The organism is Bradyrhizobium sp. NBAIM18, assembly GCF_020193825.1.
Classification (GTDB): domain Bacteria; phylum Pseudomonadota; class Alphaproteobacteria; order Rhizobiales; family Xanthobacteraceae; genus Bradyrhizobium; species Bradyrhizobium yuanmingense.
Map to the genome: position 1 here is coordinate 115,344 of NZ_JADYVO010000011.1, position 106,051 is coordinate 221,394.

Annotated in this window: 100 protein-coding genes, 4 tRNA genes and 2 pseudogenes (1 of these 106 running past the window's edge); 35 read left to right on the plus strand and 71 right to left on the minus strand. The window is 64.2% G+C overall.

From position 1 onward, the window contains the following. The 3 genes from I6F17_RS23595 to I6F17_RS23605 form a co-directional block, all read right to left on the minus strand. Positions 1-884, minus strand: partial view of an ATP-binding protein gene (locus I6F17_RS23595; protein ID WP_225128804.1) — the 5' portion only. 1,009 nt of this gene lie to the left of the window's left edge; the window shows 884 of its 1,893 coding nt (coding positions 1-884); it begins with the start codon at positions 882-884; its stop codon lies off the left edge, out of view. A gap of 218 nt (positions 885-1,102) precedes the next feature. Next, positions 1,103-2,338: an HlyD family secretion protein gene (locus I6F17_RS23600; RefSeq protein ID WP_225128802.1), complete on the minus strand. Its 1,236-nt coding sequence runs from the start codon at positions 2,336-2,338 to the stop codon at positions 1,103-1,105. Then, a complete protein-coding gene (locus I6F17_RS23605) occupies positions 2,331-2,756 on the minus strand; it encodes a hypothetical protein (protein ID WP_036039507.1) in 426 nt (141 codons plus the stop codon). Before I6F17_RS23605 ends, I6F17_RS23600 begins: the two co-directional genes overlap by 8 nt. Positions 2,757-2,919: 163 nt before the next feature. On the opposite strand from I6F17_RS23605, the gene I6F17_RS23610 reads away from it, so the two are divergent. Continuing rightward, positions 2,920-3,372: a hypothetical protein gene (locus tag I6F17_RS23610; protein ID WP_036039450.1), complete on the plus strand. Its 453-nt coding sequence runs from the start codon at positions 2,920-2,922 to the stop codon at positions 3,370-3,372. A gap of 17 nt (positions 3,373-3,389) precedes the next feature. Continuing rightward, positions 3,390-4,190 carry a polyphosphate kinase 2 gene (gene ppk2, locus I6F17_RS23615; RefSeq protein WP_035999436.1) on the plus strand — a complete coding sequence of 267 codons (801 nt, stop codon included), beginning with the start codon at positions 3,390-3,392 and terminating at the stop codon, positions 4,188-4,190. Positions 4,191-4,354: 164 nt separating this feature from the next. Here the strand turns inward: ppk2 and I6F17_RS23620 are convergent, their stop codons facing one another. The 4 genes from I6F17_RS23620 to I6F17_RS23635 all read right to left on the minus strand — a co-directional run bounded on the left by I6F17_RS23620 (position 4,355) and on the right by I6F17_RS23635 (position 10,137). Continuing rightward, a complete protein-coding gene (locus tag I6F17_RS23620) occupies positions 4,355-4,795 on the minus strand; it encodes a hypothetical protein (protein WP_035999439.1) in 441 nt (146 codons plus the stop codon). 15 nt (positions 4,796-4,810) lie between these two features. Then, a complete protein-coding gene (locus I6F17_RS23625; RefSeq protein WP_036039447.1) occupies positions 4,811-6,511 on the minus strand; it encodes a transporter in 1,701 nt (566 codons plus the stop codon). Positions 6,512-6,528: 17 nt separating this feature from the next. Continuing rightward, complete coding sequence (locus tag I6F17_RS23630; RefSeq protein ID WP_225128800.1) at positions 6,529-9,282, minus strand: decarboxylase; 2,754 nt, start codon at positions 9,280-9,282, stop codon at positions 6,529-6,531. A gap of 174 nt (positions 9,283-9,456) precedes the next feature. After that, positions 9,457-10,137 carry a YoaK family protein gene (locus tag I6F17_RS23635; protein WP_225128814.1) on the minus strand — a complete coding sequence of 227 codons (681 nt, stop codon included), beginning with the start codon at positions 10,135-10,137 and terminating at the stop codon, positions 9,457-9,459. Positions 10,138-10,269: 132 nt separating this feature from the next. Here I6F17_RS23635 and I6F17_RS23640 point away from each other — a divergent pair, with 132 nt between their 5' ends. From I6F17_RS23640 to I6F17_RS23650, 3 genes are read left to right on the plus strand one after another with little or no spacing between them, the layout of a single operon-like run. Then, the gene (locus I6F17_RS23640; protein WP_225128798.1) at positions 10,270-11,958 is read left to right on the plus strand and encodes a transporter; all 1,689 of its coding nucleotides are present in this window, start codon (positions 10,270-10,272) and stop codon (positions 11,956-11,958) included. Between the two features lie 11 nt (positions 11,959-11,969). Further along, positions 11,970-12,854: a dienelactone hydrolase family protein gene (locus I6F17_RS23645; RefSeq protein ID WP_225128796.1), complete on the plus strand. Its 885-nt coding sequence runs from the start codon at positions 11,970-11,972 to the stop codon at positions 12,852-12,854. 24 nt (positions 12,855-12,878) lie between these two features. Then, positions 12,879-13,463, plus strand: coding sequence for an invasion associated locus B family protein (locus I6F17_RS23650; RefSeq protein ID WP_225128794.1), 585 nt, complete (start codon positions 12,879-12,881; stop codon positions 13,461-13,463). Between the two features lie 14 nt (positions 13,464-13,477). On the opposite strand, the gene I6F17_RS23655 is transcribed toward I6F17_RS23650, so the two are convergent. Together I6F17_RS23655 and I6F17_RS23660 are read right to left on the minus strand one after the other, a co-directional pair. Further along, positions 13,478-13,846, minus strand: coding sequence for a response regulator (locus tag I6F17_RS23655; RefSeq protein ID WP_036039439.1), 369 nt, complete (start codon positions 13,844-13,846; stop codon positions 13,478-13,480). A gap of 170 nt (positions 13,847-14,016) precedes the next feature. Continuing rightward, complete coding sequence (locus I6F17_RS23660) at positions 14,017-14,640, minus strand: response regulator (protein ID WP_036039437.1); 624 nt, start codon at positions 14,638-14,640, stop codon at positions 14,017-14,019. A gap of 304 nt (positions 14,641-14,944) precedes the next feature. Between I6F17_RS23660 and I6F17_RS23665 the strand changes: the two genes are divergently transcribed. Next, a complete protein-coding gene (locus I6F17_RS23665) occupies positions 14,945-15,628 on the plus strand; it encodes a helix-turn-helix domain-containing protein (RefSeq protein ID WP_036039435.1) in 684 nt (227 codons plus the stop codon). 56 nt (positions 15,629-15,684) lie between these two features. On the opposite strand, the gene I6F17_RS23670 is transcribed toward I6F17_RS23665, so the two are convergent. The 12 genes from I6F17_RS23670 to I6F17_RS23725 all read right to left on the minus strand — a co-directional run bounded on the left by I6F17_RS23670 (position 15,685) and on the right by I6F17_RS23725 (position 29,633). Further along, positions 15,685-16,140, minus strand: a complete 456-nt coding sequence (locus I6F17_RS23670; protein ID WP_225128791.1) for a potassium channel family protein — start codon at positions 16,138-16,140, stop codon at positions 15,685-15,687. Between the two features lie 26 nt (positions 16,141-16,166). Further along, on the minus strand, positions 16,167-17,291 hold the full coding sequence (locus I6F17_RS23675; RefSeq protein ID WP_225128811.1) for an AI-2E family transporter: 1,125 nt from the start codon (positions 17,289-17,291) through the stop codon (positions 16,167-16,169). Positions 17,292-17,949: 658 nt separating this feature from the next. Continuing rightward, positions 17,950-18,024, minus strand: a tRNA-Asn gene (locus tag I6F17_RS23680). A gap of 104 nt (positions 18,025-18,128) precedes the next feature. Continuing rightward, a complete protein-coding gene (locus I6F17_RS23685) occupies positions 18,129-19,826 on the minus strand; it encodes a flotillin domain-containing protein (protein WP_225128788.1) in 1,698 nt (565 codons plus the stop codon). A 23-nt stretch (positions 19,827-19,849) separates the two neighbouring features. After that, complete coding sequence (locus I6F17_RS23690) at positions 19,850-20,509, minus strand: OB-fold-containig protein (RefSeq protein WP_225128786.1); 660 nt, start codon at positions 20,507-20,509, stop codon at positions 19,850-19,852. A 10-nt stretch (positions 20,510-20,519) separates the two neighbouring features. Beyond that, positions 20,520-21,683, minus strand: coding sequence for a PspA/IM30 family protein (locus I6F17_RS23695; protein WP_225128784.1), 1,164 nt, complete (start codon positions 21,681-21,683; stop codon positions 20,520-20,522). 395 nt (positions 21,684-22,078) lie between these two features. Further along, positions 22,079-22,462: a RidA family protein gene (locus I6F17_RS23700; RefSeq protein ID WP_225128782.1), complete on the minus strand. Its 384-nt coding sequence runs from the start codon at positions 22,460-22,462 to the stop codon at positions 22,079-22,081. 13 nt (positions 22,463-22,475) lie between these two features. Next, positions 22,476-24,806 carry an acetamidase/formamidase family protein gene (locus I6F17_RS23705; RefSeq protein WP_225128809.1) on the minus strand — a complete coding sequence of 777 codons (2,331 nt, stop codon included), beginning with the start codon at positions 24,804-24,806 and terminating at the stop codon, positions 22,476-22,478. A gap of 134 nt (positions 24,807-24,940) precedes the next feature. After that, positions 24,941-26,182 (minus strand): acetamidase/formamidase family protein, encoded by a 1,242-nt coding sequence (locus I6F17_RS23710; RefSeq protein ID WP_225128779.1) that lies wholly within the window; start codon positions 26,180-26,182, stop codon positions 24,941-24,943. A 43-nt stretch (positions 26,183-26,225) separates the two neighbouring features. Continuing rightward, on the minus strand, positions 26,226-27,848 hold the full coding sequence (locus I6F17_RS23715) for an amino acid ABC transporter permease/ATP-binding protein (protein WP_225128777.1): 1,623 nt from the start codon (positions 27,846-27,848) through the stop codon (positions 26,226-26,228). A 182-nt stretch (positions 27,849-28,030) separates the two neighbouring features. Further along, positions 28,031-28,951 (minus strand): ABC transporter substrate-binding protein, encoded by a 921-nt coding sequence (locus I6F17_RS23720; protein WP_225128774.1) that lies wholly within the window; start codon positions 28,949-28,951, stop codon positions 28,031-28,033. Between the two features lie 421 nt (positions 28,952-29,372). Further along, complete coding sequence (locus I6F17_RS23725) at positions 29,373-29,633, minus strand: hypothetical protein (protein ID WP_025036239.1); 261 nt, start codon at positions 29,631-29,633, stop codon at positions 29,373-29,375. 263 nt (positions 29,634-29,896) lie between these two features. Between I6F17_RS23725 and I6F17_RS23730 the strand changes: the two genes are divergently transcribed. Next, on the plus strand, positions 29,897-30,103 hold the full coding sequence (locus I6F17_RS23730; protein WP_225112836.1) for a hypothetical protein: 207 nt from the start codon (positions 29,897-29,899) through the stop codon (positions 30,101-30,103). 80 nt (positions 30,104-30,183) lie between these two features. Here the strand turns inward: I6F17_RS23730 and I6F17_RS23735 are convergent, their stop codons facing one another. The 7 genes from I6F17_RS23735 to I6F17_RS23765 form a co-directional block, all read right to left on the minus strand. Beyond that, positions 30,184-30,330 carry a hypothetical protein gene (locus I6F17_RS23735; RefSeq protein WP_167361661.1) on the minus strand — a complete coding sequence of 49 codons (147 nt, stop codon included), beginning with the start codon at positions 30,328-30,330 and terminating at the stop codon, positions 30,184-30,186. Between the two features lie 175 nt (positions 30,331-30,505). Beyond that, a tRNA-Cys gene (locus I6F17_RS23740) sits at positions 30,506-30,579 on the minus strand. A gap of 84 nt (positions 30,580-30,663) precedes the next feature. After that, positions 30,664-31,404, minus strand: coding sequence for a tRNA-uridine aminocarboxypropyltransferase (locus tag I6F17_RS23745; RefSeq protein ID WP_225128772.1), 741 nt, complete (start codon positions 31,402-31,404; stop codon positions 30,664-30,666). Positions 31,405-31,441: 37 nt separating this feature from the next. Beyond that, entirely contained in the window at positions 31,442-34,543 is a 3,102-nt protein-coding gene (locus I6F17_RS23750; RefSeq protein WP_225128770.1) for an efflux RND transporter permease subunit, read from the minus strand. Further along, positions 34,543-37,692 carry an efflux RND transporter permease subunit gene (locus tag I6F17_RS23755; protein WP_225128768.1) on the minus strand — a complete coding sequence of 1,050 codons (3,150 nt, stop codon included), beginning with the start codon at positions 37,690-37,692 and terminating at the stop codon, positions 34,543-34,545. Before I6F17_RS23755 ends, I6F17_RS23750 begins: the two co-directional genes overlap by 1 nt. 37 nt (positions 37,693-37,729) lie before the next feature. After that, positions 37,730-39,133: an efflux RND transporter periplasmic adaptor subunit gene (locus tag I6F17_RS23760; protein ID WP_225128766.1), complete on the minus strand. Its 1,404-nt coding sequence runs from the start codon at positions 39,131-39,133 to the stop codon at positions 37,730-37,732. Further along, on the minus strand, positions 39,123-40,607 hold the full coding sequence (locus I6F17_RS23765; RefSeq protein ID WP_225128763.1) for an efflux transporter outer membrane subunit: 1,485 nt from the start codon (positions 40,605-40,607) through the stop codon (positions 39,123-39,125). The genes I6F17_RS23760 and I6F17_RS23765 overlap by 11 nt, the downstream gene beginning before the upstream one ends. Positions 40,608-41,333: 726 nt before the next feature. On the opposite strand from I6F17_RS23765, the gene I6F17_RS23770 reads away from it, so the two are divergent. Further along, positions 41,334-42,368 carry a cysteine synthase A gene (locus tag I6F17_RS23770; protein WP_035999544.1) on the plus strand — a complete coding sequence of 345 codons (1,035 nt, stop codon included), beginning with the start codon at positions 41,334-41,336 and terminating at the stop codon, positions 42,366-42,368. Between the two features lie 61 nt (positions 42,369-42,429). Here the strand turns inward: I6F17_RS23770 and I6F17_RS23775 are convergent, their stop codons facing one another. From I6F17_RS23775 to I6F17_RS23805, 7 genes are all read right to left on the minus strand, one after another. Then, positions 42,430-44,667 (minus strand): tetratricopeptide repeat protein, encoded by a 2,238-nt coding sequence (locus I6F17_RS23775; RefSeq protein WP_225128761.1) that lies wholly within the window; start codon positions 44,665-44,667, stop codon positions 42,430-42,432. Positions 44,668-44,785: 118 nt separating this feature from the next. Then, the gene (locus I6F17_RS23780; RefSeq protein WP_225128759.1) at positions 44,786-47,059 is read right to left on the minus strand and encodes a tetratricopeptide repeat protein; all 2,274 of its coding nucleotides are present in this window, start codon (positions 47,057-47,059) and stop codon (positions 44,786-44,788) included. A gap of 112 nt (positions 47,060-47,171) precedes the next feature. After that, positions 47,172-49,403, minus strand: coding sequence for a tetratricopeptide repeat protein (locus I6F17_RS23785; protein ID WP_225128757.1), 2,232 nt, complete (start codon positions 49,401-49,403; stop codon positions 47,172-47,174). Positions 49,404-49,495: 92 nt separating this feature from the next. Beyond that, positions 49,496-50,233: an amino acid ABC transporter ATP-binding protein gene (locus I6F17_RS23790; RefSeq protein ID WP_225128755.1), complete on the minus strand. Its 738-nt coding sequence runs from the start codon at positions 50,231-50,233 to the stop codon at positions 49,496-49,498. Between the two features lie 11 nt (positions 50,234-50,244). Further along, positions 50,245-51,765, minus strand: coding sequence for an amino acid ABC transporter permease (locus I6F17_RS23795; protein ID WP_225128754.1), 1,521 nt, complete (start codon positions 51,763-51,765; stop codon positions 50,245-50,247). Continuing rightward, positions 51,762-52,967, minus strand: coding sequence for an ABC transporter permease subunit (locus I6F17_RS23800; RefSeq protein WP_036027974.1), 1,206 nt, complete (start codon positions 52,965-52,967; stop codon positions 51,762-51,764). Before I6F17_RS23800 ends, I6F17_RS23795 begins: the two co-directional genes overlap by 4 nt. A 25-nt stretch (positions 52,968-52,992) precedes the next feature. Further along, positions 52,993-54,009, minus strand: a complete 1,017-nt coding sequence (locus tag I6F17_RS23805; protein ID WP_057029155.1) for an amino acid ABC transporter substrate-binding protein — start codon at positions 54,007-54,009, stop codon at positions 52,993-52,995. 397 nt (positions 54,010-54,406) lie between these two features. On the opposite strand from I6F17_RS23805, the gene metC reads away from it, so the two are divergent. Beyond that, positions 54,407-55,591: a cystathionine beta-lyase gene (gene metC / locus I6F17_RS23810; RefSeq protein ID WP_128261755.1), complete on the plus strand. Its 1,185-nt coding sequence runs from the start codon at positions 54,407-54,409 to the stop codon at positions 55,589-55,591. A 65-nt stretch (positions 55,592-55,656) separates the two neighbouring features. On the opposite strand, the gene I6F17_RS23815 is transcribed toward metC, so the two are convergent. The 6 genes from I6F17_RS23815 to I6F17_RS23840 all read right to left on the minus strand — a co-directional run bounded on the left by I6F17_RS23815 (position 55,657) and on the right by I6F17_RS23840 (position 66,833). Beyond that, a complete protein-coding gene (locus I6F17_RS23815; RefSeq protein WP_025036223.1) occupies positions 55,657-55,995 on the minus strand; it encodes a lipid-A-disaccharide synthase N-terminal domain-containing protein in 339 nt (112 codons plus the stop codon). Further along, positions 55,992-56,729, minus strand: a complete 738-nt coding sequence (locus tag I6F17_RS23820) for a glycosyltransferase family 2 protein (RefSeq protein WP_225128751.1) — start codon at positions 56,727-56,729, stop codon at positions 55,992-55,994. The genes I6F17_RS23815 and I6F17_RS23820 overlap by 4 nt, the downstream gene beginning before the upstream one ends. A 64-nt stretch (positions 56,730-56,793) precedes the next feature. Continuing rightward, complete coding sequence (locus I6F17_RS23825) at positions 56,794-57,639, minus strand: phosphatase PAP2 family protein (RefSeq protein WP_225128749.1); 846 nt, start codon at positions 57,637-57,639, stop codon at positions 56,794-56,796. Between the two features lies 1 nt (position 57,640). Continuing rightward, positions 57,641-59,383 (minus strand): glycosyltransferase family 39 protein, encoded by a 1,743-nt coding sequence (locus I6F17_RS23830; RefSeq protein ID WP_225128736.1) that lies wholly within the window; start codon positions 59,381-59,383, stop codon positions 57,641-57,643. Positions 59,384-59,433: 50 nt separating this feature from the next. Beyond that, the gene (pbpC, locus tag I6F17_RS23835) at positions 59,434-61,542 is read right to left on the minus strand and encodes a penicillin-binding protein 1C (protein WP_225128725.1); all 2,109 of its coding nucleotides are present in this window, start codon (positions 61,540-61,542) and stop codon (positions 59,434-59,436) included. 95 nt (positions 61,543-61,637) lie between these two features. Continuing rightward, positions 61,638-66,833, minus strand: a complete 5,196-nt coding sequence (locus tag I6F17_RS23840) for an alpha-2-macroglobulin (protein WP_225128723.1) — start codon at positions 66,831-66,833, stop codon at positions 61,638-61,640. Positions 66,834-67,252: 419 nt separating this feature from the next. Between I6F17_RS23840 and I6F17_RS23845 the strand changes: the two genes are divergently transcribed. Together I6F17_RS23845 and I6F17_RS23850 are read left to right on the plus strand one after the other, a co-directional pair. Beyond that, positions 67,253-67,329: transfer RNA gene (locus I6F17_RS23845), tRNA-Arg, on the plus strand. Between the two features lie 140 nt (positions 67,330-67,469). Continuing rightward, on the plus strand, positions 67,470-67,688 hold the full coding sequence (locus I6F17_RS23850; protein WP_225128720.1) for a hypothetical protein: 219 nt from the start codon (positions 67,470-67,472) through the stop codon (positions 67,686-67,688). 21 nt (positions 67,689-67,709) lie between these two features. Here I6F17_RS23850 and I6F17_RS23855 read toward each other — a convergent pair whose 3' ends face one another. After that, positions 67,710-68,993 carry a hypothetical protein gene (locus tag I6F17_RS23855; RefSeq protein WP_225128718.1) on the minus strand — a complete coding sequence of 428 codons (1,284 nt, stop codon included), beginning with the start codon at positions 68,991-68,993 and terminating at the stop codon, positions 67,710-67,712. A gap of 114 nt (positions 68,994-69,107) precedes the next feature. Between I6F17_RS23855 and I6F17_RS23860 the strand changes: the two genes are divergently transcribed. After that, the gene (locus I6F17_RS23860; RefSeq protein WP_025036201.1) at positions 69,108-69,335 is read left to right on the plus strand and encodes a DUF2171 domain-containing protein; all 228 of its coding nucleotides are present in this window, start codon (positions 69,108-69,110) and stop codon (positions 69,333-69,335) included. Between the two features lie 287 nt (positions 69,336-69,622). Here I6F17_RS23860 and I6F17_RS23865 read toward each other — a convergent pair whose 3' ends face one another. Continuing rightward, positions 69,623-69,808: a hypothetical protein gene (locus I6F17_RS23865; RefSeq protein ID WP_225128715.1), complete on the minus strand. Its 186-nt coding sequence runs from the start codon at positions 69,806-69,808 to the stop codon at positions 69,623-69,625. A gap of 163 nt (positions 69,809-69,971) precedes the next feature. Between I6F17_RS23865 and I6F17_RS23870 the strand changes: the two genes are divergently transcribed. Continuing rightward, entirely contained in the window at positions 69,972-70,133 is a 162-nt protein-coding gene (locus I6F17_RS23870; protein WP_035999590.1) for a hypothetical protein, read from the plus strand. 283 nt (positions 70,134-70,416) lie between these two features. On the opposite strand, the gene I6F17_RS23875 is transcribed toward I6F17_RS23870, so the two are convergent. From I6F17_RS23875 to I6F17_RS23885, 3 genes are all read right to left on the minus strand, one after another. Then, on the minus strand, positions 70,417-71,178 hold the full coding sequence (locus I6F17_RS23875; protein WP_225128713.1) for a hypothetical protein: 762 nt from the start codon (positions 71,176-71,178) through the stop codon (positions 70,417-70,419). Between the two features lie 174 nt (positions 71,179-71,352). Then, the gene (locus I6F17_RS23880; protein ID WP_057029336.1) at positions 71,353-71,589 is read right to left on the minus strand and encodes a hypothetical protein; all 237 of its coding nucleotides are present in this window, start codon (positions 71,587-71,589) and stop codon (positions 71,353-71,355) included. A gap of 76 nt (positions 71,590-71,665) precedes the next feature. Beyond that, positions 71,666-71,902 (minus strand): hypothetical protein, encoded by a 237-nt coding sequence (locus I6F17_RS23885; RefSeq protein ID WP_036045571.1) that lies wholly within the window; start codon positions 71,900-71,902, stop codon positions 71,666-71,668. Positions 71,903-72,166: 264 nt separating this feature from the next. Between I6F17_RS23885 and I6F17_RS23890 the strand changes: the two genes are divergently transcribed. Then, a complete protein-coding gene (locus I6F17_RS23890; RefSeq protein WP_036027966.1) occupies positions 72,167-72,514 on the plus strand; it encodes a DUF6481 family protein in 348 nt (115 codons plus the stop codon). Between the two features lie 115 nt (positions 72,515-72,629). Here I6F17_RS23890 and I6F17_RS23895 read toward each other — a convergent pair whose 3' ends face one another. Continuing rightward, the gene (locus I6F17_RS23895; protein ID WP_036027965.1) at positions 72,630-72,875 is read right to left on the minus strand and encodes a pentapeptide MXKDX repeat protein; all 246 of its coding nucleotides are present in this window, start codon (positions 72,873-72,875) and stop codon (positions 72,630-72,632) included. Between the two features lie 325 nt (positions 72,876-73,200). Between I6F17_RS23895 and dctP the strand changes: the two genes are divergently transcribed. The 3 genes from dctP to I6F17_RS23910 are packed head-to-tail and all read left to right on the plus strand — an operon-like array spanning position 73,201 to position 76,129. After that, on the plus strand, positions 73,201-74,223 hold the full coding sequence (gene dctP, locus I6F17_RS23900; protein ID WP_225128711.1) for a TRAP transporter substrate-binding protein DctP: 1,023 nt from the start codon (positions 73,201-73,203) through the stop codon (positions 74,221-74,223). Next, complete coding sequence (locus I6F17_RS23905; protein ID WP_225128709.1) at positions 74,220-74,774, plus strand: TRAP transporter small permease; 555 nt, start codon at positions 74,220-74,222, stop codon at positions 74,772-74,774. Before dctP ends, I6F17_RS23905 begins: the two co-directional genes overlap by 4 nt. Continuing rightward, positions 74,771-76,129 carry a TRAP transporter large permease gene (locus tag I6F17_RS23910; RefSeq protein ID WP_036045577.1) on the plus strand — a complete coding sequence of 453 codons (1,359 nt, stop codon included), beginning with the start codon at positions 74,771-74,773 and terminating at the stop codon, positions 76,127-76,129. Before I6F17_RS23905 ends, I6F17_RS23910 begins: the two co-directional genes overlap by 4 nt. Before the next feature lie 103 nt (positions 76,130-76,232). On the opposite strand, the gene I6F17_RS23915 is transcribed toward I6F17_RS23910, so the two are convergent. Next, on the minus strand, positions 76,233-76,916 hold the full coding sequence (locus tag I6F17_RS23915) for a GntR family transcriptional regulator (protein ID WP_225113629.1): 684 nt from the start codon (positions 76,914-76,916) through the stop codon (positions 76,233-76,235). Between the two features lie 230 nt (positions 76,917-77,146). Here I6F17_RS23915 and I6F17_RS23920 point away from each other — a divergent pair, with 230 nt between their 5' ends. The 4 genes from I6F17_RS23920 to I6F17_RS23935 all read left to right on the plus strand — a co-directional run bounded on the left by I6F17_RS23920 (position 77,147) and on the right by I6F17_RS23935 (position 81,022). Further along, positions 77,147-77,755 carry a TRAP transporter small permease gene (locus I6F17_RS23920; protein ID WP_225128807.1) on the plus strand — a complete coding sequence of 203 codons (609 nt, stop codon included), beginning with the start codon at positions 77,147-77,149 and terminating at the stop codon, positions 77,753-77,755. Next, positions 77,755-79,020, plus strand: coding sequence for a TRAP transporter large permease (locus tag I6F17_RS23925; protein ID WP_225128707.1), 1,266 nt, complete (start codon positions 77,755-77,757; stop codon positions 79,018-79,020). The genes I6F17_RS23920 and I6F17_RS23925 overlap by 1 nt, the downstream gene beginning before the upstream one ends. An 18-nt stretch (positions 79,021-79,038) precedes the next feature. Continuing rightward, positions 79,039-80,022, plus strand: a complete 984-nt coding sequence (locus I6F17_RS23930; protein ID WP_057029143.1) for a TRAP transporter substrate-binding protein — start codon at positions 79,039-79,041, stop codon at positions 80,020-80,022. Between the two features lie 73 nt (positions 80,023-80,095). After that, entirely contained in the window at positions 80,096-81,022 is a 927-nt protein-coding gene (locus I6F17_RS23935) for a dihydrodipicolinate synthase family protein (RefSeq protein WP_225128705.1), read from the plus strand. Between the two features lie 109 nt (positions 81,023-81,131). Here I6F17_RS23935 and I6F17_RS23940 read toward each other — a convergent pair whose 3' ends face one another. From I6F17_RS23940 to I6F17_RS23955, 4 genes are read right to left on the minus strand one after another with little or no spacing between them, the layout of a single operon-like run. Further along, entirely contained in the window at positions 81,132-82,043 is a 912-nt protein-coding gene (locus I6F17_RS23940) for a hydroxymethylglutaryl-CoA lyase (RefSeq protein WP_225128703.1), read from the minus strand. Between the two features lies 1 nt (position 82,044). Beyond that, positions 82,045-84,048 carry an acetyl/propionyl/methylcrotonyl-CoA carboxylase subunit alpha gene (locus tag I6F17_RS23945; RefSeq protein ID WP_225128701.1) on the minus strand — a complete coding sequence of 668 codons (2,004 nt, stop codon included), beginning with the start codon at positions 84,046-84,048 and terminating at the stop codon, positions 82,045-82,047. A gap of 4 nt (positions 84,049-84,052) precedes the next feature. After that, the gene (locus tag I6F17_RS23950; protein WP_036045591.1) at positions 84,053-85,657 is read right to left on the minus strand and encodes a carboxyl transferase domain-containing protein; all 1,605 of its coding nucleotides are present in this window, start codon (positions 85,655-85,657) and stop codon (positions 84,053-84,055) included. Positions 85,658-85,681: 24 nt separating this feature from the next. Then, positions 85,682-86,854 carry an isovaleryl-CoA dehydrogenase gene (locus tag I6F17_RS23955; protein ID WP_036045593.1) on the minus strand — a complete coding sequence of 391 codons (1,173 nt, stop codon included), beginning with the start codon at positions 86,852-86,854 and terminating at the stop codon, positions 85,682-85,684. 111 nt (positions 86,855-86,965) lie between these two features. On the opposite strand from I6F17_RS23955, the gene I6F17_RS23960 reads away from it, so the two are divergent. Continuing rightward, entirely contained in the window at positions 86,966-87,994 is a 1,029-nt protein-coding gene (locus tag I6F17_RS23960; RefSeq protein ID WP_036045595.1) for an AraC family transcriptional regulator, read from the plus strand. 45 nt (positions 87,995-88,039) lie between these two features. On the opposite strand, the pseudogene I6F17_RS23965 reads toward I6F17_RS23960, so the two are convergent. Then, a pseudogene (locus tag I6F17_RS23965) lies at positions 88,040-88,518 on the minus strand (Lrp/AsnC family transcriptional regulator). A 214-nt stretch (positions 88,519-88,732) separates the two neighbouring features. Continuing rightward, positions 88,733-89,038, minus strand: a complete 306-nt coding sequence (locus I6F17_RS23970; RefSeq protein WP_024337795.1) for an ETC complex I subunit — start codon at positions 89,036-89,038, stop codon at positions 88,733-88,735. A 253-nt stretch (positions 89,039-89,291) separates the two neighbouring features. Here I6F17_RS23970 and I6F17_RS23975 point away from each other — a divergent pair, with 253 nt between their 5' ends. Next, entirely contained in the window at positions 89,292-90,464 is a 1,173-nt protein-coding gene (locus I6F17_RS23975) for an OpgC domain-containing protein (protein WP_036027956.1), read from the plus strand. Positions 90,465-90,618: 154 nt separating this feature from the next. Then, positions 90,619-91,044 (plus strand): translational machinery protein, encoded by a 426-nt coding sequence (locus I6F17_RS23980; RefSeq protein WP_128261790.1) that lies wholly within the window; start codon positions 90,619-90,621, stop codon positions 91,042-91,044. A 61-nt stretch (positions 91,045-91,105) separates the two neighbouring features. Here I6F17_RS23980 and I6F17_RS23985 read toward each other — a convergent pair whose 3' ends face one another. Further along, positions 91,106-91,300 (minus strand): hypothetical protein, encoded by a 195-nt coding sequence (locus I6F17_RS23985; RefSeq protein WP_036027955.1) that lies wholly within the window; start codon positions 91,298-91,300, stop codon positions 91,106-91,108. A gap of 329 nt (positions 91,301-91,629) precedes the next feature. On the opposite strand from I6F17_RS23985, the gene I6F17_RS23990 reads away from it, so the two are divergent. After that, on the plus strand, positions 91,630-91,791 hold the full coding sequence (locus tag I6F17_RS23990; RefSeq protein ID WP_157785268.1) for a hypothetical protein: 162 nt from the start codon (positions 91,630-91,632) through the stop codon (positions 91,789-91,791). Positions 91,792-92,015: 224 nt separating this feature from the next. Here the strand turns inward: I6F17_RS23990 and I6F17_RS23995 are convergent. The 4 genes from I6F17_RS23995 to I6F17_RS24010 form a co-directional block, all read right to left on the minus strand. Further along, positions 92,016-92,092, minus strand: a tRNA-Pro gene (locus tag I6F17_RS23995). A 92-nt stretch (positions 92,093-92,184) separates the two neighbouring features. Then, on the minus strand, positions 92,185-92,670 hold the full coding sequence (locus I6F17_RS24000) for a DUF192 domain-containing protein (protein WP_035999663.1): 486 nt from the start codon (positions 92,668-92,670) through the stop codon (positions 92,185-92,187). Between the two features lie 115 nt (positions 92,671-92,785). After that, the gene (locus I6F17_RS24005; protein ID WP_157284234.1) at positions 92,786-93,448 is read right to left on the minus strand and encodes a cold-shock protein; all 663 of its coding nucleotides are present in this window, start codon (positions 93,446-93,448) and stop codon (positions 92,786-92,788) included. Between the two features lie 198 nt (positions 93,449-93,646). Continuing rightward, entirely contained in the window at positions 93,647-94,408 is a 762-nt protein-coding gene (locus I6F17_RS24010; RefSeq protein WP_225128699.1) for an NAD-dependent protein deacetylase, read from the minus strand. 252 nt (positions 94,409-94,660) lie between these two features. Here I6F17_RS24010 and I6F17_RS24015 point away from each other — a divergent pair, with 252 nt between their 5' ends. Beyond that, complete coding sequence (locus I6F17_RS24015; protein WP_167361660.1) at positions 94,661-94,825, plus strand: hypothetical protein; 165 nt, start codon at positions 94,661-94,663, stop codon at positions 94,823-94,825. Positions 94,826-94,922: 97 nt separating this feature from the next. Here I6F17_RS24015 and I6F17_RS24020 read toward each other — a convergent pair whose 3' ends face one another. Further along, the gene (locus I6F17_RS24020) at positions 94,923-95,207 is read right to left on the minus strand and encodes a hypothetical protein (RefSeq protein WP_036045604.1); all 285 of its coding nucleotides are present in this window, start codon (positions 95,205-95,207) and stop codon (positions 94,923-94,925) included. A gap of 270 nt (positions 95,208-95,477) precedes the next feature. Here I6F17_RS24020 and I6F17_RS24025 point away from each other — a divergent pair, with 270 nt between their 5' ends. Both I6F17_RS24025 and I6F17_RS37785 read left to right on the plus strand, forming a co-directional pair. Further along, positions 95,478-95,720, plus strand: coding sequence for a hypothetical protein (locus I6F17_RS24025; protein WP_225128697.1), 243 nt, complete (start codon positions 95,478-95,480; stop codon positions 95,718-95,720). Positions 95,721-95,797: 77 nt separating this feature from the next. Further along, entirely contained in the window at positions 95,798-95,923 is a 126-nt protein-coding gene (locus tag I6F17_RS37785) for a hypothetical protein (RefSeq protein ID WP_276573259.1), read from the plus strand. Positions 95,924-95,936: 13 nt separating this feature from the next. Here I6F17_RS37785 and I6F17_RS24030 read toward each other — a convergent pair whose 3' ends face one another. From I6F17_RS24030 to I6F17_RS24035, 3 genes are all read right to left on the minus strand, one after another. Continuing rightward, on the minus strand, positions 95,937-96,134 hold the full coding sequence (locus I6F17_RS24030) for a hypothetical protein (protein WP_036045621.1): 198 nt from the start codon (positions 96,132-96,134) through the stop codon (positions 95,937-95,939). A gap of 487 nt (positions 96,135-96,621) precedes the next feature. Then, complete coding sequence (locus I6F17_RS37790; RefSeq protein WP_260347228.1) at positions 96,622-96,756, minus strand: hypothetical protein; 135 nt, start codon at positions 96,754-96,756, stop codon at positions 96,622-96,624. Between the two features lie 496 nt (positions 96,757-97,252). Next, complete coding sequence (locus tag I6F17_RS24035) at positions 97,253-97,549, minus strand: HU family DNA-binding protein (RefSeq protein WP_008558895.1); 297 nt, start codon at positions 97,547-97,549, stop codon at positions 97,253-97,255. A gap of 287 nt (positions 97,550-97,836) precedes the next feature. Here I6F17_RS24035 and I6F17_RS24040 point away from each other — a divergent pair, with 287 nt between their 5' ends. Next, positions 97,837-98,328 carry a hypothetical protein gene (locus I6F17_RS24040; protein ID WP_225128693.1) on the plus strand — a complete coding sequence of 164 codons (492 nt, stop codon included), beginning with the start codon at positions 97,837-97,839 and terminating at the stop codon, positions 98,326-98,328. A 230-nt stretch (positions 98,329-98,558) separates the two neighbouring features. Continuing rightward, positions 98,559-98,861 carry a hypothetical protein gene (locus I6F17_RS24045; RefSeq protein WP_036022979.1) on the plus strand — a complete coding sequence of 101 codons (303 nt, stop codon included), beginning with the start codon at positions 98,559-98,561 and terminating at the stop codon, positions 98,859-98,861. Between the two features lie 70 nt (positions 98,862-98,931). On the opposite strand, the gene I6F17_RS24050 is transcribed toward I6F17_RS24045, so the two are convergent. Then, entirely contained in the window at positions 98,932-99,138 is a 207-nt protein-coding gene (locus tag I6F17_RS24050) for a hypothetical protein (RefSeq protein WP_036022978.1), read from the minus strand. 428 nt (positions 99,139-99,566) lie between these two features. On the opposite strand from I6F17_RS24050, the gene I6F17_RS24055 reads away from it, so the two are divergent. Then, on the plus strand, positions 99,567-99,803 hold the full coding sequence (locus I6F17_RS24055; RefSeq protein WP_225150779.1) for a hypothetical protein: 237 nt from the start codon (positions 99,567-99,569) through the stop codon (positions 99,801-99,803). 42 nt (positions 99,804-99,845) lie between these two features. Here the strand turns inward: I6F17_RS24055 and I6F17_RS24060 are convergent, their stop codons facing one another. Next, positions 99,846-100,073, minus strand: a complete 228-nt coding sequence (locus I6F17_RS24060; RefSeq protein WP_225128692.1) for a hypothetical protein — start codon at positions 100,071-100,073, stop codon at positions 99,846-99,848. Then, positions 100,067-100,300 carry a hypothetical protein gene (locus I6F17_RS24065; protein WP_035999688.1) on the minus strand — a complete coding sequence of 78 codons (234 nt, stop codon included), beginning with the start codon at positions 100,298-100,300 and terminating at the stop codon, positions 100,067-100,069. Before I6F17_RS24065 ends, I6F17_RS24060 begins: the two co-directional genes overlap by 7 nt. A 96-nt stretch (positions 100,301-100,396) precedes the next feature. On the opposite strand from I6F17_RS24065, the gene I6F17_RS24070 reads away from it, so the two are divergent. Together I6F17_RS24070 and I6F17_RS24075 are read left to right on the plus strand one after the other, a co-directional pair. After that, complete coding sequence (locus tag I6F17_RS24070; protein ID WP_225128690.1) at positions 100,397-100,588, plus strand: DUF3072 domain-containing protein; 192 nt, start codon at positions 100,397-100,399, stop codon at positions 100,586-100,588. 58 nt (positions 100,589-100,646) lie between these two features. After that, complete coding sequence (locus I6F17_RS24075; RefSeq protein WP_225128687.1) at positions 100,647-100,799, plus strand: hypothetical protein; 153 nt, start codon at positions 100,647-100,649, stop codon at positions 100,797-100,799. 4 nt (positions 100,800-100,803) lie between these two features. On the opposite strand, the gene I6F17_RS24080 is transcribed toward I6F17_RS24075, so the two are convergent. Both I6F17_RS24080 and I6F17_RS24085 read right to left on the minus strand, forming a co-directional pair. Next, on the minus strand, positions 100,804-101,067 hold the full coding sequence (locus I6F17_RS24080) for a hypothetical protein (RefSeq protein WP_225128685.1): 264 nt from the start codon (positions 101,065-101,067) through the stop codon (positions 100,804-100,806). Continuing rightward, positions 101,067-101,396 (minus strand): hypothetical protein, encoded by a 330-nt coding sequence (locus tag I6F17_RS24085; protein WP_225128683.1) that lies wholly within the window; start codon positions 101,394-101,396, stop codon positions 101,067-101,069. Before I6F17_RS24085 ends, I6F17_RS24080 begins: the two co-directional genes overlap by 1 nt. Before the next feature lie 223 nt (positions 101,397-101,619). On the opposite strand from I6F17_RS24085, the gene I6F17_RS24090 reads away from it, so the two are divergent. Together I6F17_RS24090 and I6F17_RS24095 are read left to right on the plus strand one after the other, a co-directional pair. After that, the gene (locus tag I6F17_RS24090) at positions 101,620-103,215 is read left to right on the plus strand and encodes a tannase/feruloyl esterase family alpha/beta hydrolase (protein WP_225128681.1); all 1,596 of its coding nucleotides are present in this window, start codon (positions 101,620-101,622) and stop codon (positions 103,213-103,215) included. A 196-nt stretch (positions 103,216-103,411) separates the two neighbouring features. After that, the gene (locus I6F17_RS24095) at positions 103,412-104,071 is read left to right on the plus strand and encodes an oxidoreductase (RefSeq protein ID WP_225128679.1); all 660 of its coding nucleotides are present in this window, start codon (positions 103,412-103,414) and stop codon (positions 104,069-104,071) included. Between the two features lie 210 nt (positions 104,072-104,281). On the opposite strand, the gene I6F17_RS24100 is transcribed toward I6F17_RS24095, so the two are convergent. The 3 genes and pseudogenes from I6F17_RS24100 to I6F17_RS24110 form a co-directional block, all read right to left on the minus strand. After that, entirely contained in the window at positions 104,282-104,725 is a 444-nt protein-coding gene (locus I6F17_RS24100; RefSeq protein WP_225128668.1) for an HIRAN domain-containing protein, read from the minus strand. A gap of 3 nt (positions 104,726-104,728) precedes the next feature. Further along, positions 104,729-105,382, minus strand: a complete 654-nt coding sequence (locus I6F17_RS24105; RefSeq protein ID WP_225128666.1) for a hypothetical protein — start codon at positions 105,380-105,382, stop codon at positions 104,729-104,731. A gap of 56 nt (positions 105,383-105,438) precedes the next feature. Beyond that, a pseudogene (locus tag I6F17_RS24110) lies at positions 105,439-105,979 on the minus strand (DDE-type integrase/transposase/recombinase); the annotation flags it as partial. Positions 105,980-106,051: the final 72 nt, after the last annotated feature.

The window sequence follows — 106,051 nt, forward strand, 5'->3', positions numbered from 1 at the left end:
GTCGTTTCCCCAATCAAGTGCATCGGTCCGCCGACCGTGCCCTCGCCGAAAAACGGCTCCTGGTAGGAAAAGATCGGGGCGTTCGCGACGGCACGCAGGCTGCGCAGCGCCCAGTCGCTCTCATAGACGACCCCGGCCGCATCGACGGACATCAGCCCCCAGAACAGCGCGGTGTGAGACGGGAGCTTCGATGAGCGCTTCAGGATCTCCTCGAAGGACAAATCCGAGTACCAGACGAGTTCGATCCGCTCCGCAAAAGGTTTCAGCTCCCGCTTCAGCTCCTCCGTCCAAAACCTCTCGAGCGGCGAGGCTCCGACCACAATTCCAATCGATTTTGTATCAGGCAGGACCTGAAGAATGTTGTCGAAGGCCGCGACAAAATCGTTGCGGACGGCCACTACGACATCGTTGTCGCAGAGGTCGGTGCGATTAATCAGCCGATGCTCGACCGCGGAGAGGATCAACGGCGCATCGGGGAACAGCCTGGCGCGATATTTCTGCGCAAACCGGGCGGCAGGCGCGCCGATGCTCAAGACGATGTCCGGCACCGCACCTTGGTACAACGAGTGTAGATATTCGACGAACGGCGCCTCGGGACCAGGGTTGTTGAAGCGCGCGGTGAGCAGCGCGTGCTCCTGGATATCGAGCGGCCAGGGCGATTGCCGCTCGAGCTCGGACTTGATGTCGCGCGCATATTCGCTCCACGGCCGGAACTCGCGGCCGAAGGAATGCAGCAACAGCACGCGTTTGAGCTCGCCGCGCCGGCTCCGCTCGACCGCACCGGCTTGCCCGGCCGAGAGGCACTCGGCCACGAGCAGGCCGAAACAGAGGAGCGCAGCCGCGAGCCGTGGCTTCAGCCAGTCTATGCACGCGCCCCCGCTCATGCTGCACCCTCACAGCTTACGGCAGCTGCTTTCCAGGCAATAATAGCTGGAATCGCACCATACGGACAGCCCCCGAGGCAGGCCTCAGCAGCGCGTGACGACGCGGCCATAGGCGCCCACGACTTGCGCGCAGGACGGCGCATAATAGGCGCAGGCAGCCGACATGGCAGGCGAGGACGACTTTCGGCGACCACGTCTCGTCCGTCCTCTTTGCTCGTTCAATGCCCGCCGCTCAGCACGAGCGTCTGGATCGGCAGCAACAGCGCCTGGATCCGCAGCAGCAGCGCGTGCACGAGGCCGACGCCGTCGACGACGTGCAGCGCGATCTTCCGGCTGGTCGGGGTGTCCTTGGCCGAAATCACCTCGTGGTTGCTGGTATAGGCGTTGATGATGCAGCTCGAGCCCGGCGTGACACCGTCGAGACCGTCCTTGTAGAGCGGCTCCAGGAAAACCAGGATCGTGCCGGGACGGACCGCATTCTGCGGATCGATGAGCTGCTCGCCGGAACGAAACTGTCCGGCCGCGATGTAGTCCTGCACCGTCGTGATCACCATGGGAATGATGACCCATGGCTTCGAGATGCAAGTCGCTTCCGCGACCATGCCCTGCTTCATCACCTGCGCCTCGATCTGGCCGAAACCGGCCTGGAGCGCCTTGCGGCCCGCACCCTCGGGAACGAGAACGCCGGCGGGGCGCATCAGCTGGTTGACGACGTCGCCGGGGCGAACCAGGAACTGCTCGACCCGGCCATCGACGCCGGCACGCACAGACGTCTTGTCGAGATCGACCTGGGCCTGATCGAGGGCGGCTTCGGCGCTGGCCTTCTGGGCCGGCAGCAGAGCCGAGACCTGCAAGGACAGCGACTGCTTCGCCGCCGTCGCGGCGTCGATGCCGGACTGTCGCTGATCGACCAGCACCTGGAGCTTGTCGATGTCACGCTGTGGAACGATACCGGGATTGCGGCGCTGGAGTTCGGTCTTGACCTCGAGCTCGTCTTTGGCCTGCTGGTAGTTGGCCCTCGCTTCGCCGAGCTGCGCCTCGGCCTTGACCACATCGGCCTGCGCCGTCTGCATGGCGGCATCGACTTCTGCGACCTTCCGCTTGGCGGTCTCGACCGCAGCCCTCTGCTTCGAGCTGTCGAGCGTGAACAGCACATCGCCCTTCTTCACGGGTGCGCTGAAACCCACGTTGACGTCCGCGACCCGCCCAGAGCCCTCGGGCAGGATGGGCACCGTGCGGAAATAGAGCGTCGCCGACGACGTCGCCGGATGGAAGTAGAAGATCATGGTGATCAACGACACCGTCAGCATCAGGCAGGCGGTGATGCCCCAGCGCAGTTCGTACCAGACCGAGAAGAAGGTGATCTCCTTACCAAAGCGCTTGCCCTGGGCGTAGCGGCGGTACAGGTAGTCCGGAAGGATCGTGACGAGGGAGCAGATCAGCAGCTCAAGCATGACTGCGCTCCTTCTCCTTGGCGGGTCCCGGCTTGTCCGCGGGAGGCGGCGTGACGGCGGCCTCGGCCTGGATTTCCTCCGTATCGGAGGCCGGCGTCGCGTCGGCGATCTTCTCGACGGACCCTGCAATGCTGCGCAGCGGCGTGCCGAAATCCGGAAGATCGATCATCGCGAGGAGCAGTCCGGCGATCCAGAAGATGTGCATGTGCGTGAACAGCGAGATCAGGCCGAGCACGGCGACTAACTCGAACTGCAGCTTATGCGTTTTGTGCGCCATCCGCTCGGGCAGGCTGTGCAGTTTCCAGTAGAGCGTGCCGACCCAGAGCACGGCCCCGATCAGGAATACGCCCATCACCACCATCAGCGTGTCGGTCCCGCTCCCCGGTGCGAGATAGAACGGCAGATGATGCGGTGCCATCGGATGAAGCTGCTCGCTCAAACGTCTCTCCCGATCAAAACGTCCATGGGCGGCACTGTGTTCGGGTATGTTCGCGTTTGTTTGATTTGAGTCAAGGGAACGCAGTCGAGCCGACCTAGCGTCTGCCGCATGCTGATCGCGTCATCATCAGGAGCCGCCCGCCATGCCCGGCCTAGACGATCTCATCCCCAACGCCGCCCAGATTCGTAAGGAAGCCGCCCTCAAGGAAGCCGAAAAGGCGGAGGAATATGTGCGCCTTGCCGCCGCGGCCGAGGCCGAGAAGCGCGCCTTGATCGAGCGCTTGAGCAAGCCCTCGGGCAAGACCGAGGAGGAGAAGATCAAGCTCGCCTCGACCATTATCCAGCGCGCGGTGCGCAACGGCCTCACGGAAGTGCTGGTCTATCGTTTCCCCAACTCGCTGTGCACGGACAAGGGCCGCGCCATCAATCAGATGGAAAAGGGCTGGGAGAACACCCTGACGGGGATTCCCAAGGAAATCTTCCAGCTCTGGACCGACTATCTGAAGCCGCGCGGCTATCGCATCGCCTATCAGATCATCGATTTTCCCGGCGGCGTGCCCGGCGACATCGGCGTGACCATTTCCTGGGACGATTAGCAACAGGTGGGATCGGCATGGCGAAGGACGGCCCTGCGGAGCGGATGAAGCGGAAGGATTACGAGAAGGAGCTCGAGAAGCTCCAGGTCGAGCTGTGCCATCTCCAGGACTACGTGCGGGAAAACAAGCTCCGGGTCATCGTCCTGTTCGAGGGTCGGGACGCCGCCGGCAAGGGCGGCACGATCAAGGCGATCACCGAGAAGGTCAGCCCGCGCGTGTTCCGGGTCGTCGCCCTGCCCGCGCCGTCCGACCGCGAGAAGACACAATTGTTCTTCCAGCGCTACATGGAGCGATTTCCGGCCGGCGGCGAGATCGTGATCTTCGACCGGAGCTGGTACAACCGCGCCGGTGTCGAGTACGTCATGGGCTTCTGCACCCCCGCCGAGCACGAGCGTTTCCTCAACCTGTGCCCGCAGATGGAGAAATACGTCATCGACGGCGGCATCATCCTGATCAAGATCTGGCTCGAGGTCGGCATGGACGAGCAGGAGCGCCGTTTCAAGGCCCGCATCGACGACCCGGTCCGACAGTGGAAGCTCAGTCCGATGGACCTGGAATCCTTCCGTCGCTGGTACGACTATTCGCGCGCACGCGACCTGATGCTGAAGAAGACCAGCACGAAGGATGCGCCCTGGAACATCGTCCGCTCTGACGACAAACGAAGGGCGCGGCTCAACTGCATCGCGCACCTTCTCGGCGCCATCCCCTACAAGCGCATCAAGAAGGACAAGATCAAGCTGCCGAAGCGCTCCGACAAGGGACGCTACAACGACCAGGCCAGCCTCAAGAAAATGAGTTTCGTCGCGCAGCGCTATTGAGCAGCGTCAGGCCGCTAAAGCGCGATGCGATTGGAATGAATCGTCATCGCGCTTTCAGGTTGTTGTTTGAGCATGTTCTATTCGGAAAACCGCTACACACTTTTCCGGATCATGCCCTAGGGGCCCGATGCTGCCGTCGATCGCTCAATGGCCATACGACCCCTTCAACTCGATTTCAGGCGGATCGTGACGCCACCGACTGCAGCCGATACTTCCGCGCCGACCCGCGGGCCGCTGAGCTGGAGGATCACGCCATTGCTGTTTTGCAACTGAACGGCGCCGGCACCTGCGGCGATTGCCCCACCCGCTCCTCCCACGGCATAAGAGCCTTCGATCGACGCCGGCCCCTTTAGATTGAGCGCGCGGCCGACGAACTTCGTGGTCGACGCTCCGATGGTGAGGCCCACGCTCATGCCAGACACCGTGAATGGGTATTTCTTGCCCCGGTAGACCAGAACGCCCTCACCGCCACCGGCGCCGACGATGAAGCCACCCTTGGTGAAGACGACCGCGACCTGGCCGGTGTCGGCACGCGCGGACGTGCTGAAGCCGGCAACAGCGGCGAGCGAAGCGACCAGGACGGCGCCGAAGGACAGTTTTCTCATGACGTTTTCTTCCCCTTATTGAGCCAGGATCATCGCGAAGTAGCCGAAGATGGTGAGAAGGATGCCCGAGACGGCATAGCCGACCGGGAATCCGATCCAGGGCACGGAGCTCTGGATCTCGACCGCGGCCTCGCGGCACGGGCCGGAATGCGACCGCGCGCCGGCAACGCCGCCCATCAGCACCGCCGGATTGATCTTGAAGACGTGGAAGCCGATCGCCCAGACGATGAACGGCGGGATCGTGCACGCGATGAAGCCGACGATGAAGATCTTGAGCGCGAGCGCGCCGGTGAGCTGAGCCAACAGGCCGGCGCCGGCATTGACCCCGACGATCGCGACGAACACAACGAGGCCGAGATCCTCGAGCACGTTTCGCGCCGCGTTCGGCGTATTGCCGAAGAAGCGCAGCCGCGACACGACCGAGGACACGATCACGCCGGACAGCAACAACCCGCCGGCATTGCCGAGACCGACCTTGGCACCGAAGGCGGGGAATTCGATCATGCCGATGAGGAAGCCGATGATCATGCCGACCGACAGGGTCAGCAAGTCGGTCGAGGTGTTGGCGCGCGCGATGCGGCCCCACATCTCGCCGAGCTCGTTGACCGCCGACTTCAGGCCGACCACCGAGACGATGTCCATGCGCTCCAGCTTGGTCTTGAGACCGGCCGGGATCTGCACCCCGCCCCGCTCGACCTTGGTCACCTGCAGCTGGCCGGCGATGGCCGTGTCGCGGAAGGACTCGAAGGTCCGCCCGACGACGTCCTTGTTGAAGACGACGATTTCCGCCTGGTCCATGGGTATACCGAGCGTCTTGGCATCGGCGACCTCCGGACCAATCAGGCCCATCTTCTCAGTCAGATGCTCGGTCGATCCGCCCAGCGCGACGATATCGCCCTTCTGCAGCACGAGCTCGGGATCAGCCCCCTGCGGCTCACCATTGCGCCCGACATTGACGATACGGTACTCGGGATTGACCGTGCGGAATTTGGCGATGCTCATCCCGATCGTCGCAGGATTTTCCAGCCGGTAGGCCCGCAGACCGAACTGACGGTAGCCGGTCAGGGCGCCGCCTTCGAGATCTTTGACGCCGAACTCCTGCTCATACTTCTTGGCGGCGGCCTTGGCATCGACGCCCCACCAGCGCGGCAGGTATTTGCAGATCAGGATGATGCCGACGGTGCCCCAAATGTAGGTAATACCGTAGGACAAAGCGATCATGCCGGAGGCATCCTCGGGCTTCATCCCGTCAGGCAGTTTCACGACTCCCGACGTGACGGCCTGCTCGGCCGAGCCGATCGCCGCCGACATGGTCTGCGATCCCGCCAGCATTCCGCCAGCCGCACCGGGCGGCAATGCGAAGAGCTTCGCCCCAAGCACGACGAGGGTCAGGCCGATCACACTCGACACCACCGCGAGGAACAAGAATTTGATCCCGTCGCCCCGCAGGCTGTTGACGAAGGACGGACCTACGCGCAGGCCGACGCCGTACATGAAGAGATAGTAGAACAGGCTCTTGGCGAAGTTGTTCAACTCCAGCTTCACGCCATAGCTGGATGCCCAGACCGAGATGCCCGCGCCGACCACGATGGCACCGGCGACCATGCCGAGGCCATAACCCTTGATGCTGGCTCGGCCGATATAGACGGCGAGACCGACCACGAAGAACAGCAGCAGATACGGGTACTGCTGCAAGAACTGGAAAAATGCCTGCATGTTCGTCCCCTCCCGACCTATGACGCGGCCTTGAGCTTCGGCTGGGCGCTGGGCTTTGGCCTGCCGAGCTTGGCCAAGGCTTCCGTCCGTACGAGTTTCAGCCCTTCCTTGGCGTCGTAGCCGTGGATCTCCTTCACATCGAGCTTGCGCATGAAGTCGATCGTCTCCTGGGTGATGACCTGGCCGGGCACCATGATCGGGAAGCCCGGCGGATACGGGATCACGAAGTTGGCCGAGACGAGCTCGGGCCCGGCCTTCAGCCGCCGGTCGATCTCGGGATCGTTGAGGCGGATGTGCTCGCAGCCGGCGACGTCATAGGCCGCGTAGAAGCCGCTGCGGATGTCGCCCTCGTTGGTCTTGGTGCCAGCATCGCCGCGGAAGCTCGGATGGAAATGCGAGAAGTTCGGCAGATCGGGCACGTCCTTCATGAGGCTCGTCACCCGTGCCTCGAAGGTCTTTCGCGCATTGGCACCGCCCTGGGCCAGGCCGCGGTCGATCTCGCCCGCGATCTCGGCGAGCACGCGAACGAGATGCGCGACGTCGCTGCGAGTGTTGTTGATGTTGGATTGGACCAGCACCGAGTTGCGGGAGGTCTTGTTGACCTGGATGTTGTACTCGTTGGCGAGAATGCCTTTGAACTGCGTGCCGTCATAGCCGGCCATGCCGCATACCAGCGTCATGCGGGTCGGGTCGAGGCAGAACTCGTCCTCGTCCAGGCTCTTCAGCGTATTCGCCCAATTGACGCCGGGGGCGAGGAAGTCGGTGAAACCGCTCTGGCGGTACTGCGCCGGCACCATGGCGTCGGCACCGAGGATGCGGAAATATTTCGAGATCAGCGGATTGTTGTTGACGGCCTGCCGGATCGCGAACGCGATCTCGATCGCATTGGCGACGAGGCCATAGCCCTCCAGCTCCATCTGCCGCCGTGAGACGTCGAGGCTCGCGATCAACTGCTGGTTCGGACTTGTCGAGGCGTGGGTGAACACAGCTTCCTTGAACTGCTGCTCGACGGTGTGGAATTCGACGTCCTTGACCGAGAGCATCGAGCCCTGGCGGATCGCCGACATCGACTTGTGGGTCGAGTTGGTCTGGTAGACGCGCAGCCGGATCTGTCGGGGGTCCGGGATCAGCCGGGTCTTGAGCAGCACCTCGTCGGACGGGTTCTTGCCGAGCTCGGCCTGCTGCTTCTCATAGGCCGCGACCGACCTGGGATCGCGCATCCATGCCTCGATCTCGTTGGCCGCCCCAAGTCCGGTGCGGCGGCGCAGGAATGGCGAGAAGCGCGCGAAGCCGAACCAGGCTTCGTCCCAGAGGAAGATCAGGTCGGGCTTGATGGCTAGGCATTCCTCCATCACCCGCCTTGTGTTGTAGATATGGCCGTCGAAGGTGCAGTTTGTCAGGTCGACCATCTTGACGCGGTCGAGCCGGCCATCGGCCTTGGCGCCCAGCAGCGCCTGCTTGATGGTCTTCAGAGGCACCGCGCCGTACATCGAATATTCCGTCATCGGGAAGGCTTCGACGTAGAGCGGCTGCGCGCCGGCCAGCACCATGCCGTAGTGATGCGACTTGTGGCAATTGCGGTCGACGATCGCGATGTCGCCCGGCGCGAGCAGCGCCTGCACCGCCATCTTGTTCGACGTCGAGGTGCCGTTGGTGACGAAGAAGACGCGGTCGGCGCCGAGCGCCCTCGCCGCCTTCTCCTGCGCCTTCTTGATGTTGCCGGTCGGCTCCAGCATGCTGTCGAGACCGCCGGTGGTGGCGCTGCTCTCGGCCAGGAACAGGTTCGGGCCGTAGAACTCGCCCATGTCCCGGATCCAGTCGGACTTGAAGATCGACTTGCCGCGCGCGATCGGCAGCGCGTGGAAGGTGCCGATCGGACGCTGCGCATATTTCTTCAGATTGTCGAAGAACGGCGTGTCGTAGCGATCCTGGATGCCTTCGAGGATCGACAGATGCAGTTCCAGCAGTTCTTCAACGGAATAGAAGATGCGCCGGACCACATCCGCCTCGGGATTACCCGCCAACTCCTCCACGTCCCGGTTCGAGATCATATAAAGGTCGAGCTCGGGCCTGACGCGCTTGATGATCTGGGCGAGCCGCAACGCCGAAGCGTCCGTCTCGTCGTTGAGACCTGCCGAGGCCATGATCGAGCGCAACACCGGCGCATCGTGGCGCGAACGCAGGCCAAAGCCCTCGTTGATGATGACTGCTCCGATGTTCGGATTGAGCATCGTCGCGCAGAAAGCGTCCTCCAGGCTGCCGACGATCACGGGTTCATAGATGAACGCATCGACCGAGCGCCGCAGCTTGCGCCATTCGGCGGCCAGCGCCGGCCACTGGCTGGATGATACGCCGGTGACGATCAGGGTCTCGAAATACGGCCTGCGCGCGGTGTGCGCGCCAAAAGCCGGCGGCACCAGTTCGGGCGCATCGCCATTGCCGTCATCCTTGGCGCTCCAGTCGCCGGCATGCTGGCGGAAGGATCGCGTCGCCAGTGCCTGGGCAATTCGCGTCGCAAGGGCGAACGACGACGCACCGTCGCCGGCGACTGCTGCTTCCCGCAGCGCCGCCATGAGGTGCGGACCGGGATAGCCGTGAAATTCTTCGATGATCGAAAGATCGGCCAACGCCGCGTCATAGGCTGTGCGATTTCCGACGCGCGCCCAGGTCTTTGCTGCTTCCACAAGGTCGCGCCAGTCGTCTGCCCGCGCGCCCGGGCCGGAAAAGAACTGGTCGATACGCTTCCGTGCGGGCTTGGCGTCCTTGGACATCTCTCTCTCCCGATCCTCTAAAGGTGATGCGGGATCGTGGGTGCGGCGCGGCTCGCTCCATTGATCCAAGTCAACGGTCGCGTGCATTCTGCGGGCCGACACCGTGCCGTTCGCAGCGCAACACGAAAAGATCAGGCCGTTCGTTGTGCGACGCTCACCTGATCATTGGCGCACTCATCTCCCCTCCTGCGAACGTAGCGCTTCGCAGCGCAGCAGCACGACCAGCAGCGCGACGACAGGCAGGCCCAGCGCGAGATCGGGAACGCTTTTGGTTGCAAAGGCTCCGGCGGCGGCACCGAAGCCGAACACGACGCACAACGCGATGAAAATGCCCGAGCGGCGCAGCGTTCCGAGTGGTGCGTCGCCTGCTGCGACTGCGAAGACGTTCTCGATGGCCTGACGCATGTTGCTGGTGATCATCACCGTGCTGCACACAGTGCCTTCGACCTTGACGAACATTGCAGACTGCATCGCCGCCACGCCGGAAATACCGAGCGTTCCGGCCAGATCTGGCAACCGATTATGCAGGATGCCGATCGCTATCAAGAGCAGGATCTCGATCAAAGTGCTGATCGCGCTGGCCCGCTCGCCCGTTGCGCGGCGCAGCCAGGCTGCGAGCACGATGCCGACCGCGAACGCCAGGATTGGCGGCACGAAGTGCAACGCCTTCGCCCAGTTGCCCGTCATCGCATGAACCCACAGGAAGATCAGGTTGGCGGTCTGGGCATTCGCCAACACGCCGTGGATGATCCAGGTATAGGCGTCGATATAGCCGCCGACAAAGGCGAGCAGCAGGACGATCTCGACTGTCTCGTCGCGGCGGATCGCACCGGCTGCGACGTCCAGGGTACTCATGTCGGCAATATGGGCTGTCGCGAGCATTCCATCGCGTCATAGGCGCCGCCATGTCGCCGCGAAGGCTTGATCTGGATCAAGCAATATCCCGACGCCGTCAATCAAATCACGCCAAAGCGCCGGGGGAATGCCATGGAAACCGTCGGGTGGATCATCGCCACCGCACCGGAAATTTTCCTGCTGCTCGCGATCGCGATCGGCACCATCCTCGGCCGCATCAGGATTCGCGGCTTCTCGATCGGAACCACCGCCTGCATCCTGATCGTCGCCGTGCTGATCGGGCAACTCGGGAGCTTCACGTTCCCGCCGATCCTCCGGGCGATCCTGTTCAGCCTGTTCGTCTTTACGATCGGTTACCGTTCTGGACCGGAATTCTTCGCCTCGCTGAGCGTGCGGACCTTGGCACAGGTCGTGCTGGCGTTGGTGATCGGCGCCACGGGGCTCGCGCTCGTGCTCATCTTCGCGCGTGTCTTCACGTTGGATACGGGGACAGCGGCAGGACTGACGGCAGGGGCGCTGACACAATCCTCGGTGATCGGCACCGCATCCGGCGCGCTGGCGCAGCTCGGCCTGCAGAGCGACGTGCTGAAGCAGCAGGAAGCCAACATCGCGGCGGGCTATGCGGTGACCTACGTGCTCGGCTACATCCTGACGCTCCTGTTCGTGCCATTCGTCGCGCCGCGGCTGATGCGGATCGATCTGAAGGCGGAGGCGAAAAAGCTCGAGGCGGAGCTCGCGGGCGGTACGCCGCCAAAGACGGAAAACCTGTCATATCGCAAATTCCAGGCCCGCGCCTATCGCGTCTCGGCCGGCGCTGGTCGTACCATCGGTGCCATCGAGGCGGAGATCGGCGGCCGCACGGTCGTAGAGCGGATCGTGCGCAGCGGGGCCGACATCAAGCCGCAGCAGGATACCGTGCTCGAGGCCGGCGACGACATCGTCATCGCCGGTCCGACTGCCGCGATTGTCGCGGCCAAGCCGATCCTCGGGGCCGAGATCGACGCGGGGGAGCTGCTGCGCAACCTGCCCGGCAATGTGATCGAAGTGCTCGTTGAAAACCGCCAGCTGCACGGCCGCTCACTGCGCGAAATTGTTGACCGGCTCGGCGACAATGCACGCGGTGTATTCCTGCGTGCGCTGACGCGCATGGGGCGGGAAGTGCCGCTCGGTCCCGATACGCGCGTCTATCTCGGCGACGTCATGACGCTGGTCGGCAGCACCGGCAATATCGCGCGGGCAACGGCGCCAGTGGGACACGCTCTGAATACGAGCGACCGCACGGACATCGCCTTTCTCGCTGCGGGCATCGCAGTGGGTCTTCTGGCCGGCCTTGCCAGCTTCAAAATCGGCACTGTCGCATTGACACTCGGTGGCGGCGGCGGCGCGCTGATCGCCGGGCTCGTCTGCGGTTGGTTGCGTTCGCGCAGGCCGGGCATCGGCGCAATGCCGCCCGCGGCGCAGCAGACCCTGAGCGACATCGGCCTCGGCGGCTTCATCGCGGCGATCGGACTCGGCAACGGTCTTGCCGCCTGGTCGGCGATCCAGGCGCACGGTCTGTTGCTGATCGGCATGGGCATCGTCGTCACGCTGGTCCCGATGACGGTGGGAACGCTGGTTGCCTATTATCTGCTGCGCATGAATCCGGTCGTGACCTGCGGTGCGCTCGCCGGCGCCATGACGGTCGATGCCGCCGTCACCGGCGCCTGCGACGTTGCCGAGAGCCAGACGCCGGTGCTCGGCGTCGCCGTCCCCTACGCGGTCGGCAATGTCGTCCTCACGGTGCTCGGCCCGATCGTCGTGGCCGCAACCTATTCAGGTTGAGGGAGGCCCGGATGCGACGCGGACCTGCATTGCTCCATTTTTTCGCGATCACCTTGCTCAGCGTCTTCGTGGCCGCATCGTCCACGCACGCCGCGGACGAGGTCCGCATCCAGGAGGAAATCTGGGCGCTGCCCCTGCCGCTGCCGATGTTCGCCTATCTGGTGCGCCCCGTGGGCGACGGCCCTTTCCCGCTGGCGATCATGAACCATGGTGTTTCGCTCAACCCGATCGATCGCAGCTTCTTTCCGCTGGTGGAATTTCGCGATGCCGCCAAATGGTTCGCAAGGCGCGGCTATCTCGTGGTGGCGCCGGTCGGCAGCGGGTATGGCGCAGCAGCCATCGATATTCCCGAGCGTGCGCTCTATGGGCCGTTCTTCTCGAAGGTCGGCAAATGCACCAATCCGAACTTCCATGATGCCGGCCTTGCGCTGGCGCAGGCCAATCTGTGGATCATCGACTATATGGCCTCCGAGAAGCGCATCATTCCCAGAGACGTGATCGTGGTCGGGCAGTCCGCCGGCGGCTGGGCTTCGATCGCGCTGTCGAGCATGAACCCGCCACAAGTGAAGGCCATCATTGTCTTTGCCGCGGGCCGCGGCGGACGCGTCGGCGGCAAGCCGAACAATAACTGCGCGCCCGACCGCCTGGTCGAGGCCACCGCCGATTTCGGCCGGACATCGCGCGTGCCGATGCTGTGGATCTACATCGGGAACGACACGTTTTTCGGTCCGGACCTGTCAAAGCGAATGCACGCTGCCTTCACCGCCGCCGGCGGCCGGGCCGAATATCACCTGATGCCGCCGTTCGGCAACGAGGGACATTTCTTCATCGGTTCGCCGGACGCAATCCCGCTCTGGTCGCCGTTGGTTGCGAGGTTTCTCGATGCGCAGAACTGAGCTAGGAATTTCGGAGTTACAGCGATGGCTCGTGCTCTTGATTGTCTCTCTGGTCTCCTGATGGTTGCATTGGTCGAGAGCGCCACGACCTCGAGTGTCGCATCGCCCAAGTCGGCGCAATCCGAGAAGCCCCCCGAGGTCGCAACACGCGGCCAGCGCGAAGCAAGCGACATCACCTATGGCAGCTGGCAAAAACTGTGCTTCAAGGCCGGCGGCGCGCCCACCCTCTGCCGAACCTCGATCACCGGCCAATTCCCGACCGGGCAGACGGCCGTGCGCATCGATCTGATCGAGAGGGAGGACACGGCCACAGCACGCCTGCAACTTTTCGTACCGATCGGGATGTACCTGCAACAACCGCCGAAACTGGCAGTCGACCATGGCGCTGCGTTCCGCATTCCTTATACCTGGTGTCTCACCAATTTATGCGTCGCGGCGGACGTCGTGACGCCAAAAATCATCTCGGAGATGGAAAACGGTCAAACGCTTCTGCTCGAACTCGTCGACTCCAATCTTCTTGCCGTGACGACTTCGATTCCGCTCGCGCAATTCGGTTCCGCCCATAAGGGGGCGCCGACCAGGATACTCGAGCAATATGTCGAAGAATGACGGCCGTCGTGGAGCTACAAGACGCGGGCGCGCTGGACGGATTCGATCAAAGACTGCGCCGCAAACGGCTTGATGAGATAGGCGATGCAGCCCGAGGCAATCGCGGCCGAGCGGTTTGCCGGGCTGTCATTGCCGGTGACATAGATCACCGGTGCCGCAATGCCCTTCTCGGCCAGGCTTCGCCGCACCTCGATGCCGGACCTTGCACCCAGATTGATGTCGAGGATGATGCAGATCGCGGTGTGGAACCTGTCATGATCGAGCAAGGCCCCTCCCGTGTCGAACAGGGTTGTGGCGAAGCCGTATCCTCGCAGCAGCCTGTCCATGCTGGTCCGCATGGACGGATCGTCATCGACGACGAAGACGGACTCGCGCAGGGGCAAGGCGATTGCCTTTCCGGAAGTCGACAGTGGGATATCGGATACGACAGCTCCGCGCTTTCGCGTGTGCCTATGTGCATTATTGCACATAGCTCGTCGTGCACTGTCAACACGCCCTTGCATTGTCCTTTGGGACAGGCACGTCGAGGGAACCGCGCGCCTTTTCAGAGCCGTCAGCGTTCGTCCGGATCGAGCATTCCGAGACGCTCTGCGATCGAAACGAGTTCCGCCAGCGAGCGAACCTGCATCTTCTCCATCACTTGATGGCGATGCGCCTTCACGGTGCGTTCGGTGGTCCCCAGCTCATGCGCGACCTGCTTGTTGATCCTGCCGCGCACGATCAGATCGAACACCTGTCGCTCGCGCTGCGTCAGCGTGGCCAGATGACCACGAAACGCATCCAGCCTGCTGGCCTGGGCGCGCGCCGTCCGCTGACTAGCCAGCGCGCGCTCGATCGCTTCGAGCAATTGTTCGGACGATATCGGTTTGGTCAGGAAGTCTTCCGCACCGGCCTTGATCGCGCGCACCGTCGTCGGCGTGTCGGCATGACCGGTCAGGAAGACGATGGGCAGCATCGACCCCGCCGCAGCCAACCGCGCCTGCAGGTCGGGACCGCTCAGGCCCGGAATCCGCACGTCGAGCAGGATACATCCCGCCTGCCCGTCATCCGGCGCCGAGTCCAGGAGCTCCAGCGCCGAGGCGTAGGTCGCGACCTCGTATCCCGCGAGCTTTAGCCGGCGCTCGATCGCGGTCCGAAACGACTCGTCGTCGTCAACAACGTGAACAAGGCCTGGCAACTTCCTACCTCTCGCCCAACTTGATCAGGACGCTCGACGTCCTTGTCGTTCTTCAAAGCGATTTTCTCGTTTGAAGGTCGGAATATCTGCTTCGCAATATGTCGCATCTTCCCTGCGGTGAGGGATTCTCATCCAGCGCAGCAATCACCAGTGCTGTCCTTTGGTACAATGAACCTTGGGACAATGGATAAGAATACTTCCTTGGCCGAAAATCAACTTCGGCGGGAGTGGGATAGCGCGGCGCATTTCCGGCAAAGTATTTCGTCTGACAGACCAATTCGGCGGAAAGCTGAGGAGTTGGCCTATGTTCGTTCGCATCACGACGGATTCCACGCTGCGTCCCAATACCCTCCGCGACCTCGGCATGGCATCTCATTCAAATGCCCTGGTCAATTTAAGCGAATTTTCCTACCGAAAAGGCTCCGAGATCTACGGTGAGAAGGAGCCGGCCGAGTATGTCTACCAGGTCAAATCCGGCGCGGTGCGTAGCTACAAGCTGCTGTCGGACGGGCGCAGGCAGATCGGCGCATTTCACCTCGTCGGCGACATCTTCGGGCTCGAGAACGGCAGCGAGCACCGCTTCACGACGGAAGCCATCGTCGACACCACGGTGCGGCTGATCAAACGCCAAAGCCTGGAAATCGTGGCAGAGAGCGATGCCATGGTAGCCAGAAACCTGCTCAGCATGACCACGAATAACCTCCAGCATGCGGAAGACCACATGCTGCTTCTCGGTCGCAAGACCTCCCTGGAGCGTGTCGCCGCGTTCCTGCTCGAAATGGACAAGCGCCTGACGGCTGCAGGCGTTATGGCGCTTCCGATGTCGCGACGCGATATCGCCGACTATCTCGGCCTGACGCTGGAGACCGTCTCGCGGGCTTTGTCGCGGCTGCATGAGCTCGGCGTGCTCGGCTTCATCGGCAACACGCAACGCCAGATCGTGCTGCTCGACCGGCACCAGCTCGCAAGCCTCGATCTGCAGCCCTGAGCCGGCGAAGGCCTGTTCACGTTCCGCAATGGTCGAGATTGACCAAGGCGACAGCATCAGGTGCGTGGCAGGTCCGCACCGGGTCTTTCCGTGAGTCCGAGATGGTCGAGCGTCTTGAGCAAGACTTCGAACAGAATGGCGGCGGACCAGCCAAACAGCAGAACACCGTTCATAGCGGTCAGCGGGCCGAGCAGCCGCCATTCGCGCACCGGCGTGATGTCGCCGTAGCCAAGCGTGGTGTAGTTGACGAAGGCAAAGTAGAGCATGTCTGCGTCGGCGGTCGCCGCGTGCACGATTTGGTAGGTCGCCGCCCACATCAGAATTTCGATCATGTGGGCGATCTTCAACACGACGGCGATCGTGATCATGACGCTCATGAGGTGCAATCGCGGCCGCTTGGTATGGCGCGGGACGGCACTGCGGGCCACCGTGACGGCGACCACCGTCACGAGCGCGTGGATTCCGATATTGATCACGCTGACGAGCGTGCCGACGAGGAATTGGAGCATCATCGGGGTGAACCAAACCTCATTTCTGCCTAGGCCAACCGTGCCTCGATCGTTTCCTTTGCGACAACGGTTTCCTGATCGACCCGCGCTGACGCAGCGCGGTCGATTCCTGTCCATGCGGTCGCGAGCTCCCAGGCCACCGACAGGATGATCGGCCCAATGAATAGTCCGATGATTCCATGCGCGAGCGTACCACCAATGACCCCGATCAGGATGACCAGCGTGGGCGTCGTCAGGCCCCGCCCCATGAGGAGCGGCTTCAGCACGTTGTCGAGCAGACCGACGACGACCAGATAGACAGTCAAGAGCAGGGCGACGGTCACGTCCTTGTCCATCCATATCCAGACCAGCACGGGGAGCATAACGATGGCGGCGCCGATCTGGACAATCGACAGCAAGAGCACGACGACCGCGAGCAGTCCCGCGCTTGGGATCTCTGCGAGCTTGAAGCCGATGCCCGCCAGCAAGGCCTGAAGGATGGCGACGCCGATAATGCCCTGCGCGACGGCGCGTATGGTTGCGCCGGCGAGCTCGAGAAAGTGCTCGCTCCGGCCGGGTACGACGCGCAACAGGAAGCCGCGCAGCGCGGCGACGAGCTGCGCGCCGTGCGGGAGCAGAAAGCCCGCGACGATCACCGACAGCAGGAATTGGAGCATGCCAATTCCGGTGTCACCGGCAAACGACAGCATCACTCCGGCGAGCGGTTTCAAGTACGGCGCCACCTCGCGTAGCGCCGCACGGATGTTCGTGTAGGCCTCGTTCCAGATCGCGTAGAGCTGAGGACCGATCAACGGCCAGCTCCTGATCTGCTCCGGTGCGGCCTGGAGCGCGAGATCGCCACTGCCGATCTGGGCCGCAAGGTCCCGGATTCCTTCGACCGCACTGAGACCGAGCCAAGCGGCGGGACCGATGACGATGCCCAGCGTGATCAGGGTGAGAACGGCTGAGGCTGTCCGGGGCCGGCCACCGAGGCGGCGGGCGAGCCAGGCAAAGACGGGATGAAATGCCACCGCCAACACGGCGCTCCAGCTCAAGATTGGCACGAACGGCCGGAGCACCAGGAAAGTCCAGAAGATCAGTAACCCGAGCAAGCCCAGCCGGATCACGAGCTGGACAATGTCCTCCGCGGACAGAAGCTGGCGAAGCGTTTTCAAGGTCGTTGCCTCCCGGCCGACGGACCGCTGCTGAGCAGCTAGCGGGGCGGCCCACCGCGGAGGCTTGATCCAGATCAAGCTAGGCGTTCGGCTGCCTGGCGAGATCGGCGACTGGCGCGCAGCCCATTGCGTCCCGGCGCAGATTGCGCGGTTCACCGCCCGCGAGTGAGAATGCCCCGGTGCTGGACCTGAGCAAGCAGTCGTGAAGTTGACGCCGACGAACGGATTGATCTCGACATAGCTCCGACCGACGGCAAAGCCCACGATCTCAATCGCGGTGCCCGTCTGGAGGCTAATGGCGTTGGTACTGCCAGCTATATCGGCCGCTCCGTCCGGCAGCCTGTTCTTTCTGGTCACGACCAAAAGGGCCAAGCTCTGGGGGTATCGGCAGGCTTTAAGTCCTTCGATTCGGACTTGGCGCTCAGGGCGACCCGATTAGAGAGTGCCTTCCGGAACTTTATTCCAACGCCGTCGCTGGAATTTGGGGGATTCTGAGGGGCAATTTGGGCTACAAGGCCCTACCCCCTCCATATCCCCCAGCCGCTCCAGACGACGGCGCAAGCGGCAGAGCAGACGTTGAAACCCCTGATGTTTCAGAGGCTTACGCCCAGGTCTTGCTTGATTTTGGAGTGTTTTGAGAGGCTTGGAAACAGCCTGATGGCTCCCCGGGCTGGATTCGAACCAGCGACCATCCGATTAACAGTCGGATGCTCTACCGCTGAGCTACCGAGGAAAAGGGCGAACTGTTCGTCCGCGCGCGGCTGCGTATAACAAAGCCGCTTGCGCTTGCAAAGGACGAATTCACGGTCCTCCGCAAGCGCAAGCCTGCCACCAGCATTACTCGGCGGCCTCGGTCTTTTCGATGGCCACGGCCGCCGCTGGCACGGCCGCGCCGTTGCTCTTTCCGGTCACGGCACCGACCAGCGCCTTGACCGGATCGTCGCCCGGCGCAAAACCGCTCTGGCGCAGGATCTCGTCGATCATCGGACGCAGCGCGTGAACCTTGAGCAGCTCGCCGGCCAGACCTTCGCCGAAGCCGACATTACCTCCGCTCGCACCGTTGCCGCCGAACGCGCCGCCGGTGTGCAGGATGCGGACATCCTTGAGATTCGCGATCGGCTTCACCATCTCCGCCAGCGCGGATGGCATGGTCTCAATCCGCTTCTTGGCGATCTCGAAATCGATGACGTTGCTGCCGAGCTTGTTCTGCGCCTCGTTCTTCATGGTGATGACGGCGGCTTCCGCCTCGCCGATGTTGCGGACGCCGACCGCCTTGATCTTGTTGGATTCGGCTTCCGCGGTGGCCAGCGTCTTGACGGCTTCGGCGCGATCGAGCGAGGCCTTCTTCTCGGCCTCGGCCGCGACGATCAGCTCCGTCGATTTGCGTTCGGCCTCGGTGCGTGCGGCCAGCACCTGGGTCAGGCGGGCGCGATCGGCGACCTCGATGGCGCGCGCGGTGACGACCTTTTCCTCCGCGGAGACAGCCAGCGCCTCGGCGGTCTTGGCTTCGGCGACGGCTTCCGACGTCTCCTTGCTCTTCGCCGCGATCTGGATCTCGTTCTCCTGCGTCGCGATCTGGATCTCGCGCTGGGCGTCGGTCTTGCGCTTGTTGATCGCCAGCTCCGACTCGATCACCGCGGTTTCCTTGACCTGCTTGGCACCCGCCTCCTTCTCGGCAACCGCACGATCGGTGTCAATGCGAGCGTTCTCTTCGGTCAGGCGTGCGGTCTGCGTCGCGGTTGCTACCTCGGCGCGGGTGCTCGCGGTCTTGTTGGCGATGTCGCGTTCCTGCGACAGCTCGGCTTCTTTCTTGGTCCGCTCGATCCCAAGGGTCTGCTGCCGCGCCTCGAGGTCCTTTTGCGCGATCGCGACCTCGTTATCGCGCACGATGGCGTTGCGATCGCGGCGGCGGGTTTCGGTGACCGTCTTGAGCTGGGTCAGACCCTCGGCGTCGAAAAAGTTCTCCGGGTTGAAGAATTTGACGTCGGTCTGGTCGAGCTTGGTCAGCGACACCGATTCCAGCTCGAGACCGTTCGACTTCACGTCAGACTCGACCGTGGACTGCACGTGCTTGACGAAGTCCGAGCGTTTCTCCTGCAGTTCCAGGATGCTCATGGTCGCAGCGACCGAGCGCAGGCCGTCGACGAATTTCGCCTCGACCTGGTTGCGCAGCGCCTCGGCATCGTTGGTCAGCGCGCCCAGCGTCTGGCTTGCAAGCGCAATGCTCTCCTCGTCGGGACGGACGCGGACGTAGAACTCGGCGACGATGTCGACGCGCAGGCGATCCTTGGTGATGAGGGATTCCCGCTCCTTGCGCTCGACGGTGAGGCGCAGCGTCTTCAGATTGACGCTGGCATAGGAGTGGAAGATCGGCAGGATCATGGCGCCGCCGTCGAGCACGACCTTCTTGCCGCCGAGCCCGGTGCGCACGAAGGCCTCGTCGCGGGTGGCGCGCTTGTAGAGGATGGTGAAGACGATCCCCAGGACGACGATCAGCGCGACGCCGATCACGGCCGGGACTGCGATGTCGAACATGACTTTCTCCGCTGTGGGACTTGCTAATTGCTTAGAGTGGGGTTGGACGGCTTAAGTTCATCGTCGGCCTTCACCGCGACGAAGCGCGTGCCGTCGCGGTCGACCAGGAGGACCATGGTTCCCTGCGGCAAAGGTCCCGATGACGGCGCCGCGACCGCCGAGACGAAATGGCGGTTGCCGTGGATGTCGGCGACGCTGACGCGGCCGGGCGGCCCCTGGTCGAGCGGGCCAACGACGACCTCCCCGATGCGGCCGACCAGATCGCCGAGGCCGACGACGTAGCTTTCGTCCTTGGGAATGACCCGCGCGATGGTCCTGCTGGCGGCGCGCACCAGCGGAACCGACACCACGACGGCCCCAACCGAGGCGACCGTCGCCGGCAAGGGACCCGCAACCATTCGCGCGAGGTCCTGGATCAGGAATCCGGTGATGGAGAAGGCGCCGAGCAGCAACAGCAGGAATATCAACAGCGGCACGCCGCCGACATTGATCCAGGAGATGGCGTTGAGCACGCCGTTGTCGCTGGGGTGAGCAAAATCGATGTTGGTGCCCAGCATCTCGCTCAAGGAGGCCCCGACCAGCATCGAGATCACCTCGACCGAGCCGACGATGACGATCATGGCCGCCGCAATCGCGAACGGCCTGACCTCAGGCGCCATGACGTGTTCGAGCAGAGCGCTCATGACACCGCACTCAGCCGCCCGACTTCAACCGGGCCAGCCTCGCTGCAATTTCCTTGTCGCGATGGAGCGTGCTCAGCTCGTCGATGTCGCTCGAATAAGGAATTCCCGGCGGCACGCCGGTGGCCCGTGCCACCGCCCTGCCCGCCCGCAGCGCCTTCGCGGCAGCGGAGGTGCCGCCGGATTTCCGCGACGAAGTCGATGTCTGTGGGCTGGCCTGTGCCTCGCTCTTTTCGAGATCGGCGCGGCGCTGCTCGGCATCCTGGAGCGCCGACAGCACCGCGCGGAGCGATGTGACGCATTGCTCGATCTTCTCGTTGTTCTCGTCGATGGCGCGAGAGAGCACCTCGAACTGCGCCTCCAGGTCCATTTGCCGCGCGATGCCGGCGCGGGCGAGATCATCGCGCCCGTCTGCTATCGCGGCCTCGATCTTGGCGGTCAGATCGGTCATCGCCCGCTCGATCTCGCTGCGGCGCGCGTTGAGGCGATATTCCTCGGCCCGGGCAGCGGCGAGCGCATCGCGCGCTTCGGTCTCGGCGCGCTCGATCTCGCGGATGGCCTGGCCGACCACCTTCAGCTTGTTCTTGCCTTCCGCCTGCTCGATCGCATCGTACGCGATCCCGGCGATCAGGCGCCCGACACGGGACAGGAAGTTGTCGGGAGCGGCAGCGATGGTATCCATGGCGTTCTCCTCCTCTGGCAGGCTGTTCGGCGTGACGCCGTAGTGAACTTCGAAACCGTCGTCGGTGCGGATGAGGCGCGCCGGCACGCTCTGTCCCCAGCCCTCGGCATAGCCGGCATAGTCGAAGGGCACGCTGAAGCGCCCTTGCACGGTCGCAATCGAAATGGTGGCGGGCCCCTTGATCTTGGCGAGCTTGTCGTCGAGCGGCAGGCGGCGGCCTTGCGCGGCGCGATACTCCGCGCGGTCGCGCAGCCCCAACGTCACCAGCCGCGAAGGCAGTGCCGTCTGTTTGCGGATCGGCTCATAGGCATGGGCATGGAGCAGGACCACATTGGAACCCACATTGTGGATCCGCGCCACCTCGTCGAGGATTTCCATCATGCGGTCATAGGCCTGGAATGTCGCCTCGATGGCGGCCTTGGCGGCCGGGTCAGGGGCAAGCCGGTAACGCAGCGCGGACGGCGCGTGTCGGGGCGATTGGCTCATGGAAAGCACTAAAGCACCATTTTAGTGCTTTCAAAAGAGGAACCTCGATCACGTTCTGCTGATCCATATGCACTCTGTCGGTTAGTCGCGACGGTCCAGGCCTACGTTCAAAGCGGCCGATTACCCCTAGCTCACGGCAGATCAAGACTTCCTGCACGCGACGGTTGCAATTTGAGATGAAATGCGGGGAGCGTTCGGTAGGCCATCACTCTCTCGGCGCGTCGTTGCGAGGAGCTCTTGCGACGAAGCAATCCAGACTGCTTCCGAGGAGGCAGTCTGGATTGCTGCGCTGCGCTTGCAGTGACGGAGTCTGACCCGACACCTCTGTTCATCGACTCTCATTTCATAGCGCAGCGGCGGTTCCGGATATCGCTTCGCTCAATCCAGGCCACGCGCCTAGACCGTCACGGTCGCCGGCACACCAGATCGATTTCGATCAGCGCATCATAGGCCAGGCCGGTGACGCCGACGCAGGTGCGGGCCGGCAGGCGATCCGGCGGAAAGTACGTCCGATAGGTCTCGTTCATCGCCGCATAGTCTTCCCTAAAGCGCGTGAGATAGATCCGCGTCATCACGACGTGCTCTCGGCCGAGGTCGAGGCCCGCGAGAACCACTTTCAAATTCTCCATCACGGCCTTCGTCTGCCTGACGATGCCGTCGGGCAGCACGCCCGGCGTCTGCGGCGTATCGGGCATCTGGCCGGTCACGAAAACGAAGCCGTCGGTCTCCACCGCGTGGCTGAAGGGCGCGACCGGCTTCGGTGCGCCGCTGATCATGTGGAATTTCACTTGGATGTCCTGGTTAAGATGCGTCCTGAAAGAGGCGCTTGCTGAGAATGGCGTGCACGCCCCAATTGCCGTCGACGACCTGTGTTACACCGAAATCGACCGCCGCCGACATCAGCGCGATCGCCTCGTCCTCGCTGAGGCCTTTGACGTTCATCAGAAAGCGCCGCATCTTGCGGAAAGCGTCTTTCATGGCGAGATCGAGCGAGGATTTTGCGTAGACCTCGCTCTGCCCCTGCGCGCCGAATTCCGCGAGATAGTTGGGGTGGCTGAAGCCGGTCAGCACCCAGTCGCTCTCGGTTTCGATCAGGGGATAGGAGAGATCGGCGAAAGGACGGCCGGCGAGATCAGCTTTCTTGTGCAGGATCACCTCGAAGGTGCCGGTCATCGAGCATTCGATCGCGGTGCCGCTGAGCTCGCCGTCGCCCTGTGCGGCATGGGGATCGCCGACTGACAGGAGCGCGCCGGGGACCGAGACGGGGAGATAGACGGTTGCCCCCTTCCCCAGCCGCCAATTGTCGAGATTGCCGCCGAAGTAGGACGGCGGCACGGAATCGACGAAATCGAGCTCGCGAGGCGCCAGCGCGATGACGCCGAAATGCGGGCGCAGAGGAATCTTGATGCCGTCGAGCACGGCGTGCCGGCGCTTGATCGTACCGGGTGCGACGGGAACGCCGGGATAGTCGTAAGTGGCGTGCACCACGCCGAAGGGATCGGTCTGGGGCTCCCAGCGATAGGAATAGAGCGCGCGGGCGTGCGGCAGCTCGGCGTCTTCGAAGATCTCATAGATGGTGACAGCTTCGCGCGGCTTGGGACCGCCGAGAAACTCGTTGTAGTGATAGCCCCACCACGCTGCGACCGACGAGCCGAACACACGTCCCGCATGGCTCGGATTGCGGCTGGCGCGCGGCACGATGTCGAGGATGCGCACCTCCAGCACATCGCCGGGCTGAGCATCCTTCACCCCGACGGGCCCGGTGCAGATGTGCACGCCAAACCCCTCGCCGGCACCGCGGCCGAACACGCTGGCATCCATCGGCCCTGCGCCGCGGCGGTCGACGTTCTTCTTGCCCTGCGTCCAGCCGAACACGCTTTCGGCGGCGGCATCGCCTGTTATCATCAACTCGGGATCGTCGGAGGCGTGCTGCGTCAGCGTCTCGATGGTGATGGTGTCACCCGACGCGATCTCGATCTGCGGCGGCAGCGAGCGGCTGAAATAGCCCCAATGAACGCGGCTGGCCTCGACCGGGAGATGATGATGACGGCGTTCGGTGGTGGTCGGCTCCCCCGCGCCGGCACAGGCGACGCTGCTTCGGGCCTCCACACTCTGATGCGCGCGCAATTGCGCCAGCGCCTCCTGCGGCCAGCCACGCTGGCCGGTGACGCCATGTTGCACGGTCGCCCGCTCGGCCTCCTGCTGTCGGAACTCGCGCGGCGGCAGGCCGAAGCGATGGCGGAAGGCGCGGCTGAAATGCGCGGAGTCGCCAAAGCCATAGGCGTAGGCGATCTCCGAGATCGAGCGATGCGCCTCCGAAGGACTGGACAGATCCGCCCAGGCGCGCTGGAGACGACGCTCGCGAACATAGTGGGTGAAATTGTCGCCGACCGTCTCGAACAGCTTTTGCAAGTAACGCTCGGAGATCCCCTCGATTTGCGCGACGCGCGCCGGCACCAGATCGGGATCGTCGAGGCGGCGCTCGATGGTCTGGCAGATCCGGTGCAGCAGCGCGGCCTGCGTCGCGCTCGCCCCGGGGTCGGACGTCGATGCCGCCAGTTGATGCGCGAGCGTCAGGAGAAGATCGACGAGCGACTGCGCAAGCAGATTCCATTCGGAATCGCTCAAAGTGTCGAGCGTGCGCGCGGTCGCGTCCAGCAGGCGCGAGAACACCTCGGCAAAGCCGCTGGTCGGAACGACGCGCGGCTCGCCGAGCCGCGGCTTACCGGAAAGGCGTCCGTGCAGCGCCTCGGAGGTGACTGACAGCACGATGGCGCGCATGTCCCGCTGGAACACGATGCTCCAGTCGCCGCCACGCGGCAGCATCACGAGATGACCGACGGGAACGATGCGGTGTCCGCCCGCGGTCTTCAGCACCATGCCATCCTCGACCGGCATCAGCGCGATCGGAAGGTCTTCGTTCGCTCGTGCCAGCGGACCGACGCTCTGCGCGCCCGCGGCCATGCGTGTCAGCGCAACACCGGCGGTCTCGCGATGGGAGGCGGTAGCATGCCCGTCAAAGAAGGAATGGCCGCCTGCCGGCTGCAGGCCGACCGCCGCAAGCACGTCCCGCCAGGCTTCGGGCCGGTCATCTTGCGCGTAGGACTCGCTCGTGAACGGGCGAAAGCTCATCGGATCGACCCAGATTGCGGTCGATCGAAGCAACCTCTGTGCCAGACGCACGCGATCCTCCGTCGCTGCGACGGGCCGCAAATGGTCTCCGCTTGTCACCTGCTCATCCCGAAAACACTCCGCGTCTCAATGCATTAGTCGCAGCGGAAAATGTTCTTTCTGATCGTGCCGTGGACGCCCCAATTGGCGTCGACCACCTGCGTGACGCCGAAATCGGCGCCGACCGACATCAGCGAGATCGCCTCATCCTCACTGAGGCGGTGCACCGTCATCAGAAACCGGCGGAGCTTCCTGAACGCATCGCGCATCGCACGGTCGAGACTAGAGTGATTGGCAATCTCAGTTTGCGCGTCGGCGCCTAGCGCGGCGAGATAATTCGGATAGGTGAAGCCGTAGAACGACCAAGCATGATCGGTCTCGAGCATGGGATGGTCGAGGCCTTCGAGGCTGGTGCCGCCGAGGTCGGCCTTCTTGTGCAGGATGAATTCGAAATCGCCCGTCAGCGAGGTCTCGATGGCGGTGCCGCCGAGCTCGCTGTCGCCTTGCGCGGCATGGGGATCGCCGACCGAGAAATAAGCGCCGGGGACCGCGACCGGATAGAACATCCGCGCGCCCTTGCCGATGCGCCAGTCGTCGATATTGCCGCCGGTATAGCTCGGCGGGATCGAGCTGACGAAATCGGCTTCCGATGGCGCAAGGCCCATGGTGCCGAAATGCAGCCGCGCCGGCACCTTCACGCTGGTAAGGATGCTCTCGCGCTTGCTGATGGTGGCGTGGTCCACGCGCACGCCGGGATAATCGATGGTCGGGTGCACGATGCCGTCAGGATCAGTCTGCGGCGTCCAGACGTAATTGTAGACGGCCTTCGCATAGGGTTCGCCGGAGGTGTCGAGTTCGAAGATGGTGACGACCTCGCGCGGCTTCGGCTCCTCGATCAGATCGTGATAGTGGAAACCCCAGTTCGCCGCGACATTGGAGCCGAAGCAGCGGCCGGCATGACAGGCACTGCAGCTCGGCCGCGGCCGGATGTCGAGGATGCGCACCTCCAGAATGTCGCCGGGCTCGGCGCCTTCGATCGCGACGGGGCCGGTGAGCAAGTGCACGCCGATCCCCTCGCCCGCGCCGCGAATGAACGGGCCTTTCGTCGGGCCCGAGCCGCGGCGCGCCACCGCCTTGTGCTCGCGCGTCCACTCGAACACGCTTTCGGCACCGGGGTCGCCCTGGACCATGCGCTCGTAATCGTCGTTGGCGTGGTGGGTCAGCGTCTCGATCGTGGCGCGATCCCCCGAGCGTAGCGTCAGGGCCGGCGTGACTGTCTTGGAGAAATAGCCCCAATGGACGGTCTTCGCCGAAACCGGCAGCGTGACATGCTTCATGACGTGACCTCTTCGAGGATCTTGCACATGGTGGAGAGAGCGCTCATCGCACCGTCTCCGGAGACTTGTCGGCTTCCATCATGCTGAGGAAACGCGCCGTCAGCGGATTGCGCGGATTGGAGAGCACCTCGTGCGCCGGCCCCTCCTCGATGATGGTGCCACCGCTCAGGAAAGCGACACGGTCCGCAACCTCATCGGCAAAGCGGATCTGGTGCGTCGAGATGATCATGGTGAGGCCGTCGTCGATGGCGAGGCGGCGGATCACTTCCAGCACTTCATTAACGAGCTCGGGATCCAGCGCAGAGGTCGGCTCGTCCAGCAACAGCACGCTCGGATTGGGCGCCAGCGCGCGGGCGATGGCAACGCGCTGCTGCTGGCCGCCGGAGAGATGTCGCGGCAACGCATCGGCACGGTGTGAGAGACCAACGCGGTCAAGCAGCTCGGCGGCGCGGCGGTCGGCGTCGATGCGGGTCATGCCGTGGACCCAGCGCAAGGGCCCGGCGATGTTCTCCGTCGCCGAGAGGTGAGCAAACAGGTTGAATTGCTGGAACACCATGCCGACGCCGACACTGGCCCGCTCGTTGGCGATGGCGCGCGGCGACAATGGCTTGCCATTCTCGCCGAAGCCGAGCCGCCGGCCGCCGACGCGCACCGTGCCGGCGTCCCAGTTCTCCAGATGGTTGATGCAACGAAGCAGCGTGCTCTTGCCGGAGCCGCTGGGACCGAGCAACGCCACCACCTCGCCCACACGCACGGTCAAGTCGAGGCCGTTGAGCACCTTTTGCCCGCCGTAGCTCTTGGTGAGGTCCTTGGTCTCGACCGCGATATTGTTGCGCGCGATCGTCGCCGCGCGACGGGCGCGCTCCTCACGGGTCAAGGCCAGCGGCGGCGTATCGCCGGGCGCTGGCTGTGCAGGCTCCGGATCAGCGGCGGTCACGGCGGCAAGCTCGAACTTGGTGCCGAGGTCGACGCGGCGCCACGGCAGATAATCGGCGAGCTTGCGTTCGCGGCGTGTGGTTCGGTCGAGGTCGAGCCACCATTCGACGAGGAGCTGGATGACACTGATGGCCGTGGTCAGAACGAGATAGAGCAGCCCCGAGGCAAAGAAGATCGAAAAGAAGTCGAAGGTCGAAGATGCCAGCTGGGTCGAGCGCAAGGTCAGCTCCTGCACCGCGATAACAGACGCGAGCGAGGAGTTCTTCAACGCGCTCACCGCCTCATTGCCGAAGGCCGGAATCATCGTGCGGATCGCCTGTGGGGCGATGACCCTGCGCATCAGCACCGACGGCGTCATGCCGAGCGCCTGCCCCGCCGTCACCTGGCCGCGGTCGACGCCAAGGACGCCGGCGCGCAGCATCTCCGCAATGAACGGCGCCTCGTTGCAGGCGAGCGCAAGGCCTGCCGCCAGCACGGCCGGCAGCTTGATCCCGATATGCGGCAGCGCGTCGTAGGCGAACACCATCTGGAGGATCAGCGGCGTGCCGCGAAAGATCACGGTGTAGGCCCTGGCGATCGCCGCCAGTAGCCAGAAGCGCGAGAGCTGCATGCCGGCGAGGATCAATCCAAGGATCAACCCGCCGCCGAGCCCGAGGGCGGTCACCTCGAGGGTGAGCTCGATGCCCGCGAGCAGATACGGCATGCTCAGGTAATGAAGGAACAGCGACATCAGTCGACCGTCATGAGAACGGGATCGGGTTTGGTGGAAGGCGGCGCCTCGAGGACGCGCCCCCTCTCGAAGCGAAAGCTTCGGCTGCGTCGCATCGCTCGATACCATCCGGGTGAGGGTTACGGCCCGTCACCCGGCGCTTCGCGCCGACCTCTCCCGTCGGGGAGAGGTAAACCGCGCGCTTAGTCAGCCGTGAGGATTTCCGGCTCCATGAAGTTGTTCACATCAAGCCCGTGCTTCTTCAGCAGCTCCATGTGCGTGCCTGCCTTCTGCACCTCGATCAGGGCAGCGAGCACGGCGTCACGGAATCTCGGCTTGCCCTTGGGAACAGCGATGCCGACCGAGTATGGGATCGTCACAGCGACCGCCTTCTCCAGCTTGTCCGGATAGGCCTTTACGGCGCTGTCGACGGTGTTGACGTCGTTGATGTAGGTGTCGGCGCGGCCGGCCAGAATCGCCTGGATGCAATTGGCGTTGTTGTCGTAAAGCTGGATGGTCGGCTCCGGCTTGCCGGCCTTCTTGCACTCCGGGATCAACGCCTGGATCAGGGGTACCTCGACATAGCCGGTGTTCTCGGCAGCAGCGGCGCCACACAGCGACAGGTTGATGCCGTTGATGCCCTTCGGGTTGCCCTTGGCGACCAGCACGCCATCGAACACCTTCGAGTAGGTGATGAAGTCGGCCGCCTTGGCGCGCTCCTTGGTGGCGTAGATGTCGGAGATCACGATGTCGGCCTGACCGGCGGCGAGCGTGGTCAGGAGCGCCGCGAACGTCACCGCCTTGTAGGTCAGCTTGAAGCCGAGACATTCGCCGATGGCTTCACCGAGATCGATGTCGAAGCCGATATACTTGCTGGGATCCTTGGGATCGATCGTCTCATAGCCCGGCGTGTGCGGGTTGATGGCATTGACGAGCGTCTTGCCCTTCCAGTCCGGATACTTTTCCTGAAGCGCGGCGCAGGCAGCGGGCGCTGCGGCCTCCGCGCTCAGCGGTGAGGCAACGACGAGACCGAAAGCAATGGCGGCGCCGAGCATGAGCTTGTACCGCGGCAATGACGCGCGCGCCATTCCCCGCCGCGCCTGGGGCCAAATCGACTTCTCCATCTCGCCAGTTCCTCCGAAATGTCATGGCGTCTGCCATGCTCCAGTGATCGGGGAGGAAGCGTGCGGGAGTGGGCGGTGAAAAGCTTGTCCGCGGGCGTACAAAAATTTGGACGGAGCGCGCCCGACATTTGGGCAAACGGTTGCCCAAAAACTGTCCGCGGACCGCGACGCAGGTGAGGGATTCCGAATTCGGGGGATTACGAAATGCTCTCGGCCGCAGCAGCGATCTGCCGGCCCGCTGAATCATTCGGTGAGCTCATTTGACGCAGATATGACGATTGGCGACCAAGATGCGATGAAGGTACGAAGCATCCACGTCCAGCATCCGCAGCAAATCCACAGCATATCCACAGGGTGCCTGTGACGGATTCGCGAGCCCCTGCGAGGCACTTGCTGCGCACAAGCCCACAAGCCGGGCCGTTTAGCCACCCGCCTGGTCGAACACGGATCGGCAGGCCTCGCTGAGGCTGGCGCGGTTGCGGCGCAGGCAGGCGGTGATGGCGCGGACGTTGGGGATCTCGCCGGCGCAGAGCCGGTAGACGTCGGGGGTACAGGCCCGCCGCTGCTCCGCAGTTCCCTGTGCATGGGCCGCGGAGGCAAATAGCGTCAGGAATAGCCCGACCGTAGAGGCGCCCCGCGCCCGGCTCTTCACGCCCGCAAACCGCAAGAACCTCGCCTTCATGACCAGTCTCCCGCTCTGCCCTGCCCGCTCCGGCCTGCATTGGCCGGCATGGGACAAAGGGGTTACGAGAAATAAACCGCCGGGAACGTGATCTCCTTCACACCCGCTGCGCGGCGGCGGCACATAGGGTTGCCGCGGGGATTTTCAGGAATCGCTAACCATTCGGGTCCCGATCGCCGCATCGTTAAAATGCGAACGATCGGATCAATCCGGAAACAAACCGGCTTTGCGACATTGCGCCGTCCGCATTCTGCGAGGGTGTGATGAGCGAAGCCGAATTCAATTTGCTGCTGGATGCTGTCCGGGACGCCATGGTCTTTGAGGATTTCGCGCCCGTGCCGGTGGAGGACTACGTGCCCCGCTCGTGGAGCTTCGACGCGACGCCCAAGGCAGCCAACAAGGCTGCCAATGACAACGAGGGCGCCTGGCCCCTCCTGCCCTTTCCCGACGGCTGGTACGCGGCCTGCTGAGGCCGACTTGAAGTGAACCGATGCGTCCGCCTTGCGGGCGGTTCGGCATGACCGAGCGCCGGGGACCGGCGCAGCCCCGATCAAGTCTTGACGCGCTCCTCGCCCTGCTGCGGCGCCCGGTCGGGTGCAGCCGGCGGGAAGATGCTGTCATAGATCGCGCGCGCCTCGGCAATGAGGCGGGCCCGCTCCAGCTCGGATTTCGGGACAAATCGAACGACGTCGCCCACGTGCTCTCCAGCTCCAGGGTTTGGATGCGTCTCTTCGCAGATGCGAAGTCTATGCCAGAGGACCTGAATCGCACCTTTCCGCCAAGCCCCGGGCAAACCCGGTGGCTGGCGGGTACGTGCGGCTCGGCGGAACCGCGCATAGGCCAAAATTTTGCGGAAAATCAGAGGCTTGTGATGGAGGCCACGACCAGAATTGAACTGGTGTACACGGTTTTGCAGACCGTTGCGTAACCACTCCGCCACGTGGCCCCGTAAGGGCGGACCAATATAGGGGATCAATGGCTTAGGCAACCCCACGGCCCGCTTGTAGCACAGCGAAATGTCCAGCCGAAATCAGGCGCGCTTGCCGCGCCTGAAGTCGCGCCGGCGGCCCTTGGGCGCGGGCTTGGGTGCCAGTTCCGGCATCTCGGCCTGGACCTCGCGGTAGCGAGCCAGCATCCGTTCGAAACTGGCATGAAGCGTCTCGGCGAGATCAGGGCGCCGCTCGAGGCCGGCGAGGATCGTCGCGGCGGCTTCGATGGTCGAGAGGCCGTCGCGGCGCGGCTCCTTGCGCAAGCGCCCGTAGCGAGAGGGACGTGCCGGATTGAGGATCACGCGCTGGCATTTCAGCATCCAGGGATTGCGCCACCACAGCGCCTTGGCCTGGCTCCAGGTGCCGTCGAGCAGCACCACACCTTCGAGCTTGCCGAGGATCGCGCGCTGGTTCTCCGCGACCTCGCCCTTGCGGTTGAGCGCGACGATCTCACCTTCGGCATCGAGATCGGCCGCGCGTGCCGAGCCGAGATAGAGCACCGCCCAGTGCGAAGCATTCTCGACCGGCCGTCCCAGCGCCTTGGACAGGCTCGGCCAGGACAGGCCGACCCGCACCGTGGCATCGGCAAAATGCCTGGCCAGCAGCCGCGCCGTGCCGAGTGCCCTGTCCTGCTCCTGCGGATGCTGCAGGATCAGGAGCGAGAGCCGGTTCTCGATCGGCGTGACGCTGTCGCAAATGCACAGCGGCATCGGCTTCTGGCAATGCGGGCATTCGGGGATCGGCTCGGCCAGCGCGGCGGCAGTCTTGGGCGGATTGGACATGGTCGCCGCTATACGCTTCGCGCGGCGCTGCAACAACCTATTCCGCCGGTGCCGCCAGCGGACGCGGCTCGGATCGCCGCCGCAGGCGGTCGATCAGCAGGTAGATCACGGGCGTCGTGTACAGCGTCAGGATCTGCGAGACGAACAGGCCGCCGATGATGGTGATGCCGAGCGGCCGGCGCAGCTCCGTGCCGGGGCCGGTCGCAATCACCAGCGGAATGCCGGCGAACAGCGCCGCCATGGTCGTCATCAGGATCGGGCGGAAGCGCGCCTGGCAGGCCTCGAAGATCGCCTCGGCCGAGGACAGCCCGCGCTGGCGCTCGGCATCGAGCGCGAAGTCGACCATCATGATGCCGTTCTTCTTGACGATGCCGATCAAGAGGATGATGCCGACGAAGGCAATCACCGTCAGCGGCGTGTTGGTGAGCTGCAAGGCGAGCAGCGCACCCAAGCCGGCCGATGGCAGTGTCGAAATGATCGTGAGCGGATGGGCGAGGCTCTCATAGAGCACCCCGAGCACGATATACATCGCAACCAGCGCGCCGAGGATCAGGAGCGGCTGGCGACCGCTGGTCCTGGCGAAATCGCCGGCATTGCCGTCGAAGCTGCCGCGAATGCCTTCGGGCATGTGCAACTCGTCGACCGCGCGCTGGATGTTCTGGGTCGCCGCCTGAAGCGGCACGTCCGGCATCAGGTTGAAGGACACCGTGGTCGATGGGAACGACTGCGAATGATAGACGGCGAGCGCAGCGAGCCCGCGCGTCGCGCGCACCACGGCCGACAGCGGCACCTGCGCATCTCCCGCGCCGGCGACGTAGATGCGATCGAGATTGGAGGGGTCGACCTGGAACTTCGGGTCGATCTCCAGCACGATCATGTATTGGTTGCGCTGGGTGTAGATGATCGAGATCTGCCGCTGTGCGAAAGCGTTGTTGAGCGCGTTGTCGATGTCCTGGACCCTGACGCCGAGCGCGGACGCCTTCTGGCGGTCGATGGCGAGCGTCAGTTGCAGCCCGCCGGGATCGCGATCGCTGGAGATGTCGGTGATGCCCTCCACGCTCTCCAGGCGCTTGGCCACGATCGGCGCCCATTTCTGCAGCAGGCCGAGATCGGTGCTGGTGAGCGTATATTGGTAGTCGGAATCGCTCTGACGCCCGCCGGCCCGCACGTCCTGGGCAGCGAACATGAAGAGGCGGATGCCGGGCACGGGATATAGCGCGCGCCTGAGCCGGTCGATCACGACCTCAGTCGACACGTGGCCACGCTCCTCCGGCGGCTTCAGGCTGATGAACATGGTGCCGCGGTTCGAAGTCGCCGGCCCCGGACCCCCGCTGCCGACCGTCGAGCCGATGCCGGCCACGGCGGGATCCTTCATCACGATCTCGGCGAGCCGCTGCTGCAGGCCGAGCATCGACTGGAACGAGGTGTCCGCCGAGGCGCGCGTCGCGCCGATGATGAAGCCGGAATCGTCCGTGGGGAAGTAGCCTTTGGGGACCTTGATGTAGAGCGTCACCGTGAGCGCGATGGTGGCGAAGAACACCAGCAGCGTCAGCAGCGGGAATTCCAGCACGGTGCGCAGGGTGCGGGCGTAGAACACGATGGTGCGCGACAGCGCGCCTTCGATGATGCGGTCGAACAGCGTTGCCGTGCCGGAGGTGGCCTGCCGGATGTAATGGGCGCAGATCATCGGCGTGACCGTCAGCGACACCAGCGTCGAGACCAGGATGGCGAAGGTCAGCGTCAGCGAAAATTCGCGCAGGAGCCGACCGACGACGCCGTCCATGAAGATCAGCGGCGTGAAGGCCGCGATCAGCGACAGGCTGATCGAGACCACAGTGAAGCCGATCTGCTTGGCGCCCTCCTGCGCCGCCCGGAACGGCCGCATGCCTTGCTCGAGGTTGCGGAACATGTTCTCGATCATGACGATGGCGTCGTCGACGACGAAGCCGACGGAGATGGCGAGCGCCATCAGCGACAGGTTGTCGATGGAGAAGCCCGCGACCCACATGCCGGCGCAAGTCCCGGCGAGTGCCAGCGGCACCGAGATGCCGGCCGCGATGGTCGGCGTCAGCCGCCGCAGGAACACGAACACAACGACCATCACCAGGACGGACGTTGCCAGCAGCGTCCATTGCATGTCCAGCACGCTGGCGCGGATCGTGCCGGTCCGATCGACCAGGGTGGAGATCTCGACACCGGCCGGGATCCACTGCTTCAGCTCGGGGATCAGCGCCTTGACCCGGTCGACGGTGTCGATGACGTTGGCATCGCCCTGCTTGGTGATCTGGATCAGAACCGCCGGTTGCCTGTTGAACCAGGCTATCGAGCGGACGTTGCGGACGGAATCCTCGATGTCGGCGACATCCGACAGCCGCACGAAATTATTGCCCGAGCTCTTGATGACGATGTCGCGGAACTCCTTCGCCGTGCGCATCTGCTTGTTCAGCGACAGCGTCTCGCTCTGGCGCTCGCCTTCGAAGATGCCGACGGGGCCGAGCGCGTTGGCGGCGATGATCGCGGTTCGCACGTCGTCAGTGGCGATTCCAGCATTGGACAGCGCAACCGGGTTGAGCTGCACGCGCACGGCCGGCTGGTCGGCGCCGGAGATCGACACGTTGCCGACGCCCGGCACCTGCGAGATGCGTTGCGCCAACACGCTATCCGCGACGTCGTAGATCGCCGACGGAGAGATCGTCTTGGAGGTCAACGCCAGCACGAAGATGGGTGCACCGGCCGTGTTTGCCTTGCGGAAACGCGGCAGCGTCGGCAAGTCGCTCGGCAGGTCGACCATCGCGGCGTTGATGGCCGCCTGCACGTCGCGCGCGGCCTTGTCGATGTTGCGGCCGATGTCGAACTGAAGCTGGATGCTGGTCGTGCCGAGGCTCGAGGTCGAGGTGATCTGGTTGATGCCGGCGATCTCTCCCAACCGCCGCTCAAGTGGCGACGCCACCGTCGCCGCCATCACGGACGGATCGGCGCCGGGCCGGCTGGCGGAGACGAAGATGGCGGGAAAGTCGACGTTCGGGACCGAGGCGACCGGCAGGAACCGGTAGGCGACGACACCCAGCAGGAACAGCCCGATCGACAGCAGCGTGGTCGCGACCGGGCGGCGGATGAAGGGCTCCGAGATCGATGCCATCACTGCATCCCCTCGGTCGCGCCGGCGACCGGCGGGCCGCCGGATCCAGCCGGCGGCAGCGCCTGCTCGAGGCGACGGTTGATGCGATCGAGCGCCAGATAGATCACGGGCGTCGTGTAAAGTGTCAGGAGCTGGCTGAGCAGCAGGCCGCCGATGATGGAGATGCCGAGCGGAAAGCGCAGCTCGGCGCCGGTGCCGCTTTCGATCGCGAGCGGCAGCGCCCCGAACAGCGCCGCCAGCGTCGTCATCATAATCGGACGGAAGCGCAACAGACAGGCCTGCACGATGGCTTCACTGGGCGACATGCCCCGCCCGCGCTCGGCCTCGAGCGCAAAGTCGATCATCATGATCGCGTTCTTCTTGACGATGCCCATCAAGAGGATGATGCCAATCAGGCCGATCACCGAGAGGTCCTGTCCGCACAGCATCAGTGCCAGGATGGCGCCGACGCCGGCCGAGGGCAGCGTCGACAGGATCGTGATCGGATGGATATAGCTCTCGTAGAGCACCCCTAACACGATGTAGATCGTGATGACGGCGGCGAGCAGCAGCCAGGGCTGGCCGGCGAGTGCCTTGGCGAATTCGGCGGCGTCGCCGGCATAGACGCCGACGATACTGCCCGGCATGCCGATGCGGGTCTCGATCACCTTTACGGCTTCGACGGCATCGCCGAGCGCCGCGCCCGGCGCCAGGTTGAAGCTGAGCGACACCGACGGGAATTGCGCCTGATGCGAGATCGCGAGCGGCGCCGTGGTCCGCTTCAGCGTCGCCACGGCCGACAGCGGCACCTGGGCATTGGGCGCGCCCGCGGTGGCGCTCGCGGCACCCGGCAGATAGAGCTTCGACAGGATCGAGGGATCGCGCTGATACATCGGCAGCGCCTCCAGCACCACCCGATACTGGTTGGCCTGACCGTAGATGGTCGAGATCTGCCGCTGCGCGAAGGCGTCGTTCAGCGTGTCGGTGATTGCTTGCAGGCTCACGCCGAGCTGGCCGGCGCGCGTGCGGTCGACATCGAGCTGCGCCCGCAGGCCGCCCTCCTGCGCCTCGGAGGAGACGTCCCGGAACAAGGGATCGCGCCGCATCTCCGCAACCAGCTTGCGCGCCCATTCCGAGACCAGCGTCGCATCGGTGCCGGTCAGCGTGTACTGGTATTGCGAGCGGCTCGACTGGGTCGAGATCTGCACGTCCTGCACCGGCTGGAAATAGACGGTCATGCCGGGGATGCCGGAGACCCGCTCCTTCAACCGGGTCACGACCACGCTGACATCGTCGCGGCGCTCGCCGCGCGGCCGCAAGCTCATGACGAGGCGGCCGACATTGGTGGTCGGGTTGACGGAGCCCGCACCGATCACCGAGACCACGCCGACCACATCAGGGTCGGCCCTGATGGCCTCGGCCGCCTCGGCCTGCCGCCTCTTCATCTCCGCAAACGACACGTCGGGCCCCGCCTCCGTCACCGCCGTGATCGACGCGGTGTCCTGCAGCGGCAGGAAGCCCTTGGGCGCGACGACATAGAGCACCAGGGTCGCGATCAGCGTAACGAAGGTCACGACCAGCGTGGCGCGCTGGCGCTCCAGCACCCACAACAGCGATCCGTGATAGGCGTCGACCGTGCGGTCGATGAAGCGGCTGATCGCGGCCAGTCCCGGCACGGCCAGCTCCTCGTGCGCGTGCTTGAGCAGCCGCGAGCACATCATCGGCGTCAGCGTCAGCGAGACCACCGCCGAGGTCACGACCGCAATCGTCAAGGTCAGCGCGAATTCGCGGAACATGCGCCCGACCAGGCCCGACATGAACAGGAGCGGGATGAAGACCGCAATCAGCGACACCGTCAGCGAGATCACGGTGAAGCCGATCTCGCTGGCGCCCTTGCGCGAGGCTTCCATCGCGCCGTCGCCATTCTCCATGTGGCGCACGATGTTCTCGATCATCACGATGGCATCGTCGACAACGAATCCGGTGCCAATCGTGAGCGCCATCAGCGACAGATTGTCGAGGCTGAAGCCGGCAAAATACATGATGCCGAAGCTCGTGATCAGCGACAGCGGCAGCGCGACGCCGGCGATCACGGTCGCGCGCAACGAACGCAGGAACAGCAGCACCACCAGCGTCACCAGCACGACGGCAAGGACCAGCGTGAATTGTACGTCGCGCACCGAGGCGCGGATGGTGACGGTGCGATCGGAGACGATGGTGAGATTCACGCCGGCCGGGATCGCGCGCTGCAGTTTCGGGATCTCGGCGCGGATCTGGCTGACGACGTCGATGACGTTGGCGCCGGGCTGGCGCTGGATGTCGAGGATGACCGCCGGCGTGCCCTGGTACCAGCCGCCAGTGCGGTCGTTCTCGAGGCCGTCGACGATCTGGGCGACGTCGGCAATGGTCACCGGCGAGCCGTTGCGATAGGCGATGATGACGGGCTTGTAGGCTTCGGCCGCCGCGATCTGGTCGTTGGCGGCGATGATGTAGGATTGCTGCGCGCCGTCGAGCGAGCCTTTCGGCCCCGAGACATTGGCATTGGCGATCGCGGTGCGCAGATCTTCCATCGCGATGCCGTAGGCTGCAAGGCGCGCCAGATCGGCCTGGATGCGCACGGCCGGCTTCAACCCGCCCAGCACGGACACGCGCCCGACGCCGGAGATCTGGCTCAAACGTTGCGCCAGAATGGTGTCGGCGATGTCGCTCATCACCCGCAGCGAGATCGTGTCCGAGCGCAGCGCCAGCGTCATCACCGGCGCATCCGCCGGGTTCACCTTGGCGTAGGTCGGCGGGTAAGGCAGCGTCCTCGGCAGCACGCCCGCGGCGGCATTGATCGCGGCCTGCACGTCCTGCGTCGCCCCGTCTATGTCGCGGTTGAGCTCGAACTGCAGCGAGATCTGGCTGACGCCGAACGAGCTCGTCGAGTTCATCGCCGAGAGCGACGGGATCTGCCCAAGCTGCCGCTCCAGCGGCGCGGTGATCAGCGAGGCGATCACGTCCGGACTCGCGCCCGGCAGCTGCGTCGTCACCTGCACGGTCGGGAAATCGACCTGCGGCAGCGCCGAGACCGGGAGTGCGAAATAGCCGAGCAGCCCGCCGATCAGAAGCGCGATGCCGAGCAGCGAGGTCGCGATCGGCCGGCGGATGAAGGGTTCGGAGACACCCATGGGTTATGCCTGCCGCTTCAAGCGGCTGTTGTCGGGATCATGGCTGCTTGGCTCCACTTTCCGATGCCCCCGGCCCCGGCGCCGGTCCCGTCTGCCCCTTCTGGTCGCCTTCACTGCTCTTGCGCTTGGCGCGCAACTCGCCGTCCTTGGCTTGGCCGTCCTTCTGCCCGTCCTTCTGGCCTTCGTTAGCACCATCCTTCTTCTGAGCGTCCGGTGCGCGCGAGCGCTTGCGCGGGGCAAGATCGGCCGACGGAGTCTGGTCATCGCGGCCGACGATCACCTTGGAGCCGTCGGACAGATTTGCGAAGCCCGTGGTGACCACCCTCTCGCTCGCCGACAGGCCGCTGGCGATCACGGCGTCATGCTCGTTCTGCTGGGTCACCGTCACGGGCTTGGCCGAGACGATGTTGTCCGCGCCGATGACGTAGCTGAAAGTGCCGATCGGGCCGCGCTGCACCGCCGAGGTCGGCACCACCAACGCCTGCGTCAAGGTCTCGACCTTGAGGCGGACATTGACGAACTGGCCCGGCCAGAGCTGGTAATTGGCATTGGGGAATTCGGCCTTGAGCTTGAGCGTGCCGGTGGTCTGGTCGACCTGATTGTCGATGCCGGTGAGCTTGCCGGTATCGATCACCGTGATGCCGTCATTGCCGAACACGTCGACCGCGAGCGGCCCCTTCGCCGCCGCCGCGTTGACGCGCATGATCTGCTGTTGCGGCAGGCTGAACCACACCGCGATCGGCTGCAATTGCGTGATCACCACGAGGCCCGTGGTGTCGGAGGCATGGATGATGTTGCCCTGGTCGACCAGGCGCAGGCCGACGCGGCCCGAGATCGGCGCCACGATCTTGGTGTAGCTCAGCGTCGCCGCCGCGTTGTCGATCGCAGCCTGGTCGGCCTTGACGAGCGCCTCGGTCTGCGCGACCAGCGCACGCTGGGTGTCGGCCTGCTGCTTGGAGCCGGCGTTGGAGGCAGCGAGCTGCTCGTAGCGCGCGAGGTCGATGCGTTGGTTGGCGAGCTGGGCCTGATCCTGCGCCTTCTTGGCAACCGCCTGGTCGTACTGCGCCTGATAGATCGCTGGATCGATCTCGCCGAGCACGTCGCCCTTCTTGACGTCCTGGCCTTCCGTGAAATTGACCGCGATCAGCTTGCCGTCGACCTGCGAGCGCACGGTCACGGTGTTGAGCGCGCGGATCGCGCCGACGCCGTCGAGATAAACCGGCACGTCCTGGATGCGCGGGCTCGCGGCCAGCACCGGCACCGGCAGATCGGGGCGCTGATTGCGGTTGTTCGTCTGCTGCTGTTGCATGACGATCCAGCCGACATAGCCGAGGCTGCCGAGGATCGCGAGCGTGATCAGGGTCATGACGAAGCCGCGGCCGCGCGATCTCTTCGCCGTCCCCTCTCCCGCGCCCTGCTTGGTGTCCGGCTTAAAGAGCATTGACCGGTTTCTCCATCCGCGGCTCCCAGCCGCCGCCGAGCGCCTGGTACAGGCTGACGATGGCCAGAAGCCGTGCGAGTTGGGCCTGCGACAGCGCGTCTTCCGCCTGGAACAGGGTCAGTTGGGTATTGAGCACGGTCACGATGTCGGCGGTGCCGGCACGCAATTGCTGCTCGGAGAGATCGAAGGCGCGGCGCGAGGCGGCGACGACGTCGCGCTGCAATTGCAGCCTGATCGTGGTCTGCTTGATCGAGAACAGCGCGTTGTCGACGTCGGCAAAGGCCTGGATGATGGTCTTGCGGTAGGTTTGCAGCAGCTCGTCCTGCCGCGCCTTGGCCAACTCGAAATTGCCGAGGATCCTGCCGCCGTCGAAGATCGGCTGTGTCGCGCTGCCGACGAGCTGGAAGAAGGCCGCATGCGGCTGGAACAGCGAGACCAGCGCCGAGCTCTGGTAGCCGCCATTGCCGGTGAGCTGGATGGTCGGAAAGAATTGTGCGCGGGCATTGCCGATGTTGGCGGTGGCCGAGGCGAGCTGCGCCTCCTGTCGGCGGATGTCCGGCCGCTGCGTCAGCAGCTCCGACGGCAGGCCGGGCGTCACGCGCGGGATCGCGATCCGGTCCAGAGAGCCGCCGTGCACGCGCACGCTCTCCGGCGGCCGCGACACCAGCACGGCGAGCGCGTTGACGTTCTGGTCCAGCGTCTGGCGCAACGGCGGCACCAGCGCCTTCTGGTTCGCCAGCACGCTCTCCTGCTGGGCGACGTCGAGATCAGTGCCGGTGCCGGCCCTGCGGCGCTCCCTGACCGCATCGAGGATGCGCTGCGCGCTTGCGATGTTGCGCTGTGAGGTCCTGATGCGGTCCTGCGAGGCCAGCACCTGGAAATAGGCGTTGGCGACGGCTGCGAGCGTGGTCAGCGCGACCGTGTCGCGATCGAAACGGTTGGCGTTCGCCGTCTCCTCTGCCGATTGCAGCGCGTCGCGGTTCTGGCCCCAGAAATCGAGCTGATAGCTCGCGCTCAGCGAGGCCGAATAATTGACGACCTCGCGTCCGCCGATGGACAGTCCCGAAGCGCTTGAGCCCGATGTGCGCGAATAGGTTTCGGATCCGCCTGTCGAGACACTCGGCAGCAGCGCCGCTCCGGCCTGTCGCGCCTGCGCGTCGGCCTGGACGATGCGCGCCACGGCTGCGGCGATGTCGAGATTGACGGTCTGCGCCTCCTCCATCAGCTGCGCGAGCTCCGCAGAGCGGAAGCCGCGCCACCAATCCAGCGACGGCGGCGCGTCGCCCTTGCCGGCATATTTGTAATGCGTGGGAACGTCGAGCGCGGGATCGGGAAGATCCTGGGTCAGCACGCAGGCCCCCGAGCCGGCGGCGAGGCACAGCACCGCAATCCATCGCGCCGCGCGCAGCGTTCCGAATGCAGAACCGAGAGACCGCCGCGAGGCGATCACTGGAACTTGCTGTGTCACATCCACCCCCCGCCGAGCAGATCAAGCCGCCGCAACGCTGCCGGAGTAACCGATTCGCGGCAGGGGGGTCGGGAGGCTTTGGACGACGCGTTCACAGTGATGATGCTTTCTGCGGAACCTGAGGTTCATACTAGCCGGGCGCGGAACGGCGGGACAGTGCCGCAATTGCGAGATGCCCGCGCCGACGGGCCGGGAGCGAACTGACAAGAATGCGAAAAGCGACTGTCTCGCAGGGACTTCCTTCATTGCGAAACATTGGGAAAACGTAAGCAAGCTTACCAAGATTTCATGTGATATCGCGGCCACACCCTTAGCTTCGCTCTTTATTCCGAACGCGTTGCACGCCTTCAGCTCAGTCCCACCCTCTGGGCGACGTGCAACACCCGTCAATCTTGCCGAAAACGAAGCCGTGCAACGTGCCGATATCTCTTGGCCGTCACCGCAGTCCACGCGTCCTGTCGCGACCCGTCTGGCCAGGGGCAAGAATCGGTCGCGACAGCGCTGATCGGGAGCGCAATCGTTTCGTGCCCTGGCCGGGGTTCGGTCGTTTCCTCCTACCGATATCCCGCCTCGCGGCCGCGCGCGTCAGCGCCGGTCTCGTCTCGGGCATATCACTGTTTCCGCGGGCGTTTCGGTCGGGTTCGCCGCAGCGCAAAAGCCTTCCCCTTTGGCCTCCCAAGCACTAGGTTCGGCCAAAGCCGATCAACCCCTTTGGTAGTGATTTTTCCCGACATGACCATTCGCAACGACGTTGTCGAAGCCATCGGCAACACTCCCCTGATCAAGCTCAAGCAGGCTTCGGAATTGACCGGCTGCACCATCCTGGGCAAGGCCGAGTTCATGAATCCCGGTCAGTCGGTGAAGGACCGCGCCGGGAAATGGATGATCCTGGAGGCCGAGAAGCGCGGCGAGCTGAAGCCCGGCGGGCTGGTGGTGGAAGCGACCGCCGGCAATACCGGCATCGGCCTTGCCGTTGTTGCGAGCGCGCGCGGCTACCGCACCCTGATCGTGATCCCGGAGACGCAGAGCCAGGAGAAGAAGGATTTCCTGAAGCTTTGCGGTGCCGAGCTGATCGAGGTGCCGGCCCTTCCCTACGCCAACCCCAATAACTACCAGCATGTCGGCCGGCGGCTCGCCGACGAGCTGCGCAAGACCGAGCCCAATGGCGTGCTGTTCGCCGACCAGTGGAACAACCTGGACAACGCCAAGGCGCATTACGAATCCACGGGGCCAGAGATCTGGGAGCAGACCGGCGGCAAGGTCGACGGCTTCGTCTGCTCGGTCGGCAGCGGCGGCACGCTCGCCGGCGTCAGCCGCTATCTGAAGGAGAAGAACAAGAACATCCGCATCGCGTGCGCCGATCCGCACGGTGCCGGCATGTATGAATATTTCAGGACCGGCGATCCCAAGGCGACGCCGGGCGGCTCGATCACGGAGGGCATCGGCCTCAACCGCGCCACCGCGATCGTCGAGACCGCCAAGGTCGATGATGCCTATCTCATTCCCGACACCGACGCCGTCAGTGCGATCTACGAACTGCTCCAGCACGAAGGTCTGTGCCTCGGCGGCTCGACGGGCATCAATGTCGTCGGGGCGATGCGGCTTGCGAAGCAGCTCGGGCCCGGCAAGACGATCGTTACCGTGCTGTGCGATTCCGGCAGCCGCTATCTGTCGAAGCTGTTCAACGCCGACTTCATGCGCGCCAAGAACCTGCCGGTGCCGGAATGGCTGGAGAAGCGCAGCAACATCAAGCCGCCCTTCGTCTGATCGTCACGCGCATCCTCGGGCCGAAGGCGCAGATCCACAAAATCTGCGCAGTTCGGCCGGCCTAAGCGACCTCCCCGCTTTCCGAGGCCGCGGCACAATAGTCGCGCCAGAACTTGCGGTAGCCCTCCTCGACCCTGCGCGTATAGGTTTCGACGTTGCCCGCGGCCGAAGCCGCGATCCGGGCCGGCAATTCCGCGCGCAGCTTTGCCAGATACGCGGGCTGGGCAGCGAATTTGCACGCGACCGCGGCGTAGCCCTCGTCGTCCTCGGCCACCCAGTCGTCAAGACCGACGGCGGCCACGATGGAGCCGCCGGCGCGCGAGGATGCGCCGTGGCCAAGCTTGGCGACGACCGGAACGCCCGCATAGAGGGATTCCCAGGTGCTGACGCCGCCGTTCTGCGGAAACGGATCGAGCGAAATATCGACCAGCGCGAAGGCTCGCAGATGATCGGCGCGCTCGGACGAGCCGAGACAAGTGATCCTCTCCTCGGCAATCCCGTGGGCGACAAAGCGCGCGAGCAGGCCGTCGCGCACCAGGGGATCGTCGAGCAGCGTATGCTTGATGATGATCTTCGATCCGGCCACCTCCCGCATCACGTTCGACCACACGCGAATGGCCTCGTCGGAGATCTTGTTGACGCGGTTGAATACGCCGAAGGTGACGTAGCCGTTGCGGAGCATGGGAAGCTCCGAAGGCGGCACATCGAGGATGGGATCGATCGTGATCAGGCACGGCAGGTCATAAACCTTTTCGGTCAGCAGATGCCGTGCCGATTGCGGAATGAAGACCGGGTCCGCGAGCACGTAATCCATCGTCCGGAGACCCGTACCGGTCGCGTGTCCGAAGCCCGTGACCTGGATGGGAGCCGGCTTGCGGGCGAAGACCTGAAGCCTGTTGCCCGACGAGTGCCCGGACACGTCGATCAGGATATCGACCTTGTCGGCCTCGATACGATCGGCCAGTTCTTCGTCGAACATCTGCCAGGCATCGACCCAGCCGTCGGCCGCCGACTTGAATTCGGCTGTGATCGCATCTTGAGTCGGCGAGCACGAATAGCAGACGACCTCGAAGCTGGCGTGATCGTGATGGCGCAGCACCGGCAGCAAGCCGAACGCCGCCGAATGATACCAGAATTCGGCGGAAACATAGCCGATCACGATCCGCCTGTCGGGATCGAGCTGCCGGGGGGCGAGCTTCCTCTGCGGCACGCGGGCACCGATCGCTTCGCCCCAGGACTTTCGCGTCGCCTGCTGGATCGCGAAATCGGCGTCGGGAAGAAAGTCCAGATAGTAGATCTTCCGCGCCATCAAGTCTGGATCCGGCGAGATCGCCAGCGCGGCGTCGAGATGTTCGATTGCGGACGCGATTTCTCCCTGATTTGCAAAACAGGAGCTCAGCAACGCCAATGCGATCGTGGAACGTGGATTTTGCTCGAGCAAGGTCGTGCAGGCCAGGATCGCCTGTGCGGTGTTTCCCAGGCTGAGCGAGACCTCCGCCTTTCCCCGCAAGGCCATTTCGAACCGGGGCGAAAGTGCAAGGGCCGCATCGAAGTCCGCCGCCGCCTGTTCCAGCCGCGACAGCGCCGAGTTGAGGCGTCCGCGCTGGGCCAGAATCTTCGCCGAATCGGGCTTGATCGCGAACGCCGCTGCGAGTGCAGCCTCCGCCTCATCGTAGCGCTTGAGCTCGATGCTGACCACGCCCTTGCCGATGAGCGCTTCGACGTGGCGCGGCTGAAACAACAACGCGCGATCAAAGCTCTCCCTGGCGCGGTCAAACCGGAACAGCGCCAGCTGCGCCACGCCACGATTGCAAAGCGCGTCGGCGTAGTCGGGCTTCAGCTTGATGGCGCGATCGTAGACCTCGATGGCCTGTTCGGGCAGGTTCATCTGGAGCAGGGTGTTGCCGAGACCGACCAGGGCCGGCGTAAAATTCGGCTTCAGCGCAATCGCTTTCTCCTGACAGGCGCGGGCCGCTTCCAGTTTCTGAAGCACGAAGTAGAGCGCCGCGAGATTGCTCTGAGCCTCGTGCGAACGCGGATCGATCGCAATCGCGCGCTCGAGCAGCTGTTGCGCTTCGTCGAGGCGCCCGCCCTGCTGCACGCTGAGGCCGAGCACGTGCGTCGCGTCGAAATGATCCGGAACGGCTTGCAAGATCTGGCGGCAGAGCGCCTCGCTCTCCGCATATCTGCCTTGACCATAGGCGCTCGCCGCGGCGGAGATGACGGCGTCGGCCTGCTTCTTCAATTTCTTCTGCAATCGCGCATTCTGGAATGCGCGCGCGCCGACGCTGCTCTGCAAGGTGTCTCTCCGGAAGATGGCCCAAGGCCGAGTCTAACTGATTCGCGCATCGACCCGGCCGGGCTGCCGGACCAGAAATCCGTCCGGGATATCCCGGGGGTCGCCTGCAGGATGCGGCTCAGGAGCCGCCAGGTGCGTCCGCCCCGCTGACCGCAGCGTCGCCGTGCTCGGCGGCAGCGGCACAATAGTCGCGCCAGAACTTTCGGTAGCCCGCCTCGAGCTCACGCGTGTAGATCTCGACATTGCCGGCGGGCGAGGCTGCGATCTGGGCCGGTAAGCCCGCGCGCAACTTCGCCAGATATTCGGGCTGCGAGGCAAACTTGCGGGCGATCTCGACATAGCCGTCGTCGTCCTCCGCGACCCAGTCGCCGAGGCCGACGGCCGCCACGATGGAGGCGCCGGCACGCGAGGAGGCTCCAATGCCGAGCTTGGCCACGACCGGAACGCCCTTGTAGAGGGATTCCCAGGTGCTGATGCCGCCGTTCTGCGGGAACGTGTCGAGGGAAATATCGATCTTGTCGAAGGCCATCAAATGGTCATCACGCGAGGTGGTGCCGAGGCAAGTGATGTCCTCCTCCGCAATACCCTGTGCGATGAAGCGTGCGACCAGGCTATCGCGCAGCAGGCCATCGTCGAGCAAACCATGCTTGAGGATGATCTTCGATCCCGGCACTTCCTGCATGATGCGCGACCACACGCGGATCGCATCATCCGAGATCTTGTAGATGCGGTTGAACACACCAAAGGTGACGTAGCCGTTGCGGAGCATCGGCAGCTCGGAGGGCTTTAGATTGGTGACCGGCTCCATCGTGATCAGGCACGGCAGATCGTGGATCTTCTCGGGAAACAGATGCCGGGCCGATGGCGGAATGAAAATGGGATCGGCGAGCACGTAATCCATGGTCGGCATGCCCGTACCCGTCGCGTGTCCGAAGCCGGTGGCCTGGATCGGAGCCGGCTTCCGGGCGAAGCATTGCAGCCTGTTGCCGGTCGTGTGGCCGGAAACGTCGATCAGAATGTCGACATTGTCGGCCTGAATACGATCGGCGAGCTCGTCGTCCGACATCTGCCAAGCGTCGACCCAGACGTCCGCCATCTGCTTGAACATGGCGGTGTACTCGTCTGCCCCCGGCCAGGCGTAATAGCAGACGATCTTGAACTTGGCGTGATCATGATGGCGCAACACGGGCAGCAAGGTGAGTCCCGCCGAGTGTTGTCGGAATTCGGCCGCGACATATCCGACCACAATCTGCTTGTCCGGATCCAGCGGCCGCTTCGGCAGCGTCCTTTGCGGAATCCTCGAGCCGATTGCATCCCACCAGGACTTTCGCACCGCCTGCTGGACCGCAAAATCCGCCTCCGCAAGGTAGTCCAGCAAGAAGATCTTGCCTCTGATCGCGTCTCCATAGTCCGGTCGCAGCGCCAGCGCGCGATCGAGATATTCAATCGCGGATTCCATGTCTCCCTGGTTCGAATAAGCGAAGCCCAGAAGCGCCAACCCCATCTCCGAGCGAGGATTTCGCTCGATCAAGGTCGTTGCGGCCGCCATCGCCTGCGCGGTCCTTCCCATGACGAGGCAGACCTGCGCCTTGCCCCGAAGGGCCAGCTCGAGCTTGGGCGAAATCGCAAGCGCCGCATCGAAATCCGCCAGCGCCTCCTGCAGGTGCTGCAGCTCGTAACTGAGCCGTCCGCGCTGGGCCAGAATTCGTGGCGCGCCTGGCTTGATTGCGAGGGCCTGAGCGAACTTGGCTGCAGCCTCCTCGTGGTGCCGCAGCTCCATGCTGACCATGCCGCTGCCGACGATGGCCTCGGCGTGACGCGGCTGAAACAGCAGGGCGCGATCGAAGCTCTCCTTGGCACGCATGATCTGCCCAAGCACGATCTCGACCATGCCGCGATTGCAGAGCGCATCGGCATAATCCGGTTTAATCTTGATGGCGCGCTCGTGCATCTCGAGCGCCTGTTCGTACAGCCCCATATGCATCAGCGTATTGCCGAGGTTGGTCAGCGCCACCGCGAAATTCGGCTTGAGCGCGATCGCCCTCTCCTGGCAGCGCCGCGCCTCCTCGTAATTGCCGAGGTCGAAATGCACCGTCGCGAGGTTGTTGTGGGCATCGTGCAGGCGCGGATCGAGCGCAATCACGCGCTCCAGCAGCTCTCTCGCCTCCTCGAGGCGCCGACCGTCATGGGCGCACATGCCGAGCAGGTGAATGGCATCGACATGATCCGGAAGGGCTTTCAGGATCTCGCGGCACAGCGCCTCTGTCTCGGCATATCGGCCCTGGCCATAAGCGTTGGCCGCAGCGGCAATGACGGCGTCGGCCTGCTTCATCAACTTCTTCTGCAATCGCGCATTCTGGAACGCGCGCGCGCCGCCGCCGCTATTCTGCAAGGTGTATCTCCGGAGGATGCCCTCAGCAGAGTCTAACTGATTCGCGAGCCTGGCCCGCCGGTCACCGGAGTCCTATCGCCTCCGGGATTTCCCGGGGCCCAGCGCAATCGTCCTACGCCACCTCCGAGGCGGCAGCGCAATAATCGCGCCAGAACCGGCGATAGGCCGCTTCGACCTCGCGCGTGTAAAATTCGACGTCGCCGGCCGGAGAGGCTGCGATCCGAGCCGGTAGATCCGCCCGCAGCTTTGCCAGGTAGGCCGGCTGCGCCGCGTAGTTGCACGCGATCGCGGCATAGCCCGCGTCATCCTCGGCGACCCAGTCCTCCAGGCCGACGGCGGCAACGATGGAGCCGCCGGCGCGCGACGAAGCGCCGCTGCCGAGCTTGGCGACCACGGGAACGCCGGCATAGAGGGACTCCCAGGTGCTGATGCCGCCGTTCTGCGGGAAGGTGTCGAGGGAAATGTCGACCATCGCAAAGGCCCGCAGATGCTCGGGGCGCGAGGTCGAGCCCATGCAGATGACGTTCTCTTCGGCGATCCCCTGTGCCGCGAACCGCGCGACCAGTCGATCGCGCAGCAATGGATCGTCAAGCAGCCCGTTCTTGACGATGATCTTCGATCCCCTCACCGCATGCATCACGTTCGACCACACCCGGATGGCCTCGTCCGAAATCTTGAAGATGCGGTTGAACACCCCGAAAGTGACGTAGCCGTTGCGGAGCATGGGTGGCTCTGAAGGCGGAATGTCCAGGATCGGATCGATCGTGATCAGGCACGGCAGGTCATGGACCCTCTCGGCCAGGAGATGACGGGCCGATTGCGGGATGAAGATCGGGTCCGCGAGCACGTAGTCCATGGTTTGAAGGCCTGTCCCCGTGGCGTGCCCGAAGCCTGTGACCTGGATCGGCGCCGGCTTGCGGGCGAAGACATGAAGCCTGCTGCCGGTCGTGTGCCCGGAGACATCGATCAGAATATCGATGCCATCGGCCTGGATGCGGTCGGCCAGCTCGTCATCGGACAATTGTGCGGCATCGACGAAGACATCCGCGAGAGGCTTGAAGCTCTCAGTCATCTCGTCCTGCACCGGCCAGCAGGAATAGCAGACGACCTTGAACTGGGCGTGATCATGATGGCGCAGCACCGGCAACAGAGAGTATGCCGCCGAGTGGTTCCTGAATTCGGATGCGACGTATCCGATCACGATCCGCCGGTCAGGATCGAGTGGCCGCGGCGCCAGCGTCCTTTGCTGCAGCTTCGCGCCGATCGCGTCCCACCAGTATTTCCGCGCGGCCTGCTGGGCGGCGAAATCGGCCTCCGGCAGGTAGTCCAGCACGAAGATCTTGTATCCGATCGCCTCCGGAAAATCCGGCGCGATCTCGAGCGCGGCGTCGAGGTGCGCGAGCGCTGTCAGGATGTCTCCCTGGTTCACATGGCACGCCGCCAAAAGCGCCAACCCCATCTCGGATTGCGGATTGACCTCGAGCAGCGTCTTGACGCCTGCCATCGCCCGCGCCGTGTTTCCCGCGAGAATGTCGATCTGCGCCCGCCAGCACAGCGCGAGCTCGAGCCGTGGCGATTGCGCCAGCGCCGCGTCGAGGTCCGCGGCCGCCTGCTCCAGCCGGGCTAAACTCAAATTGAGCCGTCCACGCTGCAGCAGAATCCGCGGCGAACCCGGCTTGATCGCGAGCGCGGCGTCGAAGGCGGCGCCCGCCTCCGCGAAGTGCCGGAGCTCGAGGCTGACCATCCCCCTGCCCGCGATCGCCTCGGCGTGAGATGGCTGAAACGACAGGGCGCGCTCGAAGCTCGCCTTGGCGCGTTCCAACTGGCCCGTCATCAATTCCGCCATGCCGCGGTTGCAAAACGCATCGGCATAATCCGGCTTCAGCCTGATCGCCCGCTCGTGCTGCCCGATCGCCTCGTTGCCGAGGCCGATGTGCAGCAGCGTATTGCCGAGATTGGTCAGGGTGATCGGACAATTCGGCTTGAGCGCGATGGCCTTCTCCTGGCAGGCGCGGGCGCTAGCGAATTTCTCCAGCGCGAAATAGACCGCCCCGAGATTGCCATGCGCATCGGGCGAACGCGGATCGAGCGCAATCGCACGCTCGAGCAGGAATTCCGCCTCATCGAGCCGCCCGCCGTCGAACGCGCGCAGGCCGAGCAGGTGCGTGGCATGAAAATGATCCGGCACCTCCTTCAAGATCTCGCGGCAGAGCATCTCGGCCTCATCGGGCCTGCCCTGCCCGAGTGCCTCGATCGCGAAGGCCATGACGGCGTCCGCCTGCTTCTTCAGCTTCTTTTCCAGTCGCGCATTCTGGTATGCGCGCACGCCGGCACTGCTCTGCAAGGTCTCTCTCCGGAGATGGTCCGAAAAGAAGCAAGCCGATTCGGATGGTGCCAGGCTTGCGGTCAGACCGGCGAGGCCAGGGGTCGCCGGACTCAGCGCAGAATCTGGCTCAGGAACAGCTTGGTGCGGGCGTGCTGCGGGGCGGCGAAGAACTCGTTCGGAGTGTTGGCCTCGATGATCTGCCCGGCGTCCATGAACACGACGCGGTTGGCGACCTCGCGGGCAAAGCCCATCTCGTGAGTGACGACCAGCATGGTCATGCCTTCCTCGGCGAGGTCGACCATGGTGTCGAGCACCTCCTTGACCATTTCGGGGTCGAGCGCCGAGGTCGGCTCGTCGAACAGCATCACCTTCGGGTTCATGGTGAGGGCTCGCGCGATCGCGACACGCTGCTGCTGGCCGCCGGACATCTGACCCGGAAACTTGTTGGCCTGGTGCGGGATCTTGACGCGCTCGAGGAACTTCATCGCCGTCACCTCGGCGTCCTTCTTGGGGATGTTGCGGACCCAGATCGGCGCCAGCGTGCAATTGTCGAGCACGGTCAGATGCGGGAACAGGTTGAAGCTTTGGAACACCATGCCGACTTCACGGCGGACCGCGTCGACGTGCTTGAGGTTCGGCCCGAGCTCGATGCCGTCGACGACGATCTCGCCTTCCTGGAATTCCTCCAGCGCATTGATGCAGCGGATCAGCGTGGACTTGCCCGAGCCCGAGGGGCCGCAGATCACGATGCGTTCGCCCTTCTGCACCGCGAGATCGACGTCACGCAGGACGTGGAATTCGCCGTACCATTTGTTCAGGCTGGAAATCTTGACGATGGGCTCGGACATGGGGGCCTCGATCAGTTGCGGCGGTGGGCGTTGAGGCGGTGCTCGACGAACAAGGAATAGCGCGACATGCCAAAGCAGAACAGGAAGTAGATGATCCCGGCGAAGGCGAAGCCGGTGAACGCCGTCGACGGCGTCGACCATTTCGGATCCGCGAACGAGGCGCGCAGCGAGCCGAGCAGATCGAACAGCGCCACGATCGAGACCAGCGAGGTGTCCTTGAACAGGGAGATGAAGCTGTTGACGAGGTTCGGAATGACGTGCCGCAGCCCCTGCGGCAGCACGATCAGCGAGGTCGTCTTCCACCAGGACAGTCCGAGGGCGGCGGCCGCCTCGCTCTGCCCGCGCGGGATGGCCGCGAGCCCGCCGCGGACGTTCTCGGCCTGATAGGCGCCGGTGAACAGCGCGATGCCGATCAGCGCACGCACCAAGCCGTCGACGCTGAAATTGCCGGGAAGGAACAGCGGCAGCATGTAGGTTGCGAAGAACAGCACGGTGATCAGCGGCACGCCGCGCCAGAACTCGATGAAGGCGATCGAGAAGATCCGGATCAAGGGAATCGTCGAGCGGCGGCCGAGCGCGAGCGCGATGCCGATCGGCAGCGAGGTGACGATGCCGGTGACGGACACCACCAGCGTCACCAGGAGGCCGCCCCACAGATTCGTCGTCACGATCGGCAATCCGCCGTGGTCGAGATCCATCAGCCTGATGACGATCGCGATGGCAATGAAGGTGGCGATGCTCGAGGCCAGAGCCCGCCCGCCGGTACGAACGCCGCCGCCGAGAACGAAGGCGATCAGGCAGACGATCCCGGCCGTGACGCCGAAATCCGCCCAGACCGGCTGGCCCGTGCCCTGGATATAATCGCGCAGCCAGGTGAGCGGAAAGATCAGCCAATGGATCACCGTGCCGAGCAGCACGATGAGGCTCCCGAGCACCCACAGCAGCGGACCGACCGCGGAGGCCCTGCTCGAGGTGAGCAGCGCCTGTCCGGCACCGACGATGCTCTCGTCGAACAATTGCAACAGGCCGGCCGTCCAGCTCAGCCCGAAGCCCTTGATGCCGCCGCCGTGCAGCAGGAAGAACGCCACCACCGGAAAGGCGACGAAGAACAGGCCGGCATTCAGGCTCTTCGCCGGCAGCCGCGGAATGAGCAGCGGCAACAGCAGCAGCACTGCAAGCAACAGCGTCAAGTTCACCCGCCAGCGCTCGGCCTCGGGATAGAAGCCGTAGATCAGTTGCGGGAGCTTCGCCTGGATGTAGGGCCAGCAGGCGCCGACCGCAAAGCCGGCGTTCTCGGCGAGGCACGCGGTGCGGTCCTTACCGCTCCAGACCGCATCGACCAACAGGAACTTGACGGAGGGAACGATGGTGAACCAGAGCAGCAAGGCGCCGAGGATCGTCAGCAGAATGTTGGTCGGCGAGTTGAACAGGCGCGTGCGCATCAGGCCGATGAAGCCCGTCGTCTTCACCGGCGCCGGACGCTCGGCCAGCAGGTCCTGGCGGACGAAGCTGGATGAGATGACATCGCTCATGCGCCGAGACTCCGGCTGACGCGCCAACCGTAGACGCTCATGATCGCGCTGGTGAGGAGCGAGATCAGGAGATAGACGCCCATCGTCATGGCGATGATCTCGATCGCCTGCCCGGTCTGGCTCAGTGACGTGCCGGCAAACACCGACACCAGGTCAGGATAGCCGATCGCGACCGCCAGCGACGAGTTCTTGGTGAGATTGAGGTACTGGTTGGTCAGCGGCGGCACGATGACGCGCATCGCCTGCGGCACGACGATGAGGCGGAGCGTTGCGCCGCGGCTGAGGCCGAGCGAAGATCCCGCCTCCATCTGCCCCTTGTGAACGGACAGGATGCCAGCGCGCACGATCTCGGCGATGAAGGCGGCGGTATAGGTCGCCAGCGCCACCGTCAGCGCCACGAATTCCGGGATGATGCGTGAGCCGCCGGCGAAGTTGAACCCCCTCAGCTGGGGCAGCTCGAAGGTGAAAGGCAGACCGAAGACCAGCATCGTGGCCAGCGGAAGCCCGAACAGCAGGGCCAGCACGGAAGGCCAGATGCGGATCACCTGCCCGCGCTGAAACAGCGCTCGCCTTGCGTAGACGCGCAGCGCCAGTGAGGCGACGATGCCGAGCGCCAGCACCGCGAGGAACGGCGCAAGACCGCTCTGACCGATCGGGCTGGGAATGACGAGGCCCCGATTGCTGATGAAGGCAATGCCGAACAGGGAAATGCTCTGCCGCGGATTGGGCAGGGCCGCGAGCACCGCCAGGTACCAGAACAGGATCTGGAACAGCAGTGGCAGGTTGCGGATGACCTCGACATAGATCTCGCCGACCCGCGACAGCAGCCAATTGGGCGACAGCCGGCACAGCGCGACGATGAAGCCGATCACCGTGGCGAAGACGATGCCCACCACGGAGACCACGAGCGTATTCAACAGCCCGACCACGAACACGCGCAGGAACGTGTCCGAGCCGGTATAGGAGATCAGGGTCTGGTTGACGTCGAAGCCGGCATTGTTCCTGAGGAAGCCGAAGCCGGCGGCGATGTGCTGGTTCTCGAGATTGGCCCGCGCGTTGGAGACGATCTCGTAGCCGATCCAGCCCAGGATCGCCGCGAAGGCAAACTGGACGGCAACGCCGTTCCAGCCTGCCTTGCCGCCCAGAATGCGCCGGATCTTCAGCGCGATCTGGGGCGGCGGTTTTCGAGCCTCGGTGCTCATGCCGCTGCCGGCCGATCAGGGCTGATCAGCGGATCGGCGGCGCGTACTGAAGACCGCCCTTGTTCCAGAGATTGTTGACACCGCGATTGATGCCGAGCGGCGAACCGGCGCCGACGGTGCGATCGAACACCTCACCATAATTGCCGACGGTCTTGACGATCCGCACCACCCAATCCTTGGTCAGGCCGAGCTGTTCGCCGAAATTGCCGTCGCTGCCGAGCACGCGCTTCAGCTCGGGATTTTCCAGCTTCGCCTTCTCGTCGATGTTCTTCGAGGTCACGCCGAGCTCTTCGGCGGTGAGCATCGCGAACAGCGTCCATTTCACGATGTCGAACCACTGGTCGTCGCCGTGCCGCACCATCGGCCCGAGCGGCTCCTTCGAGATGATCTCGGGCAGCACCATGTGGTCGTTGGGGCTGGCGAGCTTGAGGCGGTTGGCGTACAGGCCCGACTGGTCGGTGGTGAAGACGTCGCAGCGGCCGGCCTCATAGGCCTTGACGGTTTCGTCGTTGGTGGCGAACGCGATCACCTCGTACTTCATGTTGTTGGCCTTGAAGTAGTCAGCGAGATTCTGCTCAGTGGTGGTGCCGGTCTGCACGCAGACCGATGCGCTGTTGAGCTCGAGCGCCGAATTCACCTTGAGCGACTTCTTCACCATGAAGCCCTGCCCGTCGTAATAGGTCACGCCGGTGAAATTGGCGCCGAGCGAGGTGTCGCGCGAGATGGTCCAGGTGGTGTTGCGCGAGAGCACGTCGATCTCGCCGGATTGCAGCGCGGTGAAGCGGTCCTTGGCCGACAGCGGCACGAACTTGACCTTGGTCGGATCGTTGAAGATCGCGCCGGCAATTGCGCGGCAGACGTCGACGTCGATGCCGGTCCAGTTGCCCTTGTCGTCGGGCGAGGAGAAGCCCGGCAGGCCCTGGCTGACGCCGCAGGACACCATGCCCCGATCCTTGACGGTCTTGAGCGTTTGCGCATCGGCGGCTTGGGCGGTGAGGCCGGCGGCGAGAGCAAGGGAGAGAGCCAGGGTTACGCGTTTCATGGGCTTTGGGCCTTTCAAGGTCGTCTCAAGGTCAGGAATGTTGTCTTAGGATCGTCTCTGCCAAGCCAGGTCCTTCAAGAATCTGGCCTTGCAAGAGTCATGCTGGAAAACCTTGCCGAACACTCGCCGATCTCGGGAGCCCATACCTTCATCCCCGCCGCCGGCGCCCGCCATCTCTTGGCTGTGACGCGACGTCCGGTCAGGCAATGGATCGAAGGTCGCGGCAGGCCCCTCAACATGCGGCGACTGAATAGCACCTGCGCATCACAGAACGACTGGCGTTCCGGGTCAAGGGGTTGACGGGACTCTTCTGTGTTCTGTTATTAACGACCGCGGCCTTTCGGCCGGCCCAGGGGCGCAATGCGTCCGGTGGAAACGCGGTTTTGAAAGCAGGCCCATGGATTCTTCGTCCCCCCAAGAGCAGCACGCCGAGACCCGGCTGGTCACCTCCGGCCGCGACACCAAGGCGCAGAAGGGGTTCGTCAATCCGCCGGTCTTCCACGGCTCGACCGTGCTCTATCCGACCGCAGAGGACCTGCACGCCCATCGCGGCGAGTTCACCTATGGCCGTCACGGTTCCCCGACCACCAAGGCGTTCCAGGAGACGCTGATGGCGCTGGAGGGTCCGCAATGCGCCGGCGTCGGTATCGTGCCGTCGGGGCTGTCGGCGATCTCCACCACCCTGCTCTCGGTGCTCAAAGCCGGCGACCACATCCTGGTGGTCGACAACATCTATCGACCCTCGCGCAATTTCTGCAACGGCATGCTGACCCGCTACGGCGTCGAGACCACCTATTTCGATCCGATGATCGGCGCCGGCATCGACAAGCTGTTCAAGCCCAACACCCGGGCCGTTCTGGTGGAGGCGCCAGGCTCGCAATCGTTCGAGATGCCCGACATCCGCGCCATCGCCGAAGTCGCACATGGGCGCGGCGCGCTCGTCATCGACGACAACACCTGGGCGACGCCGCTCTATCACCGCTCGCTGGACCAGGGCGTCGACATCAGCATGCAGGCCGCGACGAAATATATCGGCGGCCATTCCGACATCATGTTCGGCACCATCTCGGCCAACGCCAAGGCCTGGCCGATGATTGCCGAAGGCATCCGCTTGCTCGGCGTCTGTGCCGGCCCCGACGACGTCTTCCTGGCGCTACGCGGCCTCCGCACGCTGTCGGTCCGGCTGGCGCAGCATCATCGCTCCGGGCTCGAGATGGCGCGCTGGCTGGCAGCAAGGCCTGAGGTTGCGCGCGTGCTGCATCCCGGGCTGGAGACCGATCCCGGTCATGCGATCTGGAAGCGCGACTTCACCGGCGCCTCCGGCCTGTTCAGCATCGTGCTGAAGCCGGCGCCGCAGAAGGCGGTCGACACCATGCTGAATACGCTGAAGCTGTTCGGCATGGGCTTTTCCTGGGGCGGGTTCGAGAGCCTTGCAATTCCCTTCGATTGCGATGCCTATCGCACCGCGACCAAATGGGCGCCCGGCGGCCCGACGTTGCGTCTCCACATCGGGCTCGAGAGCACCGACGACCTCAAGGCCGATCTCGATCGCGGCTTCGCTGCCCTGAAAGCGGCCATGTGAGCATCAGGATTGGGCATCTCGCCCAGCAACGTGCCAGGCTTCAACAAGCGGAGCCGAACGCTGGATCAGCGGTCCAGCGTTTTCGAGGCGGTGCCGCGGTTTTTCCAGATCAGCATGATGTTTCTGATATAGATGATGGTCGCGAGCGACTGTCCTAGGATAATGACGGGCTCGCGCTTCACGACGCCATAGACCAGCGTCATCAGCCCGCCGCCCATCGAGCAGAACCAGAACGCCATCGGCACCACGCTGTTGCCAGCGCGCTCGCTCGCGATCCACTGCACCAGGAAGCGCGCCGTGAAGAACAGCTGCGCGACCAGGCCGAATGCCAGCCAGAAGTCGAACTTGGCGACGAAGACGTCATAGAGATAATTGCTCAGCGCCTGACCGTATTGAATGATCATGCGTTCACCTCGGTCACTTCAGGCGTCGGCTTCTTGCGGCGGATCAGCCACCAGACGCCGGCAAGATCCATGATGCCGATCCACAGCCGGTCGAAGAAACCATAGTTGGACACGCCCGAATGGCGCGGCCGGTCGATCACGTCGACATAGGCGATGTCGTAGCCTTCGCGGCGGACCAACGCGGGAAGGAAGCGATGCAGCCCGTCAAAATAAGGCAACATCAAGAAGACGTCGCGGCGGAACGCCTTCAGCCCGCAGCCGGTGTCGCGCGTGCCGTCCTTCAGGATGGCGTTGCGAACGCCGTTGGCGATGCGCGACTGGAATTTCTTGAAGCCGGTGTCCTTGCGCCCGATCCGCTGGCCGGCCGCGAGCCCGACGCGCCCTGCTCCCTTCTCGACTGCCGCGATCAGGTCGGGCAGGAAGGCCGGATTGTTCTGGCCATCGCCATCGAGCGTCGCCACGATCTCTCCGCGCGCCGCGCGCACGCCGCTGCGCACGGCTGCCGACTGGCCGGCCGATCTTGCATGGCGAAGCTGACGCAGATTGCTCCGCTGCTTCATGATGGCGCCAAGCCGCTCGCCGGTGGCGTCGGTCGAGCCGTCGTTGACGTAGATGATCTCATAGGGCCAGCGGCCATCGAGTGCCGCGCCGATCTCCGCGATCAGCGGCGCGATGTTGTCGGCTTCGTTGCGCACGGGAACAACGATGGACACCGAAGGCTGGGACGTCGACAAATCGAGGCTCGTGGTTGGAATTGACCTGCCCAGGGGAACCGGCGGTCCCGGCAGGCAGCCGCTTTTATGGGGCGGATGCCCGGTGGGCAACCCTTTTGAAGCGGTCGGAAAATGTCCCTGAAAGCGGCACGATGGTGCCGTCGGCGCGGATGGCAAATCCGAGCTTTCGGGCCGCGAACCAGTAATGAACGGCCATGGCGCCCACCGTTCCGACCAAAGCGCCGGCGACCACGTCGCTCGGATGATGCGCCAGCAACACCAGGCGCGTCAGCACGATCACGATTGCGTAAGTGAACATGAAGACGCGCAGACGCGGCCACAGTGCCGAGACGGCAAACGCCAGGGCGAACGCGGCCACGGCGTGGCCTGACGGCAGGCTGGCATAAGCCCCCGTCCCCTCGAACGGGACGAAGTTGAACGGATTGGCCTTGCCCCCGACGAACGGACGTCCGCGGCCGATGACATATTTCAGGATCTCGGCGACGAAGGCTGACACGGCAACCGACAGAAACAGGAATTGCAGCCGCGTGCCGAAGCCGAGCAGCAGCGCACGGCGGCTCCCACGCAGCCCGGCCGCGACGAGCGCCAGCACCACCAGCGCAGCACCCAGCACCGAGAGGATATACTCGTCCTTGCCGAAATCGGTGAGGATGCGGATCGGCCACAGGCTCGGCGTGCCGCGCGGCGGCATCAGCAGGATCTCGGTCTGATCGAACGCGACCATCAGCACGATGACGAGCGCTGCACCCGCCGTGGCAATCCATAGCGAATGCCGCGCCAGCTTCCGGGCGGCCTCGGCGCGGCGCGAGTGCGAGGGCGACCGCACGAGCTGCGCCAGCGCGCGCCAGGACACCGCTAGCAATTGCGCGGGATAGCCGGCATGCGGTGCAACGTCGGTCGGAGCCCGCATCCTATTCGGTACCTTCCGAGCGGAAGATCGAGATCGAGATCGCGCGCCCTTGCGAGAAATTATAGCCGTCGATGCGCGCGCCGACCTTGTAGCGCAGCCCGATCGCCTCGGCGCGCTGCACGAAGCTGCGCTCTGAGCGCTGCTCGATCAGCGCGAAGCGGCAGCTGCCCTGCCGCAGGAAGTCCGCCGCACCGGAGCCGTCGGTGAGCAAGGTCCGGGTGCCCGCCAGGAAGACGAGGCTCGGCTCGTGATAACCGGCCGCAGCCGCCCTCGGTCCGACGCAGGTGACGTTGCGAAGCGCGCGCGCGATCTCGATGCTGGGAAACAGCGGCGTCAGCGACGGCAGCACGATGCCGTAGATCGTCACGGCGAGCATCAGGCCTGCGACCAGGGCGTTGAGCAACGAGCGCTCGGCGCGGTTGGTATCGAACAGCCACCAGGCGAACAGACCGAAGATCAGCGCGGCCGCGATGAACGGCCAAGCGACGAAAGCGGGCTGCCGCGTCAGTATCACCGAGCCGACCACCGCAATGATGGAGGCGGCTGCGGGGATCGCGAACCACCAGGCCGAGCCGCGCATCAGCCAGGAGCGCGACAGCACGCGCCGCTCCACCGCGCCGGCGGTGAGGATCGCGATCGCGGGATACAGCGGCAGCACGTAATGCGGCAGCTTGGTCAGCACCGCCTCGAACACGATCCAGGACGGGATCAGCCAGGCCAGCAGGAACTGCGCGCCGGGCTCGCGGCGGGCCCGCCACACCGCAGGCGCCGCCATCGCCGCCAGCGGCGCACCCGGCCAGAACGTGATCCAGAACAGCGCCAGGTAAAGTCCGGGCGGTGCGCCGTGCGATTCCTGGGCGCCAAGCTTGCTCAGCATGTCGCCGCCGACGGAGGTGGTGAAGAAGGTCTCGCCCGCGCGCCAGAAGATCGCGACGAACCAGGGCAGCACTAGCACCAGCATCCACATCAGGCCCCAGACAGGCCGCAGCTTCCACAGCCAGGAGGCGTCGCGGTCCTGGATCGCGAGCGCGACGATGGTCAGGCCTGCGAACATCAGGATCAGCGGCCCCTTGATCAGGATGCCCGCAGCAAGCGCGGTCCAGAAGATCGCGGGCCAGCTCCAGGGCGGATGCGTCTCGTCCTCGGCGCGCTGCCAGGACAGATAGGCCCGCGCCATCGCGCCCATCGCGGCAACCACGCAGAGCAGCAGCACGGCGTCGGTCTTGGCCAGGCGCGCCTCGACGCCGAGCAGCACCGAGGCGCACATCATCAGCGCCGCCAGCACCGCGGCACGTCGTGTGATGAATCCGAGCGCGGCCCAATAGGTCATCAGCACGGCGCCGATCGCCCCCATCAGCGACGGCAGCCGGTAGACCCAGATACGCAATTCGGCCTTCGGCAGCTTGAGCATCGATGCGGCTTCGACGGTCGCCGATTGCAACCAGTAGATGCCGACCGGCTTCTTGTAGCGGACGTCCTCCTGAAAGCGGATGTCGACATAGTCGCCGCTCTCGACCATCTGCTTGGTGGCCTGGGCAAATCGCGCCTCGTCGCGGTCGATCGGCGGAATGGTGAAGAAGCCCGGCAGGAACAGCAGCAGCGCGCACAGCAGCAGGAAGCCGATCGCGCGCGGGTGGCTGGCCGTGACGATGTCGAGCATGCGCACGAGCCCGCTGCCCGGATTTGTGGGCGATTTCGACTCGCGGGGGGCACCAAAACGGGGGCTGGGGTAGGTGTCGGCCATTGGTTCCGCTTACGCTGAAACCGCCATGGCGACAACCGCTTAAGGCAGGGTCATTGAATTCGAATGACGACTGTGTCCGCGGCGCCCGTGGCGTCGATCACGGTGAGCCGTGCAAAGCCCGGGCCGGGCGGATCGATCAGCCGCTGACGGCGGCCGTCGATTTCGCCGAGCGCGGTGCCGTTAACCATGACGGTCATGGGCAGCACGCCGCCGGCGACCTTGACTGGCATCGCCGCGCTCTCCCGGCCGCCCGATCGATCGACGTCTATCCGCGAGCCGTTCAGCGGAAACTGGATGTGCAGCGGCTGCTCGCCCCCGCTTCGCACCAGTTCGCCGACGGGACGGAACCGCTTCAAGGGCAGCGGCAGCTTCGCGTTGCTTGCGACCAGGGTTCCCTTGGGCGGCTTCGGCAAGGCGGCCAGCGTCTTGCCGCTGCGGGCGAAGGCATCGAACAGGATGGGCGCGGCGGCGACGCGTCCGATCAGGCCGGGAACCGGCGCTCCGTCCGGACGGCCAACCCAGACGCCGATGGTCATGCGACCGTCGAAGCCGACCGACCAGGCGTCGCGATAGCCGTAGGAGGTGCCGGTCTTGAAGGCGATGCGGTTGTGGGCGGCGTTCTCCGGCGGGGGCGTGCCGAGCAGGACGTTGCCGACCTGCCAAGCTGCGACCTGATCCAGCAGCCGCAGCGGCTCCCGATCGTCCCTGGCTGTCACGATCTCGCGCAACGGCTTGGTGGTCCCAAGGCGGGCAAAGCCGGCATAGAGCTGGGCGAGGTCCTGGAGCGTCACGCCGACGCCGCCGAGCCCCATGGCGAGGCCGGGCGCTTCGTCCTTGGGCAGGACGAGGTTGCCGCCGGCCTGCCGCAGCCGCGAGGTCAGCCGGCTCGAGCCGACGCGGTCGAGCAGCACGATGGCCGGCACGTTCAGCGACAGTTGCAGAGCCTTCCTCACCGGAACCGTGCCCTGGAAAGTCATGTCGAAATTTTCCGGCGCATAGGAGCCGAAGCGGACCGGGCGGTCGTCGATCAAGCTGTCGGGATGGACAAAGCCGTCCTCGAAGGCGAGCCCGTAGATGAAGGGCTTGAGCGTCGAGCCGGGTGAGCGGATGGCGCGGGTCATGTCGACCTGCCCCGCCCGGCTCTCGTCGAAATAATCGGCCGAGCCGACACGCGCGAGCACGTCGCCACTCTCATTGTCGACCACGACGATTCCGACCGAGATGTTCGGACCCAGCGCAATTGCGCGGTCGCGCGCCAGCGGCTCCAGCACCTTCTGCAAGGTCGCATCGAGCGTCAGCTTGATGATCGGCGTGTCCTTGACCGTCGACAGCGCGGCGTCGGAGGCATGCGGCGCCAGGATCGGCATCGGCCTGCGCAGTTTCGGCACCGGCATCGCTTTGGCCTGATTGGCGTCGTCGGCGCTGACCACGTGCTCCTCGACCATGCGGTCGAGCACGCGGTCGCGCGCCTTGCGGGCTGCCTCCGGATAGCGATCCAGCCGGCGCGTCTCCGGCGTTTGCGGCAGCGCGACCAGCAACGCGGCCTCCGCCAGCGACAGCCGCTTCGGCTCCTTGCCGAGATACGCGATCGACGCCGCGCGGATGCCTTCGAGATTGCCGCCATAGGGCGCCAGCGCAAGATAGAGATCGAGGATCTGCTCCTTGCTCATGCTGCGCTCGATCTCGATGGCACGCACGATCTGCCGCAATTTTGCGTACAGTGAGCGCTGCCGCCGCGGCTCCATCAGCCGGGCCAGCTGCATCGTGATGGTCGAGCCGCCCGAGACGATGTGGCCGCGCGTTCCCAGCTGCAACGCGGCGCGCCCCAGCGCCAACGGATCGATGCCACCATGGGCGTAGAAGCGCTGGTCCTCATAGGCGAACAGCAGTTTCAGGTAGGTCGGATCGACGTTGGTCCTGGCATCGACCGGCAACCGCCAGCGCCCATCCGCCATCGCATAGGCGCGCAGCAGCTTGCCGTTGCGATCGACGATGGTGGTTGAGACCTGGCGGGCTTCGTCGAGCGGGAGCGGGCCGAGGGAGTAGACCCAGCCGACAAAGCTGATGATGGCGAGGATGAGAGTGAGTGCGAGGGTGGAGAGGATGCGAAGCCCCCCGCCCCTTGCTCTGTCATGGCCGGGCTTGTCCCGGCCATCCACGTTCTTCGCCGCGTCACCAAAGTCCGTGGATGCCCGGGACAAGCCCGGGCATGACGATTGAGTATGTGGCTCCGTTGCGCTCATCCAATTAGCATTCACTTCGCCGCCCGCACCTCGACGCTGCCCGTGCCGGTCCGACCATAGCGCGAGGGATTGTACATGTCCTCGACATAGGCCTGCGGCAGCACGTATTTGCCGGGCGAGACCGCGCGTACGACATAGGCGAGCGTGAAGACCGACTTGGAATCCGAGGCCCGGTCGACGGCCGCGGTGAAGCGGTCGTCGCGGAATTCGGTATGTTCCGGCTCCTCGCCGTCCTCGATCCAGTCCAGCGTGCCGCTGTCGCCGGACGACACCAGGTTCGGATTATCGATCTCCAGACCCGCCGGCAGATAGTCGGACACCATGATGTGGCCGTACTCGGGCTTGGCCTCGGTGATCTTCAGCACCACCGCAAAGCGCTGGTTCTGCTTCACCTTGCTGATGTCGGCGGGCTTGCCGTCGAGCGTATAGTAGCCGCGCTCGATCTTGAAGCCGTTTGACGCCGCCGGCTCCGGCGCGACCGGCGAGCCCGACACCGAGACGACCGCCTGCACCGGCGCATCGCCGGTGTTGGTGATCTTCAGCGGTTTGCCGCCCAGCGTGTCCGCCTTGTAGCTGCGATACAAGGCGGTCTTGACCGGCTGGCCGTCGACCTCGATCGACATGTTCTCCTTGGCGAGCGCCCGCGCCGCCAGCACCAGCCACGCATTCTCCTGCGTGGAGGTGTAGGGCGTCAGCCCGCGGGCAGTCTCGACCCGCGACACTGCCTGCGTCAGCGTCGCCCTCGGCGCGTTGCCTTCACTGGCGAGCGACACCAATGCTGCGGCGTCGCGCAGCTGCGAGCCGTAATCGGTGCGGCCGAATTCCAGCGCGGGCTTGGGCGCGAGGCTGTCGAGCGCAGCGCCATAGACCCGCTCGGCGCGGTTGCGGTCGCCGACCAAGGCGAGCGCCGCCGCAAGCTGCGATTTCGCGATCGGGGTCGCGAGGTTGGCAAGCTTGGTATCGGCGAGATAGCGGAGGTCGCCGATCGGAGCCGCGCCGTTACGCGCGAGCACATAGAGGCCGTAGGCGAGATCGCGGCCACCGTCCTTCTCCGGCTCGTTGGCATTGACGACGGAGTTGCGGATACGGTCGAGCGCGTTCTTGAACAGCACGTCCGGCACCGCAAAGCCCTTCTCGCGGGCGCGGGTGAGGAAGTCGGTCACGTAGGCATCGAGCCAGGCATCGTCGCCGCCGGCCAACCACAGGCCGAACGAGCCGTTCGAGCCCTGGCGGGCCAGCAGCCGCTCGATGGCGTCGCGGATGCGCTGGTCGACCTCGGTGTCCATGGCAAGATGCGCGCCGGCCGCGAGCTCGTTGACATAGAGCAGCGGCATCGCCCGGCTCGTGATCTGCTCCGAGCAGCCATGGGGATAGCGGTCGAGCGCTTTCAGGATCGTCGCCGCATCGAGCGCGGTCGACAGGCTGGCCGAAACCGAGACGCTGCCGGTGCCCGGCACGAGGTCGGAGAACATGTCCGAGGTCAGCGTCAGGCTCTCGCCCTTCGCCAATGTGCGGATCGAGCGCCGCGCCAGCACCTGCGTCGCCGGCTTGACGTCGAACGCATAGTGACGCACGAGCGCGAGGCCATTCGGGCCCTTGATGTCGACGTCGAGCGTCGCCTGCCCCGCCGCGGTCGCATCGAGCGCGAGCGAGAACGAATTTCGCTGCTTGGCGGCGAGCTTCACCGTGGTTGCGGGATTGCCGGTCATCTTCACCGGGCCGCCCGCCTTCACGTTGATGACGTAGTCGCCGGCCTGCCCCTCGACATTGTCGATCTCGAGGTTGACCGAGCCGCGGTCGCCATTGAGCAGGAAGCGCGGCAGCGTCGTCGTCAGCACCACGGGATCGCGGATCACGACGTCGGTGTTGGCGCGGCCGAGCTTGGTCGCGGTCCACGCCACCGCCATCACGCGCGCGGTGCCGGCGAATTCCGGAACATCGAAGCTCACTTCGGCCGAGCCGTCGGCTGCGGCCGTGACGATGCCGGAATAGAGCGCGAGCGGCTTTTGCGTGGGCGGCGAGCCCTGGAGCTCGCCACCGGCGTCGCCGCCGGACTTGATCTGGCCGCGCGTGCCCGACATGCCGTCGATCAGCTGCCCGTAGAGGTCGCGGATCTCGGCGCTGAGGCGACGCTGGCCGAGATAATAATCGTCCGGCGCCGGCGGCTTGTAATTAGTGAGATTGAGGATGCCGACGTCGACCGCGGCGATGACGACCTTGGCGTCCTCGCCCGGATTGAGCCCATCGAGCTTGACGGGGATCTTCAGCGTCGAATTCGGCCGGATCAGCGAAGGCGGCGACAGCTTGACCTGCAAGGTGCGAGCCTGCTTGTCGATGCCGAACCATTTCAGCCCGATCGCACGGCCCGGCATGCGCTGGGCGGCGGCATCGAGCGGACGGCGCAGCGTCGCCACCACATAGGCGCCGGTGCCCCAATCCTTGCCGATCGGGAGCTTGACCTGCGCGGTGCCTTCCTTGACGTCGATGGTCTGCGTCGTCAGCAGCCGCTCGCCGAGCACGTTGATGGTGAGCTTGCCGGCGCTGCGGACGTTGACGGACACCGTCATGGTGTCGCCGGAGGCGTATTGCGGCTTGTCGATCGAGGTCTCCAGCAGGTCCGGCGTGTCGGCGCTGCCGTCGGAGTACCAGCCGACGTCGAACTGCACCGAGGTCACCGGGCCGTCGGCGTCGTTCGACTTGACGTCGAGCCGGTAGCGGCCGGGCTGCGGCGTGAGCGAGAGCCGCGTCGGCTTGTCGGCCGTAACAGTGACGTCGCCGTCGGCGACGCGCGAGGTCGACTTGACCGGCTCGTACTCCCAGTAATTGTTCTGGCGGTACCACTGGTAGCGCGATTCGATCTTCAGGAGCTCGTAGCGCAGACCGTCGCGGCGCAGCTTCTCGCCGTCCGGCGAGACGAACACGACGTCGAACTCGGCCTTGTCGCCCTCCGTGACGTTCTGGTCGCCGAACAGCGGCTTGATGCCGATCTGCGCCGTTGCCGGCGCGACCGGCAGCACGATCTTGCGCTCGACGGCGCGGCCGCCGGTCTCGACCATGCGGACGAAGATCTGCGCCTCCTGCGGGCGCGTCGAGGCCGGCTGCTTGTCCAGCGTCACCGGGAAGGTCGCGACGCCATTGGCGTCGGCCTCCGGCAGGTTCTCCAGCGGCGTGCGCTCGTTCGAGGTGGTCTCTTCGTCGTCGACGCCGAACTTGTAGCCGGCAAAGCCGGGCCGCTCGGCCGCCGGCGCGATCAGCATGTCGCCTTCGAGCTGCAGGCCCGAAGCAGGTGCGCCATAGAGGAAATGACCGTCGGCCTTAAGCTCCACTGGAGCGTTAGCTTTGATCAGCTTGTCCTTGGCGGACAAGTCGAATTCGATCCGATCGGGGACGTAATCCTCGACCATGAAGGTGGTCTCGCCGACCGAAGCTCCCTTCGGATCGGTGAAGGCGCGCACCCGCCAGGTGCCGGTCGGTACGGCCGAGTTGAGCGGCACGGACAGCGTGCGGCCGCCGGCGCCCTGATCTGCCAGTACGGCGCGACGATATTCGACGCCGTCCGGGCGCTCTACCACCAGTGTCATCGGCCCGCCGGTGACGGCATTGCCCTGCCCGTCGCGCAGCAGCGCGGTGAGGAACACGGTCTCGCTGGAACGGTAGACGCCACGCTCGGCATAGACGAAGGCATCGGCGCCGGCGGGCACCGCGCGCCCCGAAACGCCGCGGTCGGACAGGTCGAAGGCCGACGTCTTCAAGCTCAGGAAGGCATAATCGGCCTTCTCGCCGGTCACCGTGAGCATCGCCGGCGACAATCCGCCCTCGCCGCGCGCAAGGCCGGCCTCGAACAGCACGTGACCGGCATCGTCGGTCTTGCGAGTCGCCAGGATCTCGTTGTTGCGCGCGACCAGGCGCACCTCGGCCTTGCCGACCGGGTCGGTCGACGCCAGCGAGTTGACGAAGACATGAATGCCGTCATTGCCGGAATAAGCGGCGATGCCGAGGTCGGAGACGATGAACCATTGCGTGGCGAGCTGGTAGTCCTCGTCCGAGGCCCTCGCCGCGGCCGTCATGACGTAGACACCGGGCTGGAGCTCGCCGAGCGCCTGGTCGACCGGGAACGCCGTGGTGACGTCCTGGTTCAGCGTCGTCGCAGTCGCAAGCTCGCCGGTCCACACCTTGACGCCGCGCTCGTCGCCGAGCTCGCTGAGCTGGTACTTCGACAGCGTCCTCTGGAAATCGCTGTCGACCACCGTGTTGATCAGGTTGCGGTCGCCGATCCGGAAGACATTGATGCTAACCGCAGGCGTGTTGACACTGACGACGGGAATGCCGCGCTGGCCGGTCCGCGGCAGCACATAGGCACGGCTGGTGAAGCGCACGAACGGCTTGCGGTCGCGCACATAGATGTTGAACTCGGCCGATTTCGGCAGCCCCTCCTTCACGGTCGACGGCAAGCCGGCGCGCAGGTTGATGTTGTAGCGCTCGCCGTGCTTCAGCCCGTCGACGCAGAGCTGCTTGCCTTCGGCCGACAGCGCCGGCTTGTCCTGGCCTGCAAGCGCCAGGAACGGCGCGAAGTCGGTGCGCTTGGCGAGCTCCTCGGAGAACTGGAAGCAGGCGCGCGGGCTCGCCGAGTCCGAGTCGACGGTATAGTCGAGCAGCCGGAAGCCGTGCTCGTCGCGCATCTTCTCATATTGGCCGCGGACCTCGGCGACCTCGCGCATGTCGAGCGACAGCCGCAGCGCATCCAGTGCCGGCCGCCACAGCTTGCGGTCGGCCAGCGCCTTGCCGAGCACGGCGAGCGCGTCGGCCTCCTCGCCCGGATTGCCGGCGCGCATGTAAGCGATATAGGCCGCCGTCGAGGCGCGCTCCAGCAGGAAGGTCTGCTCGCTCGAGCTCTTCGGCGAGATCTGGAAGATGACCTTGGCGAGCCGCAGCCAGTTGCCGGCATCCTCGGGCGTGGTCGCGGCGATCTGGCCGAGCACCGAAAGGCCGGTGCGGTAATCATTGCGCCGGAAGGCGGCGTCGGCGTCCGTCTTCAGCGTCGCATTGGTCTTGGCGACCGGCCCCGCCTCGCTCTTGATCTGGGCCTCCAGCTTGATCGCGGAATCGACGAGGTCGTCGCGTTTGAACGCCTTGTCGGCGGCCTGCGAAGCGACGAGGCCGAGCGCCAGCGCGGCGCAGATTGTGACGGCGCGAACGAGACCGATCATTGAAGACTCCCGGAAAGCGCGGACGAACGCCGCGGCGGCAAATGAAATGCGCGGAAAGGTGACGGACTCAAGGCGATGGAACCAGAAGGTGCAAAGCGTCGCTTTCGCCATGACAGAGGCAAGCCCAGAGGAGACCGGCCAAGATATCGCCACGCACGCCGTCTTGATGGCGTAGCACTACCTGACCAGTCGACCGGCGGCCGTGTCCCGGAAGCTGTTCAGCGTTCCCGGCGATGTGATCCATCGTCCAGTCCGCTGCCGCTCAACCCGGCACCCTGACACCCCACCGTTCCGCTTTGTCGTCGCACTGAGGAAAACGGTTCGGTTCAGACTTGGCGAAACACCAGTTTTTTCATATTGGCATGCTACATGAACGGCCAGCCGCCCAATCCGGGCGGCTCAAGACGGCCGGCTCAGACGGTCCCGTAGCTCAACTGGATAGAGTAGCGGATTTCTACTCCGCGGGTTGCAGGTTCGAGTCCTGCCGGGATCGCCAGCTCGTTGCCTCGCCGCCGCTGTTCACGAACGCGTGGGTAACCATATGCCGGCCTTTGAACGGCGCCGATCAGCCCTATCTAAGCGCCGGGTGAGACGCGCCCGATAGGTTTGGGAATGCAGCAATCCGAATTGACGAGAATGGCGATCGCATCTGCGGTCGCGGTCGTTGCGATCTCGTATTTGGCGGTCGACGCGGGCTTGGTGAGCACCAATGCGGTCACGAGGCCCATCAAGGTGGTCCAGGCCTCGATCCTTGGCGTCGCAACGGGACAACGTCAGCCTGCATTTGCCGTTGAGGACTGGGCGCGCCGCGGTCACGAGAAGCCGCGACTCGAATATTGCCTGGCGGTCGACTGATCGACGCGCCCGCCCTCCGGTCTATCCACAGCCTGCCCGCTGATGACCCCGCCACCACAGCGCAATAGCGGCGGTGAGATCGTCCCACATCTCCGTCGGCAGGTCCGGAACCGCCACCCGGACGCTGTACTGGTCCGTCGTCGCGTCGTGAAACCACTCGGTCGCGGCGAAATCGAAGCCGAAGCTGCCGGCGTGGCGGATGGGAAAGCCCGCGCGGCGCAATTCGCAGCTCATGTCCTCGGCAGCCTGCCGTGCTGCCGCCTCGTCGAGCGCGCGCCTTCCGCGAAGAGTCACGTAGAGGCCGTGAGCGAAGCGAAGCTGAGCCGAGAGCGCCGGGATCTCGGCGGCAAAGCATCGCGCCGAGCTTCGGCCGTTGCGCAAGATCGCCGCCACGCGCCGCTTCGTCAGCGCCCAATACGCCGCGCTGCCCGCGAAGGGCGGGAAGTGGGCCGGCAATGCCGCGCCGCCGAGCAGCCGCACTGCGTTGCGCGTTTCGAACGCGAGAGGTGACCATTCAGCGTCCCCTGCCCGCGGTGGACGCTGATGCCCGTGCACGAAGACGGCCGAGCCGAGGCGGCCATATTCCGCTCCGAGCGAATCGAGCTTGTTGTGGCTTCGCACCAGCACCAGCGCAATTCCGTGTCGCCTGGCCCACCCCACGACTCGCCTGATGCGGCCCGACCTGCCGGCGAAGCACGTCGTGTCGAAAATCAGGAGATCGAGGCCCGAGCCGTCACAGCGCAGCACCGCCTCGATGGCGCCGGCGACGGAGCAGGAATCCAGCAGCAGGATCCGCGGCGAGCTCACCCGTGCAAGCGCATCGCCGAGCGGCAGCTTCAAGGCCTCGATCCGCAAATGCGGCATGAAGCTTCGGATCAGCTCCAGTGTCTCGCCATAGGAGCCTGGCAGCACCAGGATATCGGCCTTCGCGACGATCCGCGCGGAGGCGAGCAACACCGCGGAGATCGCCGCCATCCCCGAGGCGGTGTAGATCGCCGTGTTCGTGCAGCCGCCGTCGAGCTCGTAGAATGACGGACCGCGTACCGTCAGATCGGCCCGCTGGTAGTCGTAACTGAACTCGAACGGCCCGCTGGCGGGATCGGCCGTGTGCGACCAGGCTGTCTCCGTCGCCTTCCACTCGTGTAATTCATGCTCCGCCCTGAGCGCGGCCGTGATCTGGAATTTGGATCTGACGACGTCATCGACGGAACGCGGCGACGCCAAATCGAGCGGGTTTCTCAGGCCGTCGTTCAACAGCCTGAGTTCCCAGTGCTTGCGTTCCAGATAGGCCCGAACGGTCTCCATCGCGCTTCTTGACAGATCCAATCAGGCGTCAACGTCCGGAAATCCCAACGGGTCCAACGTGCCTGCTGCAACGAACCGGCGCCTTCGCAGTTGAAGCCATGCAAGGAGGACAGCATGGCTGACATCAGAGAGCACATGAAGATCATCGGCAAGGACGGCGCCCATGTCGGCACCGTCGATCGTCTCGAGGGCAACCGCATCAAGCTGACGCGCAAGGACAGCCCGGAAGGTCACAAGGACCATCATCACTACATCGACACGAAATATGTCGGTGCCGTCGAAGGCGACGTGGTCAAGCTGTCGGTGAATGCCGACGCCGTCCCAAAGACCGAAGCTGCGTAAAACACTGAGCCCCTGCGGGGGCTTTTTGTTTGTTCACGGTCCGACTCCGCTTCGTTCGCGAGCACGAATCGCGACCGCAATCCGATTGCGCGCAGCATTCGTTAACGATGACTTTCTGCGGAAGGCCGCTGCAATTCGATCGGATTTCAGCGCTGCGGATTGATGGGAACGAATGCGCGATCCGCGCGTTGGATGACCGAACAGAGTGGTGCCGACCCGCCAGCCCCGGTCGGCTTTGAAGGGCCCCGTGCTTGTCCCCCGAGCACGGGGTTTTTCTCATGTCAGTGCTACCGGGCCGGCGGCCCGTGCCCGGCTGGATGCGAGGCGCTGGCTTGCTCATCGCGCAGATCGCGGGCGAGCTCGTGCCATGCCAGGGCCAGCTGGATCAGCCGTTGCCTGTCGGCACCGTCGGCCTCCGCGGCGCGCTTCATTGCGGCCTCGGCCTCATGTTGCGGATCGTACTCGGTGTACATGCGCAGACTCTAGCCGGCCATCTGGACGAGTGCGTGGCAATTTCGTCCGTATGATTGCGGGGTAACCACCAGCCTTCCTGCACCGGTCTGTGAACCACGTCACAGCCTGTCCGCGACATCTCCGCTAAACTACGTGTCCAGGCTTCATGGGTGATGTCCGGTCATGACACGCAAAGCAGCAACCGAAGTCATCGTCCCAAGGCAGCGACATCGCGCGGACCTGCTCGGCATCGCCTATCTCGGCACCATCGGCGTCGTCATGGTGGCCTGGATCGCGGGCCTGGTCTGGGCCTCGATCGCATTCTTCGATTGGCTCGTGTCCTGACCGACCAAGGCATTGGCCTGCCAGCTGATCGCCGTTCTAGAGCAGGTAGGGCAACGCCTGCGAGAGTTTAATTCCGCCGCAAACGATCATGGCCCAGAGCGCCACGCTGATCTGGATGGCATCGAGCATGTCCCACATCCCCCGCGAATCATCCCGTCATTTTTCTTTGAAATTGACGTGAGGGGGCGACGAGCACCAGAGCCAATTCATAGCAACCATCGGCGTGCAAAAGGATGAGGCGGGACCAAGCCCGCCTCAAATGATCCAATCCGGCCAGGAGAACTCAATAGCAGGCGCGGGGATCGGCCTGCACATATTGGCCGCTCGGATAGCGGTAGTAGCAGGTGCCCTGCGCCCAGTAATAGCCGGGCTGGGACGCCGCGGTCGCGCCGGCAATCGCGCCCGTCGCGCCGCCAAGAACCGCGCCTGCGGCGGCCCCGGTTGCATTGCCCGAGATCAGTCCGCCCAGCAGGCCGCCGACGAGCGCGCCGCCGAGCGCGCTGGCGCCGGGATCGGCCGGCGGTGGCGGCGGCGGAGGTGGCGGCGCATAGGCCACCGGAGGCCGGGCGTAGACCACCGGCACGTCGTCGATATAGTCCTCTGAAACGTAGGCGGGCGGGCCGGCCATACGCTGCGGATAATAATACCAGACGCCGCCAACGTCCCACCACCAGCCGGATCGGCCATGGCGGACGTCGTGGCGCCAGCGTCCACCCTCCCAGGCAAGGTTGCCGCGATAGGTGTGTCCACCCCAATCACGTGTGGGAGCAGGACCGCGCGCGACGTGACGTCCGGGCGGCGGGCCCCCGGCGTTGTGACCCGCATGGGGCTGACCGCCGGGCTGCGCAGGCCGGGTCGCTTGCTGCGGCGGAGGGCCCTTGCGCATGGGCGGATTGGCCTGTGGCGGCGCGCCTGCTGCCGGCCCGGCCGGCGGTTGGACGACCTCTTGCCGGGACCTAGCCTCTTGCGCCTGCGCCGACAGCGCGAGCAGCGACGTGGCCGAAACCAAGGGAATGAAGATCTTCAGATGTTTGGACGCACTCATGCGTGCTCGCCCCCTGCTCTCTCATGGCCGTGAATCCCGGGCGCGATCGGCGAATCGCCGCGCGCCGGGCTGATGCCGGCCGAAGTCACTGCCCTGCTTGATCGGCTAAGTCCCGTTACAAATGATTAAGATCAGGGCATTTTTTCGGCCCCATGGCCATGCTGTAGAGCGCGCCTAGCGAGCCGGCTCGATCACATTGCAATTGCTTCGCCCGGACATCAGACAATCCTGCATCTTGCTGGCTGCCGTCAGATCCCGGGCAAGCCACCAGCCGACGCCGAGGATCACGACCGCGATGATCAATCCTGCCAGCGCGCCGCGGCGGTCGCCGCCGGACGGAGGCTTGGGCTGACGGTTCGGTCGAGGATGGGGCTCCTCGCCCGGTTCGGATCTGGACTCTGGCTTCGACATGGCCGCCTGGTCACGCTGGCGCGCTGGCTTTACCACCTCTGCGGCGTCGCGTCACATCCGGATCGTCCGGCCCAATTCAGCCCCGGGTCTGCTGGATTGCATCCTTGCGCAAGGTTTCGACCGCCGGAATTGCCTCCTGAACGCGCGGTGCGCAACTCGTGAGCACGAATGCGGTCTGGGTGCATTCCCAATCCGCTCCCAGGACCGCACTTTCAACCGGCTGCGGTCGAGCCAGCAGCAGCGCGGCGCCGGCCACGCCTGCCAGGGCGACGGCAATCGCGAGCGCCCTCAGGCTTGGTCTTGAGATCGTCATGCCCGTGCTCCGTCTCGTACGGGGCGGACGCTAGGCGTCGCCCATGTGCTCCTTTATGAGGGACATCACAATTCGGCAGTTTTTTCGGGCTACGAGAGATCGTCGGGGGGCGATTTTTCGTTGACCTGATCGGCTGCGATTATGGGTGGCTTCGCGACGCGCGCCGATGTACACGCTTCTGCGTCGCGTGGCGCCTGCTATGCCCAGCCGACTTACCAACAGGCACCGATGTAGGATCGAAAGCGAGGAAGACAAGGCTCGTCGATGAGTGGATTCAGGGAACCCGGCTTTGCAGACCGGCAAAAGGCGGCGCAGGACGCCCGCAAAAATCTTTTGAACAAGTTCAAGTCGCAGCCGGGGCCCGATGATCCCGCGGTGGCGGCGAAGCGCGCCGAGCGTGAGGCCCTCGCGGCCAAGCGCGCCGAGGCAAAGGCCGCGCGCGAGGCCGAAAAGGCCGAACAGAAGCGCCTCGAGGAAGAGGCCAAGGCAGCCGAAGCTGCGCGGATCGCGCGGGAAGCCGAGGAAGCCGCCGAGAAGCAGGCTGCGCTCGAGGCTGAGCAGAAGGCCAAGCGCGATGCGCGCTACGCCGCCCGCAAGGCGAAGCGCAAGTAAAACGCGCTGGTCACGTTCAATTGAACTTGAACTGAGCCATCATTCCGGCGGCCTCAAATGCCGCCGGAATTCGAGAGGACGCGGCCCGCCCAAGGGGCGTTGCGCGATGACGGGATCAGTTCTTCTTCATCATCCCGTCGTCCTTTTTCATGCCGTCCTTCGACATGTGATCCTTCTTCATGCCATCGTCCTTGGACATGGTGTCCTTCTTCATCATGCCGTCCTTGGACATCGTGTCCTTTTTCATCATGCCATCATCCTTGCCCATCTTGTCCTGAGCAAAGGCGGCCGGCGCAAACGCGAGGCCTAGCGAGAGAGCGGCAGCCGAGACGCCGAGCACGATGCGGGTGCGAATGGTCATGGTTCATCTTCCTTCGTGATGGTGTTTGTCAGCGACGGACGCCGCTATCCTGTCTCGACGGATAGCCGTGTGGCGTTGTTACGCTGACCATCGATAAATTTCTGCGGCCAGCCGCCCTCGTTGATTTGGCGAGCCCGCATCGGAAGTGCTGCAGCGCAGCACAACCGGCACTTGCCGCGGCACTCTGTCTCGAACTATCAGATGAAAGACCATCGGATGGAGACCGGCTTGGATTGGCCCCGCGGTCGCGAAGAACCCAGTTCAAATCACCTCTGCCAAAAACACTCCGAGAAACGCCCAAAGAAACGCCCAAGGGGATTACATCATGTTCACGCGCCGCCATCTGCTCGCGACCGCCGTCGCGGCACCTGCCATTCTCCGCTTCGGCACCGGCACCGCGCAGGCCGCGACCACGCTGAAGATCTCGCATCAGTTTCCAGGCGGCACTATCGACAAGGGCGATTTCCGCGACCGGCTGTGCCGCATGTTCGCCGCCGAAGTGAGTAAGCGCAGCAATGGCGACATTGCCGCCGAGATCTATCCGAACTCCTCGCTGATCAAGACCAACGCGCAGTTCTCCGCCATGCGCAAGGGCGCGCTAGATATCAGCCTCTATCCGATGCCCTATGCCGGCGGCGAAGTGCCGGAAACCAATATCGGCCTGATGCCGGGCCTCGTGACCACCTACGACCAGGGCCTGCGCTGGAAGAAGGAACCCGTCGGCAAGGCGCTGACCGACTTCCTCGCCGACAAGGGCATCATTCTGCTCACCTGGGTCTGGCAGGCCGGCGGCGTCGCCAGCCGCTCCAAGCCGATCGTCGCTCCTGAAGACGCCAAGGGCCTCAAGGTGCGCGGCGGCTCGCGCGAGATGGACATGGTGCTGCAGACCGCCGGCGCCTCCGTGTTGTCGGTGCCGTCGAACGAGATCTACGCAGCAATGCAGACCGGCGCCTGCGATGCCGGCATCACCTCCTCGACGAGCCTAATCTCGTTCCGCCTGGAAGAGGTCGCGAAGTCGCTGACCTCGGGCGCCGGCGCCTCCTACTGGTTCATGCTCGAGCCGCTGATGATGTCGAAGGCGATCTTCGACAAGCTGCCGAAGAACCATCAGGACATTCTGCTCGCGGTCGGCACCGAGCTCGAAGCCTTCGGCCGCAAGGGCGCGCAGGACGACGACATCGAGGTCGCCAAGGTCTACGAGAAGGCTGGCGCAAAGGTCTCGGCGCTCGACGCCGCGACCGTCGGAAAATGGCGCGACATCGCCCGCGACACCGCGTGGAAGGACTACAGCGCCAAGACTGCGACCTGCGCAAACCTGCTCAAGCTCGCCATCGACGTCGCAGCATGAGCCACGGTCCGCTTCCGGATCGTGACGACCGGACGAGCGTTGCCGCGGGGACCGGCCCTGCGGCGGCGATCGATCGCGGTCTCGCCGTCCTCAACAGCATCATCGTCGTGTTCGCCGCGATCGCACTTGTCGCGGCCTGTGCAATCCTGAGCTACAGCGTGCTCAGCCGCGCGCTGTACAAGGCCGCGAACTATTGGCAGGACGAAGCCGCCGTGTTCCTGCTGGTCGGCGCGACCTTCATGACGGCGGCCTACGTGCAGCAGCATCGCGGTCATATCGGCATCGAGGCCTTCGTCGGCCTGCTCTCGCCATTCGCGAACCAGGTCCGGCTCTGGCTGGTCGATGCCGCCACGTTCCTGTTCTGCGCCTTCTTCACCTGGAAGTCGTGGACACTGGCGCACGAAGCCTATATCGACGGCCAGGTCTCCAACTCGATGTGGTCGCCGCCGCTCGCCATCCCCTACTCGCTGATGGCGCTCGGGATGAGCCTGCTCTGCCTCCAGATCCTCGTGCAGCTTGCGCTGCCCTTCACCGGAGCCAAGCGGCCATGAGCGTTTTCGGCATCGGCCTCGCCTACGGCATTGTAACGCTGCTGGTGATGTTCTCGGGCATGCCCATTGCGTTCGCGCTCGGCGCGGTCGCGGTCGTGTTCATGGCCATCTTCATGCCCTCGGCCTCGCTCGATACGGTGACGCAAAACGTCTACGAGGAGATGGCCTCGATCACGCTGTTGTCGATCCCGCTGTTTATCCTGAAGGGCGCGGCGATCGGCAAGTCGCGCGCGGGCCAGGATCTCTATTCGGCGCTGCATGCCTGGCTGCATCGCGTGCCCGGCGGGCTCGGCGTCGCCAACGTGTTCGCCTGCGCGCTGTTCGCGGCAATGGCAGGCTCGAGCCCAGCGACCTGCTCGGCGATCGGCTCGGCCGGTATCCCCGAGATGCGCAAGCGCGGCTATTCCGGCGGCTTTGCCGCTGGGATCATCGCCGCCGGCGGCACGCTCGGCATCTTGCTTCCGCCCTCCATCACGATGATCCTGTTCGCGGTCGCCGCCGAAAAGTCGCTGGGACGGCTGTTCCTCGCCGGCATCGGGCCGGGCCTGCTGCTGGTCACGCTGTTCGGCATCTATGCCGTCATCCGCTTCCGCCAGGAATATGCGGCGGCCGAAGCGGTCTACAAGAACGGCGGGCCGGAGGCTGCGATCCTGACCCGCGACGAGTATACGCTGGCCGAGCGCTTCAGCGTGCTGCCGCGCGTGATCCCCTTCGTGCTGCTGCTCACCGGCGTCATGGTCGCGCTCTATGGCGGCTATGCCACGCCGTCGGAGACCGCCGGCCTCGGCGGCCTCCTGGCGCTGGCGCTGATCGCTGCGATCTACAGCGTGTGGCGGCCGAGCGACCTCGCGCCGATCATGAAGTCGACGATCCGGGAATCGACCATGCTGATGATGATCATCGGCATGTCGCTGCTCTATTCCTACGTGATGAGCTATCTGCACATCTCGCAATCGGTCGCCGAATCCATCGTCGCGATGCATCTGCCGCGCTGGGAGCTGCTGTTCGCGATCCTCGTCATGGTCGTGGTGCTCGGCTTCTTCCTGCCGCCGGTTTCGATCATCCTGATGACGGCACCGATCATCCTGCCGCCGCTCCGCGCCGCCAATTTCGACATCATCTGGTTCGGCGTCGTCATGACCATCGTGATGGAGATGGGGCTGATCCACCCGCCGGTCGGCCTCAACATCTTCGTCATCCGCAACGTCGCGCCCGATATTCCCCTGCGCGAGGTGATCTGGGGTACGCTGCCCTTCGTGCTCTTGATGATGCTTGCAGTGCTGCTGCTGTGCCTGGTGCCGGGGATTTCGACCTGGCTGCCGGACCTCGTGATGGGGCCGGACGGGAGCAGGTAGAAGCGATCGCCGGCCTGTAGGGTGGATTAGCCGAAGGCGTAATCCACCTCTTCTGTCGCAGCGGAGACGAACAGCGGTGGGTTACGCCTTCGGCTAACCCACCCTACGATTTCTCCTTCCGCCGCGACTTCGGCGCGTTCGCCACCACCTGCAGCAGGTCTTTGCGCACGGCCTCGATGTGCCGCTCCAGGAAGCGGCAGGCCTCCTCTACTTTCTGCGCACGACAGAGCGCGATCAGATGGGCGTGCTCCTTCTCGGCAATGCCCATCGACTTGGTGTTGGAGAGTTGTAGCCGCGTGTAGCGGTCGCTGGTCTGCAGCAGCGACAGCACGATCGCGCGCGTGCGCGGCTGCGGGGCGTGGACGTAGAGCGCCATGTGGAAGTCGGCATTGAGCTGGCCCCACTCACTGACGTTGCGCGCCTTGATCGCCTTCTCGAAGCTCCGGTGGATGTCGTCGAGCCCGTCGAAATCCTGCGCGGTGAAGCGCGGCGCCGACTGCGCCAGCAGCCGCGGCTCCAGGATACGGCGGAGGTCGAACACGTCGTTGATCTCGTCCAACGACAGCTCCGAGACGATGGCGCCCTTCTGCGGCACGATGCGCACCAAGCCTTCCGCCTCGAGCTGGAACAGCGCCTCGCGCACCGGGATGCGGCTGACGCCATAGGCTTCGCCCAACGCGTCCTGGCGCAGCTGCGATCCGGCCGGATAAGTGCCGTCGAGAATTGCCTGGCGGAGCTGGTCGACGATCGCGGCCGACAGGGTGCGATGCTTCAGAGGCTGTTTCATCTGATCGTCCGTTGTCCTTCCCGACTCGTGCGGCCGACGCGGTCCCTGTCTTGCATGTCGAGCTGTCCGGATAAAGCCGGGCGCCACAAACCTAATGCCCAGCAAACGCGCGCCCTGCCGCCGAAATGACCGCAAACTCCGTTTGACTCCCAAAATGTATAAATTATACATTTGGCGATCACACGACAAATCTTCAGGGGGTTGGGGCCTCTTTCATGATCGAGCAGACCATGCCGGCCACGCGCGCACTCAGCCTCCGACGCATGATCGTCCGGATGTCGAGCGCCCTGCTCGCCTGCGAGCGGCTCGCGCTGATGGGCCTTATGTACCTGCTCACCGGCCTGATCCTGGTGAACGTCGTCACCCGCTACTCGCATTTCCCGATCTACTGGATCGATGAATCTGCCGTTTATTGCGTGGTCTGGCTGACCTTCATCGGGGCATCCGCGATGACGCGGCTGAGGCTCGATTTCGCCGTGACCATGCTGACGGAGCGACTTTCCGCTCAGCACCAGAAATTTGCAAAAGTGATCTCGACCGGCCTCGTCGTGGTGTTCGGCGTCGCCCTGATCGTCACCTGCGTGCTCTGGATGGACCCGGTCGGCCTCGCCCGCGCCGGATTCGACGGGCGCAAGCTCGCCGCCGAGACGTTCAACTTCCTCTACACCGAGCGTACGCAGACGCTGAACTGGCCGACCTGGGTGCTCTATCTGACGCTGCCGATCTTCGCGGTGTCGATGACCGTCCATGGTCTCGCTAACCTGCTGGAAGATCTCGAGCTGGTCCCGCGCACGGCGCCGAAGGGGTTCCAGCTCTCCGAGCTCGACGGGGTCAATTGATGATCACGTCAGCGGCTTTCATGGCCTTCATGCTGGTCGGCGTGCCGATCGGTCTCTGTCTCTGCCTCGCCGGCCTCGTCTATATCGCAGCGTCAGGCAATCCCGTGCTGTTCCAATCCTACCCGCTGCAGCTGTTCGGCGGCGTCGACAGCTACGGCCTGATCGCGATCCCACTCTTCATCCTGATCGGCGAGATCATGAATGGCGGCGGCATCACGCGGCGCATCGTCGACATGGCGATGGCCTTCGTCGGCTCGCTCAAGGGCGGGCTCGCCTACGTCAACATCCTCGCCAACATGTTCATCTCGTCCATCCTGGGATCGGCGACGGCGCAGGTCGCGATCATGGCGCAGATCATGGTCCCTGAGATGGAGAAGAAGGGCTACGACAAGACCTTCGCGGCCGGCCTCACCGCCTATGGCGGCATGCTCGGCCCGATCATCCCGCCCTCGGTGATGTTCGTGGTCTACAGCGTGCTGGCGCAGGTCTCGGTCAGCGACATGCTGATCGCCGGCATCGTCCCGGGCGTCATCCTCACCGTGATGTTCTGCCTCGTCATCGCGCTGATGGGCTACATCTACAACTATCCGCGCGCCGACCATCAGACGCCGCACCAGCGCGTCATGACCATCCTGCGGACCTCGCCGACGCTGCTGATCCCGATCGTCATCGTCGGCAGCATCCTCGGCGGCCTCGCCAATGCCACGGAATCTGCAGCCGTCGGCGCTGTGGCCGCGGCCCTGGTCGGAAAGTTCTGGACCAAGGAATTCAAGTTCTCGCAGCTGCCGCAGATGATGCTGCGCAGTGCGATCTATTCGGCGATCGTGCTGTTCCTGGTCGCGGCCGCCGCGGTGTTCTCCTGGGTGCTGATCTTCGGCAAGGTGCCACAGGAGACCGCAGCCTGGATCCAGACCGTCGCCAAGGATCCGGTCAGCTTCATGCTGATCTGCAACGTCATCCTGCTGCTGATCGGCACGGTGATCGACGGCATTCCCGGCTTGATCATGACGGTGCCGATCCTGCTGCCGGTCGCAACCGAGATCTATCACATCGACCCCCGGCAATTCGGCGTCGTCGTGGTGATCAACCTCGTGCTCGGCCTTTTGTCGCCGCCGGTCGGGCTTTGCTTCTTCGTCGCGGCCGCCGTCACCGGCGCCAAGCCCGGCAGGATGTTCATGGTGACGCTGCCCTTCTTCGTCATCGCCTGCATCCTCCTGGTGCTGCTCTCGCTGTACCCATCGCTCTCGCTGATCCTCGTCAAATAGGCCCAAAGGAGTCCCACGATGCCGCTTTCACGCCGCCACTTTCTCGCCGCCAGTGCCGCCGCCTCGGTGTTCGCCCCGTCGCTGGCGCTGGCCCAGGCCAAGGAATTCCGTCTCGGCCTGATCACGCCGAACGGCCATTCCTGGAACAAGGCCGCGCTCAAATTCGGCGACGAGCTCAAGGCCGCCACCAACGGCCGCCTGACCCTGACCGTCTTCCACGCCGGCCAGCTCGGCAACGAGACCGCGATGATGCAGCAATTGCAGTCCGGCGCGCTCGACATGGGCTTCATCCAGGCCGCCGAGCTCGGCTCGCGCGTGCCGCACATCGCCGCGATCAACGCGCCCTACATCGTGCGCTCGACGCCGGCGGTGGCGAAGTTCGTGCGGCATCCGGCGGCGGTGAAGCTGTTCGAGGTGCTGCCGCAGGAGACCGGCACGATCGGGCTCGGTTGGGGCATCACCGGAATGCGCGCGGTGTTCTCGTCCAAGGACCTGAATTCGCTCGCCGACATCAAGGGCATGAAGCTGCGCATCAACCCGACCCCGGTCTATCGCGATTTCTATTCCTCGCTCGGCGCGGCGCCGACGCCGATCCCGACGCCGCAGGTGTTCGACGCCATGGCCAACGGCCAGGTCGACGGCTTAGAGGCCGATCTCGAGTTCTCCTGGAACCAGCGCTTCGACAAGGTGTCGAAGGTGATCCTGCAGATGAACGCCGTCTTCATGCCGATGGCCGCGGTCGTCTCCGGCCGCGTCTGGCAATCGCTGCCCGCCGCCGATCGCGAGCTGGTCACGAAAACGATCAAGACGACGCTGGACGCGCAGATCGACGAGCTCGCCGGCAACGAGCCCACGCTGATCGAGAATTTCAAGAAAGCACCGATCCCGATCCGCCAGGTCGACGCCAAGGACACCGAGGCCGTCATCGCCGAGTTCGACAAGATCTGGCTGCCCAAGGCCCCCGTCCTCGCCGAACTGCGCAAGGTCGGCGCGACGCTCTGATCCCGTTTCCCATCCCTTTCACAAGAGCCGGCGGCTCCAGCCCCCCGCCGGCATATTCACCTGGAGTCAAACCATGAGCCGCCGCGTTGCCTGGGAAGGCGTCTTCCCGGCCGTCACCACCCAATTCCACGACGATCTCTCGCTCGACATCGACGCGACCGCCAAGGTCATGGACGGATTGATCCGCGACGGCGTCTCCGGCCTGATCGTCTGCGGCTCGGTCGGCGAGAACACCTCGCTCGAGCGCAAGGAGAAGGTCGCGATCATGGAAGCGGCGAAGTCGGTCGCGAAGGGCCGCGTGCCCGTGCTGTGCGGCATCGCCGAATTCACCACCGCGTTTGCGGTGGAGACCGCGAAGGAAGCCGCACGCGTCGGCATCGACGGCGTCATGGTGATGCCGGCGCTGGTCTATTCCTCCAAGCCGCACGAGACCGCCGCGCATTTCCGCGCCGTTGCCTCCGCGACTGACCTTCCCGTGATGCTCTACAACAACCCGCCGATCTACAAGAACGACGTTACGCCAGACATCCTCGCCTCGCTCGCCGACGTCGAGACCGTGGTCTGCTTCAAGGATTCCTCCGGCGACACGCGACGCTTCATCGACACCCGCAACATGGTCGGCGACCGCTTCGTGCTGTTCGCAGGTCTCGACGACGTCATCGTCGAGAGCGTCGCCATGGGCGCCGTCGGCTGGGTCTCCGGCATGTCCAACGCCTTCCCGCGCGAGGGTGAGACGCTGTTCCGCCTCGCCAAGGCCGGGCGCTTCGCCGAGGCGATGCCGCTCTACGAATGGTTCATGCCGCTCCTGCACCTCGATGCGCGCCCGGACCTCGTCCAGTGCATCAAGCTGTGCGAGCACATCATGGGCCGCGGCACCGCCCTGAGCCGCCCGCCGCGCCTTGCACTGTTGCCGCAGGAAAAGGCCGAGGTCGAGGCCCTGATGGCCAAGGCGCTGAAGAACCGCCCGCGCCTGCCGGATGTCGGGCTGAAGGCGGCTTGAGTCCTGCGCTCCCTCCACCGTCATTGCGAGCGAAGCGAAGCAATCCAGGATATTTCTGCAGCGGCAGCCTGGATTGCTTCGTCGCTTCGCTCCTCGCAATGACGGAGAATTAGGAAGCCGCCCGCTTCTTCCTCGCGTTCAGCGCGGACGCCACGCGGCTCACCGGCGGCTTGCCCAGCACGCCGCTCATCGCGTTCGTCGCCGCCAGCAGCTTCTCCATATCGACACCCGTCCTGACGCCCATGCCCTCCAGCATGTAGACGACGTCCTCGGTCGCGACGTTCCCCGTCGCGCCCGGCGCATAGGGGCAGCCGCCGAGCCCGCCGGCAGCGGTGTCGATGACCCGGACGCCCTCCTCCAGGCCTGCATAGAGGTTGGCGAGCGCCTGGCCGTAAGTGTCGTGGAAATGCATCGCGAGCCCGGCTGCGGGAATGTTGGCGGCAACCGCGCGCAGCATCTCCTTCGCCTTGGCTGGCGTGCCGACGCCGATGGTGTCCCCGAGCGAGATCTCATAGCAGCCGAGATCGAACAGCGTGCTCGCAAGATCCGCGACCGTCTTCGGCTTGATCTCGCCATCGAACGGACAGCCCAGCACGCAAGAGATATAGCCACGCACCTTGACGCCATCCTCCCTGGCGCGCGCCAGCACCGGCTTGAAGCGCTCGATGGACTCCGCAATCGTGCAGTTGATGTTCGCCCGGGAAAACCCCTCGGAGGCCGCAGCGAACACGGAGACCACTTTGGCGCCCGCGGCCCGCGCGGCCTCGTACCCTTTCTCGTTCGGCACCAGCACGTGAAATTCGGCGCCCTTCACATGCGCGACGCCGCGCAGCACGGCATCCGAGCTTGCCATCTGCGGGATGGCCTTGGGCGAGACGAAGGCGCCGACCTCCACGGTGTGCAGCCCGGCTGCCACGAGCGCCTCGATGAAGGTGATGCGCGCCTCGACGCTGACGGGGGTCTTCTCGTTCTGAAGGCCGTCGCGCGGCCCCATTTCGATGATGCGGACCTGGTCGCTCATCTCACTCTCCCGCAGGCTCGACCACGGCGAGCTCGATGCCCTCCTGCACGATGTCGCCGACCTTGCACTTGATGGACTTCAGCACGCCGGCATAGGGCGCACGCAGCGTCTGCTCCATCTTCATCACTTCCAGCGTGAGGATCGGCGCGCCCTTCTCCAGCTTGGCCCCCTCCTCGGCCAGCACGGCAACCACCGTGCCCGGCAAGGGCGCTGCGATCTTGTCCTCGCCGACATGCTCCTCACTCTCGCCGCCGAACGGATCGACCCAATGCAGGTCGAAGCGGCCGTTGCGGGTGCGCAAGTACAGCTCATGGCCATCGATCACAGCGGCCACCGACGATTTGACGCCGTCGAGAGTCAGATCGAAGCCGCCGTCCTTCGCCGCGATCGTGAGCGCCAGCTCGCGCTCGCCGATCATTAGCGTCGACGGTCCGCTGCCGTAGTTCAGAATGATTTTCTGCTCCGGACCATGGCCGACACGGAAGGCAAAGCTGCGCTGGCGGCGACCGACCGGTTGCCAGCCGAAGGTCTGCCAGGGCGAATTCGTCTCGGCCTGCGCGGCCTGCTGTTCCTCGTTGACGATTGCGGCGACTGCGGCGCAGAGCTCGAGCTCTCCAGGCGCAGGCGCCGCCGCGGTCAGCACGGCCAGCTCGCGCTCGATAAAGCCGGTGTCGATCGCATTCGCCCGCACCTTCGGATGCGTCATCAGCGCCGACAGGAACGGGATATTGGTGACGATGCCGCGGACGTCGGACTCCTCCAGGCCGCGGTTCAGCCGGTCGATCGCGACGTCCCGCGTCGGCGCCCACGCGATCACCTTGGCGAGCATGGCGTCATAATACGGCGAGACGCTATCGCCCTCGCGATAGCCAGCGTCGATACGCAGGCCGCCCGTCTCGGCCGGCAGTCGCCAAGTCGAGATCCTGCCGACCGACGGCATGAAATTCTTGGTCGGGTTCTCGGCGTAGACGCGCGCCTCGACGGCATGGCCGTTGAGCCTGATCTCATCCTGCTTGAGCGGCAGCGCCTCGCCAAAGGCGACGCGCAGCTGCCATTCGACGAGGTCGATGCCCGTGATCAGCTCGGTCACGGGATGCTCGACCTGCAGGCGCGTATTCATCTCGATAAAGAACACGTCCTTGCCGTCGGAGACGAACTCGATGGTGCCGGCACCGACATAGTTCACCGCGCCCGCCGCTTTTCGCGCGGCGGCGCAGACGGTTTCGCGCTGGGCAGCGTTCAGTGTCGGCGACGGCGCCTCTTCGATCACCTTCTGGTGCCGGCGCTGCAGCGTGCATTCGCGCTCGAACAGCGAGAGCAGATTGCCGTGACTGTCGCCGATGATCTGCACCTCGATATGCCTGGGATTGTCGACATATTTCTCGATCAGCATGCGGTCGTCCCCGAACGCGGCCTTGGCCTCGCGCTTGGCGCTGACGATCGCCGGCGCCAACTCATCGGCGGACCGCACGATGCGCATGCCGCGCCCGCCGCCGCCGGCGGACGCTTTCACCAGGATGGGGAAGCCGATCTTGTCCGCCGCCTTGGCAAGTGTCGCCTCGTCCTGGGCCTCGCCGTGATAGCCTGGCACCAGCGGCACGCCGGCCTTTTCCATCAGCGCCTTCGAGCCGGACTTGGAGCCCATCGCATTCATCATCTCGGCGGTCGGGCCGACGAAGACCAGGCCGGCGTCATAGCAGGCCTGCGCGAATTCGGCATTCTCGGAGAGGAAGCCGTAGCCGGGATGCACGGCCTCCGCTCCGGTCTTGCGCGCGGCCTCGATCAAGCGCTCGATATTGAGATAGCTGTCGCGGGCGCGGGCGGGCCCGAGCAATACGGCCTCATCGGCGAGCGCGACATGCATCGCCTCGCGATCGGCCTCGGAATAGATCGCGACCGTGCGCAGGCCCATCGCACGGGCGGTGCGGATGACGCGGCAGGCGATCTCGCCGCGGTTGGCGATCAGGAGCGTGCGGAAACGCCGGTAGAGTTTTGAGCGGTCCATCACATCACATCCTGAACAGGCCGAATTTCGTCGGCTCGAGCGGCGCATTCGATGCCGCCGAGAGGCCAAGGCCGAGCACGAGACGCGTGTCGGCCGGATCGATCACGCCGTCGTCCCACAGCCGCGCGGTCGCGTAGTAGGGGTGGCCCTGGCTCTCATATTGCGCGCGAATGGGCTCGCGGAATTTATCTTCCTCTTCCCTGGACCAGCTGTCGCCCTTGGCCTCGATATTGTCGCGCCGGACCTGGCTCAGCACCATCGAGGCCTGCTCGCCGCCCATCACCGAGATGCGCGCGTTCGGCCACATCCAGAGGAAACGCGGCGCGTAGGCGCGGCCGCACATGCCATAATTGCCGGCGCCGTAGGAGCCGCCGATTACGACGGTGAATTTCGGCACCGAAGCCGTCGCGACCGCCGTCACCAGCTTGGCCCCGTCGCGCGCGATGCCGCCGGCCTCGTATTTCTTGCCGACCATGAAGCCCGTGATGTTCTGCAGGAACACCAGCGGAATGCCACGCTGGCAGCACAGCTCGATGAAATGCGCGCCCTTCAGCGAGCTCTCGCTGAACAGGATGCCGTTGTTGGCGATGATGCCGACCGGATAGCCCCAGATATGGGCGAAGCCGCACACCAGCGTCGTGCCGTAGAGCTTCTTGAACTCGTCGAACTCGGAACCATCCACCACGCGGGCGATGATGTCGCGCACGTCGAACGGTTTTCTGCCGTCGACGGGCACCACGCCGTAAATCTCCTCCGCGGCGAAGAGAGGCTCGCGCGGCGGATGCATGTTCAGGTTCGGCCGTGCCGACGGCTTGAGCGTGCCGACGATACGCCGGGCGATGCCGATCGCATGCGCATCGTTCTGGGCGTAGTGATCGGTCACGCCGGATTGCCGCGAATGCACGTCGGCGCCGCCAAGCTCCTCCGCGCTGACGACCTCGCCGGTCGCGGCCTTCACCAGCGGCGGGCCGCCGAGGAAGATGGTGCCCTGGTTGCGCACGATGATGCTCTCGTCCGACATCGCCGGCACATAGGCGCCGCCAGCGGTGCAGGAGCCCATCACGATCGCGATCTGCGGAATCCCCTGCGACGACATCTGCGCCTGATTGTAGAAGATGCGGCCGAAGTGCCGCTCGTCCGGAAAGATCTCGTCCTGCAGAGGCAGGAAGGCGCCGCCGGAATCCACCATGTAGACGCAAGGCAGATTGTTCTGCCGCGCAATGTCCTGCGCACGCAGATGCTTCTTCACCGTCATCGGGTAGTAGGTGCCGCCCTTGATCGTGGCATCGTTGGCGACGATCACGCATTCGCGGCCCGAGATGCGCCCAACGCCAGTGACGACGCTGGCCGAATGCACGTCACCGCCATAGAGGCCATAGGCTGCGAGCGGCGACAGCTCCAGGAACGAGGTGCCGGGATCGACCAACAGGTCGACCCGCTCACGCGCCAGCATCTTGCCGCGCGCGGTGTGGCGCTTGCGCGAGGCTTCGCCGCCGCCGCCGGCGACTTGGGCAAGCTTTTCGCGCAAATCGACGACGAGGCCGCGCATGGCCTCGGAATTGCGCGCAAAATCTGATGACGACGGATCGATGCTGGAATGAAGCGGCATGGTGATTCCAATGGGGTGAAGGACTTAAGCCGTCTCGGCCATCAGCTCGCGGCCGATCAGCATGCGCCGAACTTCGGAGGTGCCGGCGCCAATCTCGTAGAGCTTTGCATCGCGCCACAGGCGCCCGACCGGGAATTCGGAGGTGTAGCCGACCCCGCCCAGCGCCTGGATCGCTTCGCCCGCCATCCACGTTGCCTTTTCCGCGGAATAGAGGATCGCAGCAGCCGCGTCCTTGCGCAGGGTGCGCGCGTGGTCGGCGCGGTCGCAGGCGCGGCCCACCGCATAGACATAGGCGCGCGTGGCCTGCCAGGTCGCATACATGTCGGCGAGCTTGCCCTGCATCAGCTGGAAGTCGCCGATCGGCTGGCCGAACTGCTTGCGCTCGTGCATGTAGGGCACGACCGCGTCCATGCAGGCCGCCATGATGCCGAGCGGGCCGCCCGAGAGCACCGCGCGCTCATAGTCCAGGCCGGACATCAGCACCCTGACGCCCTCTCCCACCTTGCCGAGCACGTTTTCCTCCGGCACCTCGCAATCGTCGAAGAACAGCGGATAGGTGTTGGAGCCGCGCATGCCGAGCTTGTCGAGATGCTGGCCATGCGTGAAGCCTTTAAAACTCTTCTCGATCAGGAACGCGGTCATGCCGCGCGGGCCGGCCTCCGGATCGGTCTTGGCGTAGACCACCAGCACGTCGGCATCGCCGCCATTGGTGATCCACATCTTGGAGCCGTTGAGCACGTAGCGGTCGCCGCGCTTGTCGGCGCGCAGCTTCATCGAGACCACGTCGGAGCCGGCGCCGGGCTCGGACATCGCGAGCGCACCGACATATTCGCCGGAGATCAGCTTCGGCAGATAGCGCTGCCGCTGCGCGTCATTGCCGTTGCGGCGGATCTGGTTGACGCAAAGATTGGAATGGGCGCCGTAGGACAGGGCCACGGCGGCCGAACCGCGCGAGATTTCCTCCATGGCGACGATATGGGCGAGATAGCCCATATTGGAGCCGCCATATTGCTCCGGCGCGGTCATGCCGAGCAGGCCGAGGTCGCCGAAGCGTTTCCAGAGGTCTGCGGGGAAAAGATTAGCCTTTTCGATCTCGGCGGCACGCGGGGTGATCTCCGCCTCCACGAACGAACGAACGGTGTCGCGCAGCAGGCTGATGTCTTCGCCCAGATCGAAATCGATGCTCGGGATGTTCAAGGCGAGTCCTCCGTATTTTGGGCTCCGAACCTAGCCCGGTCCCGGCCCTCTTGCAGTCGAAAAGGTTGCATTTTCCGCCAAACTTGGCGAGGATTTCCGAAAGGAATTCCGATGCCTTTTCAAGCCGCCACCGCAATTCCGCGCCGCGCCGTCACGCCCGCCGCCTTCGTCCGCGGCGTGGTGGCCGCGTATGAGCATTACGGCCGCGATCCCGCCGAAGCCTTAAGCCGGGGCCAGGTCGCGCCGGAGCTCCTGAATTCTCCTGATGGGCGTGTGACCGCGGCCCAGTTCGAGGCGCTGGCGGGCCATGCCATGCGCGAGCTCGATGACGAGGCGCTCGGCTGGTTCTCGCGCCGGCTGCCATGGGGCACCTATGGCATGCTGTGCCGCGCTTCGATCACCGCACCGACGCTGGAGGTCGCGCTCAAGCGCTGGTGCCGGCATCACCGCCTTGTCACAGAGGATGTGCTGCTCGATCTCGAGGTCGGCGAAGAGACCGCCGTCGTGTCGATCCGTCAGCTCCGTGACCTCGGACCCTTCCGCGAGTTCTGCCTCGTCACGCTGTTCCGCTACGTGCTCGGCTTCTCATGCTGGGCTGTCGACTCCCAGATCGCGCTCCGCGCGGCTGAGTTTCCTTACTCAGAGCCCGGCCACGTCTCGGTCTATCCGACCATCTTTTGCCGGACCGTCCGCTTCGATGCGGACCGCGCGGCCATCGTCTTCGACAAGCATTATCTGTCGCTGCCGCTGACGCGCAGCGCAGCCGATCTCGACAACATGCTCAAGGGCGCGCTCCGGCTGACCGTGCTGCCCTACCGGCGCGACCGCCTGCTGGTCGAGCGCGTCCGCCGCGTGCTGCGCGAAGCGCGCGGACGGGTCCTCGGCGCCGAGGACGTCGCGCGCGAGCTCGCGCTATCAACCCGCACGATGCATCGCCGCCTGCGCGAAGAGTCCACCTCGCTACGCGATCTCAAGGAGGAGGCGAAATTCGAGCTGGCCAAACAGGAGCTGATGCGCGGCCGCACGCCGATCAAGCGCATCGCCGAGATCGCCGGTTTCCGCAACGAGAAGAGCTTTTCGCGGGCCTTCCGAACCTGGACCGGCACCTCCCCGCGCGAGTTTCGGGGCCGGTATCGCTGAGGCGCTTTTCTGAAATTCACACTTGATCGTGGAATATTCGGAGCCCTACCCCGCCGGCTCTGCCACCGCGACCTCCTGCAATGGCAGCGGCACGTCCTTGGCAACCCCGAGCACGGGGAAGCTGCGGACGTTCTTGACGTTAGGCATCGCGGCGAAATGCAGGAGCTGCTGCCGCATACGCTCGACACTCGGGGCCACGCATTTGAGCAGATAGTCGGTGTCGCCGGAAATCCGCCAGCATTGCTGGATGCGCGGGATCGCGGCGATCGAGCTCTCGAACGCCTCCAGCACCGGCTGGGCCTGGCTGCCGAGCTGGATCGAGACGAACGACACCACCTCGTAGCCGAGTAGCCGCTCGTCGATCACGGCGCGAACCGCCCGGATCACGCCGCGGCTGAACAGCGACTTCAGCCGCCGCAGGCAGTTCGGCGCGGACACGCCGACGCGCAGCGCCAGCTCGTTGTTGCGAACCCGCCCGTCCTGATCTTCAGATCGACGCCGTCGAGCTGGTCACGCCCCGCCATTCCCCACCTCGTCCTGGTCGTGTCATGCGGGGCAGCGAAGCACGGGGCGGAATTGGTGCCAAGGGTTCTCAGGCGCGGGCGACCAGCCGCTCCCTTCGTCGTGGTCCGGGCTCGTCCCGGCCATCCACGTTCTTCGTCTACCGCCAAAAACGTGGATGCCCGGGACGAGCCCGGGCATGACGGCACTTTGGATGCTTCGGGTGAGAATGGCCCCTCAATGCGTCCAGGGCTCGCCGCGGCGGAACGAGAAATTGTCGGCATAGGCAACCGGCCGGCGGATCGACTCCTTGGGCTCGATCACCTGATAGGCGATGCCCTTGCGCTCGCAATAGGCGATCGCCTCTTCCTTGCTGTGGAAGCGCAGTGTTATTTGCTGCTTCATGTCGGCCGACGAGGTCCAGCCCATCAGCGGCTCGACCGAGCGCGGCTGCTCCGGCTCGTAATCGAGCTGCCATTCCCTGGTCTTGGACCGGCCGGATTGCATCGCGTTTTTGGCGGGCTTGAAAATGCGTGCGGTCATGACTGGTCCGGGCCTCTTGGTCTTTCCGTTCGATTTCGATGCGTCACGGTGGCAGTTGGTGGAAATCTCGGGGATAGTATAGAGAAGCCGGTTGGGAACTGATCCTGATTCCGGCCCCGGCAACCCTCGCCAACGGTATAGTCATTATGCTGCACCGTGACAATTGCGTACCCGCGTTTCATCCTGGGACCCCGTTTGGCGGCCCGGTTTCATCGATCTCCGCGCTTCTGTCTTCTCTGAAAGCTTCCGACGCATGGCCTTCCTGAACGTCAGCGCCACGCTTCCCGACAAGGGTCGCGACCTCCGGCTCGACCTGTTTCGCGGTGTCGCGAACTGGGCGATCTTTCTCGACCATATCCCCGACAACGTCGTGAACTGGATCACGACCCGCAACTACGGCTTTTCCGACGCGGCCGACCTGTTCGTCTTCATCTCCGGCTACACCGCCTCCTTCGTCTATGCGCGGATGATGCTGGACCGCGGCTTCATCGTCGGTGCCACCCGGCTGACCAAGCGGGTCTGGCAGCTCTATGTCGCCCACATCATCCTGTTCGTGATCTACATCGCATCAATCAGCTATCTCGCGCTGCGCTTCGGCGATTCCGAGATGATCAACGAGTTCAACGTTGCCGGCCTCGTCGACAACGCCACCGAGACGCTGCGCCAGGGCCTGTTCCTGCGCTTTAAGCCGCTCAACCTCGACGTGCTGCCGCTTTACATCGTGCTGATGGGCCTGTTTCCGCCGGTGCTGTGGTTTATGCTGCGCAAGCCCGATTTGACGATGATCCTGTCGATCGTGCTGTGGCTCGCCGCGCGCCATTACGGCTGGAACCTGAACGCCTATCCGGCCGGCCAGTGGTACTTCAACCCCTATTGCTGGCAGGTGCTGTTCGTGTTCGGCGCTTGGTGCTCGATGGGCGGCGCGCGGCGCTCGGCAACGCTGATCAATTCGCCTGTTACGCTGTGGGTCTGCCTCGGTTATCTCCTGTTCGCGCTGGTCATGACCATGGCCGGCCGTTTCCCCACCTTCGGCGGCATGTTCCCGGAATGGCTGTTCTCGGCCTTCAACCCCAATGACAAGACCAACCTCGCACCGTATCGCTTCCTCCACTTCGTGGTGATCGTGATCCTGGTGATCCGCTTCGTGCCGAAGGAGTGGCCGGGGCTGGAGTGGAAGGTGTTCGACCCCTTGATCGTCTGTGGCCAGCAGTCGCTCGCCGTGTTCTGCGTCGGCGTGTTCCTGTCCTTCGTCGGTCATTTCGAGCTGTCGATGAGCTCAGGGTCGCTGCTCGCGCAGATCTTCGTCAGCGTCGCCGGCATCGCGATCATGACGACGGTGGCTTATTACATCTCGTGGTCGAAGAAGCAGGACAAGCCGCTGAAGCCGCCGCCGGCCAAGCCGGCTGCGGAAGCGAAGGCGGCCTGAGGACGCTTCGCTGCGGCCATCCTTCGAGACGCCCGCGGGCGCTCGGGGGCGGATTGACATGGGTCAACAGAGATGACGCCGGCACGCATAGTGTGGCCGCGACACGAGCCGCCGCACAGAGTCCGGCGGCCTCCTCTCGCACAAGGCCCAAATCATGCCCTCTCATTTCCATGCCGTAGTCTGGATCGACCATTCGCAGGCCCGCATCTTCCATCTCGGCCTGAGCGGCTCGGACGAGGTCACGCTGCATCCGCACCTGGCGACGCGTCATCTTCACCACAAGGCCAATAGCATCGGGAGCGGCCATGCTGCCCCCGACAAGGCATTCTACGCCGAGGTGACCACGGCCCTCGCTGATGCCGGAGAGATCCTTATCATCGGGCCGGCGAGCGCAAAGACGGAGCTGGCCAGCCACATCCGCGCAAACGCACCCGACTTGGCCAAGCGGATTGTCGCGGTGGAAGCGGCCGACCATCCCTCGGACGCCGAGATCATCGCCTATGCGAAACGGCACTTCAAACTGCCGCTGCCGCGCGTGCAGGCGCCGGGATCGGCAGCCGGCGAGCGGCACGCGAGCTAGGAGCGTACTGCGTCAACGACCATCCGAGGCGCGATGACGCTCATCCCGACCTCATCGCCCTTCAGGCCGCCTCTTCGCCGTCGAACTCGGTGAACTTCTTGTAGATCCAGTCGCGGCCGTCGTGGCGACGCCAGACCTTGCCAAGCACGAACTGCCCGTTGATGGAGCGGCGCGGCACGATCACCGTCCAGAGGTGCCAGATCTCGGTCCAGTTTGACTGCGGACCGATGGTCCCGATGTTGCGGTCAATAGACATGGCAGAACTCGCTGGCGCAGAACTTAGGCTGATCCGCGCGCCGCGACGAACAATCATCTGTGGTGACACAGAGTGGACAGCCCATCGCGAGCCGGGACCGACCTGATAGCAGCCAGCCAAACGGCCGCAACAGCCGCTCGCCTTTAACCTTGCCGATCAACCTTACTTCTTGGGATGGAGCGGCGCGTTTGGTTGAAAGCCCGCGCCGATTTTTCTAGAATGCCCGTGATTTGAGGACGGGCGCGCCGTTTCGGCGCAGGGTGATTTTTAGACTGAACTTTGCAGACGATCGGACGTTTGGAAGCAAGTAGATTGCTGGGGGGACGACAATGATGAAATTGCAATGTGCGCGCCTGCGCCTCGCGCTCCGCGTGGTGCCGCCCGCGCCAATCGCGAGCATGGCTTCGCAACGGCCGCCGCAAGCCGCCAACGACAACCAATTGGCCTGGTCGTACGTGCCATTTCCACCCGGCTGGTACGCCTCGAACTGACGAGCGCGGCGGACAAAACGCAACGCCGCGCAAGCGGAATATTCATCGCTTGGCGGCGTCCGTTTAGACATTGGGCGCTGAAATCCCCAACACGGATTTGTCTATCGCGACGGGCGAAGGTTCGATGAGGCTTTGCTGATTTCCGCGCGAAGCGGAGGCCGGACGCGAAAATGCCTGGCCATTGCCGGTTGGATGCTGACCTCTAGGCCAGCGCCGCCCGGGACTGGTCGGGGCAGCTGGATTCGAACCAACGACCTGCAGTACCCAAAACTGCCGCGCTACCAGGCTGCGCTATACCCCGAATGTCCGGCGAGCCCCGTCGATACACGCTTCCCGGAGCGCCAGCAAGCTTTCCAAAGCCGCCGGCCTGGGCCGCAATCGCACCTGCCCGTCCTATTTGCCGCCGAACAGGGGGTGGCCGACGCGATCACCGGGGCGGATGCCGTACTTCTGCGCCGTCCCCGCCACGACCTCCAGCACGGCCCGGGCGGGTCCCCGGGAGGAGATGATCTTCGTCGACAACGGCTCGGTATTCTCCGCAATGCGCAGGATGCGGCCATCGGCGCGGATGAAGATCATGTCGAGCGACACATAAGTGTTCTTCATCCACATCGAGATTTCCTGCTCGGGATTGAAGTCGAACAGCATGCCTTTGCCGTCGGCCAATTCCTTGCGGTACATCAGGCCGGTCTCCTTCTCCTCCGGGGTCGTTGCCATCTCGACCGAGAACACCTGCACGCCGTTCTTGGTGACGATCTCGAGCGGCTGGAAGCTGGCGGCGCCGGCCGGCGCGCCGGCGACGGCCCAGCCGGCGATGACGAGGATGGCGGCAAGCCAGCCCTTCAGAGCGGACCAGGCGGCCTTTCGATCAGAATTCATCGGGGCTCTCGCGGCGTGGGACTTAAGTCAGTCCTTACGCGGCGACCGCCGGAAAAGAAAGAGGCGCGCCGGACTTGCAGCGCGCCTCTGCTCACAATTGCTGGAATTCATAGCCTTAGTGCGACTGCAATCCCGGCGATCCGGTCTCGGGATGGATCTCGGCCGCCATCATGCCCTTGGAGCCGGGCCCGAAGCGGACCAGCACATACTGGCCCGGTCTCAGCTCAGTCATGCCGAAGCGGCGTAGCGTCTCCATGTGCACGAAGATGTCGGGCGTGCCCTCGCCGCAGGTCAGGAAGCCGAATCCGCGCAGCCGGTTGAACCATTTGACCTGGGCCCGTTCCAGCCCGCTGGTTGGGGTGACCGTGACATGGGTGCGCGGCGGCAGCATCTGCGCCGGGTGGATCGCGGTCGACTCGTCCATCGAAACGACGCGGAAGGCCTGGTAGCCCTTGGCGCGCTGGATGCACTCGACGACGATGCGGGCGCCTTCATAAGCCGTCTGGAAGCCATCGCGCCTAAGCACGGTAACGTGCAGGAGCACGTCCGGCCAGCCATTGTCGGGAACGATGAAGCCGTAACCTTTGGAGGCGTCGAACCATTTGATGACGCCGGTGACCTCGACGAGGTTGGCGCTGGCTTCGCCCAATCCGGTGAAGGGATTGAGCGCATTGTCGCGGCCGGCTCCGCCATGCTCGCCCGGCGTCAATCGCCCTGGCGAGGTGCCCTGTCCGGGAACTCCAAGCTTCTTGGACTCAAATCCGTCCGACGACCCCATAACCCCGGACCCCACACTGCCATGCAACCCGCCACATTGGCGGCGCCCGAATCACGCGCCTTAAGAGAATGTTCTCAATTCGACGCGACGCGAATCTTTCGACTCAAAAGATAACACTCCCGGTTGAGACGCATAGACAAAAAAGAGATTCGCCGGAACCTATGAACAGCTTGCACAGCCGCGAATCAAATTGATGCCTCAATTGCCGACAAAGGGCCCGAGCGTCTCGCCGATGTCGTGGTGGATGACGAGGTCGGCGATGTCGTCCTGCTCGGTCGGCTCGCGATTGATGATCACGAGACGTGCACCGGCGCGCTTGGCCATCATCGGAAAGCCGGCCGCCGGCCAGACCACCAGCGAGGAACCGATCGCGATGAAGAGATCGCAGGCCTGCGACAGCGCTGTCGCGCGCTTCATCTCCTCGTCCGGCATCATCTGCCCGAAGGAAATCGTGGCGGTCTTCACCGGCTCGTCGCAGGCGGTGCAGTTGGGCGCGGCGCCATCGCCGTCGAAACGGTGCTTCACCCAGTCCAGCGGATAGTCCTGCCCGCAGCCGATGCAGCGCGCATAAGTGGTATTTCCGTGAAGTTCAATCACGTGCTTCGGCGCGAATCCCGAGGCCTGATGCAGATTGTCGATGTTCTGGGTGATGACGGCGGGAACCTTGCCGGCGCGGTAGAGCGATGCCAGCGCCCGATGGCCGCGGCCGGGCTTCGCTGCGGCGAAGACCTCCTCCATCGCAAAGCGGCGGCGCCAGGATTCGTCCCGCGCTGACTGGCTCGCGACGAACTCGTCGAACGGGATCGGACGGTTACGCGTCCAAATTCCGCCCGGCGAGCGGAAGTCGGGAATGCCGCATTCGGTCGAGATGCCGGCACCGGTGAACGGGACGATGGTCCTGGCCTCGGCGATCATGTCGCCGAGCCGTTCGATACCGCTCTGTAGATCCGATGCGATCAACCGCGCCTCCCGAATAGTTTGGCCTGACAGCAACATGCGCAAGCGGCAAGATCATTGACGCTCTTATCAAGCGCCAACGCAATGCGCTCGGCAATTTCTTCCGACGTTCGCATATCACAATCCTGCAATGCCTCCTCCCCATTGACGCCCCATTCGGAAGTGCCAATGGATGTGTTGACGCGACTCAACGTGATTGCGGCGGCAGTGCTTGAGTTCGGATGTGCACATACTCAGGTGTAGAGGGGATTTGACATGACCGAAGACGAACAACGCAAAGAGCGCGAACGCGAAGAAATCGCCGCCCGTGTCGCCGCCTTCCGTGCCACGCAGGAAAAGTTCAAGCGCGAGCGCGAGGAATATTTCGTGGCGACGCTGGAGAATGCCCGCAAGGTCGAGCGGCCCTCGCTTTGGCCGTAGGCATCATCGGCCGGCAAGCGCGAAAATGGGCGAGTAAACAAGACCTGCGAATGAAAAAAGCCCGGAGCACCGCTCCGGGCTTTTCGCTATTCGCCGACTACCAATGACGGTAGTGGTGGTGACGGTAGTACGGCCCGCCGTAATAGGCGTACGGACCCGGTCCGTAATAGGCGGGACCGTCGTAGTAGCGGTAGCGGGGACCGTAATAGCCATAGGGCTGGGAAGCCGCGACTGCGCCCGCGGTGATCGCGCCGGCGGCGAGGCCGAACGCGAGGCCCGGGCCGATACCGCCGCGGCCGCGCGCCTCAGCCGGCGCGGGCGCCGCGACTGCGGTCACACCGACCGCCGCGATGGTGGCCAGAACTGCCAGTGTCTTCTTCATGCTTGTCCTCCTTCGCGTGTCGCGGAGACAACGGCGAGCGCCTGCGATGGTTGCGCATGGATGGAACCGGTCCGCAGGCAAGAAATGTCGATGAAGCGGGAACGAAACGGCGAGACGGGGGTTAGCGTCTCAAGTGCGGGAGCCTCCGCCATCCGGGTCGAGGCGACAGCACGAAGACCCCGTCAGCATCTCCGCGGTGCTGGCGGGGTTTTCAGTTTCATGGGAGCAGATGGCAGCAGACCATGACGGTTGCCAGCGGGGACGACAATCATGGAGGAGAGTTTGCCCTTATCCGCCTTGCTGGCCCGTATCCGCAAATTGGTTCCCAAATCCGAGGATGAGCATTACGACGAGATCGTCCGCAACTTCGGTGTCGGCACGCTGCGCCCGCCGCCGACGCCGATGAGCGACCGCGAGCTGGCGCAGGCCATCGCCGAGTTCCTCAAGGAGCAGCCGTCGAGCGAATCCGTCGCGACCCTCGGCCGCCGGCTCGACCCGTCCACCCGGCTCTGAGTTTCTTCGCGGGAGTATGGAACCAGGAATGCGCGCGGACGTTGAGTCCGTTCCCTGCTGAGCGGAGAGAAAGAGATATGCCCGCCTGGCTCGAAGTCTTGCTCAACCTGTCCGGCTATGCCGGCTTCGTGGCGCTCGCCTCGCGCGGCGCCGGATGCCTGCAGGCGCCGGCCGATGACCGCCGTTGCAGCGACGAGCGTTAATTGGCGCGCGGCGTTAGTTGGCGCGCGCGGCTTGGCCTGCCGTGCGCACCAGCCGGTCGGCCTTGACTGCAACGCGCGTGTCCTCGGCCTGCGGCCGCAGCGAGAAGCTGATCACAACGAAAGCAAGGCAGAACAGCGTGCCGACGACGGCGACGCGCCGGTAGGTGTGCCGGTCGCCTTGGAAAAAGGACGGAGCTGAAAAAGGCATCATGGCAAATTGCTGCTTGGGCAAATCATTTTTGGCAAAGGCGTTTCTTGCTTGTCGTTGCAGAACACCTACCCCAACGCGCAGCAAGCGCAACGCGATTGGGCTTTTAACCTAACCGAATAGGGTTATCGGCATCCGCATAAGCTATCGTTAGCCAGATGCATCCGGCACCTTCGCGGCGAGAGCGGCGCAAGAACGCCCGGCTTTGTTCCAGCTTCGACTCCGTTTCGTTCGCGAAGAACGAATCGGAGTCGCAAGAATGCGCGGAGAGCAACTCCTAACGATCGATGAACGCGCGCCCGCTCACACCGTCGACGCGGCAGGATCCTTTCTTCGACGAGTGTCTTCTGCAACAAGTCTCTTCTGCAACAGACTCTTCATCGACGAAACTTCGAGAAGACTCTTCGCCGGCAAGCAACGCGGCGAGAGACCAAGCGCGAACCTTCAGAAGCGGATCGCGCTTGCGCGTTGCCGCGTGGCGTCGACAAAGTCAGGCCGCCCGCTTCGGCTTCTCCTTCGAGAAGCATTCGAGGATCTGGATGCGAAGCTCCTCCGCCGCAGGGCCCTCGACCTTTCTGAGCTCGTTCCAGAGCCTGATCACTTCGCGCTGTTTTTCGACGGTCATGAGCAACCTCCAACGGTCCATCAGGGCGCCTCATTAGAACAAAATGAGAACAAAAAGTCCAGCCCCCGGACGTAAAAATTTTGGTGGGGGCGGCGTTGAACCTTTTCGGCGCGGCAAGCACCTATGGAAGCTGGGGATTTCAGCGCCCAGTTACACGGCAGCGCCGCCTGACGAACATACTCCGTCGTGGCGGCGCTGTTGCTTTTTGCGATTTCAACTTTAGGTTAAAGCCATGGCTGTCGGCCAGGCGCTGAAATCCCAACGCCGTCAGCCAGAAAAGCCTCGCGCGAAAGCGCGGGGCTTTTTCTTGTGAAGCGGATGAGGATGGTGAGGGAACGAAGCTCGTCGTTCAGGACGAAGCGAGTACCGCGTGCTGTTTACCCTGATGGTCGTCTTGGTGTTCGGGCATCGCGATGGCCGAGCACCACCTGGTCCTCGCCCCCCGATTGCTGCGCCGGCGCGTCAATGAGCCCACCGCACCGACATCGCCGGCACGTCAGACGGCGTCCTTGGCCACCTTCAGCGGCGAGGCCTTGACCGACTTGCTGGCGGGCTTCGCCGCAAACTGCATCGGCTCCTTGGTGAAGGGATTGATGCCCATGCGGGCTTCGGTCGCCGGCTTGTTCACGACCGACATCTTCACGAAGCCGGGAATGACGAACTCGCCGGACTCGTTGAGCTCCTTGTAGCCGACCGTCGCCATGTACTCGATCACCGACTTCACGTCGTTCTTCGAAAGCTGCGTGCCCTCGGCAATTGCATCGATCAATTGGGTCTTCGTCATCTTCGCCATGGTCTGAATTCCTTTGAATGGGTGCGCGGAGCAATTCTGCTGCTGGGGACGCGGCCGGACCCGCGAGTGCGCGCTGCTGATTCATGCCAGAAGGCATGAAGCGATCGGGCTTAGACCCTATCGAGGCCAAAAACGCAAGCACGGGCTCCGCGAGGTTCCCGACTTCCTGTGCAAGACGTTGCAGGAGCTACAATTTTAGGCCCTGCAATTTTAGGACCTGCAATTTCTCGAACCTGGCACAGCGCCGCGGCTGCTATAAGCCGGGAAAGGTATCTGATGGGGTTCTGATGAAGGTCGCTATCGTCATCGCAGGTTTGATCGTGGTCGCCGTCGCAGCCCTCGTCGCGATCCAGCCTAGCTTCTTGAAGCCTGCGTCCTTCGCCCTCGTGAAAAAGTCCGACATGTTCGGCTTCTCGCCCGGGATGACATTCGACGAGGCCAACAAGCTCGTCGCGCGACGCCACTATCTCTGCCGGCCGAGCCGAGGTCCGTACACCCTCGCATGCGACATCAACGGCGCCAAGGTCGCCGTCGACAGCGACGAGACCGACCCCACGCATCCGATCTGGCGCGTCAATGCGACGCTGAACAATCCGGGATCGCAGGAAGCTGCCGTCAAATCGATTTCCGAGCAGTTCAACGCTCCGGCCATCAAGGACCGGGAAGGCTGGATCTGGATCGTCGGCCGCGGTTTCAAGCTGAGCTATGACGGCGCCAGCTTAACTCTCGTGGACGAGGCCGCCGAGGCCAGGCTGCGCAAGGAGGACGCGAAGCGCTAAAGCATGATCCGGAAAAGTGCGAAGCGGTTTTCCGGAAAGATCATGCGCAAACAACAACCTAAAGCGCGATGACGATGCATCCAAATTTCATCGCGCTTTAGATCGCATCGCGCTTTTGAGCGTGGCGTCACCTCGTCGTGAAACTTGTGGCCGGCGATCCGTTGTTGACGCTTCAGTAACCTAACGCGACCAAGCTTCTGTCAGGTTGGTTGCGTTGGAGTATCCTCAAAGTGCTGGATTTTAACGAGCTGCGTGAACTCGCGGCAGATGTTCGTGTTTTTGTCGATGTCGCCGAAGACAAGGCCGAGGCGCTCAGAGCCGTGATCGCGGCCTACGACGTGGTGCTGGCGATCTTCCCCGTCGATGACGGCATGGGCCTCCACGTCATCAAGGGCAAGGGGATCCTGGACCAGATCGCGACGTCGCGCACACACGCGATGTACAGCCACACGGCGATCGCGGTTCCGGATCTCGCCCACGCCGAAGCGCTCAAGTTCCTGACGGCGCCGGTCGAACAGCGGATTGCGGCCTGAGCATCGTTCAGCCGCTCCGCTCGCGTAGAGCGGCGCGGCGACATGAGCAGCCTTGTCCGGACGCGCGGGCTCAAGCCGTCCGCCGCTTCCGTCGCAGGCCGATGCGCGTGCCCGGAAGATTGATGCCAAGCTCGATCGCGCGCGACCTGATCGATGCAATGGGACGCTTGAGCTTCACGATCATCAGCGTCAGGCTCTTGCCGGTTTCACACATGGATCGAAGCAGCCGGTCGTCGTCTTCGGACCAGCGTTCGTGATTGTAGGTGCGGGCAGCCATGGACGTTTGCCTCTGAGGCCAATGAGGCGGGACCTTAAGCGGGAGAATGTCAAAGGACCCAGCTTCGCCTGTTCTGAGCGCGGCGGCTGGGTGTCAGTTGAAGGGCGGCTTGTTACGCTGCCGCCTGACGCAGAGATAGTTTTTCGACGTCGATTTTCAACCGACTTACGGATTTGTAATGGCCCGGCGCGAGCGCATCCACGTTGCAGCGAAGCGGCGCATGTTCTTTTGAACTTTCTCGCTGCTCGCGCGTCTTACAGTTGAAGCGTCCCTAAGCTTCACCTCGACAGAGAACCCCGCTTCCCCAAGGGCGGGGTTTTCGCTTTGGCGCTGCATCAGCTCGCGCGGGATTTCAAGCGCTCTTTGCCGTTGACCCGGCGGCCGTCCGGCCGCACTTTTTGCGACGGGCAGGGTTTTGAGGAGCCGTGATGCCGAAAACCCTTGTGGAATTCAGAGCGCAGAACCTTCGTTTGCTCGAGCGGCTTTGTCCCGACGACCCGCGATACATCGCGGCCTGGCTGAAGCAGTTCGACGAGCAGAACGGGATCACACCAAAAGCTGGTCCGAAGTCCGGCAAGAGCCGCGCGGCTGCCTCGCCACGAAGCAAGACCGCTTCGCCCGCGCGCACGAGGTCAGCGCCCTCCTCCTCGGTCTCACCGCGCTGATCGGCAACGATAGCCGCGCACTCCCGGGGTCCGCTTGCACGCTCACGGAATGTCCCCGGCCTTCCGGTTGTCCCCGATCGAAACCGGCTTGTTGAGGAAATACTCGCGGTTGCCCGTCGCCGCTTCCGCGTATTGATCGATGGCGACGATGATGGCCTGGACGTGGGCATAGCACCACCCTTCCCGCGTCGCTCTGCGGCGAACGTCCTCGAGCGCGGTCAGGAAGGGCGACAGGTCTCGCTCGTCGTCGAACCATCGCCTGCTCACCATGTCCTCCCGCCGAGCACCCTGCCCTTGGTCTGGCGCGGCTCTGCCGCCTTCAGCGCGTCGCGTTGCGCGCACAGGCTCTCGACCTTCGCCTCCATCCGCGACAGCAGCGCTTGCGCCGAGGCCGTGCCGATACCCGCCCGCTGCAGCTGGAGGATCTCCTTCCTCTGCCTGCCCATCTGGATGCGCATCCGTTCGATCTCCCGCCTGAGAAAGTCCAGGTCCGGCATTGTTCCGCCTCGCGAATTCGAGATAGCCCATGAGAACAAAAACGGAACGAAGAGTCGAGTCCGACGTTCTACGGAAAACGGAATAGGAGATGCGCGATGGCCGACAACACCCAGAAGGACCCGAAGGACTGGGTTTCCGGCGACGACCCCATGACCGGAGCCCAAGAATCCTATCTCAAGACCCTCGCCGAGCAGGCCCACCAGGACCTGCCCGAGGAGGACCTGACCAAGGCCGAGGCCTCCGAGCTGATCGACAAGATGCGGCAAAAGGCCGGGTTGGACGAGTGAGCCGTCCGATTGCGGGAACCCGGCTCCGTGCGTATGCAAACGAAATTGGGAATCGAGAATGCCTTATTTCGTTTGTGCCCGCGACGGAGCGGGCCAGATCATCTTGAAGAGAGACACAAGGGAAGCGGCCGAGAAGAAAGCCGCCGAGCTCCGCGACATGGGCTATTTCGAAGTCGAGATCGTCGACAAGGGCGACGAGGAGACGGCGTGAGGGATCATGCGTCCCTCAGCACCTTCAAGGCGCTGAGAATGACGAAAGCACCCAGACCGTAGGTCAGCGCATTCACGACCCACGAAATGGCGATGCCGAGGAAGGCGGAGCCTCCGACCGCTCCCCGGAAAAAATACGCTGCGCTGATGCCCGGCCACTCCAGCCAAAGCAACGCGAAGTCGGTCAGCGGCTCCAGGACGAGGAGCACCGTCGAGATGAGCGCCCCGATGGCCAATGCGATGACGATGTGCGTTCTCAGCCAGGGCATCAAAGACCCAGCAGACCAGCGATGACAGGAATGAGGAAGAAGGCGGCGATCCCGAGCAGCCCGCCAACGAAAAAGCGCGCCGCGCGGCCGTGAATCTTCGTATCGAGCCACGCACAGATGGCCACCACAGCCTGTCTCAGCCAGCCACCCACGAGGGTTCTGACGAGATCGAACAGCAGTTCTGCAACGAATGCGGCCATGGCGTTTGGTCGGCGTGGCCTCTGGCGGGGTTCAAGCGCGCGGGATGACCATTTCCAATCGGCAAGAGTGAGAAATTTGGGGCCGGTAAACCGACGAACTACCGTTACAAGCTCGCGATGATCGAGCATCCGCTCGTCCTACTTGATCGACTTCATCGGCAAGGGCGAACGGCGAGAGCGATTGAAAGCCTGCGCCGCTGGACTGCACCTCCCGAATAACACAGGATAGTTCAGTGTCAGTGCTGCAGCAGATCGGCCGGCGGCCAGCGTGAGTTAAGTGCACCGCAAAAAAATCAGAAGGCGGCAGGGAGGGACAATGCGGCGAAAAAGAAATGTGGCGCTTGATGATGCGATGGCTGGCCTGGGTCTAGTCGCGGCCATCATGGTCATTGCGATCTCGCCGGCAAGCGCCGACAATTCGGCCAACATACCGCCCGCGCTCAAATGCGCTGACCTGACCGGCTGGAAGATGCCGGGATCGACGGCAACAGTCACCAAGGCCGAGATGGTGCCGGAGGCCCCGCCGGGCACCGTGCAGCCGTCGCCGCCGGCGCCGGCCACCGTATCGGTGGCGCTGCCGCCGAACTGCCGCGCGGATGGCGTGATCGATCAGCGCGTCGGCGTCGAGGGCAAGTCCTACGCGATCGGCTTTGCCGTTGCCCTGCCCGATCGCTGGAACGGCCGGTTCTTGTTTCAGGGCGGCGGCGGTTTGAACGGCTCGATCCGGCCGCCGCTGGGTTACCACGCGGCCGGCGAGGTGCCGGCGTTGGCGCGCGGCTTTGCCGTGGTCTCGACCGATAGCGGTCATCAGGGCGCGGTGTTCGATGCCTCGTTCCTGAAGGACCAGGAAGCCGCGCTCAACTTCGCCCATGCATCCGTCGGCAAGGTGACGATCGCCGCCAAGGCGATCGTCGCGCATTACTATGGCCAGCCCGCACAGCGTTCCTATTTCACGGGGTGCTCGACAGGGGGGCGCGAAGGCATGCTGGCGTCGGCGCGCTATCCCGAACAATTCGACGGCATCGTCGCCGGCGCGCCTGCGATGCGCACCGGCAATTCCAATATCGGTCTCGCCTGGGCCAACGCTGCCTTCAGCCAGATCGCGCCGAAAGATCCGTCCGGCAAGCCGGAGCCCGCCAAGACGTTTTCCGCAGGCGAGCGAAAGCTGATCACGAACGCGATCCTCGATGCCTGCGACGCCAAGGACGGCGTCAAGGATGGCCTGATCTTCGACGGCAAGGCCTGTCAATTCGATCCCGCGGTCCTCACTTGCAAGGGCGACAAGACGGATGACAAGACGGATTCTTGCTTGGCGCCGCCGCAGGTCGATGCCTTGAAGAAAGCTTTTGCCGGACCGAAGAATTCACGCGGCACGCAAGTCTATCCGCCGTTCCCGTGGGACAGCGGCGTGGCAGCCGAAGGCGTTGCCATTCCCGGCATCCTGGCCACAGGCGCGCGCAGTCCGGTCGGACCGCCTGTTTGGGAAAACATCAACGTCGATCAACTCGAAGACCGGGTCAACGCGAGCGGGATGGATCGCCTCACCAACACCGCCTACTGGACCAACCTCTCGAGCTATTTCGGCCATGGCGGCAAGCTGCTGTTTTACCATGGTGTGAGCGATCCCTGGTTCTCGGCGAACGACACCGTGAATTACTACGAGCGCATGGCGGCGGATTCCGGCGGCATGGAATTGGTGCGGGAGAAATCGAGCCGGGCCTTCCTGGTGCCCGGCATGGGTCACTGCTCGAGCGGCGCCGCGCTCGATCATTTCGATCTCCTCAGCGCGGTCGTGGACTGGGTGGAAGACGGCAAGGCGCCCGATGCGGTGGTCGCGACGGGACCAGCCCTTCCCGGCCGCAGTCGGCCGCTTTGCGCCTATCCGCAACATGCGCGGTACAAGGGGAAAGGCGATCCGGAGAGCGCGGCAAGTTTTGAGTGCAAGTAGAACTTACGAACTTGCACTAAACTTAGCGCGCAGGATCGGTAGAGCGAAGCGAAACCCATCGAGGGCTTTGTCGTGTGACGAAACGCGTTTCGCAAATGCCCTACCTTTCCTGCGAGCTAACCGAGGTTGCATTGGGCCTCCTGATCTGCATTCATCAACTTGGCCTTTGGGCTCACGACGCAGAACGGTGGCTTGAATGAAAACCGCACTTGTCTTCGGCGCGTCCGGCTTCATCGGCTCGCATTTGCTGCGCGACCTCTTGGACAATCCCGATTATTCGCGGGTTGTGGCGGTGGCCCGCAAGCCGCTGGCGGTGAGCCATCCGAAGCTGACGGTGCTGATCGGCGATCTCGCTTCCCTGCCCGCACTCAAGCCGCAATTGGTTGCGGACGAGGTCTTCATCGCGCTGGGGACGACGCGCAAGCACACCCCTGACGAGGCCGAGTACTACAAGATCGATCATGATTACCCGCTGCTCGCGGCCGAGATAGCCAGGGCAAATGGCGCGCGGTCGGTGTTTCTGGTCACGGCCGTTGGCGCCAACGCCGGGTCCGGCGTGTTCTATCTCAGGACCAAGGGCGAAGTTGAACGGGACATTCTCGCGCTCGATTTCGAGCACACACATATTTTCCGCCCCTCGATGATCCTCGGCCCGCGCGACGAGGATCGCCCGCGTGAGCGCCTCATCGCCGCGATATGGGGCGTGCTCAATCCGCTGCTCCTCGGTCCCGCCGACCGGTATCGCGGGCTCACCGGCAACGACATCGCGCACGCCATCGCCAAAGCCGCGCGGCATCAAACCGGGAAGGTGCGAATCTATCACTGGAAGGAGATGACGGCACTGCTTCGAACGTGATGCAGCTCGTAGGATGGGTAGAGCGAAGCGAAACCCATCGAAGGCCGTTTTGCGTGACGAAACATGATGGGTTCCGCAAGAGCTCTACCCATCCTACAAGCTAAGGCGATTCCGATGCTTCCAAATTGCTAGCCCACAGCCGATTGCGAGCCAGCACGGCAATCTCAGACAGCTGAAAACTTCAGGTAGTAGCCGACTTCACCGACATCGTTACGGCTTTCCCCGCAGGCGGACCTTCGTGCTATACCCCGGAGGGGCCAGGACGATCACTTTGAAATCGAGGAAGCCATCTTTGCCCTCGTAGATCGAGTATAATTCTGCAGCAACAGCGATTCCGTTGGAAACTAAGTCGCTGATTATCTCTGACGCAACGTCTCGATCCAGATAGCCTATATGCCAACGGCCGATGCGCCGACTAAACCAGCCCTTTTGCTCCGATACTCCAATAACCGCGATTGCGTTGGAGTCGTGCGGATTATCTGGTCGGTGCTCAAGCTCGACTCCGTACTGTAGCCCCGTTTCTTCCGCCTTTCGCGCTGCACGCGCAAAGGCGATAGCATCTGCTTTCCGATGATGAACACCGACGACGCTTTCGGCGAGTGTGGTTTGTACCCATTTGCCATGAGGCATATGCCGGTCTTGCGCGTAGCGCACTGATCATGCCCCCTTTTCATTAGTGAGAAGTGGTGGTCGCCCTCGCCGAAACAAAATCAGACCAAGCAGCACCCACCACCCAGCTACTGTCAGCCATACGAAAGGAACGTGTTTTGCTTCGACCTCTTTATTGATGTTTTTCCAGACATCGAAGCCGTCAACGAGGGTGAGGCGCAGGGGTTTGTCTTCCACCATCGTGCAATCGGGGCCGGTGTTAGCCTTCTTAGTGCGAGTACCGACCAGCCGCCTGTTGGAACGGTCAACCGTGTAAACGTACTCTACGCAATCAGTGTCAGTGCGGAATAGAATTGTCGTGCTGTCCCATTTAGTGATGTCGTAATCGTATGTCTCCAAGTGTAGCATGTTTCCGACCGCTATTTCTGCCTGAGCAGCGGTGCACGACTTTTCTTCCCTGATGCACCGAATTTTGGATGTCTGAATTGGGAAGGCCTGTCGAGCATTCTCCATCGTCCATGTACCGGACGCCGATACGTACCCGCGATCCCAAGATTCTGTGTACACAGATACGCCCGAACGCAGCACGATAGGATTCTGCGCCGTAATAATCGAGTTAGCCGCAATGATAATCCCGAGTGTTCCTGCGAGACCAATGAAAAGAAATAGTACGCCCAAGCCAATCCATTTGAAAAACCGCACCCGTGCCCCCTGAATTTTTAACCGCCCCGGGTTTACCGGAGGCCATTTGGTTTACGTTATGCCGCCATGGCGGGTTGTTCCAGCATGGCGTAGTAGCGTTGCCCGGCTTCGACGGCGGAATCCGCCGGTTCTTGAACCAGTCCACCCATTCGAGTGCGGCGAACTCGACGGCCTCGAAACTGCGCCATGGCCCGCGCCGATGGATCACCTCAGCCTTGTCGAGAGCGTCGATGGTTTCGGCGAGAGCCTGTCGTAGGAACCTCCGACACTGCCGACGGAAGATTCGATACCAGCTTCGACCAAGCGCTGAGTATATGGATACGTATTGGCTGCCCCTGTCGCTATTTGCACGAGCCCGCCGCGATGAACCGGTCGCCGATCGTGCAGCGTCTGCTCCAGCGCGTCGAGCACGAATCTCGCGTGCGCCGTGCGCGAGGCCCGCCAGCCCACGATCCTGGGGGCATAGGCCTCGATGACGAAGGCGACGTAGGCTAAGCCGGTCCAGGTCGCGACATAGGTAAGGTCGGAGAGCCTCAGGACATTCGGCCTCGGCGCTTTGAACTGACGGTTGACCTGATCCAGCGGGCACGGCGCAGCCTGTCGCTAGTCGTGGTCTTTACGGGCTTGCCGCGCGGACGCGGCCCGCCCCCTGCCCCTCCTCCCCAATTC

Coding starts and splice junctions, on each gene's coding strand:
- I6F17_RS24065 (WP_035999688.1), bottom strand. CDS start 100,300: ATGCCGGACCTGGACTTTCTCAGGCGGGAGATCGAACGGATGCGCATC.
- I6F17_RS24090 (WP_225128681.1), top strand. CDS start 101,620: ATGGCTGGCCTGGGTCTAGTCGCGGCCATCATGGTCATTGCGATCTCG.
- I6F17_RS24040 (WP_225128693.1), top strand. CDS start 97,837: ATGAAGGTCGCTATCGTCATCGCAGGTTTGATCGTGGTCGCCGTCGCA.
- I6F17_RS23880 (WP_057029336.1), bottom strand. CDS start 71,589: ATGTCGAAGCCAGAGTCCAGATCCGAACCGGGCGAGGAGCCCCATCCT.
- I6F17_RS23945 (WP_225128701.1), bottom strand. CDS start 84,048: ATGGACCGCTCAAAACTCTACCGGCGTTTCCGCACGCTCCTGATCGCC.
- I6F17_RS23805 (WP_057029155.1), bottom strand. CDS start 54,009: ATGAAACGCGTAACCCTGGCTCTCTCCCTTGCTCTCGCCGCCGGCCTC.
- I6F17_RS23635 (WP_225128814.1), bottom strand. CDS start 10,137: ATGAGTACCCTGGACGTCGCAGCCGGTGCGATCCGCCGCGACGAGACA.
- I6F17_RS23620 (WP_035999439.1), bottom strand. CDS start 4,795: ATGAGAAAACTGTCCTTCGGCGCCGTCCTGGTCGCTTCGCTCGCCGCT.
- I6F17_RS23815 (WP_025036223.1), bottom strand. CDS start 55,995: ATGATCATTCAATACGGTCAGGCGCTGAGCAATTATCTCTATGACGTC.
- I6F17_RS23860 (WP_025036201.1), top strand. CDS start 69,108: ATGGCTGACATCAGAGAGCACATGAAGATCATCGGCAAGGACGGCGCC.
- I6F17_RS23650 (WP_225128794.1), top strand. CDS start 12,879: ATGGCTCGTGCTCTTGATTGTCTCTCTGGTCTCCTGATGGTTGCATTG.
- I6F17_RS23750 (WP_225128770.1), bottom strand. CDS start 34,543: ATGGCATCGATCTCGGAGCCCTTCATCCGCCGCCCGGTCGCGACCACG.
- I6F17_RS24085 (WP_225128683.1), bottom strand. CDS start 101,396: ATGCTCGATCATCGCGAGCTTGTAACGGTAGTTCGTCGGTTTACCGGC.
- I6F17_RS23910 (WP_036045577.1), top strand. CDS start 74,771: ATGAGCGTTTTCGGCATCGGCCTCGCCTACGGCATTGTAACGCTGCTG.
- I6F17_RS23625 (WP_036039447.1), bottom strand. CDS start 6,511: ATGCAGGCATTTTTCCAGTTCTTGCAGCAGTACCCGTATCTGCTGCTG.
- I6F17_RS24060 (WP_225128692.1), bottom strand. CDS start 100,073: ATGGTGAGCAGGCGATGGTTCGACGACGAGCGAGACCTGTCGCCCTTC.
- I6F17_RS23870 (WP_035999590.1), top strand. CDS start 69,972: ATGACACGCAAAGCAGCAACCGAAGTCATCGTCCCAAGGCAGCGACAT.
- I6F17_RS24050 (WP_036022978.1), bottom strand. CDS start 99,138: ATGGCTGCCCGCACCTACAATCACGAACGCTGGTCCGAAGACGACGAC.
- I6F17_RS23630 (WP_225128800.1), bottom strand. CDS start 9,282: ATGTCCAAGGACGCCAAGCCCGCACGGAAGCGTATCGACCAGTTCTTT.
- I6F17_RS23665 (WP_036039435.1), top strand. CDS start 14,945: ATGTTCGTTCGCATCACGACGGATTCCACGCTGCGTCCCAATACCCTC.
- I6F17_RS23705 (WP_225128809.1), bottom strand. CDS start 24,806: ATGAGCTTTCGCCCGTTCACGAGCGAGTCCTACGCGCAAGATGACCGG.
- I6F17_RS24020 (WP_036045604.1), bottom strand. CDS start 95,207: ATGAAGAAGACACTGGCAGTTCTGGCCACCATCGCGGCGGTCGGTGTG.
- I6F17_RS23760 (WP_225128766.1), bottom strand. CDS start 39,133: ATGCTCTTTAAGCCGGACACCAAGCAGGGCGCGGGAGAGGGGACGGCG.
- I6F17_RS23950 (WP_036045591.1), bottom strand. CDS start 85,657: ATGCCGCTTCATTCCAGCATCGATCCGTCGTCATCAGATTTTGCGCGC.
- I6F17_RS24095 (WP_225128679.1), top strand. CDS start 103,412: ATGAAAACCGCACTTGTCTTCGGCGCGTCCGGCTTCATCGGCTCGCAT.
- I6F17_RS23850 (WP_225128720.1), top strand. CDS start 67,470: ATGGCGATCGCATCTGCGGTCGCGGTCGTTGCGATCTCGTATTTGGCG.
- I6F17_RS23905 (WP_225128709.1), top strand. CDS start 74,220: ATGAGCCACGGTCCGCTTCCGGATCGTGACGACCGGACGAGCGTTGCC.
- I6F17_RS23940 (WP_225128703.1), bottom strand. CDS start 82,043: ATGAGCGACCAGGTCCGCATCATCGAAATGGGGCCGCGCGACGGCCTT.
- I6F17_RS23610 (WP_036039450.1), top strand. CDS start 2,920: ATGCCCGGCCTAGACGATCTCATCCCCAACGCCGCCCAGATTCGTAAG.
- I6F17_RS23960 (WP_036045595.1), top strand. CDS start 86,966: ATGCCTTTTCAAGCCGCCACCGCAATTCCGCGCCGCGCCGTCACGCCC.
- dctP (WP_225128711.1), top strand. CDS start 73,201: ATGTTCACGCGCCGCCATCTGCTCGCGACCGCCGTCGCGGCACCTGCC.
- I6F17_RS23840 (WP_225128723.1), bottom strand. CDS start 66,833: ATGATCGGTCTCGTTCGCGCCGTCACAATCTGCGCCGCGCTGGCGCTC.
- I6F17_RS23730 (WP_225112836.1), top strand. CDS start 29,897: ATGAGCGAAGCCGAATTCAATTTGCTGCTGGATGCTGTCCGGGACGCC.
- I6F17_RS23770 (WP_035999544.1), top strand. CDS start 41,334: ATGACCATTCGCAACGACGTTGTCGAAGCCATCGGCAACACTCCCCTG.
- I6F17_RS23935 (WP_225128705.1), top strand. CDS start 80,096: ATGAGCCGCCGCGTTGCCTGGGAAGGCGTCTTCCCGGCCGTCACCACC.
- I6F17_RS24055 (WP_225150779.1), top strand. CDS start 99,567: ATGCCGAAAACCCTTGTGGAATTCAGAGCGCAGAACCTTCGTTTGCTC.
- I6F17_RS23825 (WP_225128749.1), bottom strand. CDS start 57,639: ATGCGGGCTCCGACCGACGTTGCACCGCATGCCGGCTATCCCGCGCAA.
- I6F17_RS24000 (WP_035999663.1), bottom strand. CDS start 92,670: ATGAATTCTGATCGAAAGGCCGCCTGGTCCGCTCTGAAGGGCTGGCTT.
- I6F17_RS23915 (WP_225113629.1), bottom strand. CDS start 76,916: ATGAAACAGCCTCTGAAGCATCGCACCCTGTCGGCCGCGATCGTCGAC.
- I6F17_RS23795 (WP_225128754.1), bottom strand. CDS start 51,765: ATGAGCGATGTCATCTCATCCAGCTTCGTCCGCCAGGACCTGCTGGCC.
- I6F17_RS24015 (WP_167361660.1), top strand. CDS start 94,661: ATGACCGAAGACGAACAACGCAAAGAGCGCGAACGCGAAGAAATCGCC.
- I6F17_RS23990 (WP_157785268.1), top strand. CDS start 91,630: ATGATGAAATTGCAATGTGCGCGCCTGCGCCTCGCGCTCCGCGTGGTG.
- I6F17_RS23865 (WP_225128715.1), bottom strand. CDS start 69,808: ATGTACACCGAGTACGATCCGCAACATGAGGCCGAGGCCGCAATGAAG.
- I6F17_RS23980 (WP_128261790.1), top strand. CDS start 90,619: ATGCCCTCTCATTTCCATGCCGTAGTCTGGATCGACCATTCGCAGGCC.
- I6F17_RS23800 (WP_036027974.1), bottom strand. CDS start 52,967: ATGAGCACCGAGGCTCGAAAACCGCCGCCCCAGATCGCGCTGAAGATC.
- I6F17_RS24030 (WP_036045621.1), bottom strand. CDS start 96,134: ATGATGCCTTTTTCAGCTCCGTCCTTTTTCCAAGGCGACCGGCACACC.
- I6F17_RS23645 (WP_225128796.1), top strand. CDS start 11,970: ATGCGACGCGGACCTGCATTGCTCCATTTTTTCGCGATCACCTTGCTC.
- I6F17_RS24070 (WP_225128690.1), top strand. CDS start 100,397: ATGGCCGACAACACCCAGAAGGACCCGAAGGACTGGGTTTCCGGCGAC.
- I6F17_RS24075 (WP_225128687.1), top strand. CDS start 100,647: ATGCCTTATTTCGTTTGTGCCCGCGACGGAGCGGGCCAGATCATCTTG.
- I6F17_RS23930 (WP_057029143.1), top strand. CDS start 79,039: ATGCCGCTTTCACGCCGCCACTTTCTCGCCGCCAGTGCCGCCGCCTCG.
- I6F17_RS24025 (WP_225128697.1), top strand. CDS start 95,478: ATGGAGGAGAGTTTGCCCTTATCCGCCTTGCTGGCCCGTATCCGCAAA.
- I6F17_RS23605 (WP_036039507.1), bottom strand. CDS start 2,756: ATGGCACCGCATCATCTGCCGTTCTATCTCGCACCGGGGAGCGGGACC.
- I6F17_RS23790 (WP_225128755.1), bottom strand. CDS start 50,233: ATGTCCGAGCCCATCGTCAAGATTTCCAGCCTGAACAAATGGTACGGC.
- I6F17_RS23745 (WP_225128772.1), bottom strand. CDS start 31,404: ATGTCCAATCCGCCCAAGACTGCCGCCGCGCTGGCCGAGCCGATCCCC.
- I6F17_RS24080 (WP_225128685.1), bottom strand. CDS start 101,067: ATGCCCTGGCTGAGAACGCACATCGTCATCGCATTGGCCATCGGGGCG.
- I6F17_RS23725 (WP_025036239.1), bottom strand. CDS start 29,633: ATGAAGGCGAGGTTCTTGCGGTTTGCGGGCGTGAAGAGCCGGGCGCGG.
- I6F17_RS23855 (WP_225128718.1), bottom strand. CDS start 68,993: ATGGAGACCGTTCGGGCCTATCTGGAACGCAAGCACTGGGAACTCAGG.
- I6F17_RS23710 (WP_225128779.1), bottom strand. CDS start 26,182: ATGAAGCATGTCACGCTGCCGGTTTCGGCGAAGACCGTCCATTGGGGC.
- I6F17_RS23640 (WP_225128798.1), top strand. CDS start 10,270: ATGGAAACCGTCGGGTGGATCATCGCCACCGCACCGGAAATTTTCCTG.
- I6F17_RS24035 (WP_008558895.1), bottom strand. CDS start 97,549: ATGGCGAAGATGACGAAGACCCAATTGATCGATGCAATTGCCGAGGGC.
- I6F17_RS23670 (WP_225128791.1), bottom strand. CDS start 16,140: ATGATGCTCCAATTCCTCGTCGGCACGCTCGTCAGCGTGATCAATATC.
- I6F17_RS23685 (WP_225128788.1), bottom strand. CDS start 19,826: ATGTTCGACATCGCAGTCCCGGCCGTGATCGGCGTCGCGCTGATCGTC.
- I6F17_RS24005 (WP_157284234.1), bottom strand. CDS start 93,448: ATGGGGTCGTCGGACGGATTTGAGTCCAAGAAGCTTGGAGTTCCCGGA.
- I6F17_RS23975 (WP_036027956.1), top strand. CDS start 89,292: ATGGCCTTCCTGAACGTCAGCGCCACGCTTCCCGACAAGGGTCGCGAC.
- I6F17_RS23970 (WP_024337795.1), bottom strand. CDS start 89,038: ATGACCGCACGCATTTTCAAGCCCGCCAAAAACGCGATGCAATCCGGC.
- I6F17_RS23885 (WP_036045571.1), bottom strand. CDS start 71,902: ATGACGATCTCAAGACCAAGCCTGAGGGCGCTCGCGATTGCCGTCGCC.
- ppk2 (WP_035999436.1), top strand. CDS start 3,390: ATGGCGAAGGACGGCCCTGCGGAGCGGATGAAGCGGAAGGATTACGAG.
- I6F17_RS23925 (WP_225128707.1), top strand. CDS start 77,755: ATGATCACGTCAGCGGCTTTCATGGCCTTCATGCTGGTCGGCGTGCCG.
- I6F17_RS23895 (WP_036027965.1), bottom strand. CDS start 72,875: ATGACCATTCGCACCCGCATCGTGCTCGGCGTCTCGGCTGCCGCTCTC.
- I6F17_RS23985 (WP_036027955.1), bottom strand. CDS start 91,300: ATGTCTATTGACCGCAACATCGGGACCATCGGTCCGCAGTCAAACTGG.
- I6F17_RS37790 (WP_260347228.1), bottom strand. CDS start 96,756: ATGACCGTCGAAAAACAGCGCGAAGTGATCAGGCTCTGGAACGAGCTC.
- I6F17_RS23600 (WP_225128802.1), bottom strand. CDS start 2,338: ATGCTTGAGCTGCTGATCTGCTCCCTCGTCACGATCCTTCCGGACTAC.
- I6F17_RS23755 (WP_225128768.1), bottom strand. CDS start 37,692: ATGGGTGTCTCCGAACCCTTCATCCGCCGGCCGATCGCGACCTCGCTG.
- I6F17_RS23890 (WP_036027966.1), top strand. CDS start 72,167: ATGAGTGGATTCAGGGAACCCGGCTTTGCAGACCGGCAAAAGGCGGCG.
- I6F17_RS23875 (WP_225128713.1), bottom strand. CDS start 71,178: ATGAGTGCGTCCAAACATCTGAAGATCTTCATTCCCTTGGTTTCGGCC.
- I6F17_RS23830 (WP_225128736.1), bottom strand. CDS start 59,383: ATGGCCGACACCTACCCCAGCCCCCGTTTTGGTGCCCCCCGCGAGTCG.
- I6F17_RS23720 (WP_225128774.1), bottom strand. CDS start 28,951: ATGGAGAAGTCGATTTGGCCCCAGGCGCGGCGGGGAATGGCGCGCGCG.
- I6F17_RS37785 (WP_276573259.1), top strand. CDS start 95,798: ATGCCCGCCTGGCTCGAAGTCTTGCTCAACCTGTCCGGCTATGCCGGC.
- I6F17_RS23715 (WP_225128777.1), bottom strand. CDS start 27,848: ATGTCGCTGTTCCTTCATTACCTGAGCATGCCGTATCTGCTCGCGGGC.
- metC (WP_128261755.1), top strand. CDS start 54,407: ATGGATTCTTCGTCCCCCCAAGAGCAGCACGCCGAGACCCGGCTGGTC.
- I6F17_RS23920 (WP_225128807.1), top strand. CDS start 77,147: ATGCCGGCCACGCGCGCACTCAGCCTCCGACGCATGATCGTCCGGATG.
- I6F17_RS23690 (WP_225128786.1), bottom strand. CDS start 20,509: ATGAGCGCTCTGCTCGAACACGTCATGGCGCCTGAGGTCAGGCCGTTC.